The sequence below is a fragment of the Colwellia piezophila ATCC BAA-637 genome, assembly GCF_000378625.1.
GTDB classification, from domain to species: Bacteria; Pseudomonadota; Gammaproteobacteria; order Enterobacterales; family Alteromonadaceae; genus Colwellia; species Colwellia piezophila.
On the sequence record NZ_KB905165.1, the window covers coordinates 57,672 to 173,014 of the forward strand.

The window sequence follows — 115,343 nt, forward strand, 5'->3', positions numbered from 1 at the left end:
GCGCGAATATCGCTGTTGTCAGTCGTTTTATTTAGCTTACTTGCAAGGTTAAATTCATTGGTTGAACTTTGGGATATCGCACCTTCAGCCGCTTTAACTGAAATGGATTTCGATGGTAAAGTCGCTTGTTCAATTCTATTGGTAATGGTATTAAACCAAGTAATGCTCATCTGTGGTAAGACAAAATCTCCAGCTGTGCTTGGCACTAAAGCAAAGTTTTGTACTTTTTGGCTGATCAATCGGCCGTTGCGAATATTGGCATGCAGCTCAGCTTGGTCTGGGTAAATTTTCAAACCTGGACTACTTTGCATATCAAGCTTAGGCAATTGTGCTTTTGAAAGGCCGGCAGCAGTTAACGTTATCGTTCGGGTTATCGGCTCGCCTACAGTGAATTGCTCACTAGGGGCTTGCCACTCTTGGTGTAAAGTCAGTATGTCAGTAGGTAACCATTGCGCGTTGCTAGGGTAGTTGTCAGGTACAGGTAAAACCTTGAGATTGAGTTCATCTCCTAAAATGCTAACCGGTTTAGTCTGGGCAAAGCTTAAAAAGCTCGAACGGCGTTTAGATGCTTGTAGTATTTCACCGGAAAACACTGGCGCTTGTAAGGTAAATTCACCGCTCTGCTGGGGAGTAACCGCATAAATTTGTTCAATTACCCGGTAACGCTTACCATTGATGATGCTATCAGACTGCTTGTCTTGACCAATTTTCTCAATCGTTGCACCGATTAAATTAGGCTCAGTTAAACTACCACTTTTAAGTTCAACAGCAAAATGTAGCTTTATTGTTAGGGTCAATAACTGTTGGACATAAACCTGATCATGGGATAACGCACTGGTAACAAAAATATCAGTTTGTTTATCATCACTGTTCTCGTTTGAGGCCAGTACAGTTAACTCAATAGGTTCAGTTTTTTTATTTTTAATACTCAGGGCAGGGATAATAAATCGACCGGCATTACGGGCAATTAAGACGATTTTCCATTGAGTGGTACGGCTAGTTTTAAAATTAACCATACTGGTTTGTGAGTTGACTGAGGTTTGTCCAACAATAAAATCATCGAGTAGTGGGCTAGTATCGAGTGCATTTCGGTTAACATCGTCATCAGCCGTGACCGTTAATAATATTGACTCGTGAATCATGGCTGGGTTTTTATCAACCGTCGCCGTAACTTTTGATAGCGCATAAACATTATTGCTTAATAAGCATAAGGCCATCATTAGCAAAATTAATACTGTATTCGGTAGCGAAAAAAACGGCTGCTTAGCTGCTAAATGCTGTGAAAAATATCTTACCACTTTTTAGTTACTCCTTGAGGCGCACCGTCATGTCGGCGTTTTTGATATTCGAGGCGCATTTTATTTCGTAAAAGTAAATAAGGGTCGTCTGTTACCTTATTTAATAATTGTTGATGTTTTTGTTGTGTCTCTTGTGCTTTGTTATCAATGGCTTGTTGCGCAGCAGATTTTTCATCGTCGGACTTTGGCTGCTTGTCTTCTTTTGCATCATCAGCCTTAGCTTGTTTATCTTTTTCTTCTTGCTGTGCTTTTTGTTTAGCCTCTTGAGACTGCTTATCTTGCTGCTCGTTTTGACCTTCTTGCTGTTGGTCTGGCTCTGGTGAGTTTTCATCGGAAGGAGATTGGTCTCCTTGTTGGTCACCTTGCTGTTGCTCCCCTTCAGACTTTTCTTGCGGGGATTGCTTTTGTTCGTCCTGTTTGTCGCTGTCAGAATTTTCTTGAGAGTCTTGCTTTTTCTGCTCTTCTTGCTGTTTTTTAAGTGCTTCAAGTTTTGCTAAATTGTCTTTGGCATCGCTTAAGTTAGCATCTTTTTTCAGCGCGTCTTTATAAGCATCAATCGCTTCATCAACTTGTTGTAGCTGTGCTAACGAATTGCCCTGATTATAAAGTGCTTGAGCACTATCGCTTTGTTTAAAGGCTTGTAATGCTTGTTCATAGTCTCCGGCTTTATAGTGGGCACTACCTTGCCATTGGCTATCTTCAAATTGCTCGGCGGCTTGTTTAAAATCTTTTTGTTGATAATGTTTTTGTGCTTGTTGATCCGAGGTTTGCCATAAGTCTTGCCAAAATTGCTTAGCACCACTGGGGGGTGTTGTGCTATCCGTCATTGCTTCAGTCTTAGTTTCAGCAATTGCGGTTGTCGGCGTTGGCTTTGCTTCGAAGGCATAACTGTTCGTACTGACGCTCGTTAAGGCGAATATTAGTGTTAGCGGCATAAGTGATGTTACCGCTAATATACTACTACCGCGGCGAAAATAACTTAATAACAGTGGCAATATAATGATGAGTAACCACGGCCCTTGTTCTTGGTATTGATCACCTTGTATTACTTGTTTACTTGGATTTTCGTTTTGTTGGCCATTAATTTGGTCATCAAGACTAGCGCTTAAGTGAGCTGTTAGCGCGTTAATATCGGCGTCATCATTGGTTATTGTGTGATACACCCCTCGGCTACGCTTGGTGATTCCAGCAAGCCTATCGCTAGGTAACTTGGGAATAACAATAGCGCCTTGGTAATCTTTAAGTAACTTGCCACTGGTTAATTTGATCGGTGCGCCATACCTAGTGCCCACGCCCAAAATATTCAGTTTATGGTCGTTATTGTTTGCCCAGGTATAAATGTCTGACAAATCTTCATTATCAATATCATCGGTAAACCAATAAATATCACCGCTAATATGGCCAGCATTTTTCAGTGTTTGATCCGCTAGTATTAGTGCTGCTAGCGCATTTGAACCATGAACTGGCATAATGTCAGGGGAGAGAGCAGGTAATAATAACTCGATATTTCTCACATCTTGCGTTAAGGGGCTAATAATAAAGGCATCACCTGCATAGGCGACTAAGCCAACATCACCCTCATGCACTTTTTTCAGTAAATCGAAGGCTTTATAGCGAGCACGGGTTAGTCTATTGGGTTTCACGTCCGTAGCATACATGGAGTAAGACATGTCCATGATAAGTACTGCGCCGCGCTCTAACTGATAAACTGGTTGTGGCAATTTCTGCCAAGCAGGGCCGGCGAGGGCAACAATAATACAACAGCCAATAACTAAGGGTTTCAACCAATAGCGGCCTTGTGATGAAGCGACAGTAGTTGCTTGGCTATGTGAGTTCTCTAATAAAGCATTCGCTAAATGAGCCGGTAAAAAATGTTGCCAAGGTGATTGGTAATAGCGAATCTTCTTCAGTAGATATAAAACAATAAATAACGCAAAAAACGCTAATAACCACGCGGGGCGGATAAAGTGAAAGTTATCGACTATCCCGTCGAGACTAAAGCCGTTGAAGGCGAAGTTGCTAGCAGATTGTGAAAGTTCAGTTGTTAAGTTGGTTTGTTGGGCTGACATATTAGTTACCACTCCCACTGTGGGAATTAGCGCGTTTATCATCATTTTTTATGTTTTTAGCGGGTAATAAAAAGTCTAAATGTAAGACAAGTAAATAGAGAAAACAAAGTAATGCAGCCAATGACAATGGCCAATAATATAAAGCACTGAGTGGCCGCATTTGTTGCTGGTCTTGCTTTACCGGCTCCAGTTTATCTAACAAACTATAGATTTCATTCATGCCTTGGCTATCGCGGGCGCGGAAGTATTGACCACCTGTTTGCTCGGCGATGTTGGCTAAGCTTTGTTCGTCTAAATCACTTGAGGGGTTAATACGTTGCGTACCCCAAAGAGAGTGTTGCATCATGACATCGGCGCCAATACCTACGGTATAAATAGTAATACCTTTGGCAATAGCTAGCTCTAACGCTTGCTCTGGCGTGATCTTACCAGCGGTATTTTGACCATCCGTTAGCAATAATAAAACTTTGTTGGACTCTTGCTTGGCGTCAAAACGCTTAACCGCGAGCGCAATGGCATCGCCAATAGCCGTTTTGCGGCCAACGAGATTGAGCTCACTTTCGTCTAACATTTGCTTAACGGTTTTTCTGTCAAAGGTCATGGGTGTTTGCATGTAAGCATCATCAGCAAATAATATTAAACCCAGGCGATCACTTACTCTTCGCTCAATAAAGTCACCTAAGACTACTTTAAGCATTTGTAAGCGGTTTACATTACGGCCATTAAGACTCATGTCTTCTATTTCCATACTGCCGGAGAGGTCAACGGCAATCATCATTTCTCGGCCTTCACTGGGTATATCAATGGCTTCACCTAACCATTGCGGTCTGCTAATGGCGATAACCAATAATAGCCAGCAAATTGATAATACTATGAGCGGCGCTTTTCGTTTTTGTTGTTGGCTTAATGAGGTCGTTGCAACATTAAGCAGTGTCGGCATTATCAAGGCACTTTGTTGACTGGCATTTTTTTTAGCCGGTAACAAATAGATAATCAGAGGTAGCGGTAATAGGGCGAAGAGCCAAGGCCAAGCAAAACTTATCATGCGCTTAACTCCTTTTCTTTGCCAACATTAACGGCTTCATCCGAGGCACTATCCATCTCAACCGGCTTAACATTGTGGCGAGTTGACGCGCTTTTGATAGGCAGCGCATGGGTTAACCATAATTTAGTGGCTTGTTGACAGTGACCATCAATCTCGCCAGAGCTGCTAAGGGTTTGTTGATATTGCCCTTGAACAGCGGGTGTGATTAAGGTGGTAAAATGCGCTTGGTGTTTCAGCGGTAATTGCTGAGTTAAAAAATGTTGGAAATTTTCACCATATATTTTAGCGAGTTGTTGACGACTAAAATATTGCATCGCAGTCCATTTTAATAAGGTTATGCATTCTTTTGCGCTCATGGCTTGGTTGTTAGCCAGTATTGCCAGTGCTTTATTTTTACTGGCGCTTAAGCGTTGTCTTTGTTTTATTTTTTTGTAAGACCAAACAGCCGTGATGATTATAAGCGCTAGCAATAGCCACCAACCTGGTGCAACGGGCAAGTTACTGACCTGCTCAGGCACATGGATATCATGCAATTGCAGTTGTGCTGCTTGACCCGAGGAGGGCATAGGTGATGAGGGATTGGCTGTAAACATTATAACGATATCCCATATTTCAATTGCTGCTCAAGGGTTTTTCCTGCGCTAAGGTGTACGACGCGGGCGCCGGCTGATTGCAACAATAACTGCATTTTTTCACCCTGTGCTAAGGCTTGTTGCTGGTACTGCATGGCTGTATTTTTGTCGCCCAAGGTTAATTGTTGGCGATTAATGCCATCGGTCAGGGTGACCGCTAACTTCAAAGAACTTTCAGGTAGTGTCAACTCAAGGGGATCACTTATTAAGCACACCACTAATTCACAATGTTGGCTAACCTGACTGAGGTGCCTTAAGGCATGTTGGCAGTGTTGCTCATCTCTAAAGGCATGTCCATCGGTAATTAAATACACCAATGAGCCTGGCTTAGCAAGGTGGCGTAAACGAGCGCAATGTTGTTCAAAGTTATGACTTTGCTGGCGTGCTTTTTCTGCTTGTTGATATTTCAGCTCGGTTGTTGCTGCTGTTACTTCATCGTTGGGATTAGTTACTTGTTTGGGTTTGGCTACTTGTTTTTTTTGATTATTCAACGTGGTTAAGGCATGTAAATAATGTAATACCCCTGCTTTACGACTACGGGGTTTTAATTCGATGTGTTGTTCATCACAAAAAACTAAGCCACCTAAACGGTCGCCTCTACTTTTTGTGTGCCAAGCTACCAGCGATGCTAAATGAGCGGCTTGCACCGATTTAAACAAAAGTTTGCTACCAAAATGCATGCTTTGGCTTAAGTCCGTAGCAACCAGTACTGGCCTTTCAATCTCTTCACGAAAAAGTTTAGTATGAGTTTTACCTGTGCGCGCCGTGACACGCCAATCAATAGAACGAACATCATCGCCAGTTTGGTAATGACGCACTTCGTCAAATTCCATGCCGCGCCCTTTACTACGAGACAAATAATTACCGGATTGTTTACCTTGGATATTCTTTTTACCTGCCAAGTCAATTAAGCGGCTCTTACTTTGGTATTGTAAAAGCTCCTGCATAGATAAATCGATACCATTGCTGTACAAACTAGCGAGTAAAGATTGACAAGAATCTTGGCTTACCTTCTCTGCAGAAGTTTGTTTTTGACGATTAAACCACATACTACAACTCTATTTGATAATTCGACTTTGATAAGCCAACTCAATATGCTAACGGTGAGTGCAGTGACGAACAGCGACGCTCATCAACATACTCACCAATCCCCGGTATTGCTGCTAGGCAACCGCGACCAAGGTTAAAATATGATCAAGTACTTGGTTCGAGGTAATACCTTCCGCTTCGGCCTGATAGCTGAGTAATATTCTATGTCTAAGGACATTATGGAAAACCGCTTGAATATCTTCAGGACTAACAAAATCACGATTATGTAACCATGCACGTGCACGAGAACAGCGATCTAGGGCGATGGTTGCACGAGGACTAGCACCGTAGGCAAGCCATGAACTTAATTTATCATCATATTTTTTAGGTTGGCGAGTGGCGATAATTAAATCGACCATGTAGCTCTCGAGCGATGGTGCCATATGAATATTAAGCACCTGCTCACGCGCTGAGAATATCTCGCTTTGGCTTAACACCCGTAGTTTATCTTTCTCTGGGCGATTAATTTTTTTAGCTGAGTCTTCACTGCCATGTTTAGCATTTGAACTTAATGCTTCACCACGGTTGAGTTTAAGAATCTCAAGCTCTGCTGCTGCGTCAGGATAACCAATTTCAATATGCATCAAAAAACGATCTAATTGTGCTTCAGGTAGCGGGTAAGTTCCTTCTTGCTCAATAGGGTTTTGCGTGGCCATCACCAGAAATAAATCGGGTAAGTTATAAGTTTTACGACCAACCGTTATTTGTCCCTCGCCCATCGCCTCTAATAATGCGGATTGTACTTTCGCCGGCGCTCGGTTAATTTCATCGGCTAAAACTAAGTTTTGAAACAAAGGACCCGGTTGAAAAACAAAAGTGCCATCTTCAGGTCGATAAATATCAGTACCGGTTAAATCTGCGGGTAATAAATCAGGGGTAAATTGAATGCGATGAAAATCCGCTTCTAATCCTTGGGCTAGCGCATTAACCGCACGAGTCTTTGCCAGCCCCGGCGGACCCTCAACAATTAAGTGACCATCGGCAAGTAGCGCAATTAGCAAACTTTCAACTAACGCTTCTTGACCAATGATTTGTGAAGATAAATGTTGTTTTAAGGTAGAAAAATGTTCAATTGCCATACAAATAGGTTCTTTTAATAATGCTCATTGCCATAAGGATATTAGTGTTAACTTAGTTTTGACTCGCTCTGAGTACATTTTTTAACTAGTAGTTATACTAATAGAAAATTAATATAGTATTTTATATAAGGTTTTTGTGAAAGAAAACAAGTGATAAGTAACAAAAATCTTATGATTATTTATATTGGCAAAAGATAAAAACTGATATTTATCTTTTTTGAACTCAGGTAAAGATTGAATTTTTTCACGATTTAGTTAGAATCAAGTTAGCTTCATGAGGTCAGACCTCTTGAGTTTCGAATTATAAATAACATTACAACTGAGTGTGTGGAGTAATAAATGACAATAAGAAAACTAACAACATCAACGGGTGAGCGTATAGCCGTCGTTGCCGGCTTGCGTACTCCGTTTGCTAAACAGGCAACTGCTTTTCACGGCGTACCAGCAGTTGATTTAGGGAAATTAGTTGTTAATGAATTACTGCAAAAACACGATGTTGCCCCAGGAATTATTGATCAACTTGTTTTTGGTCAAGTGGTGCAAATGCCAGAAGCGCCAAACATTGCTCGTGAAATTGTTTTAGGTACCGGCATGAATGTCAGTACTGATGCTTACAGTGTATCTCGCGCCTGTGCGACGAGCTTTCAATCGACGGTGAATGTTGTTGAGTCTATTATGGCTGGCCATGTTGACGTGGGTATTGCTGGTGGCGCTGATTCATCATCGGTAGCGCCTATCGGTGTGTCGAAAAAACTTGCCCGTACCTTAGTAGATTTAACTAAAGCAAAAAGCTTTGGGCAGCGCTTGTCTTTACTTTCTCGTCTTGGCTTGAAAGATTTATTTCCCGTTTCTCCTGCCGTGGCAGAGTACTCTACTGGTATTTCGATGGGAGAAACCGCTGAACAAATGGCGAAAACCTATCAAATATCTCGTGAAGATCAAGATGCCTTAGCCCATAGATCGCATACCTTAGCGACCAAAAGTTGGCAAGAGGGTAAATTAGCCGGCGAAGTAATGACGGCCCATACAGAACCCTATAAAACCTTTATTGATAAAGATAACTGTATTCGAGAAAACTCGGTTTTAGAAAGTTATGCGAGATTAAAGCCAATTTTTGATCGCAAACATGGCACCGTTACGGCCGCGACAAGTACCCCGTTAACTGATGGTGGCGCTGCCATTTTATTGATGCGTGAAGGTAGAGCAAAAGAGTTAGGTTATAAGCCATTAGGTTATATTCGCAGTTTTGGTTTTGCCGCCATTGATGTTTGGCAAGACATGTTAATGGGCCCAAGTTACGCGACGCCAATTGCATTACAGCGCGCGGGAATGAATTTAGCAGACTTAGATTTAATTGAAATGCACGAAGCCTTTGCCGCTCAGGCATTAGCTAACATGAAAATGTTTGGTAGTACTAAATTTGCTAAAGAACACCTTGGCCGTGATAAAGCCATTGGTGATATAGATATGGATAAGTTTAACGTTATGGGCGGCTCACTTGCCTATGGCCATCCGTTTGCAGCAACAGGCGCTAGACTTATCACTCAAACCCTTAATGAGTTAAATCGTCGTGGCGGTGGTGTTGGTTTAACAACCGCTTGTGCTGCGGGTGGTTTAGGTGCAGCTATGATTGTGGAGACAGATTAATGAGTGCAGCAATAGATAATAAAGAAACAAACCAAGCAGTGGATATCGAGAGCAATATTGAGACGACTGAGACAGAAAAGAGTACCGATTCAGTAACAAGTGCTTTTACGCTAATACGTCATGATAACGGCATTGCCCACTTGGTTATTGATGTTATTGGTGAAAGTGTTAATACCCTTAAAGCAGAATTTTCAGAGCAAATTAATGAAATACTTGCTGAGATCAAAGCGGATAAAACTATCACAGGTATTGTGCTGTGTAGTGGCAAAAAAGGCACATTTGTCGCTGGCGCAGATATTAACATGCTTGATGCGTGTCAAAGCCGTGAGGAAGTTGTCGCTCTATCTCGTCAAGGACAGCGTATATTCTCACAAATTGAGCAATTAACTATTCCTATTGTCGCCGCTATAGATGGCGCTTGTTTAGGCGGTGGTTTAGAGCTTGCTATGGCATGTCACGCCCGAATTTGTAGTGATAGCCTCAAAACCTCTTTAGGCTTACCTGAAGTACAGTTAGGTTTACTACCGGGTAGTGGCGGTACACAGCGTTTGCCTCAGTTAGTGGGTTTACAAAAAGCGTTAGACATGATGCTTACCGGTAAACAATTACGTGCGAAACAAGCGTTAAAAGCAGGTTTAGTCGATGATGTTGTACCGAGTAGTGTTTTACTTGATGTTGCTGAGCAAAAAGCCATTAGCTTACATAAACACGGTAAAAATAGTGTTAAACGTAAACAAGTGTTGATGGATAAATTATTGGAAAATAATCCAGTTGGTCGCAATATTGTTTATCAACAAGCGCAAAAGTCGGTACTTGCTAAAACCCAGGGTAATTACCCTGCACCAGCTAAGATCATCGATTGTGTACGTAAAGGTTTAGAATCTTCAGCAGACCAAGGTTACCAGTTAGAGGCCGAACATTTTGCCGACTTGGTGATGAGTGATGAATCAGCGCAGCTACGTCAGTTGTTTTTTGCTACCACCGCGATGAAAAAAGAGCAGGGCGTTGCTGATGTGATGCCAGAAAAAATGAGCAAAGCCGGCGTTTTAGGTGGTGGTTTAATGGGCGGCGGCATTGCTTTTGTTACGGCAACAAAAGCCAATGTGCCAGTGCGCGTGAAAGATATTAATCACCAGGGCATTAGCCAAGCATTAAAGTATGGTTATCAATTACTGAACAAAAAAGTAAAACGTCGCTTTATGCTTAAAAGTGAAATGCAAAAACAATTGGCGATGATCACCGGTAGTATTGAATATACTGGCTTTAAATCAATTGATATTGTTGTTGAAGCAGTTTTTGAAGACTTGACGTTGAAACAAAATATGGTGGCAGAAATTGAAGAACACGGCCATGATAAAACTATTTTTGCCAGTAATACCTCAAGTTTACCGATAGGGAAAATTGCTGCTAAGGCGAAGCGTCCTGAAAATGTTATTGGCCTGCATTATTTCTCACCGGTGGATAAAATGCCGTTAGTAGAAATAATACCCCATGAAAAAACCTCGGATCAAACCATTTCCAACACGGTCGCTTTTGCCAAGAAACAAGGTAAAACCCCGATTGTTGTAAAAGACAAAGCCGGTTTTTATGTTAACCGTATTTTAGCGCCTTACATGAACGAAGCCGCTATTTTACTGCTTGCTGGTGAGCCAGTAGATAAAATAGATAAGGCGCTAGTGAAGTTTGGCTTCCCTGTCGGCCCAATGCAATTACTTGATGAAGTTGGTATTGATGTTGGCGCAAAGATAGGGCCAATTTTACAAGCTGACTTAGGTGATCGTTTTGCCGCACCAGCCGCTTTTGATAAATTACTTAACGATGGCCGTTTAGGTAAAAAAGCCAACAAGGGTTTTTATCAATATCAAAAGAATAGCTTTATCAAAAACCTACAAAATCGTCTTAAAGGTATTAAGCCAGGACAAAAGCAGGTCGATAGCACTATTTATAGCTTATTAGGCATTAAACCTGCGGGCAGCCTGTCGGCAACAGAAATTAGCAAACGTTGTACTTATATGATGCTAAATGAAGCCGCTCGTTGTGTTGATGAAGGCATAGTTCGTAATGCCAGAGACGGTGATATTGGCGCCATCTTCGGTATTGGTTTTCCACCATTTTTAGGTGGCCCGCTACGTTATATAGATAAAATTGGTGCTAAGTCAGTGGTTGCGCAATTAAGTCAATGGTCAGAGCAACATGGAGAGCGTTATGCACCATGTGATGCCTTAGTCACTATGGCTGAGAACGACCAAAGTTATTACGGTTAAGCTTAACTTTAACCTTGCTTAAGCGTTGTAAGCTTAACAAGGCTAATCGCTAAATAAAGCTTATTAGCTACATAACAATAAAGGCTGATGAGACTTTTTGAACCTAAGCGTTCAATGAGTCTCATCAGCCTTTTTTATTGGAACGTTGTAAATGGAAATTTGTTAATGGCAATTTTTTTAGCTGCCTTTTAGTACTTAATAGCACACGTCTTAATAAAGCTTTCAATATCGGTAATTGTTTCACCAACCGGCTTTTGCCCTAGCTCGTCACTTTGTGAATAGAGAATAAGCCTATCTGGCTGACAAGCACTGACTAAACTGGTTTCAATAAAGGCTTTTACCCGCGCTAAGGTTAAACTTAGTACCGCTTGGAGTAAGTCTTCTTTTTGTGAGAAATTTTCATCTTTATTACAAATGGCCGCCCAGAATCGCTGACTCTTTATCCTTAAATTATGATCTTTTTCTTGTAACTGGCTCGCTAAGCCCTGGAGTAAGTTTTGCCATTTTTCGTCGTCAATCTCATCGAGTACTTTAATACTATCGGTGATAAATTTATCCATGGCTTGTGCCAAAGTAAAGGCATCACAATGCGGTGACTGGATATAAAAAGCGATGCCAGGATAGCGATTAATGGGTACATATCCGACCCCCACTAAATAACCATATTGTTTTTCAGTACGCATTTTTTGAAAGAATAAGGGCGATAATATATGGCTAGTGATCATGGTAAGTGCTACCACAGCATCGTCTTTGTGTTCAAAGGCTGTATAAACCACACTAGCGTGATCGTGCTCAGGCAAGGAAAGTGGTAACAGTAAAGTTCCTTTAGCCTTAAGGTCCGTTACCGGGCATTGTATGGCATATTTAGCATTAACATTGTCTGCAAATGCTTGCTCAATGGTTTCGCATAATTGCAAAGCATGCTCCATTAACCAATTGCCATGAATAAGCACTTCTAATGTTACTTGCTCAAACAAGTGTTGGCTAAAGTGCTGATATTGGCTAAAGCTAACTTGACTCAAAGCCAGTGCTAAAGATTTACTGCTAGGATTGTTGGGCTGCATTACGGAGCTTAACGTGGCAAATAGCTGTGATATTGACTTACTTTTATCACTGTTTTGCCAATGTTTTACCAACTGTTGTTTAAATAAACTAAAGTGCGCTTCGGTTATTTGATGACTCTTTAGTCGTTTTAACAGTTTAGTTAACAGCAAATGCTGGTTTTCACTGTAGCCTGATAACTGCACCGTAACACCACCTTGATGGGCATATAAGTGATAATGAATACCGGCGAGTTCTGCATCATAATTTTCTTCAATGACGGTATCGGTATATAAATCGGCAAATAAGCGGGTCATGGCAATATTTTCAATACTGGCAACCACAAAAGGTGAGTCGATACCTATATATAAATACCCTTTGGGTACTTTGAAAGTGTGGTCTTGTTTATACCAAGCTACGAGACCACTTTTATTGAGGATTTTATCGGGCAACTTGGCTTTTTCTGTCAAGGGTGTCGCCGGTTGAGTACTTGGATAAATAATCGGTGTGGCAATAATATAGGCATTTTCTGCCGGTAAAAATAAACCTTGGGTGTGCACAAGGTTTCTTACACTACTATTGCGCCAACCGGCTAGTTGCACTGTTGATAAGGGCGAGACATGGTAGGGCACTTGGTACCAAAAACTACTTTTTGAAAACTGATTTTTCTGACTAATATGCAAAAGACGCATATTGTCTGGGTGTAAATAATTGAGTAGCTTAGTAATGTTGTCTTGTAACATCCCTGACATCGCATAATCACCAAAGATATAATCTTCTTCGGGGTAATGCTGCATATTGATGACAAGTTGGCTAACACTATCTAAAGGCCGCATTTTTTCGTGATAGATAAATGCTAAGTTGGTTATTTTTTGTTTTTCTTGATAATAGTGCTCAGCAATTTTATTGTTTTTTAATAACGCAATATAAGCAAAAATAATATCGACTATTTCATTAAGGTGGCCTTCGCCTAGTTCAGTTAAGGCAATACTGATATTAAAATCTTTAAAATTGGAGCCGTTTATACCAGAGCCTGCGGTTAGGGCTAGCGCCCATTGATGTTTTTTAAGCAAGGATAAAATACTGCCTTCACCTTCATGGCCTAATAAATAGGCCAGTATCGACTCGGGTTTGTCTTGATAATACTTATCAATACTTGCCATGGCGAAGCTGATGATGAGTTGATGGTCATTTTTAACCGGGCAGACATCAATTTTAATTTTTTGATGTTCGGGTAAATATAATGGCTGCTCAATGATAGGTAGTGCGGTATCCGTTGATTTTATTTGAGTAAAGAGTTGCTCGGCTAGAATTTTCAGTTCATGCAAACTTTGCGGCCCTTCAAGAGCTAAGGTCATGTACTGGGCACGATAATAGCGCTGAAAAAAGTCTTGTAGCTCTTCGCTAATATGCTGTTCATCTCTATCTGCTAAGGTGTCGAGGTTACCCACTGAAAATTGCGAAAATGGATGTTCCGGATTAACGGTCTCTTTATGGACATCGTATAAACGCCTGATGTCATCTTTTAATTTTAAGGTGAATTCAGCCTCAATATTTTCACGCTCTTTAACAACAAAATCATCAGCGAGTAACGGCGCAATGAAAAATTCACTAAAGCGCTCCAATGCCGAGGAAAATTTCGTGGTGCTAATATCAAAGAAAAAGCAGGTATGCTCAGTACCGGTCCAGGCATTGTGATTTCCGCCATGTTGACTGATAAATTTTTGATATTCACTGCCATCAGGAAAGTTTTTTGTGCCTAAAAAAAGCATGTGTTCTAAAAAATGTGCTAAACCTTGCCGATCTTTAGGATCATTAAAGTGACCCACATTCACTGCTAAGGCTGCGGCAGATTTAGCGGTTTCATCATTGTGGATAAGTAGTACTCGTAAACCATTGGCTAGAGTAATTGCTTGATATTGCTTTAAATCATTGGGACTTTGCTTCAATACTAAGGCTCCTAAGAACACTTTAAACTGCAAAGCGTATGGCGAAAATATGGATGGTTTATGTAATTAACAGGGAGATAACGCAATTCCTTAATTACTTAAAGGAATAAAAAAAGCCTATTTATTCTTAACAGTTGTTACTAAAGCGAGTTAATTTCTATTACTATAGCCGCAAAAATAACTAAGACTCAATACTTTAGCTGAAAAAATTGTAAAAAAGCTAAAAATTGAACAAATCCGAGAACTCACTCTTAAATGATGGTTCAGTGTTCGGCGAGAGAATTAATGAAAATTTTTATAATGCGTCATGGTGAAGCTCAAAACTTTAGTGCCCAAGGCAGTCGTGATGACAGTCAAAGGGCACTCACCAATCAAGGTCACCAAGAAGCAAAATTAATGGCAACCTGGCTTCAAAAAATGAAAACAAACCCGAGTCAGGTTTTTGTTAGCCCTTATCTTAGAGCGCAGCAAACTTGTGAAATTGTCACATCAAGGATGCAAACAGTTATAACTACGTTAGATTTTATTACCCCGTCGGGTGATGCCAAACAGGTTCATGACTTTATTGATGGTTGGTGTATTGAGCAGCAAAGCTCAGGTGAGCAATCACCCGTTCAGCAAGAGCAAAGTTTATTAATTGTTTCGCATATGCCGTTAGTGAGTTACTTAGTTGCTGAACTAACCCAATTTGAACAGGCGCCCATTTTTGCTACCGCAGGGATTGCGCATATCGCTTATGATATTGACACCATGCAAGGCCAGTTAAAGGGCTTAGTATCACCATTGGACTTATGCTAGTAAGGTCATTGCTTAATAGGTGATTACTCGCGATTAAACTTATCTTTTGGCTCAATTAACGTCTATCTGAGCACGCGCCAATTTTCGCTATCGCAGGTATTAGGCATATTGGCTATGATTTTGACGTCATGCAAGGGCAGTTAAAGGCTGAGGGATCCCCACAAATATTAATGTAAGCAATGACCAGTTATTGTTCCGCATTACTGAGTATACAAGCGAGACGCGTAAACCCATCCATGGGGCTTACACAAGCATCCATGCTTGTGATACTCACTTTTATTACTTCAGCAACGCATTACCTACCAACGTTCAGGGATTGCCAATAACCTAAAATTGCTTGCATGGCTGAGTGAGAACCAGAAGACAAAAGCACCAAATCTGCGTGATAAAACCCTGAAATGATTGAAAGTGCGCAGGTGTTTTCATCAGGACGCTGCAAGGATGCAGCTTATAAGACAATGCAGGACGCATATTGTCCTGATGATGAAAAAGCGGCGTGTACACGGACGTACATCAACGCGGCTCCTTGAAGCACTTGATTGAATGCAATATTAGGTTTTATTCGTAGCGCCGGGAGAGTCCAGAGAGGGCTCGGCGATAGCCCTCTTTGGGTGTTGTCGCCACCGCGACGCTGAAGAAACAAAAAACAGAAGCTAAAATTATAAGCACGTACTTTGTAAAAAATTGTGGGGATTCGTCAGAGTTAAAGGGCTTAGTGTCACCACTGGACTTATGCTAGTAGGGAACAGGTAATAGAGCATTGCTAGTTACCCATTTTTAGCTTAGGTATCAGTCACGATTAAATTTATCTTTAAGTTCAATTAACGCCAATATAGCGCCATTACCGCCCCATTCTAGCGGCGCTTGATGAAAAGCCATCACGTCAGGGTGCTGTACCAACCAATGTGGCACTTTATTTTTTAAAATATGTGAGCCAATGCCATGCACCACGCAGATACATTGTGCATGTTCTTTTTGACAAGCAAAGAGTAGGGCAGCCAGTTCTTTTTTCGCTTGGTGTTGATCTAAACCGTGCAAATCAAGAATTAAATCAGGTTGATAATGACCACGGCGCAGGTTTTTAACTTCAAAGCTATCGACCCCCTCACGGACATATTTCATTGGCCCTTGTTTATTTAAGTCGGGTTCAAATTCATCAGAGAAATGAAATTGCGCAATCGCTTGATTAGCCTTGTAATCCCCTTGGTCATTTTTTAGGGAAGTGTTAGACTTAGCGCCACTTTTTGTTAACCGAACCTTGTCGTTGATTAACGGTTTTACTTGCCCGATAGCATCGGAAAAAAGTTTTTTGTTATTTGGCACTTCCTTAACCTGAGCAACCGAATTATTTAACGATTTTCCTGTTGTTTTTTGTTGATTATCGCTTTGCTCATTATTCAGAGCAAGCAGTTTACTCGTAGCGCGCAGCTTTGCTTTGAGAGCAGAAAGTTCAGATTTTAAGGCTTTTTTTTTCATAGGCGAAGTGTAAAACATTTTGACGACAATACATATCAATTAATCTTAAGCTGATATGGTGTTAACTTCGGTGCGGCTAGCAACAGTGCGGTTAACAATACGCACAAACAAAACAGTACGGCAGCAACTGACAGCGCCAAAAACAATACCCAATGATGTAAATAATGCACCATATAGAATGCCGATAAGAAACTTCGGCTTGAATAACAGATGAGGAAATAAATGTGAGCGGTAGCAATTTCAACGATATCACCGAGCAACTACACACTATTGCAGATTACTGCCGTTACGGGGCTAGTGCGTTTAATCAAGCTGAACTTTTTTATGGCCATGGCAATGATAATGCCTTAAGTGAAGCACATACTTTAGTTATGTTTGCGTTGTCTTTACCAGAAGAGATGAGTGAACAGGTGATGAATTGCCGCCTACTCACCCATGAGAAAGAAAATATCCTTGAACTCTTTACCCAACGTATTGAAACTCAGCGACCTGTTGCTTATATCACCAACCTTGCTTATTTTGCCCAATTGCCATTTTATGTAGATGAGCGGGTCTTAGTACCCCGTTCACCCATTGGTGAGTTGATTGAAAATCACTTTGCACCTTATTTTAGTGAAGAAAAACCACCACAAAGAATATTAGATTTGTGTACCGGCAGCGGTTGTATTGCCATTGCTTGTGCTAGTTATTTCCATGAAGCTGAAATTGATGCGGTAGATTTATCCATTGATGCGCTAGACGTTGCCCACATTAATATAGAAAATCATGGTTTAAGTGCACAAGTTATTCCAATTCAATCTGATGTTTTTTCTGGGGTTAGCGGACAAAAATATGATTTAATCGTCACTAACCCACCATATGTTGATCAAGAAGATATTGATAGCTTGCCTGCAGAATTTACCCATGAACCCGAAATGGGCCTTGGCTGTGGCGAAGACGGATTAGATATTGTCCGAGTTATATTGGCTGAGTCTGCAATACACCTTAATGAAGACGGCGTACTTATTTGCGAAGTAGGTAATTCACAATACCATGTTGAAGCCCTATATCCACAAGTAGACTTTACTTGGTTAAGCTTTGAGCGCGGTGGGCATGGCGTATTTATGTTAAGCAAAGCACAGTTAGAGCAGCATAAACAAACGTTTTTAGCGGCAGTGAAAACAGCCTAAACGAAAAGATAAAAGAATCTAAGTCGGCTAACAGTACAACAACTCAGTGTAGTGCTAGCGTTAAAACCAAATTAATAGGCGGTAATGTTAAATGTCAGGTAATACTTTCGGAAAATTATTCACAGTCACCTCCTTTGGTGAAAGTCATGGTCTAGGTATCGGTGCTATTATCGATGGTTGCCCACCAGGCCTTGCGTTATCAGAAGCCGATTTACAAATTGATTTAGATAGACGACGTCCAGGTACCTCTCGTTATACCACTGCGCGTAGAGAAGCCGATAAAGTAAAAATTCTTTCAGGCGTATTTGAAGGTAAAACCACAGGCACGCCAATTGGTTTGATGATTGAAAACACCGACCAACGCTCTAAAGATTACGGCAATATTGCCCAAAGCTTCCGCCCAGGTCATGCCGATTATACGTATTGGCAAAAATACGGACTACGTGATTACCGTGGTGGTGGTCGCTCTTCTGCTCGTGAAACGGCAATGCGCGTTGCCGCTGGTGCGGTAGCAAAGAAATATTTAGCAGAGAAGTTTGGTATGACCATCCAAGCGTGTGTTACCCAAATTGGCGATATTGTTGCTGGTGGTCCTAACGGCGCGCCGTTTGATGTTAATTCAGTTGATTGGCAAAGCGTGGAAGAAAACCCATTCTTCTTCCCTGATAATACTAAACTAGAACAACTTGATGAACACCTTCGAGCAATCATTAAAGCGAAAGACTCGATTGGCGCTAAAGTGACTGTTGTGGCCACCAATGTACCTGTCGGCTTAGGCGAGCCCATTTTTGATCGCTTAGATGCTGATATTGCCCATGGTTTAATGAGCATTAACGCGGTAAAAGGTGTGGAAGTAGGCGATGGCTTTGCGGTGGTCAATCAAAAAGGCTCAGAGCACAGAGATGAACTAACCCCAGAAGGTTTTTCAAGCAATCATTCGGGCGGAATTTTAGGGGGCATATCATCAGGGCAACAAATTATTGCCCATTTAGCCCTTAAACCGACCTCAAGTATTGGCGTAAGTGGTAAAACGGTTGATTTAACCGGTAAGGCGACAGATATCATCACTAAAGGTCGTCACGATCCTTGTGTCGGTATTCGCGCAGTACCGATTGCTGAAGCGATGTTAGCCTTAACCTTGATGGATCATTTCCTGCGTCATCGTGGCCAAAATGCTGACGTACAATGTAGCACTCCAGATATCGAAGCATAAAGCGTCTTTGGTTCTACCTGTAAAGACTTACCTTTACAGGGCCAACCTTTACAGAGTTATACCCGTACAGCGTTAGCCATTTTTTAGGGCTAACGCTGTACGCATTTTTAAGGTCATTAATTTAATGACCTTGGTATATACCCGTCACCATTGAAGATGCTTGTTTCAGAGCTGTTGAGCGATTTCAATTCAAGGCGCAGTGATGAAGGAATGGTTATTCCGGAGAATGTGCTCAGCGTCATTCTAAGTCACTGCAACGAAGAAGTGATATTGCTCAAACGCTTCTATGATGGGTTTAAAATGACTTTATGCTGCGGTAAATAATCAAAACATAGAGTGACTATGTTGGAATTATTCTCCTTGCCTAAAGGCATTTTAATTCCCACTGAAATCGAGCACTTTGGATGGTAACGGGTATAACCCCGTCACTATTTTTATTTATAATCACTCATCATAAGGCTCTTTCCTTTGGCAATTATTAATCGGGTGTTTATACGATTATCATCAAATTATTTTTTCTATTTTGCCCTACTTGGGTTAATCTCACCGTTTTTAGCGTTATATCTCGACGGCAAAGGTTTTAATTCTCGCCAAGTCGGTGAAATTCTTGCCATTATTACCGCAACTAAAATTGTTGCGCCAAGTTTATGGGCAATACTGGCAGATAAAACCGGTAAGCCCTTACTTATTATTCGCTTAGGTGCTTTATTAGCGCTGCTGAGTTTCAGTGTGCTTTTTTGGCTTAATGATTATTGGCCCATTACTTTTTCTTTAGCCTTGTTTACTTTATTTTGGACGGCCATTTTACCGCAGTTAGAAGTACACACGCTGACATCGGTACGCCACAGTAATAAAATATATGCCCGCATACGCTTATGGGGCAGCCTAGGTTTTATTGCTTTAGCGGTTATTGCTGGCGAGGTGATGGAGGCGTTTGGTTATCAAACCTTTACCCATATTGGCGTCATTATTTTACTAGGCTTACTTGCCACTACCATGATGTTAACGCCGAGTGGAAAGGCACGTTTAACTAAGAATAAAACTGAGCAAGAAGCCATATTACCAAGGTTACTTGATGGACGTTTTATCAGCTTTTTCATCGCGGGTTTATTACTGCAAGTAAGTTTTGCCCCTTATTATGGTTTCTTCGCTTTATTCCTCAGGGACCTACATTACTCAGGGTTAGCGATTGGTTTGTTTATTTCTTTGGGCGTAGTCGCTGAAGTTGTTGCCTTTATTTACATGGGAACGTTATTTAAACGCTTTTCTTTAAGCAGCTTATTGGTTTTTAGTTTAGCGATAACGGGTTTACGCTGGTTGTTAATACCCGAGGTAGCCGACTCTGTATTGTGGCTTTGTCTCATTCAATTAAGTCACGCTGCCAGCTTTGCTATTTATCACAGCGCTAGTATGCAATTTATCTCTTCGCACTTTACCAAAACACAACAAAGTCGAGGGCAGGGCATGTACTTGGGCGGTGTTTATGGCATTGGTGGCGCAATTGGTGCTTATGTTACCGGCATATTATGGTTAGATGGCTTAGGCGCTAGTGATACGTTTATGATGGCAGGGTTGAGTGCTTTACTTGGCGCTATCATAATGATTTTTAGCAAAAAATAGTCGGGCTATAGGTCTTAAATTTAATTTTTACGGTATAGTATTGGTCTCAATAAAAAATTCGAAGTAAAAAGGTAATCACATGAAAACTATATTTGTAGTTAAAATTGCCCCTATGGTGCTACTGGCGTTGGCATTAATAGCCTCTGCACAAGTATCGGCTGAAGATATTAGCCAAGCACAATTACAACAAGTTATGCAAAGCAACAAGCAAGTCATATTACTTGATGTTAGGACCGTTGAAGAGTTTACCGATGGCCATATTCCTAATGCAGTAAACATCCCTCATAAGGAACTTGAATCACGCTTAGCTGAATTGTCTGGGGCAAAGAACACTCAGATAGTGTTGTATTGTCGCTCAGGCAGACGGGTTGAAATAGCTACCAAGCTGTTAAAACAACATGGCTTTAATCAGCTCGATCATTTAACCGGCGATTTTAATGCTTGGAGCAGTAATAACTTACCGATAACTCAAAGCAAGCCAAAGTAAGTTACAGTATTGCAGCCTCGCCTAGCTAGTCTATGTCGTTATTAAAATATTTATTGCCATCAATATCAAGATGGTACCACCAAATAGTTCAGCTTTACTTTCTAGCCAGGTACCGCCTTTAGCGCCGACCAAAACCCCTAACCAGCTAAAGCAAAAAGTCGTTACACTGATAATAAAGCAAGCGAGGAAAGGGTTTACGGGTAATAGCGTTAAACTAAAACCAGCAGCCATCGCATCTATGCTAGTAGCAATCGCTAGAATTAAGAGCACGCGATGGGTAATTTTGCTGATATCTTCTTCTATGCCTTCTGAAAAAGATTCGTAAATCATTTTTGCACCGATAAGGAAAAGCAATAAAAAGGCTACCCAAGGTGTATACGAGTCGACCCAGCTTAATAACCCTTTACCGCCAAGGTAACCCATAATCGGCATCACGCCCTGAAATAGACCAAAATATAAGGCAACTATTATGCCTAACGGGGCTATTTTGCTGTGTTGCTTACTTGCGCCTAACCCTATGGATACCGCAAAAGCATCCATACTTAATGCGATTGCTAAAATAAATACTTCAATCATGAAAAAAACCTTAAATAAAAATCACTTAAATACACTGGGATAAATGACAGCTTTACCGTATTGGCAACACCATCGACTACTTAACTTTTGACAATAAACACTCAACAAAAAACTTACCATTTTTAAAAGAGGCTTTTTTAATAACGCCTCATGATTAAAGCCATTCTTTTCTAGCACGTTGCTGCCAATGCTCTCGCCCTAACCAATAACCTAATTCAGCACTACGGCTATATTCAAAGTTACCCAAGGTGGCTGAAATACAGCCAACAAAAGTGCCATTTAGGGGCTGTTGATTTTTCGAGGCAACCGGAAGGGCTATGGCTAATTTTCAACTTAACATCGTTGAAAATCGTTTAAGTAACGCTACATGGATGTAGCTTATAAGACAATGCAGGAGGCACATTGTCCTGAATGACTACATTTCACTCTATTCGTATTGTTACCTTAAAAATTATCCCATAGCTGAGACTAATTTTAAAGATCAAAAGCCCCTAGCTTAATCGATTTAATATGTTCCGATTGACTGCCAATATTGATCCGCCAGTTGGCATCTTCAGTGCTGTAAGGCTGCTTTATGGCGCCAGTAATGTGGATCATTTAGATAGGAGATTAATAAATCTGCCTCAGCTAAGGTAAAGGGCCGTAGCTTAATCATTTTGGTTCTTACTGGTTTTAATGTAAAAGTGGGGTTTATAATTACCTAGCTAGCATTACTTTGGCGCCAAGGATCTAAGGAGCTAGGTATTGATAAAGGTTGTTTTGACAATTATAGAGTTCAACCATACCTGTTTGGCTAAAACCTGCTTTTTGCAGTAAACGCTTAGAGTTAACGTTTTCTGGCATGGTGATAGCGATTACTTTCGCTAAAGAATGTTTCGACATTTAACGCTTAGTAATAAATTAACGGCTTCTAATGCATAGCATTGTCCGCAATATTGAGCTAAAAATGCGAAGCCTAAATCGGGGAGGGTGAACTCATCACGTTTTAGTAAACCGCAAATACCTATAGCAGATTTTGTCGGTTTTAATTCAACTAAATAGAGCCCGAAAGCATGTTTTTCGTAGCTTGCCATTGGCCAATCGAGTAAATATTGCTTGGCTTGGCTTGGGTATTGTTTCTGACATTTTTATCGGCAATGTAACGGATAAAACTTCTTCGTTAAGCAGTTGTACAATAAACGCTGCATCAGCAAAATTAAGCCGGCGGAGAGTTAATCGTTCAGTTTCACAAACTATCATTTCTCAATCCTAAAAGTTTAATCTGACATAGTGAACACTAACCTGGTTTGCTATTACGACATGGGGTTTTCAGCCGTAGCTTTTTATGTTTTCTTAATCAGTTTTCTTAAAATATAAGCAAGCAGGAAGTAACCACAAAATTGCCCTAACAGAAAAAGAATCATCTTAGGGGTGAAGTATGTTTCTTCACTGAAAAAACTTAACAGCAACATGGCCGGGGCTACTAATAACTCATAGCCGGGCAAACTAGTGTCTATCATGTGGTAATTAAATAAAAAGGCCGCAAACCCAATGAGCATACCGATAACACCGCAAACGGTGGAAAACTTATAATCCGAAACCATGACGACCTTCAGGCTTAGTGATACCAAACACTAACCACTATGGTTGATGGCTGAAAAGAACCGCCACTTTGAGATTGGCTGATGTTCTCTATTTTGATATTAGGTTGTGTGGCTAACCAAAGATTAATTTCTCCCTCTAAACCGTGATCGGTTGCGGTATCAGATTTAGGGAGAAAACCAATTTTGGGGCGTAAAATTTTGGTGAATATTTTAACTTCCATGATGTTCCTTAATGTAATGGGCTAATTGTGTTGTAGGGTTATACACTGACAACGTCAAACTGAACAGAGTGTTAGTTGTTTCGATTAATTGTGACGCTTTAAAGCTGATCTTCAAGTTTATTTTTCTTAGCGGGTATAAATGCCACAGTAAAAAATAATAGCGTGGTAATTAACATTGATAAAGCAGTTTGTTCCGCAGGTATTAGGCCAACCTCAAGCAGCGCACTTTCAATTAGAGCAATAACAATACCAAAACATATAAGAAAAATTGGTTTTGAAATACCAACTCCACCAACTTTTTTACCGATAAAGTAACCTATAACGGGCAAGATATCGATAAAGGCTGAAAAAACAACCGCGAATAGGGTTTGAAATAAAGTAAAATCACCGTGGCTTAAGGCGGTGAGCAGGATAAATAAGTGAATGACCTCATAACCTAAAAATAGAAATAGCATAAAATTCCTTTGATACCGTTAAATCCCTAATACATAGGGTCATTAAACCATAGGTACATTAATGCATAAGAACATTAATGCATAAAAACATTAATAAATTCAGTACCGAGCAGACAGAGAAATTAGTGAGATAGACAGTGTTGGCGGTTATTGTTAGTTCACTTTAAGCCTTATTCGACGGTAAATGACCGTAGTTTAGCTAGGTACTTGTTGTAGCCAACCTGATTAAAATTATCGGAATAATAATTCATAAAGCCATGTAAATATTCAACTTGTGATGTAAAAACATTGGGTTTTTTAGCAAGTGTGTTGTTTAATGCCCAAACATCGAAATGTGACTCAGTTTTAGGGAACACTAAATGTATTTCAAAACATGGCTCTATTTTGCTAAAATTTCTAATTTGTGAACCATAAAAGCAGAAGGCTTGTTTAATATTATTATTCTCATTGTTTACAGAGAGCCGCCAAATTGCAGCAGCACCGACACTAAAGCCAATCAAGGTAACTTTACTGTCAAGAGATGCTAATACCTTTCCTATTGCTGTAACGTAACTATCAAGCCCGACAGTACTAGTGAAACATGCATATGCCTCTGCTTCAGTGTCAAAGTCCATGTACTCACCCTGATAGGGGTCAACAATAGTCGTAGCTGCTAGCTCATCTTTCAGTTTCAACAAAGCAGGGGTCAGACCAAAAATATCTGAAATTAGAATGATACTCATAAACCTAGATTACCTGCTAAAGCCGACATTAACGGGCTAAATTAGAACTGTTCACTATGGAGATAGTAGTGGGTTATGGTTAATGCATAACCCGTTTGTTATATTATTTTTTCAACCAGTTAGTCGCATCGGTTAAATTGTCAAAATACTTTATTTCACCCGAAATAAACCAAGAGCCAACCTTAGCCGCTATTTCTTGCCAATTCTTATTGCCATAGATAGCCACTTTATTGAATTCATTGTTATGTTTAAGGCCCAGTTTAAAGTCATCCCATGCGGCCCTTAATTCCCATCCTTCTAATTCAGTCCCATCAATTAATACATCAACTTTAGGCTCTTTTATTGACGCTAATGCTGAATCAATCAAAGGGGTAATTATTTCATAGTCAGCGTGAGTCAATTTGCCAACGGCTTTTAATGACAGAAAAAAGTTATTCTCTATTCGTTCAATGCCAATAGATAGACCATGTTTAACAACACTCATCGCTAATTTTCCCTATAATATAATGCCACGTTAAGTGGCTGATAGTTGGCCATGATAGAGTAAGTATCAGTAAAACCAAGTATTATTTGTTTAACTTTAAAGCTTCGTTAGTACCAGACAAGACCAAAAAAAATGCATTATGCTAAATTTTCATCTTATTAATCGACTAACTCATACACACTTACGTTGATGAAGCCTTACCTTTCACAAGACGTAAAATCAACGGCTTTAGACATAAATGGGAAAATGCCGAAACCGGCGCCATCACTAATATACCGATAAAGGGGATCACCGGACCAAAAATAAAAACAGCACCTAGTACATTCCCAAGAATACACTCGGCTCGATAAATGGGTATAAATAACCCCGTTATTAATAGCCCTAAAGCCAGATACATAGTGATATGTTGGTAGCCAAAGGTGAACGCTAACGATTGTATAATGCTGATGATTAGCATGCCGGTAAAACCGATTAAAATGCCATTTTTAATTTTGGCAGAAATAGCTAAGTCATGGTGTGGCAATATTATTCTTTTTTTAACGCGTGTTGTGGTAAACCAGGCTAACAAAGGAATAATGATTAACCCCCACCAATTAGATATTGAGGGTAAATCAGCACGATTTAATAGGTGGTGACTTAATACGCCACCATTAAAATATTCCCAGGATAAATGGCCAAGCTCTAAAATTATCACTAGAGAAATCAGGGCGTATTTTATGGTGTTAAATTGTTTTTCATTCATATAAATCCTTAAAGCGCTAACGCCCAAATAACAGGCTAAATAATGGTTGGCTAAAGCTGCGCAACAAAATGGAACACAGCCAAATGTATAGTGTTCTGGTTAGCGTTCTTATTAACGATGGCGACTCATTAACATAGTCACACCGAGCCAAGAAAACCATATAATCTGACCTAAGCCAAAGATTTCTTTCAATATTTCTGCAGGGTAGATAGTCAGAATACCGACAAAACCAATAAATAAACCCAGATAATTTAAGCCTTTGGGAAATTCATTGCTTTTTAAGCCGGCAATACTTAATAAAAGCACCCACAAGCCACCTACCACTTCGTTACTGCCCCCTAAGCCATCAACGATAGTATTAATCACTATCAATACCGTCATTGCTTGCTCAGGGTTTGTGGTCGAGAGGGTGATTACCGCGGCTAAACCTACATTGGCAATCATGCCGCTAGCAATGATAAAACCAACCCAGACAAAACCAAAGGCAGAAGCCGTTTGAGAAAGCATTGGCGCTTTGGTCTTAAGGCGTTGGTGAACGGCTAACACTAATATTGCCAAGAAAATGCCAAAGAAGACATACATGGTTAAATTAACGATGGATAGTATGGTTTGATGATCCGTCAGAAAAGTAAGTTTTTGTCTATCATCCGCAGCGAAAGGAAAGTCCCAAAACACACCAAAAAATACAAAAGCAGATAGGTAAATAACCGCCTCAAAAAGTGCTGCTATGCCACCTATTTTTTGAAAATTAATCACCACTCAATCCTTTAATAACAAAAAGTTACGTTAGCATAAAATGATGACCGTTAACGACTTCAATATGTAACAAAACTCTCGCATTGCCAAGCACGAATAAATGAGTCACGTACACACTCAACAGTTACACGTCACCCTAAATTGCGGGTTATGTTGATTAAAGTAAGGCTTTGATGGCATCTGCTACGCTTAAAAAATTAATTTTAGTCAGACAAAGTTCTGCCTTTTTAAACTCGTTAGCACGAATCAAATGAATTAACTCATCGACAACGAATATCCTGTCAGTTCTAATTAGCGTCAGTTGCTCTGATATTAAATAGCTAAAACCAGCGGAGTCGATGACGTAATCATCATCACTAAAAAGTAATTCACTACACTCTGATTGCAGCTCCCTATCCGAGTCTAAATAAATAAGCTCATCATCACCATCAAGTTTTAAGATACATGGCCAAGATATGATATCAATCTCCCTGATAAAAAAACGCCCCTGTTAATGGGGGCGTTTTATTTAGGTGCTAGAAAAAAATACGCCCTAGGACGAATCAAAGTATTTAGCAGCACTGAAACGAAGAGGCTCGCCACTAATTAAATTTGCATTTACTCGCTAATTTTAAGGTGTTGTCCACCTCAGGGCATGTCGTTATATGCACGTATCGCTCATTAGTGCCTTTTGCTTTTTCATTTCACTCGCGTTCTTATCTGTTTCTGCAATAGCCAAATCTATTTTAGCGGTTGTACATTTATCAGATAACTCTTTGTTCATAAGATAAGTTTGATCTTTTTGCTGCTGAGTTAATCCCTCAACGCCATTATATTGATCTCTATCTTCAGGGGTTCGGTCTTGTTGATACGGTGGGGGTTGACTTGCGCCACATGCTGATAATAAAACGATCAGCGAAAGAGAAAGTAGTTTGATGTTCAATGCTTGACACTCCTTGTGCATATAACACCTCATTCAGAGGCAATAAAATAGTTGGCTAAAATTAGCAAGGTCCGAGCAAAAAGCCAACTGTTTTTGTCCGTTTGATGTGCTTGTTTTAAGTTTATTGCGCCATTCTTTGTTCGGTTAAACTCAGACGTTGATGCGAACTAAAAACATACTGCTTTGAATTATTTAAAATGAGGTAAGCATCCATTTCTACAGAGACTAAGCCTGACCTTGGGTATATTTCCAAAATGCCATATTCTCCAAGGTTTGCACAAAGCAGCGCTACTTTTCCATTAGCCCAAAAACTTGTGTCATGATCACGTAAATCACCATCAACATATAGTTTTACCCCGCGTATCCAAGTATTAACAATTTTTATGGTGTGATTTTTAACTCTAAATTGAAACTCTTTTCTCATGTTAAAACTCCATTTTAAAAAACTAATACGCCTCGTTAAGAGGCAAAAAATTGTTGGCTATAAAGTAAACGAACTAAAGCAGTAAAGGGTGTTTTGTTCGTTTAAAGTACTTATAGTTACTCCAAGCCACTAATTTAATAAGGCATTGCCTATTATATAAGTGGAACATGCTTCTGTTGGTTAAAGTAACTGAGGCACGAAAAAAAGAAAACTGTAATTTTCCGACTTGAAAATCCGGTTATATTTTTGGTATTACCGCAACTATTTCAACCTCGAGCAAGTGTCCTTTCTCGTATAATCGACTTACTTGAACAATTGATGAACTAGGGTATTTATCTTTATTAAAGAATGTTTTTCTCAATTCAGTATAAGCTTTCATTTTCTCAATATCGGTTGTATAAATAACCTGTTTTACAATCGCATCACTGTTTACACCATAATCTGCTAATATTTTATTGATAACCTTATAAATTTCTTTCATTTGTTCAGGAAAAGTAGCTTTGTCACTGGCTATCCCTGATATATAAAGTGTATTTCCAGCTCTAACTACTTGGGAATAACCATAATCATTTTCCCACGAATAATAATTTTTTCTCTCTACGGTTTGCGCGGTAGAATTAGCAGACAATAATATCGATATAGCTACAATTAAGATTAATTTAAAATTTAAAATCATTTTTTGAACTCTAAAGTTGAGGGGGATTTAGCTACAATGACTGCCCGCGCGCTGCTGTCTTTTGCCCGTCTGAGCAAGTTGTGGATAATAGATTAACTGTCCTACAAGTAGTCGAACACTACATTTTCTCTATTCGTTCATCTATACATTCATTTGATCCCATTTCAAAATCTCGACAAATCCATGGTCGATTTTCATAGATAGAACACAGCAATGTATTTCGATCTAAAGCAGAACACCAGCCATCATCTAATCGCAACATAGATTCATTCCCATATTGATCAACATAGATATGTTGATCAGGAACCCCTGTCTCGGAAATAATCCTGACTTCTGAACTACAACAGCATGCTTGGCAGTTTGAACATTTGATTTCGGAAACTAGTAAATTTTTTACATTAATAATCATAAACAACAACAATAAACTCAATGAACGATAGGATACTCTATACGGATATTTTTCTCTAATGTATAGAACCTTAATACCACTTAATCGGACACAAATGGTTGGCTTAAATAAACGGGGACAAAAAGCCAACTGCTTTTTATCCTTTTAAACGACTTATAGTTCGACCAAGCCACTTATTTAGGTATTTCTTCGTTAACAAGCATGTTGATGAATTTTGCAAAGCGCCTTAGTCTGGTTTCGGGTTTCTTCGCACTTATCAAACCATACGCGATAACATATCGACTCGATTTATTGAGCGTTTTAAAAAACGCATTAACGTTTGGCTTGCTCTCCAGTACAGCGAGGAAATCAGCGGGCACTGCCATTTCACTTACCACATAGGCATTTTCCCAACGACCGTCCGCTTTTGCAGCATGAATATGCACTAGCCCTGATTTCATCATTCGGCTATCACTTATCAAACGTTCCGCATGCTCTGTATTCCTTTTAGACCAGTTGCTGCGCGTTTTTCTGGGCGTAATGCGCTGAAGATAGGCTTGGTCATCGAGTGACTTCCTAACACCGTCGATCCAACCCCAACATAGAGCCTCGATCACGACATCATTCCAAGTCACGCTCTCAATTCCCGTATTTTTCTTGTATATCTTTACCCATAATTCACTTTCAGAGGCGTGATTCACCTTGAGCCATTGGCCGAGATCGTTCGGTGTTACAAAGGTCATTATTCTCAATGGATCAGGTTCAGGCATCACATTAGATCCTCTTCGGTATAACGCCGCGTGAAGCGGTTAAATATTATTGGTTAAAATGTTAAGCGGAGTGAAAACAAGCAATTGTTCTTGCCCCGCTTAATTTTTTTATTCGCTGTACTTTACACCCAAACGTCATTTTTGGCAGTAAGTTCACTGCCAGAATCACCAGTATTAACAACACCTTTTGGCTCAACAATCATAATTTTACATTCACTGTTAGCAACAGGTTTGTGTTCTAGCCCTTTAGGAATTACAAACATTTCGCCAGAGTTTAGAGTAACTTTACCGTCACGGAATTCAATAGTAAGCATGCCTTCAATAACAATAAATACTTCATCTGTATCAGGGTGTTCGTGCCAAACAAATTCACCCTCAACTTTTACTAACTTAAATTGATAATCATTCATTTCTGCAACAACACGCGGAGACTAATGCTCAGTAAATTTCGTGAACTTATCTTTAAAGTTGATAGCTTCAAACTTCATTTGAACTCCATACATTTATGTACGGCTAACGCCGTACTAAGGGGCTAAAAAACCTTTGTTAACATGTTGAGGAACACAAACCAGTAAACTGTTTCTTAGTTCCGTTTTATTGGCTTGTTATATGCCATAGTTAGCATCTACAAGTTCACCAATATTGAACGTTGAAACGCTATTTTGGCCTTTTAACCAAGTAGAGATGCTTGATATGTCCGATTCAGTAACTGAACCATAACGTTCATGAGAAGAAATAAATCCTGCAAAGGAAGTCAGATCCCCACCACCGCCAATACACAAGCTGAGAGAGTCAACATAAACAAAAAAGTCATCCATTATTGTTGCTAATTCAGACTCATCCTTACAAGTTAAATTACAATCTAATTCAACTCCCATTACAGCAAATTCAGCTAAATAAAGCTTTTTTCTTAATCGACGAGATTTTCGAGCGTGCATAATTTTTCCTTGGCATATAACAACCCAATAAGGGGCTAAGTAATAGTTGGCTAAAATGTGCGAGGAACGAAGCGCAGCCAACTGATATGCGTTCGTTTGGGTGATTTTTTATATAAAAATCACCCCGAAGTTTCAATGCTTTGTTTGACAATAGTGTCATTTTTAAGCATTAAAACAATTAGGTAGACAATATTTAGTGGAGGGGCAATACATAATAAGACCCCAATTAGTGTTACCACTTTAGGTGTTGACGTTTTGCGTTTACCTAAGTAATAGCTTAAGCCGCCAACGATAAACATAGAGTACAAAACTATCTTACCGAACAGTGTTACATTGATATCCATGTACAGAAGTCCTTTTTGCATATAACGCCGCAATAAGCGGCTAAATGAAAGCTTGCTATAATTTATGAGGAATGAGCACAGCAAGCTTTTATGTGTCCGTTCTTAATGGCCTTGTTAGTTGCCGTTTAAAACAATATCGATCCATTTTATGTAATTAGAAACGCGTACTTGATAGGCCGTTGTGGCATATAACATGGGCCAAAGCTCAGATTTTTCGCCTTCCCATTGCCATGCTATAACTTGAATGTATAAGTAATAGAATCAACAATACGAGTATTCTTAATGAAAGAGCCGCGGAATTGAGATGTTTGAAACTAGAAAGTAACATGGTTTTCATTAATAAATTTTTAACCTCTATTTTTATTGATAAAATTATACAGATTAAACGAAGTTTTTTCCAAAATGGTTTAAGTGGACGACAATATAATTACACAGACGAAAATTCATCGGCTGCTACTCCCTGACTAAGCGGCGCGAAATAGTTGGCTAAAATGTGTGAGGTATCAATAACAACCAACTGTTGCGTGTCTTTACTTATTTTCTTGTTATGTACGTACTACGACTGTTCTACCGATATAGTCATGAATAGCTCTTCGTTTATCGTTAAATAGCATAGTAACAAACTCAGATACTCCCCAAATAAAACCAAGAATACCAAAGCCGATAACCGCATAAGACAAGCCCTCGGAGATAGCACCGGACATTTCTAATGATGTTGCCACTACCAGAATGATTAAGACCCAAGCAATGTTTAACGCCAAATTAACAGACTCTCTACGTAATGCTTGTTTAATATCGATTTCAGTTTCTGTATCATGAGTCAGAACTTTAACATCCATAACCATTTTTCCAAGGGTTTGACCAAAGTATCCGTGCATGAAAATAGCGTAGATTGCGAATTGAACACCGTTTAAGGCTTGAAGAAAGGTATCTGTAGTACTGTATTCAACCCCAAAGACCAAGCATTCGACGTACAATATAATTAAAAATACCAGGCCATCAATAGTCGCAGCCCAAAAACGAGGCCAGAATGTTGAATATTTATCTAACTCTTGCTGCTTTTCTACCGCTAACGTTGTTTCAGGATTATCCATTTTGTTTGAAATGGCTAACTCAAGTTCTTGAGTCCTTTGAGGATATTTTTCTTTATCGATGTTATTGCTAACGTCTAACAGTTCTTCTAGTGTGTAGTTATTATAATTAGGACTAGAATCCATGTGTTTAACTCTCCGTGTTATGTCCTTGTTTGAGGTTTGAAAGCCCCTCTACTTATTAAACTGACTTTTGCACGGAATACCATCACCGTCGCCATCCATTTTCGTATTGGGGCAATAACGGATAAAGTATTTCGCTTCTTCATAGGATGTCATTTGAGAGCAATGTTGTCTGCCATCACATTTATAGGTGATCTTAGGATTAGCTATCTCTTTAGCTTGAGCTAATGTTTTCATAGCAGCACTGTTTGAGAATTCTGCAACTGCTTTTGTATGACTTGATTCGACCAGAGTACTGTCTTTAAAGTAGAACTGCCAAGCCGCAGCACAAATAACGATGAGAATAATTAAATTTTTCAATTGAACACCATCCTTGTTAAGTTTACCAGTACCAGCGAACGGTATTTTGTCCGTTTGATGTTATTGTTAGTAGTATTGCGACGAACGTACGTCTTCCATTACTACCAGAAGAAGTGTGGCAATAGGTCCAAGTAATAACGAGATCAGGAACCAATTTAACCCTTTACGACCTTTTCCTTGAGCCAAGCCAGCGTTTATTAATGCCAAGGTTCCCCAGCCAACGAAATACGAACCTGAACTTGAAATAGTTTCCATAATTTGAGATATCCTTAATGACTACTAACGCCGACATAAGCGGCTAAGTAATAGTTGGTTAAAATGTAAAGCGATGCGGAACCGAGCCAACGGTTGCGCGTCCGTTTGATGTTCTTGTGAGTACAATACAATACTATACAAACTCAAAGTCTAACTGTACTGATTTACACTGTGCAGCCACCGGCTTGTATTGCCACTTTTTAAGGGCGTTGATGGCAACATTATGGAATAAGTCATTAGGAAACGATTCTATAACATTTATATTTACTGGCTTACCATTCTCGGCTATATCAAATTCCATTTTTACATATCCTGGTATTTTAGATATTGCCGCTTTATATGGCACTTCTGGCGCCACTCTAACAATGGGTTGTAACTCTACCGCTTTTTCTTCCGCTTGTTTTAAGCCATTACAACGAGACTGGTATTTTACCAGTTTACCTTGCTCATCAATAATATTACTTGCTGTCGATTGGCAGCCAAGTAAAATTGTGCTGGCTACTATAATTGATAAACCTAGTTTGATTCCTTTCATATTATTCTCCTTTATTTATACGGCTATAAAAAAACGCTTTTTCATTTTGGTAAGAATCTTTATCACTGGGATACTTTGTATGTAACTCTTGTTTAATCTTATTTAATTCAGAAATCAGCTCAATATTACCTTGCATCACCTTAACAAAATTTAAGTGTTTTTGTACATTTACATCACCCGATTGAAAAATATGGAAATGAACTTTTCTTTGTTTTTTAGAAAAATACTCTCTCCCAGGAATGCCATATTCGCCTTTATGAACATAACCAATATTAGTAAGGCTTTGCCTTAAGCTTGAAACCTCGGAGATATCTTTTACAACGCCCAAAAGATCAATGCAATCTTTCGCATACAATCCATTTATTGCCGTAGAGCCAATATGATAAATTTCAATTATCCCTTTATAACTAGAGATAATAGAGTGTTTTTCATTTTGAAACTCTGCTGTCCATTGATCATTAGGTGGATACAGATACATAACTAGAGAGTGCTCTAACGCCTCGTTAAGCGGCGAATAATGGTTGGCTAAAATAAGCGATTAAGGAGTAAAAACCACGGTGATTTTTACGTTTGAGCGCCTTGTTATACAAAAATCACAATTGACTGACTAAACCATTTAAAAAATTATCTATATCGTTTCTATACTTTTTAACTAAATTAGTGCCTGTATAAGTTAAGTATTGCGTGGAACCTGATGAGTCAGAAAAGTAGTAACCTAAATAGGTGAATTTTATACTTTGAATTGTTCCTTCCATCTCCATATAAATAACCTTCTGATCATTAACCATACGATATTCTTTTTTTACAATTTTAATATCCGGTGCTGCACCTTTTGCATTACTGAAGGCAAGATCTACTAAGTCTTCTAGTTTAATTTCTAACTGTTCAGAAATAACCATTCCATAGAGATCACTTCCTTTAACATTTAACGTATATTCTGCGGAGTCATGGCCATTCTTATTTTTCTTGAATGTCCATTTTTTGGGATTTATCCAAAAAGCGGCGTTAGTTTTTGCGCTTTTCAGCATAAATTTAGAATCAGAATGCTTAGAGAAAGTTAATGGATTCAACTCTAATTGAATTACACTTTCAGCTTTTCCATTTTCATATACCCAAGTTCCATCGTTATGTAAAACGACAACATCACCTTCATCCGTGATCGCTTTTTTACTTGCAACAGCATTAAATGCAAACAAGCATAACGCTAACATAGCGTAAATTTTCATTGGTATCTCTCTTTTTGTATAACGCCTAAATAACAGGCTGAGTAACGGTTGGCTACAATCACGAAGCGATAGCCACTGCTATTTTTCTGTTTAAGTAACTGGTTAGCTTTTATGCTGGAACACCAGACTTAGGGTTAACACCATATTCATTTTCATCATGGCTATCTTGAGCTAAGAAGACAATCATGACGATGAAACCGATAAGTGGGACGAAATAAATTAACTGCCACCATCCAGAGCGTCCTGTATCATGTAATCTTCTAGCGCCAATGCTAAGAGTTGGAATGAGCAATCCAAGACCTATTAACATTGAAATAACATCCAAACCAAGTACAGCTAAAACAATATTGATAATCATATAAATTAGTATGAACATCCAATACTCTTGTCTACGTGCTCGACCGGTGAAGTCAGCATATTTTTTCAGTGCGCCAATAAAATAATCCATTTGGAATTCTCCTTGTTGTTGATAAAATCTTTTGAAACCTAACGCCTTGCTAACCGATAGCCAATTGTTGCGTGTCTTAGTTTGTTTTTTTGTTAGTTTCTGGAACTTAAAAGCATAACAGAAGCAATAAGTTACCATGTTTAATTGGTAAGCGAAAGACTCAAAAAACCTCTCTGCACTACACACCAAAACATAAACCAAACGCAAAAAACTAAGTTATGCACTTTATTAGAAAAATAAAACAGTCTATTTAGTGCGGGCAACTAACGCCACAATAAGCGGCTGATAGTCGTTTGCAAAATGTGAAGCAAAGCGGAACCGAGCAAACGTTATCTGTTCCTGTTTATTTCATTGTTAGGTTTCGAGGCTTGAAAGCCCCCAAAATGAATTACTTTTACAATTTAAAGACCAACCTTTTTGGATGAGTACTTTGCGTATATGTAAATTCATATACCCATGCCCGAACAATACTACGTTACCTTTTTCGTTAGCCAACTGAACTAATGCTTCTGCCGCGAGTTCCGAACGAATTTTTGCGGAGCGATATGATTCAAAAGAGCCTTTTAAACCCAGCATCCAAAGTGCTCGACAAAGATAAACCCAAGTCATAGCTTTAAGTTTGAATGGCAATTTGTATCTTGGTATATCCATTTCTTTAAATAAAGAAGAGATTTGATCAGGCTTTCTGCCGGTATATATTTCAGTTGAATGTATCGCGCGATTAAGATGACTAGAAATTAGGTAGAACGATTTTAACTCAGTATTTATTACCTCAGGTCTACTATGTTTAGAAACATCTGAAAAGTTATAACGACGAATCCATTTTGTATATTCGGAAGCATTTAAGACAGGATTATTTGCCGAAGCTGGCTTTCCATGCCTAATTAGAATTATTTCCATAAGAAACCTAACGCCGCAATAAGCGGAAAATTATAGTTGGCTAAAATAAGCGACGAAGCAGAAAAAACCAACGGTTACTGGTCCTGCTTGAGTGACTTGTAAGTATTCTGATTAATAATCCATGAATAGATTATCTCATTAACCTCTGGAACTATTGGATAATTACATGATTTGGCATAGCTCAATATTGATGGCTCTTCTGTTTGATGCCTTAGCATATGATCCATGTTTTCAATTATGTGAACATCGGTCTTATTTGGAGAAATATTTGGTATTAAAAGCGTATCATCAGGATGACACTGAAAATCTTTACTGCCTCCAATAGCTAATATTGGATGTTCAGTGTTTTTCAAAAAAGATTTAACGTCATAGTTAAACGTCTCTCGATAAAATTTCGTGCTCACTAGAGAAAAATAGAGCCACATTCTCTTAGCTTTAGTATTTTCAACTTTGCGCCTAAGCTTTGTCATGGTTTTTAACGGTGCTTTAGAATAGAGGAACAAGCGAGCTAATTTTCCTTTTATGCCCGTCATTTTTTTTAAGTCTCGATTAAGTACTTCAGCGTTTTTGACTCCATCCTCTTCAAAACTTCTTAAACTAGCGCATAACATCAATATACCCGCAAGATTCTCTCTCTTCGACGCTATCTCTGGTGCTAATACCGCTCCTTCACTATGTCCAAGAAGGTAGATTTTCTTTGGATCAACCTCACTTGATTGCTGGCTAATGAAATCAATTGCTGCACAAGCATCTTCAACCATTTCAGATAAGCCAGCAATCTTAAAATTCCCTTTGCTTTTACCACAACCTCTTTTGTCGTAACGAAAAGAAGCGATTCCTCGTTGTGTTAAATAGTCAGCAATGTATTTAAAAATTTTGGTGTTAAAACCTGAAATGTTACCGTCTCTATCTTGTGCGCCACTTCCATGAACCATGATTACGCACGGTAATGGTGAGTCACTTTTAGGGACACTAAATGTACCTGAAAGGGGTGTTTTACTTGACATGAAAGTTACTTCTTTGTGCACATTAATCTCCATTTGAAAGCTAACGCTGTTTTAAGCGGCTAAGTAATAGTTGGCTATAATGTTAAACGGAGTGAAAACAACCAACTGTTTTTTGTCCTGCTTGAGTGGCTAAATTAAACTTGTTGTCCACCTCAGGGCGTGTTGTTAGTTACAATTTTTGCCAATCACTTAAGTTATTTTTCTTAGCACTACGTTTGAAATACAGTGCCATAAATAAACCAAACAACAAACCCGCAAACAAACTAGTTAATAAAGCTATTTGAATAGGCATATCGTTAGGCTGCCAAGTGGTAAACCACATAATAAGTCCCCATGCTCCACCAAACCATAATGAGGAAGTAAGAAAATTAAACATGAAAGAACAATAATGAAAGGGACGTATTTTGAAACCAAGCTTTCTTAATAATACTGAAATAGGTGGATTATGATTGGATTTCCATATTTTGGTTTCACTCAGTTCTTTTTGTGCAGCTTCTAATTTATCCGGAAACGACATTTTACACTCCTTGTAACTAACGCCTCAATAAGAGGAAATTTATAGTTGGCTAAAATAAGCGACGCAGGAGCATAAGCCAACTGTTATTTGTCCTGCTTGAGTGACTTATACGTTTATGCACAACTCAAATGTTGATTTATTAAACCTTCCAATTCCCATAAATTACTACTTTGATAAAAAGGGATATCAATATTTCCGTTTATAACTTTATCAATGACACCTTGCCAAGTTGAACAAACCTCTAAAGCTACAACTATACAATTACGATTACTAAACATTTGATAAGACTTTAATAACTCTTCGGCTGCCTCAGGTGTTAAACCAGCAAGATCTTTAGGGTGTTCAAATAACCCCCAAGGTTTAATTGTAGGGGCGATTAATAAAACTTTATCACGAACTTCTCGTATCCCTTCTTCGTTAAAACCACCCGAAGGAAAAATATGCACAACATCATTAAGAAGCTCTATTTTGTAATCACCATGAGATTTCATAACACACCAAAATATAAAATATAACGCCTCACTAAGAGGCAAATAAGAGTTGGTTAAAATAAGCGACGAAGGAGCAAAAACCAACTCTTATTTGTCCTTTCAAGTGACTTGTTAGCCAATTTACCTGCGAATGTTCGACAAATTCTGTTTAAGTAACAGTGCAAAACCTACAATTAACAAGATAAAGAAAAGCATAGTAAAGCTGCTTTTAAGGAGAGTAAATATGCTCGCTACTTTAACAGTCGTTACTTGTAAATCTGGAAATGAGTTAATCATTTTGATGATAAATACATTTTCAGCATAATCAAAAATCCCAGCTAAAAAAGGAACAAATGAAAAATAGTAAACTTTAGAGTTTCCATTAAATGTTTTACCAAAAAGCCAAACTAACATTAGTGAGTAAGTAAGAGAAAACAAACCGGGATAAATAAAGTCTAATGGTAATTGGGTTGTTAAGTATAGATTTCGGCCTTCTGTGCCTAATGTATTAAGTAGTTCATTGGCATAGTTAAATGAATATCCTAAGGGAGATAAATCGAATATCGGTAATTCTGGAGTAAATGCAGTAACAGCTGGAATAGAATACAACAACATTGTTGAATACACAGCCATCGTCAACAAAAACAAAACAAAAACTAACTTTCCTGTTGAATGCTTCTGCATAAAACGAATTAAATTTTCCATGTAGAACTATGACCCTAATTGAATGATTGGCTAACGCCCGATTAAACAGCTTGTTAGCAGCGATACTTGCTACTCATCATTTGTTTTTCTATTGCGCTTGATACGCCATTTATCAAATTCCTCTTGGAAGGATGAACCTGATTTTGCGGCATAAAACCTACCAGCTGAAACCGTTAGTAAAATACAAGCAACAATAATATTGAAAATAGACTTCTCAACGATACCGAGATAAAGAAGAAACGCAGCTACAAGAGCTAAGAAAATTTGAGCGAACATAAAAAACCCTTTTATCAATACTTCCACTATAGGTTAATAAAACTCTAACGCTTTAAGCCTGCTAACGCCTCACTAAGAGGCGAATAATAGTTGGCTATAATGTGAAGCGAAGCGGAAATGAGCTAACTGTTGCGTGTTAGTTTGATTGCCTTGTTAGTTGCTGGTTATTAAAAGCATAACAGAAGCAATAAGTTACCATATTTACGGGATAAGCGGAAGAAACAAAAAATACTCCCGCACTACACACTTAAACCTGAATTTTGAGCCTTGAAAACTATAGCTTATTTGATCTTAAAACCGTGAAAGGCGAAAACTGGGTTGGGCAAGGAAGAAGTGAATATTTGATGGCACTTCCATTGCCAAACCAAAGATTGAACCAAACACAAAACATTAAAGTAAGCACTGAGCTAGCAAATAAATTCAGCTGATTTAGTGCGGGCAACTAACGCCACAATAAGCGGGAAATTGTAGTTGGCTAAAATAGTGAGGAACGAACGGAAGCCAGCTGTAATTTGTCCGTTTAATTGCCTTGTTAAGTTTCGTCGTTTATACTTAGCCTTAATTAGAGACCACTTTAACGTACTGGTGAAAGCATGACAACTAGAATATTAACTGAAGCTGCGGCAAGTATTAGTGAACTTAAAGCAAACCCAATGAAAGTAGCTCTTAGTGCTCACGGTGAAGCAATTGCGGTGTTAAATAGAAACGAGCCTGCATTTTATTGTGTACCAGCAGAGACTTATGAATTTATGATGGATCATATTGAAGACCTTGAGCTACTTGCTATTGTTCAACAACGTAAAAATGAAGCAAGTGTAAAGGTTAGTTTAAATGACCTATGAGTTAGAATTTAAAAAGTCAGCACTTAAAGAATGGAAAAAATTAGGTGCTACGATTCAATCACAGTTTAAAAAAAAACTAACCGAGATTTTAAATAATCCTCATATCGAAAGCGCTAAACTATCTGGCGGTAATGATTTATACAAAATAAAGCTTAGGCAAGTAGGTTACCGACTAGTGTACGAGGTAAATGATGATGTTATCACTGTTACTGTAATCTCTGTTGGGAAGCGTGATAAAGGAAAAGTATACAGAGCTGCAATGGATCGCATCAATTAGAGAAACTTAACGCCGCCATAAATTGCGAAGCTCCGGTGGTCAAATTTGATGGCTTTGTTAGAAATTTTATTGGCACACACAAGAAAATATTTAGTCAACCTGAAAGCCACCTAAATGCGTTGTTACCTTAGCAGCTTCTAGTGTAGCCCTTTGCATCGATAACTTTATATCATCAGTCTTTAGGTACTCGGCAACAAAATGACCCTGATAACAATCACCACATCCCGTTGTATCAATTACGTTTTCGACATTGACGGCTGCACACTCAAAAACATGGCCTTTATGGTAGGCAACACTTCCATTTTCACCGAAAGTTAGTATAAATATAGTATTTGATATTTTTGACCGCTCTAAAAATATGTTCTTCATAGACTCTTCAGCGCTAGAAAAAAATATATCAATGCCGTCAATTAGGTTTTCCCACTCAGTGAAATCTCTCTGGTCATTGAAATCTACGGCAACGAGATAGTCATTTTGTTTTTTAAATTCAAGCAGCTCTTTTAGGTTTGGCTCCCATAGAGTTGCAATAATTGCGTCCATGTTTGAAATAATAGATTTATCATCAACGCTTAAAGAAAAATTAACGCTCACTCCACCATTCCATGCGCCATTTTCAAAATAACGGTCGCCATCGTTATCAATTTTAATTACATGATTGGCCGTTTCACCTTTTACCTGATACAAATACTTGGTATGAATATTAAGAGTATTTATACTTTCTAGTATGTTCTGTGCATACGAGTCATTTCCAATCATACCCATCAGATAAATCTCAACATCCGTCCTTGAAGACAATTGAACTGCTATATTTAGCGCCTCTCCTCCTGGAGTTACAACATTCTTCTGTGGATACACATCCACACAGCAAGTACCAAGAGCTAAGATTTTCACAGTTTCTCCTATTTATGTTTTCTAACGCCTCACTAAGAGGCAAATAATAGTTGGTTAAAATAAGCGACGAAGGAGCAAAAACCAACTGTTATTTGTCCTGATTGAAACGCTTGTTATATGCCCAGTTGCTTCTGTAGAAAGTAACAGGTGTGTCCATCTGGCATATTAGCCAATTCACCAAAAACTGAATAACCTGCTTTTACATAAAAGCCTAACGCCTGAAACGTCGTCGTTTCTAATCGAATATTAGTGGTTGTTTTGGATAAAGCATATTCTTCCATTTGAGATAGGAGTTTAAGTCCCCAACCATCATTACGGACGCTTTCATCAATCCAGAGGCCTTGAATATACATCCAGTTCCAATTTATTTCTCCTAGAATACCACCAACAATTTTACCTGAGTCATCTTTTACAAAGGACGAAATTTTCTCCCTGAATACGGCTCCAGTAAAAGATTCATTAAATTTTGTAAGGCCTGTCCTTAAAGCTTCGATATCATCATCTTGCGGCGGTAAAGGTTTAGTTAACTCCATAGTATGCTACGAACTCCGTTTGGGCATATAACGCCCCAATAAGGGGCTAAGAATTGTTTGCTAAAATGTGTAGCGGAGCGAAACGCAGCCAACAAACTTGAATAACTTCTTTTGCTAAATCAACGCCAACTTTGGTACGATACATATCAGGACTCTTTATAATATATTTGTGTGGTAACTTTTATATTACCTCACTCTTTAGGGAGTGAGGGAGTCCAATTATCTGTTGCGTGTCCCTGTTTATTGCCTTGTTAGCTACCTTTAACTTTAAAGTGTACCCTGACGAAACCAGGGCCCCAACTCTGATTTTTAAAACCAAGCAATTTATCAAAATCAAACTCTGAGATAAGAAATTCGTTGTCTTTTCCCCAGGACATTTGATAACTCATATCTTCAGGGTGACCATTTAACCGAATGAGATAACCTGTAGTTCTCGTACCATCAACTTTCTCAACAAATATTTGAGTCTGCCAATTTGAAGTAGCGCCACAGTCTGCATTTACAACTACGGCTCTCATACTTTTGTCTGGGGAATATAACTCTTCATATTCATCAAAGGAACAGCCACCGGCCATAAGAGCTGCTAATAACCAAAAGGGAGTGGAAATAATTATGAATCCCCAAAACATCACTGCTCCGGCATTCCAAAAAAACTTTAGTAATTTGCTCAACTCTCGTCATTCCTAGGTAGCTAACGCCGTTTAAGCGGCAAATTGCTGTTGGCTAAAATAAGTGAGGCACGAACAAAAAGCCAACTGTAATTTGTCCTTCTTGAGTGGCTTGTTAGCCGTATTTAGCTCTGTAAAAGAAATCTTCGTAGATCTTGCTCTTGGCGCATGACATGTAAAATATATACCTTGTCGCTATCAACCTTATAGAAGATACGACACGGATTAACAGTAACTTCACGGTAATTTAAGTTACTTAATTCTAGAGGTCTTTTACCTGATTCTGGATGACTCTCTAATCTTGATATTTTATCAAATACTTTTCGGGTTAAATTTTTAGCCGCTTTGATATTACTTAGAGCAATATATTCAGCTATCCTATTTAAATCATCAAGTGCTGGAGATGTCCATATTACTTCAGCCATTTGCTCATTTTCTCTTTTGCTTCTTGATTCGAGAATATATTACCATTTTTAATAGCTTGCTCACCGCGTGCAACACCTTCAAGAATTGCCATTCGTTGTTGCATGAACTCATAATCATCAACATCAACTAAATAAGCAGATGGCCGGCCGTGCTCAGTAATTAACACTGGCTCTTTGGAAGTGTGGAGTTCAGCTAAAATTTTGGTGGCTTGACGTTTTAGCGTTGTAACAAGTTCGACTCTCATGATAACTCCTATTTAGAAGATAAATAATGTATCACAATAGTATCACATAAATTCGAGGTTACAACTATACGGCTAACGCCCACGTTAAGGCGCTTTTTAATAGTTTGCTAAAATTGTGAAGCGAAGCGGAACCGAGCAAACTGTAAAAAGTCCTGCTTTAACTACTTGTTATGTACTTTGCAGGTTTAGCCAATTCATTGCGGCTTCTTGGTCACGAAATGACTTAGTATTATTACTAGTTACACTATCGATTATTTGGTGCTGTATATTGTTACAAACAATTATTGCAGATGCGTAACATCCATTATCTTTATACCATTTAGCTACTGCTTTAGCCGATGAAACAACATCAGGTGAACCTAGAGTATCCTCATCCCAAAACTCCATTTTCCGCCATGACTTTAGATTTTTATTTAATATTGACTCCTGAATTCTTGAAAGAATATCCTTCAATCCTATTTCATTAAATGGGCCAAATACTTTAATCTTTAGTAAATCACCTTCCCACATAAGGGAAATATCACCATGTGCGTTCATAGGTTCTCCGTAAATAGGCACATAACGCCTCACTAAGAGGCAAATAATAGTTGGTTAAAATAAGCGACGAAGGAGCAAAAACCAACTATTATTTGTCCTTTTGAGTGACTTATGTTTTGACGCGCATATCTTATTTCAAGTTTCTTCTAGCTTTAAACCTTAATTTCACATAATCAAACAAAAATACAGCTACAGACAATACAACTGCCAAGATTATGAAAAAACCATTAAAGTCGTCACCAACAAGGTGAAATAATTTAAGTATTTGGTAGATAGGTTCCCACCCACCAATAATTATCAAAAAGCCAATAGCTCTAGGACTAATGCTGGCTATATTACTTAAGTAAGTTTTAATTAACATAAATCCACCTACTTTTTACTAGCCCAAAAATGAAAAATATACTCATCATTATATAAAAACATAACGCCCAAATAATGGGCAAATATCAGTTGGTTAAAATAAGCGACGCAGGAGCAAAAACCAACTGTTATTTGTCCTGATTAATTTTCTTATAGGTTTTATTTGCTACAGCTTTATTTTGCGACAGTTGTAATTGCAATTCCCTTGCTTTAATTAAATTTTGTTTGTCATGTTCCGTTGGAGAAACCCAGATAGAGTCTGCACCATCATTGGCTAAACCTATAAACCAATCAAGTGACGATGCTATTGCAGCTTGTGTATGTTCGGGATTTCCTTCCTCAATTTGGCGGTAAAATATGACATTGTCTGTCAGTTTCCCCATGACAGCTTGGTAACCAACAGACATAACCAATTTGAATCCAATTACACCACTTAAAGTAGCACCAAGAATAAAACTGATTATAGAAATACTTGCTGTTTTCATATGCTCCTCCATGAAACCTAACGCCCCAATAAGGGGCTAAAAATTGTTTGCTAAAATGTGTAGCGCAGCGAAACCGAGCAAACTGTTTTTAGTCCTGCTTGATTGGCTTATGCTACTAGAACTCCGTAAACTTAATGCCATTAAAAAACGCATCGCTATCATTTTGTAATGTTGAATATCCAGTATCTTCAAAGTAACGACTAGAGTACTCAATATTTACACCTACGGTGTTCTTTTTAGGGTGTTGGCAATTATATCCAATGCTTTCATATACCATTGAAGCATTGCCTCCTTGAATTTTAGCATTCGTATCTGTTGATATTGAGTGATATTTCACACAAACAGCACCATTAAGTGAAGAAAGGTTTTCAGTGTTTTCTCGGTTCTCAAATCGTCCAGTATCTGGAGTGGATGCTCTTGAACTAACAATATATTCTAAGAGTTTTTTATCTGAATCTAAACTTGGCAATTTAAATATAGAAACGTTTACAACATGCGATTCATTTTTATTAAGTCCTTTACTCCCAAGAGATGATTGATAGCCTGAAGCAGCTATAACCACCCAATCTCCATTTTGTGGAGGGAGTGTATTAACACCATAAATGTTAATAGGGCTATTTGAATTTACAATTGGTGCAACAGTTGCGCACGAAGCAAGAAATATACTTGATACTAATACTATAATTTTAAACACTAAACTTTCCTTAGTAGCATAACGCCTACTTAAGCGGAAAAATATAGTTGGCTAAAATGTTGAACGGAGTGAAAACAGCCAACTGTATTTTTTCCGTTTGAAGTTCTTGTTATGTGTAATATGCTGATATACCACTATAAAAAACTAAGCAGCAATAGTAAACCTATAATTACTGAACCAAATAAAAGGTATTTACCAAACGTGGAATTTCCTTGAAGAGTTTCTTGATGTTGTGCTTTAAACTCAGCCAACTGAGAATCATTTAGTTGAGAACAATGATCACATTCATCTAATGTCACAGGGTAATATAAGTCACATCTATCACATCGTTTTTGTTTCGGCTGCTTAGCTTTCATTGCTAGACTCATCCCTACCGACATGGTGAACTCCTTTTACACATAACGCCACAATAAGCGGCTAAGTAACAGTTGGCTAAAATGTGAAGCGAAGCGGAAACGAGCCAACTGTTGCGTGTCCGTTTGATTGCCTTGTTAGTTGATGTTTCGTTAAAAGCACCAATTTTACAATACGTTACCATGTTTGTGAGTTATTCGGAAGAAGCAATAAACGCCCAGCACCACTACACACAAAAGCTTGAACTTTGAGCCACTCACGAAATAATATTGAAGCGAACGCTACAAACCTAAAGTGACAAATGAGGCTAGAATTTTGCTGGATATCACCTAAAAGTGAATGGCGAAAACGGAGGCGTAACCCACCAAACCAATTTAGAAAACACCGCTTTTACAATAAAAAATGTACTTGAACTAGTGGTGCCAACTAACGCCACGTTAAGCGGCAAAAAATTGTTGGCTAAAATTGTGAACGGAGTGAAACAGCCAACTGTTTTTTGTCCGTTTGAACGCCTTGTTAGAGCGAATCACCCGTAACATACATACCACCTATAACCCAAGTCCACATAAGAACAGGAATCATAATAATATGTAGTAAATGAAGGTACTTGTTACCTCGGTGTTTAAAACAGCTAAACAACATGGAAACTAAAGGTAAAACACAAAAAGCACTATAAACTCCCATATAATCAAAACTACTTAACTTAAAGTGACTTATCAGAAGCGCAGTGCCGAATAGAGTAAGCATCATTACTCCATGCGCGCTAATTAAAACCCTTTCAGTCACTTTTACTGACTGGTTATTAAACCAAAAAGCTAATGAAGCTCCTGAACAAATGGCTATATAAATTAGTATATATAAAATGTCCGTTAAATCACTCAAAAACACTCTAAACTCCCCATTCGCTCTAACGCCCTGTTAAGAGGCAAAATTTAGTTGGCTAAAATGTTGAGGAACGAAAACAGCCAACTGAATTTTGTCCTTTTGAACAGCTTGTTATACGTAATTATCACCGTTCTAGTATATAGAGAATCTCTTCAAAACACTCTGCGGAGCAATAAGTTTCTCTATATTTCTTAACAAGATTCAGTACTTCAGCCTCTTTTTTGGTCATTCGTTTAAGTTTTCGACCTTTATCAGTAAATGACTCTACCTTTATTTGTACGACTTCTTCTATAACATTAAGTGCTTCATCATGTTTTTTGTCTCGTAATATTTCCGCGAGATACAACAGAAGCTGGGCTTCCAATGCAACTCCCATATCTTTATTTTCATATACATCGTCGATGATTACTTGAAACTTAGCCTGAGATGAATCAAGCACAAATTTGAAAACTAAACCACAGAATGAAACACCCAAAAAGAAGCCAATTATTAATATATCTTTACGAGAATAATTATCTAGTTTCATAGTTTATTTACAACGCTTCACCTAGTTAGATAAATGTAATTAATATTTTTCTGGCACGATAATATTGAAATACTCTATTACGTATAACGCCCCAATAAGAGGCTAAAAATGGTTGGCTAAAATAGTGAGGCACGAACGGCAGCCAACTTTTTTTAGTCCTGCTTGATTGGCTTGTTATAAGGCGATTACACCTTGCACTAGTTTAGCAAAATAACTTGGGTTACTTTGCACAATAAAGTGACCACCACTAGCCTTAACAATATTGATATTTATACATAATTCTGTGAATACATCCACTGATTTTTTACTAACTAGATAATCATTACTTGCTTTGACATAAGTGCATGGAATTGAGATTGGCTCTTTGGGACGGACTAAGTTTGCTATTACATTAAGCCTTTGCCTTAACACTGAATTATTTATTAGCTTTAGAGATGAAAGAAATAACTCAACTAGTTTTTTACTACCAAGTTGAGCAAATAAAACAGGACTTAAAATGAAGTGAGGAATAAAGCCAGAACGTACAAAGTTTAATGGTAACAGTTTATTAAAGCGGGTAAGTTTTGATGGGTTTTCTAAGAAACTAGCCGCAAAAATAATATGCTTAATATTTAACTTTGGCAGTAAAGATAAATGATATGCAATATAGCCAGAATAAGATTCAGCAAGAATGATTAATTCATCATTATCTAATAGCGATGCAATTTCTAAAGCCTGCTCCTTAGGTTCCTGTGAACATAAAGAGTTTAGACAAATCACCTGAGTCCCAATATGTTCAGGTAGCTCTTCTAGTAATGGATCAAACAATTTTCCTGTTCCATCCATTCCAGGAATAAGTAAAAGTTTAATCAGACTACCCTCTTGCCTTATAACGCCCCCCTAAGAGGCAAAAAATAGTTGGTTAAAATTAGCGACGCAGGAGCAAAACCAACTGTTTTTTGTCCTGCTTGAGTGGCTTGTTAGCTATTCACTGCTACCAGATATTTACCATCTGTATCTTTTTTCGGAAAACCCGAAATACCCATATATGGAAATAGTTTTATTTTAAGGAACCATAAGCTACTAACTAAAAAGATCGCCAAGCCTAATTCAATAATATTTACAGTTAAATCACTTCCGAACCCATCAATGTGAGTTGGAAGCTTCATTGTTGTAAGAAATGCGTAAATCAAATATGCCTGATGGTAATTTTTTACAATGCCGTAAATTAAACTAGTAAAAAGAATCATGATTGTAGCAACTAAGGCAATAGCCACAGACTCACCCGATATTAATATTTCATAAAATGAAAATGTTATTAATACCGCAAGAAGTAACATAATCCCAACTATCGCATAGTTAAGGAATCTATATTTTCGAATCAAAGTTGCATCTTTGATAGCTGAAACAGCTGAGGCTAGTTTTTTTTCAGGAATTTCGTTTTCCGAATATTTCTCGAAGATAGTAGATCTAGACATACCATTGTCAAAGTCAGATTGACATTGCTTTTTTAATTTCCATATATTCAAGTAACAACTCCAAATACTGATGAATAGCTAACGCCGTTTTAAGCGGCAAATTGCTGTTGGCTAAAATAAGTGAGGCACGAACAAAAAGCCAACTGTAATTTGTCCGACTTGAAAACCCTTGTTATACGGCATTAACACTAATGGCCGTAAAATTCATCGACTTGATCTGCCAACTCTTTAATTGGTTTAGCTCCGTCAAAGTACTCTGAACTTTTATTATGAAACTCAATAAAACCCAGTTTAGTTTCAACGTCGTATTCTCCAAGGGTCTCATCTAGAAATAGATAGCCAATGTTTCCATAAGTTGTGTGCTCTTTCTCGCTGTAATTGTCAAAAAATAAAACAACACCCAATTTATCTTCGTCTTTATATATATTGTAATAAACATCATCAGATTTTATTGAAACACCGCCAAAAGTAAGATCGTTAAGTGGTGTTCTTCTAGGGCGAAATTTTACAATTGTCCATTGTTTTAATTCCGGTGCTGATTTGAATAGTAACTCTACAGAAGGGAAGGATTTCTTTATACCACCCGCACTTATAACAAATTCTCTTTTGCCATTTTCGCGAATAGGACTAAATTCAAACGTAAGTTCAGGATCTACTTTAGAAAGCGCTAAAGATAATTTATCAAAAGTGTTTTCAGTATCTTGTTCAAAGTTGAAAATCATATCTCCATTCTTTTGAAACCATTTCCAAAAATCAGCTTCAACTGATGCATTTGCTTTTGAAGCAAATATTGAAAGTATCCCCATAACTATAAATTTAACTCCGTGCTTCATAGTATCCTTGCCGTATAACGCCCACATTAACAGGCAATAAAATTGTTGGCTAAAATTAGTGACGAAGGAACAAAAGCCAACTGTTTTTTGTCCTTGTTTAATTGCTTGTTAGTTGCTGGTTGTTAAAAACACCAGTTTTACAATAAGTTACCATGTCTAAGGGATGGTAGGAAGAACCAATAAGCGCTTCCGCAATGAACACCTAAACATGAACTTTGAGCCTTAAAAAACTAAAGCCATTTAAAACATTTTATTGTGCCAGGCGAAAACTGGGTTGGGCAAAAAGGAAGAGTAAATTGAACGGCACTTCCATTGCCAAACCAAAGAATTGAACCAAGCACAAAAGCTTGTGTTGAGCACTAAACGCGAAAATAAATCACTCGATCTTGTGCGGACAACTAACGCCGTTTTAAGCGGCGAGTAATAGCTTGCTAAAATGTGAAACGAAGTGGAACCGAGCAAACTGTTACGAGTCCGACTTGAAAACCCTTGTTAGGTGCAAATTTTAATATTGCCCCTTTAGCCACCTTTTTGCTGTGAGTTTTTCAAGCTTTCTTCTGTATTTTTTTGGCGAAAACTCCTCTGCAATCCCTTTCATAACATCAAAAATATCTGCTGATATTATTGCCCCAATAGCGTGAATGGCTTCATGCCGATTTAATCCTTGTCTTGTGAGTTTAGCAATAGTTTCAGGTATTATATCGACGCCCATGGCTAATTGGTTCTCAACAATCACATGGATTGATGAATGTAGTCTCAAAGCATCAACGGCCATTTCAAGATCTAATCCTGAGTGGAAATCATGAACCAATTCAATTCGTAAAGCTTCATCTAATGCTAACCAGTTTTCGGAGTCCACTGGTTTGTTGGGATTATATGTATCCATTATTGCCTCGAATGCATGAGTTTGCTTTGCACCTAACGCCACAATAAGCGGCTAAGTACCTTTTGCTAAAATGCGCGAAGCGCGAGCAAACTGTACGTGTCCGTTTGATTGCCTTGTTAGCAGCTGGTAGTTAAAAACACTAAACCTACCACTAACGTTAAAATTAAATTAGTGGGAGTGAGAAGCAATAAATATTGCGACACTTAACCACTAAACTTGATTGATAAACAATAACATAGAATGTTTACCGATTTATAAAACTAATAGGTTTTTCACAATAAAGGAAGGAAACGAACACCAATCCTTTGATGTAAAATGCCAGGCCAACCACAAATTAACTAGAATAAGTGTTGCCGGCTAACGCCCCATTAAGAGGCTTTTAATTGTTGGCTAAAATGTGAAGCGAAGCGGAACCTAGCCAACTGTTAAAAGTCCTGCTTTAATGGCTTGTTAGCAGTACATTACACGGTAAAAGTTATAATGATACTTGCCAAAACCCCAAGCCAAACGCCTGGGTGTTTAAATAAGAGTTTTTTAGCATCTTCAGTTGTAAAATTACCAGATTCAACTTCTGCTCGTAAAGGCTTTCCAAGTATCTTTGCTGCTATAGATACAAAGATTGAGATTGAACCAATAATTAATAAGCCCGTAACAGTATCTTTATTAAGATCAACAAAACCAAACCCTGCTAGAGCACAACCGCATAGCCAGCCTAATTTATTAACCGCCGTCCTTCCAATTTGACTCATAAATACCTTGTACTGCTAACGCCCATTTAAGGGGCTGAAAATTGTTTGCTAAAATGTGTAGCGCAGCGGAACCGAGCAAACTGTTAGCAGTCCTGCTTTAAATGCTTGTTAGTTGCTGATTGTTAAAAGCACTAACTTTACAATAAGTTATCACGTTTACGAGATAGACGGAAGATACAAAAAACACCACCCGCACTAGACACCTAAACCTGATTTTGAGCCTTAAAAACTAAAGCGTATTTGATCTTAAAACCGTGAAAGGCGAAAACAGGGTTGGGCAAAGAAGAAGTGAGTATTTGAAGGCACTTCCATTGCCAAACCAAAGATTGAACCAAACACAAAACATTAAGATAAGCACTCAACTAGCAAATAAATTCAGCTGATTTAGTGCGCGCAACTAACGCCCAAATAACAGGCTAAAAATTGTTTGCTAAAATGTTGAGGAACGAAAACAGCAAACTGTTTTTAGTCCTTGTTAATTTGCTTGTTATGTATATTTATTGCAGGTAACTCAATAGAAAACACTGTAGTTTTCTTTGCGAAAAGCTTATTTATCAGGTCTTTATGTTCCTCAGAATATGCTGTATAAGACATTTTGGCTTTCTTATTATTGTTTGAATAGTGTTCAAAAAGCTTATCTGTAAGTTGTGATATGCTAATTTCATCTTTAATACCATAAGATAAAATCTGAATCCCCTCTCTTGTACAGCGAGAAAACAACAACTCTTTTTTTCGGCACTCTCTAGAATCTGTACAGTGGCCGTTGTTAATCAAAGTGCTTCTAGAAATTTCATGAAACTCAAGTCGAAGTTCATTGTACTTTCCCACAGCGCAACTATAGGCTGTATGAGAAAACAGTAGTGATGTAAAAATTAAAACTCGTAACATAACAGTGAACCCTATATACATAACGCCCCAATAAGGGGCTAAAAATTGTTTGCTAAAATGTTGAGGGACGAAAACAGCAAACTGTTTTTAGTCCTGCTTAATTGGCTTGTTAGCTATACTTTGCAACTTACTAATTTTTAGGCCTTTTGCCAAATAATATTGCGACTAATTTTTTAGGCATATAACCAAACAAGGTTGTGTATGTAAATGCTATAGCACCAACTAAAATTGAAACACCGACAGGCAAAAGGCTTAAAAAGGTTAACAAATTAAATGGTATAACATTAGAGTTGAGTGATTCAAGCACAGATCGAATGACAATTAGGACTGCATACCAAGCAGCAACAGAAAGCCCCAAGGTTAAAACTCTAAAGATTGGTCTAACTTCATTATCGTTCATGTGCTACGAAACATCCTTGTATAGCTAACGCCACGTTAAGCGGAAAAAAATTGTTGGTTAAAATATTGAACGGAGTGAAAACAACCAACTGTTTTTTGTCCGTTTGAACGCCTTGTTAGTTGTTTTTTGTTAAAAGCACAACAGAAGCAATAAGTTACCATGTTTGTGAGTTATACGGAAGAGTCAAAACACACCCAGTACCGCTACACGAAAAAGGTGGAACTTTGAGCCACTCAACTTACCTTATTGAAGCGAACTCACTAAACCTTAAATTGACAAATAATGTTGAATTTCGCTGGTTAACATTTGAAAGCTAATGGCGAAAACTCACTGATACACATGCCAAGCTAATTTATAAAACACCGCTTTTACAATAAAACTTACTCTATTTAGCGGTGCCAACTAACGCCCTAATAATAGGCAAAAAATTGTTGGCTAAAATGTTGAGGAACGAAAACAGCCAACTGTTTTTTGTCCTTATTAATTAGCTTGTTATGTAGCATTTACATTTATACCACGAAAATAACCGCCAATGAATATTGCTACTAAAATAGATATTGCAGAAATAGGCAAATCAACAAACCATGTTGGGGAAATATATACAGCCCCCATAAGTGCAGAAACGATAGCAATAGCCACCACGGAGCTTATTACTACTATTATTATAAGATGCAATGAAACCTTGGCTGCTTGTGTTTTAGCAAATAGAGTTAGGATAATTGAACCGACAATGAATGAAGGTAATTTGAAATAAATTAACAAGTCACGTCCTGTTTGCTTATCTAAATTATCAGCTCCAATTAACAAAGTTGTTAACGTACTCAATAAAGTGAGCACAACAAAATGGAAAGCTGAAAACTTTATTATACTCGACCAGTTCAATATGCTTCCTTGCTACATAACGCCCAAATAATGGGCAAATGATAGTTGGTTAAAATAGGCGACGCAGGAGCAAAAACCAACTGTTATTTGTCCTGATTAATTTGCTTGTTAGCTATGCTGTTACTAAATAGTGCTATAAATCAGTTCTATAATAAAGCCATGCAAAAAATGATAGAAGCAAATCGATCAACAAAAATATAACAACTGTTATTAAAATTAAATTAAAAGTATCTGCGATGAAAACAGCAAAAATACTACTGATAACAAGCATCAAAGGAAATCGGCTTTTAAAGTACGTTTCTCCTTTAAATCGGCGATGACGATATAATAATAAGTTCAAGAAATAATGCATATACGCCCAGTAATCGAAGGCTAGCTAACGCCCATATTAACGGGCTAAGTAATAGTTGGCCAAAATTGTGAACGGAGTGAGCGCGGCCAACTGTTGCGTGTCACGTTGAATTGCTTGTTAGATGCAACTTTAGTTGAATCAAATGCTTAACGTATTTAAACACACCGTTAGTAAAACGCCAAACTTTGAACTTGAGCCACAACACTAACCCTTTTAGAGCGAATGGTTTTGCTAATCCTAGCCTGAGTAGTTTTCCAATCAGTGAATAAACCTATTCGCGGTAAACATTAAAACTTGAACTGGCGAAACTTATTTGTTCTGCCCTTAGATCTAGTTTTTAAAAGCAACTAACGCCCTATTAACAGGCAAAAAATAGTTTGCTAAAATGTTGAGGAACGAAAACAGCAAACTGTTTTTTGTCCTTGTTTAATAGCTTGTTAGGTAACTTTATCACCTATAAAGTTTACTTGATCTAATTGTGCCTAAATCTTTAGCTATAACAAACTCACCGCCACCACCAAACACATCTTTTCCTGTTTTTTCTCGAAACTCTTTGGAGTTAAAAAATATTTTTACAACCACTGCATTGCCATTTATCGTCAGGTTAAAAATATAATTTTCTTTTAGAAGCCTAAATTTATACTTTGTATCAGATATTTGATTTAAGTAGTCATCAAATGCGACATCGATATACTTTATAAATTCTCCTCTATAAGTAATACCTTCTAGCTGAGGAGTAATAGATGTGTCAGTTGAAGCGCTCGGAAATGAAAATAACAGCAATATTGTTAACAAATAGTACTTCATACTTCAGCCTTCTTAATTGATTTAGCAGCAGAGTTCGACATAACACCTAGTTACCTAACGCCATTTTAAGCGGCAAATTACAGTTGGCTAAAATAAGTGAGGCACGAACAAAAAGCCAACTGTAATTTGTCCGTCTTGAAAATTCTTGTTATAAGCATGATTAGATGCCCATCCAGCCTTCCCACATTTCTGACACAAACAACATAAATAATATGACGTATAAAGTATTTAGAAAAATACCAAAGTTAATTCGCCGTCTTTCTGATTTTTTATACTTTTCCACAACACCAAATACCAAACCAACTAACGGAGGTAATAAAGACAATACAGAATAGAAAAAAGGAACTATTAATAGTGGATGTATTGCACCAGATTTTTGACCTAGAGGCGAGACAAACATCAACATCGAGATAACAATTATTATCCAGTGAATAAGTGCTATTTTATACGATATCGACACACGCGACCCTTAATGCTTATAACGCCTAAATAACAGGCTAAGTAATGGTTGGCTAAAATGTGTAGCGAAGCGAAACGCAGCCAACTGTTGCGTGTCCTTGTTGATTTTCTTGTTATATTTACGCTAACACTGTGCAATGTTTTAACAATAAATGAGACAACAATAGAGGCAGTAAATTAATAATTAATTGAGAATTGCTTCCGCTAGTTTTATTTAATAAAACCCAACCATCAGTGCCCATGACTTCGATTGATTTAATATTAATGTTTTCAACTTCAGGTTTTTTAAAGTACCAATCACCTGATACGCGGAAGATACCAAAATCTGTATTTATGCGACTAATGTTGAAAATCTGCATAAAACCTCTTTGTAAATATAACGCCTAAATAACAGGCTAAGTAATGGTTGGCTAAAATTGTGTAGCGAAGCGAAACGTAGCCAACTGTTACGTGTCCTTGTTGATTTTCTTGTTAGAGGTAAACGTCCCCGGTACAACAGCATTAGCTACTGATTTGAATAACATAAACCACAAAGCCACTAAGCCAAACCAATAAAAATTTACATCATCTGTTCTAAGTTCTCGGATTTTAGGCTTCATATAAATATACGGAAGTAGCACACTATTTTCCGATTTCAATTGGTGGATTAATCCACCTTCGTGCCAAATAGAAACATTTGTTCCAATTTTCAAATCACGAGCTAAGTTCTTGCATTTTCCTTCACCAATACCAATCGCAGAAAAAGTATCTTGGTATGAGCCAATATTAAGATCAAAGTATGTATATACCTTATCCGTTTCATCATCGATTACTTCTTCTTTATGACACTCGATGAAATCTATTTCTGTTGAATATTCATGTATGTTGGCTAAATCAGAAACAATATATTTGGGTAAAACAAGGGCGAGTACAACCACATTGATTAAGATAACCCCTAAAATAAACAACTTACGGTTTGTTCCTTTCCCTTCAGATGAAAATTCAATGATAAATTCATTTTCATCATCGTCATTTTCCTGTTCTTCAATTTCTTGTACTTTTCGTTCAAATTCACCGCTATCTTTTCTGCGTTGAATTTCATCACATAATTGTTTATATCGCTCAGGGTACTTATCCTTATCGATATTTTCATTAACATCAAATAATTCATCCAATGTGCAATTTGAATAGTTGGTTGACACGATACTTCCCTTTACCTCTAACGCCCCACTAAGGGGCAAATTACTGTTGGCTAAAATAAGCGACGCAGGAGCAAAAGCCAACTGTTATTTGTCCTGCTTGAGTGGCTTGTTATATGCTATTTACCACTGAATTTTGATTTTTGTCCCAGTATTTACTAAAGACATAAATTCATCCATCTCGGTATTAGTTAAAGCAATACAGCCATTAGTCCAATTAAAGTTTTGAGTAATACTTGAAAGCCACCCCAAACGATTACGTTGGCCGTGTACCATAATAAAACCACCAGCAGAAACACCTTTCTTTTTAGCGTTATCTAAATCTATTTGGTTAGGGTAACTAATATGCATCGCTCTATAAAAAGATGAATCTTCTTTTTTATAATCTAATGTATACGTACCTTCTGGCGTTTTCTCATCACCTTCTTGTTCTTTATGCCCTTTTGGATTATCACCAAAAGCAACATGATATTCTTTTATGACTTTACCATTATCTAGTAAGTACATTTTATTTTCTGACTTATCAACCTTAACAAGGTCTACTCCTGCCAAGCTAGAGAATGATAATAAAGTTAAAATTAACGCAAATAGTTTCATAGCATATAACGCCCTGTTAACAGGCAATAATATAGTTGGCTAGAATAAGCGACGAAGGAGCAAAAGCCAACTGTATTTTGTCCTTGTTTAACAGCTTGTTATGCAACAACTTAACCACCTTAAACTATTTAAGTATCGCACTTATAACCCTAAGAGGGATCATAAGTAAAAACCAAAGCCCTTGGGCAACGGGTGTTACTATATTATTTACAATCCAACTTCGTCTATCTAATACATGAATTATTTTTATTTCCGAAATAGAAACCGAAACTGATGGGATTACTGTATATCCACCTTTTTTATAAGGCTTTCCAGGACCTGAAATACCTGATGGCGTAATAAAACCAACTGTGAATTCCAACGATACACCGTCATTTTTTATGACTCTAATTAGATCGCCATTTTTTATGTGGGATTTAATATTTTCGTAAGAGATTGATTCCAAGATATCATCATTGCCGGAAGCCACGTTATTCCCAAATAGTAATATAAAGAATAAAGCAAAAACAATATATTTCACGAAACCTTCCTTGTTGCATAACGCCGCGATAAGCGGAAAATTACTGTTGGCTAAAATGTTTGAGGCACGAAAAACAGCCAACTGCAAATTTTCCGTTTAATTGCCTTGTTAGTTGATATGTTGTTAAAAGCACCAACTTTACAATACGTTACCATGTTTGTGGGTTATTCGGAAGAAGCAATAAACGCCCAGCACCACTACACACTAAAGCTTGAACTTTGAGCCACCCAACAAAACATTATTGAAGCGAACGCTACAGACCTAAAGTGCAAAATGAGGGTGAATTTCGCTGATTACCACCTAAAAGTAAATGGCGAAAACGGAGGCGTAACCCACCAAACTAATTTAGAAAACACCGCTTTTACAATAAAAAATGTACTTGAACTAGTGGTGCCGACTAACGCCTCACTAAGAGGCAAATAATAGTTGGCTAAAATAAGCGACGAAGGAGCAAAAGCCAACTGTTTTTTGTCCTTTTGAGTGCCTTGTTAGGGTTGCAACTACTCTACACCTTGGCTTTTGTTCTTAATTGGAAATTTCCCTTTTATTGCAAACCAAATACCAGGAAAGCCAAAGGCGAAAAAGAAAAGTATTGCGTTAAAAATAGAAGGCTCAGATCTTTTATTGGAGAGTAAATCACCATGCCCCAATTGGCCTATGAAATACCAAACAGATAAACCAAAAGCAATGAGGCCAATGACACGTCCTAAATAGTTACGAATTTTACCCGTCGTGATGCACATGACAAAGATGGTTAAACAAAATGCACCAAACATATAAATGCCAATTGGTTTGCTCATTTCAGGAGCAATGAGAATCATAACAACACCAAAAAGCCCTGTGATAGAACCAAGCAAGATTCTTGAGAAAGGACTTAGGCCTTTGTTGAGAACATGTTGACCAGATTTGTACATACGATCCTTGTAACCCTAACAGCTTATTGTCAGGCAAAACACCGTGTTTAAACAGCCTGTTTTGCCTTATTTTATGATTTTATTAATTTTACACTATATGTAATTAGTCTATTAATCAATAAATTAAAAAACATCTATAAAACAGAAAGGTTATATTTTGCCTTCTTTGATGAAATTGTGTACATACATGCCTATACTGTACGTATGTACAGCTTTAATTTAAAGAATTTAAAATAAGATCAGAATTCCTAATATATGTTCATGAACAGATGTGGATCAGACATTATGCTAAACGCACAATAGAGTCTTACCTCTATTGGATAAAAGCTTATATAGTTTTCAACAACAAAAAACATCCCAATAAATGTCATAACAAAGAAGTAGAAAAACTTTTGTCCTACCTCAGTAATAACCGAAACGTTGCCCCAAAAACACAAGCATTAGCATTGAATGCACTCTCATTTTTATATAAAGATATTTTAGAACAACCATTAACGCTTGAGCTAAATTTTAACCGTAGCAATATTCAAACTAAATTACCCACAGTGCTTACCACAACAGAAATTAAAGCGCTGCTGGCACTGGTTAATGCTAACCATTTATTACAGTGCCAATTAATGTACGGGAGTGGCTTACGATTAATGGAAGTTACAAGGTTAAGAATACATGATATTGATTTCAGTTATTTATCAATCAACATATGGAATGGTAAAGGAGGAAAACATTGCAGTGTTACTCTTGCAAAAGAATTAGTTCCTGCCTTGAAAGTACAAATTAACCATGCAATTACACGCTCTCAGCAAGATATAAAACATCCGGATTATGCAGGGGTGTGGCTTCCTTTTGCCCTCGCGAGAAAATACCCAAGTGTTCCAAACACACTCGGGTGGCATTATTTATTTCCTTCAGCTCGATTAAGCTTAGACCCCGAATCAAGCAATCTACGTCGGCATCACATCAATGAGACAGTATTGAGAAAATCAGTTAAGCAAGCCGCAAAAGAAGCCGATATCGAAAAAAAAGTCACATGCCATACTTTACGCCACTCCTTTGCTACCCATTTATTACAGCGAAGAACTGATATTAGAACTGTTCAAGATCAATTAGGTCATAGTGACTTACGAACAACACAAATTTTACCCATGTGCTTGAACATGGCGCAAATGGCGTTCGTAGTCCGTTATCAGATATACTTTAAATTGGCTAATTTGATTTAGCCAAAGAGAGAAGTTATTTTGTTTAGGGCATAAAAATCCGCACGTTAGCGGTGCGGATTTTAGTGAACGTATAATGAGTAACTTAGCCCTAACTCAACGCTAACTAAGCTTTAATTCAGGCTTAATTTAGGTATAGGTAGAACCAACATACTCGCTACAAATTAAGCTTTTTTAGCGTTGATGTAACTTTCAATTAAATCGGCTAAAACGTTAAGGGGGACAGGGCCATTTTTTAATACTACGTCATGAAATTCACGAATATCAAACTTATCACCTAATTGAACTTTAGCGTGTTCACGTAGTTCAATAATTTTGTTCATACCAATTTTATAAGCAGTCGCTTGTGATGGCATAACTACATGGCGTTCAACCATTTTTACTGCATCAGATACAGCATTTGGTGTGTTGCTAGTGTAGTACTCAATACCTTGCTTTAGGGTCCACTTTTGCGTGTGCATCCCCGTATCAACCACTAAACGACAAGCGCGCCACAATTCCATCGCTAGGCGACCAAAATCAGAATAAGGGTCTTGGTATAAACCAATTTCCTTTGGAATTTTCTCTGAATATAATCCCCAACCTTCAGTATGCGCGGTATAGCCACCAAATTTACGGAACATTGGAATGCCCGTTAATTCTTGCTTGATAGCTAATTGCATGTGATGTCCAGGAATACCTTCGTGGTACGCTAACGCCGCCATTTGATAAGTCGGCATAGCTTCCATGTCATATAAATTGGCGTAGTAAATGCCTGGGCGAGAGCCATCTGGAGCAGGGCGTTGATAAAAGGCTTTACCGGCAGACTCTTCTCTAAAGGCTTCAACCGCTTTCACTTTTAGTGCGGCTTTCGGCTTAGTTAAAAATAAAGTATCTAAACGGCCTTCCATGTCATCGATAAGCGCAACGGCTTCATCGATATAACGTTGTTTTCCTTCTGCAGTGGCAGGGTAGTAAAACTGTTTATCGTTACGCATAAACTCGAAGAATTCGTTCAAGTCACCGTCAAAGTTAACTTTTTTCATGATTACGCGCATTTCATCATGAATGCGGGCAACTTCACTTAAACCAATGTCATGAATTTGCTCTGAAGTTAAATCAGTTGTGGTGGTGCGTTTTAAAGCATTATTGTAAAAAGCTTCGCCGTCAGGAAATTTCCATGCGCCATCACGGTTATCAGCTTTTTGCTCAAGTGCTATTAAGTAGGTAACTAATTGTTCGTAGCCTGGTTTTAAGCTGTCAATTAGCGCCGTTTTTACATCCGCAATTAAGACGGTTTTTTCTTCATCGCTAATGCTTAATTTGTTCACTTTACGGGTGAAGTCAGCAAAAATGGTGCTGTTTTCTGCTTCATCAAACGGTGCGCCAACTAGAATGTTTTTTGAGTCTCTAATAACGTGAGGAAAAACGAATTTAGGCGCGATAATGCCTCTTTCTTCACGTAGTTTAAGTTGCTCAACAAGTTGTGTTAAAAGCTTTTTCGCGCCATGTACACGGGCAATGTAATCTTGAGCTTCTTTTACATTACTGATTGAATGTTGATTAATTAAAAATGCCGGTATTTGCGAATGCGTACCAAACATTTGATTTACTGGGTAGTTATGAAAACGCCATTTGTAATCGGCAATATGGTTTTCAAAGTTTTGCATGTACAAGCTATGACTGATTTTTGTTTGTGCATCAAGCGCCGTAACGTCAATGGCTTTGATAAGTGCTAAGTTTTCTTTAGCAATAGCGAGCTCTTTAGCAGAATTTTCTTCTGAAAAATCATTCCATTTGTCGTAATCTTTTTTAATGCCTAAGTAAGTTTGTCTCACGGGATTACGATCAACACCGGCCTTGAAAATAGTATCGAATATTTCATTCGCCTGCTCTGAGGCGGTTTTTGTTATTGTTACTGCATTTTCAGTAGCAGCAGGTTGTGTAGTATCTTGTTGGGCTATTTTGTCTTCTGAACAAGCGCTCAATAATGCTGTTGCTACTGCAACAACTAAGAGTGATTTCTTAAAGGTCATATGATTCTCATCTAACTTATATTATTTTAACTGGTTGTAGTGTGCCTTAAGGTGTATGACTAATCCAACCAAAGCGCGATAGAATGATATAAAATTGCGACCAACAGGTGACGTACGCCCTATAAAGCAAGTAAACTGAGTCATAACATACCTTCATAAGCGTAAATGGCCCCCCACAAATGAAATTTACTCTTGGCTTTCGAAAAGTTAAACACGAAGATCTCGACTTTTTGTTGGAATTACGCAGGAAAACCATGACCCAGCATTTACTTGCAGCAGGTATTCGTATGACTGATGAAGAGCACTTAGTTCGTATTAAAGAACATTTTTATGAAAGTCACATTGTTTTAGCTGATCGTAAACCCATTGGTTTAATTAAAATGGGTATTGTCGCCCTTAATGATACCCATAAAAGCCTACACATTAGGCAGTTACAAATTATGCCTAAATTCCAAGGCAAAGGGGTGGGCAGCAAAGTTATTATGGTAGTAAAAAAACGGGCTTTGCAGTTATGCTTACCGATCACCTTAAATGTTTTATTGAAAAATCCTGCTAGGGGCTTGTACCTGCGTCATGGTTTTCAAGTTGAGAAGAAAACTCGCTTGGAGTTTCAGCTACGTTGTCCGTTAACAGTGATTGCTGCTTAATTCTTTGGCTTGAGCTTTGTTTGAGCTTTGTAAAATTAGCTTTAATTTTTCCTGAATAGGCGTTAACTGCAGTTGAACTAAGGTGGGGTTTGGCAGGGAAAATAGTGTAATTAAGCTAGGTAAATCTTGTTGATTTACCTAGCTTATAAGCATAACGAGTCATTATGCTGAGTAAAAGAACTTAATCAATTTGGTATTAATAGATAAGTCCGTTACGTTTTACTTTATTCGGGTCAATACGTGAAGGGGTAATTGAGCCATCAACAAGGGGGGTTGTCGCGGTTGCTAGCATTTTAATTACTTTCAACATTGACGGTAAGTTTAAGCTATTAATATCATCGCTGACTTGATGATAGTGCTGATCTTTATCTAACTGCGTACTACTGAAACTATGAGCAGGTACTCCTAGTCTCGCTAACGTGGCATTGTCTGAACGATAAAATAAGTTTTGTTTAGGATAAGGGTCAGCATAAACTTTTAAGTTTAATGGTACTAAGGCGTGATTTAACTGCTCGCCTAAGGTGGAGCGGTCCATGCCAGTCATCCATACCGTACCTTCCCCAAAAACAGCAGGTTTACCAATCATTTCAATGTTTATCATGGCAGTAATCTGCTTTGGATCAACATGAGTAGAGAAATGACGTGAGCCAAAACCGCCAATTTCTTCAGCGCTGAACGCGGCAAACATTAACGTTCTCTCGTTGTTACCCATTTTTGCAAAGTGATTGGCTAAATTGATAATAGCTGAAACACCGGAAGCGTCATCATCCGCGCCATTAAATATTTGATTACCTTGCGCAGCTTCGCCGTCATCATTGCCTTTAACGCCTAAATGATCATAGTGGGCAGAGTAGAGTACAATTTCGTTAGCTTTGCTTTTACCCGGTAAGATGCCGACAACATTACTTAAGTGAGTATCAATTACCTTTGCGCTACCTTGTACGTTAAAGCTTGTCACTTCATTAATATCAGTTAATGCGACAACGATAACGCCACCTTGATTACTTACTTTTTCATTACCTGCTTGGTTAACTAGTTTCGTTAAGCCGCGGGCAAAGTAACTCTGATAACGTTTAAAGCTTTTTTCATGGGAGGGGTGCAGTAACACTAAATGTTGACCGCCCAGGTTATTTAACTTGCGCAGTGACTTACGTAAGTTATCATCTGCGCCCACTATCACGGTATTGATAGCTTGGTTGTTGTTTTGGGATTGGCTTTGAGAATGACTAGCCCAGTTGATAGCCGTTTTTGTTGTTGCCATTGCTAGTGCATCGCTAGTTATTGTTTGGCCATTAATCTCAACGCTAAGGGTATCAGGTGTGATTCGTTGCACCGAATATTGTTGCATAAAATCTGGCGCGCTTGGCGCGGGTACTAGTCCTACTTCGTTAAAGCGTCTGGCAATAAAATCGGCGGCCTGGCGTATTTCTACCGTGAAGTTATTTCTGCCTTTAAGCTCATCACTCGCTAAGTAAGTCACATCTTTTGTCACTTGCTCCAAGGTAATAGTGTTATGTATACTTGGCTTAACACTTTGCTTGGTCTCTTCACTGTCAAGCCCTAAGTCCATATTGCTACAGCCCGTTAACGACAAACTAGCGAGTGCCATGAGAGTTAGGGAAGTTGCTAAAACAACTGGCTTCAAGCGTTTACTTTTTCTTTCGTTCGTGCTTATTTTTATTGTTCTTTTTGTCATGAAAATCGACCTCATTACTGTATTTTTATCGTTTCGATTAATAAGGTTTCTTCACCGGAAGTTAACCATAATTGACCATCTTGAATACTACATTGAAATTCCATATTACGGCTAAGCAGTTTTACCAATGCTTCACAGGTACTCGGCTCAAATTGTTCTATGGTTAGGCGTGTTAATTTACTTAAATTTTGCTCAGCTTGTGACCACCAAGTATTTACACTACTGCCGTAGCAATAAAGTTTAACGGCTTTCGCGCGATTACAGGCTTTTTTCAGACGTTTTTCATCTAACTGACCTAGTTCAATCCACAGGCTTATTTCATCACTGTAATTGATTTGCCAAAGGGCGGCTTCGGTTTCATCACTAAGACCTTTACCAAACTGTAAGTCTTGATGAGCATTAAGGATATAGGCAATTAAGCGCACCATTAAACGTTGTGGTGTTTCAGAGGGGTGTTGGGCAATCGTTAATTGCAAGCTGTCGTAGTAATTGCGATCCATATCGGCAAGTTCGATATTGGCTTTGTATATAGTTGCTTTAAGGGCCATGTGTTATCTGAGATAAATAAGAATGGCGCTATCATAACAGTAAGGTGTTAACTTGCCAAAAATCACTGAGTTATATTAGCAAGTCACTGGGTTTTATTACCAAGTTCCGGTATTTTCCATACTTAGCCAAGGCTCTTGTGGTGTTAAAGCACCATTTTTTTGTAATAATTCTATTGAGACACCGTCAGGTGATTTCACAAAGGCCATGTAACCACAACGAGGCGGTCTGTTAATGGTGATACCCGCGTCTTGCAACTTTTGACAGGTTTGGTAAATATCATCAACTTCAAAGGCAAGGTGACCAAAATTACGACCCGCAGAATATTCTTCCACAGAGCCCCAGTTGTAGGTTAGCTCTATTTCAGGGCCACCAAGCTGTGTCGCTAAAAATATTAAGGTGAATTTTCCTTGCGGTACTTCTTTGCGTTTTGTCTCAATTAAACCCAGGTTCTTGATGTAAAAATCAAGTGACTGGTCTAAGTCACTGACTCGTACCATAGTATGTAAAAATTTCATAAAGCTCTCTTCTCAGGGTAACGTTGAACTAGGCTAAATTTAGGCGTTGTTAAGTTAAGTTAAGTTAAACCGGCTTTAGCTGGTTTTGTCTTTAAAATCACATAAATCTTCAATGATGCAAGCACCACACTTAGGTTTACGTGCAACACAAGTATATCGTCCATGGAGAATAAACCAGTGGTGTAAATTGAAAAAGAATTCGGTTTTTCTCGGGGTGTTTTTAATGATATTTTGTTCGGTTTGTTCAACGGTTTTACCTTTGGCATAACCGGTACGGTTTGCTAAACGTTGAATATGGGTATCCACGGCAAGAAAGTATTTACCTTCATTATCTTTCAATTGGCCAAACGCAGTATTTAAAACTACGTTGGCAGTTTTGCGGCCAACGCCTGGTAATGCTTCGAGTGCAGCTCTGCTTTCGGGCACTTCACCGCCATGAAGATCTACTAGCATTTGACAGGTTTTAATGGTGTTAGCGGCTTTAGTATTAAACAGGCCGATGGTCTTTATGTAACTTTTTAAGCCATCAAGGCCAAGGTCAAGGATGGCTTGGGGAGTATTGGCAACAGGGTAGAGTTTATCCGTTGCCTTGTTAACGCCTACATCGGTCGATTGCGCCGAAAGTAATACCGCAATAAGTAATTCAAAGGGTGTAGAAAAGTTTAACTCTGTGGTTGGCTCAGGATTCTCATCGCGTAGCCTAGTTAACATTTCTAAACGTGATGCTTTATTCATGATATAGCTCTTCTCTTTCTTTTGCGTGGAGGCTATCGCACCTACGTCGTTAAGCCTTTAGGTGTTAATGCTAAGCAGGTTAGGCCAAAATGTTTACCCTAACATACCCTAACACCCGTTTTTAAGAGTCGAAATTAACCCGCACTCGTTCAATCACTAAGTCTTTATCGACAACTTTTTTAGCTTTTATATGGCTATCAATGGCATTTTTAAGGGCGATTAAAAAACCCATAGCGATGAAAGCACCAGGGGGCAGAATAGCTAACAAGAATTGGCTATCTAATTGCATCACTTCAATACGAAGTACGCTTGCCCAATCACCCAGTAATAAGTTAGCGCCATCAAAGAGTGTTCCTTGTCCAAGAACCTCCCTTACTACTCCTAATATTATTAAGATCATAGCAAAACCTAGTCCCATCATCAGACCATCAAAAGCGGCTTGTTTAACGGGGTTTTTAGAGGCATAGGCTTCAGCTCGACCAATAATGGCGCAGTTAGTAACAATCAAAGGGAGGAATATGCCTAACGATTGATAAATACCGAAGGTATAAGCGTTCATAAGCAATTGTACGCAGGTGACAAAAGCGGCGATTATCAGGACAAAAATGGGTATACGAATTTCTTTGGGCACCCAATGACGGATTGCTGAAACGGTAACATTAGAACAAATAAGTACCAGTAATGTCGCTAAGCCAAGGCCTAAGGCATTCGTTACCGTGGACGTTACCGCAAGTAATGGGCATAACCCCAACAGCTGTACTAAGCCCGGGTTGTTTTTCCATAAACCTTGAATGGCTAGTTCTTTATACTCAGCTTTAAGCGCTACTTTTTGTTCGGCCTTAAGTTCAGCTTCAACCGCAGCAGCTTCGGCGATCTCTTGTTCTGCCGCGCTAATAGCCATGTCAGCCTCGTTACTATTTTGTGGTGTTATGTTATTACTCATTAGCCGCCTCACTCTTTTGTGGTGCTAAAACAGGTGCCGTTGAAGTAGCAGTAAGTAAAACGTCTCCACAGGCATTAGGTTTTTTTAATAAACGGGTTTTGTTTTTAGTAAAGTAACTTAGCGTGTCTTTAACGCCGTTTACTACCGCTCGCGGAGTAATCGTCGCGCCCGTAAATTGGTCAAACATGCCATTATCTTTAGTGACAGCCCAGCGACTATCGTCTACTGACAGGAGTTTTTTACCGGCAAAGCTAGTCACCCAGTCACTTTTTCTCAGTTCTATTTTATCACCAAGCCCAGGGGTTTCTTGATGTTTCAGCACACGGACACCACTGACACTGCCATCATTATTGATCGCCATAATAAAGTCGATATTACCGTTATAACCCCGAGGGGCTGTACTGGTCAGAGCAACAGCGATAACTTGACCTGATTTTCTAGCGATATAGGCCGTGTGGACTTTATCAGTGCCCAGTTCAGGAGCACTAATCATAATACAGTCATTGGCAATGTCATTGTCATAACGACTTGGCTCAATAATACTATGTAAGGTTTTTAATAAATGTTGTTGCTCTTGTTGCTTGATGCGATCTTTAGTCAGTTCATTGACTAAACCGACTGCGAAAGTACAGGCTATAGCAAAGAGTGCCAGTATTTTTGTATTTTTAGAAATGGCAATCGTTAGCGATGATTTTTCTGCGATATCGTTATCAGACTGAGTTTTGCTTTCGCTGGTGGAATGGTCATTTTTAGACATCACTTATCTCCCTTTACGTGACCATAGGTACGAGGGCGAGTATATTGGTCGATTAACGGCGCAGACATGTTACAAAGTAAAATAGCAAAAGCAACGCCATCAGGATAACCACCGGCAGTGCGAATTAGATAGACTAATAGCCCAGCAAGTAAACCAACGATGATACGACCTTTAGTGCTGGTCGCACCGGTAACCGGGTCTGTTAATATGAAAAATGCGCCTAGCATGGTTGCACCAGAAAACCAGTGGAACATAGTTGAAGCACTACTATCTGGACTTATGCTATAACCGATAAATGAGCAGATAAATAAACTGATTAAAAAGCTGACGGGTGTTTGCCAAGCGATGGCTTTTTTAAAGATTAGAAAAAGTCCACCCACTAAAAATCCGGCATTGATCCATTCCCAACCGAGGGCAAAGTTGTCACCGAAAATAGGATTTTCAATACTCTCTAGTACGGTTAAACCTAAACCGGTATTTGTCTTTAGCATGTCCAATGGTGTTGCCATCGTGATGCCATCGATACTGGTTCTTATTTGTTCAACCGAATAACCTTCAACGGTAAAGCCCGTTAATATAGTGGTTAAGGTATTGGTAAAAGTAAGGTCAACGGCAATAAGTGACAGTGGTGGCTGCCATAGGGTCATTTGCAAAGGAAATGATACTAATAGCATTACATATCCGGCCATGGCAGGGTTAAACGGGTTATGACCTAGACCACCGTATAATTGTTTAACGATAACAATGGCAAACATTGTACCTATTACCGATATCCACCAAGGCGCTAAGGCGGGTAAGCAGATACCAATTAATAACGCGGTCAATAGGGCGCTGCCATCGAATAATTCATGTGAAATAGGTTTTTTACGCAAAGACAAGACAGTGAATTCACAAGCGAGTGCGGTTGCCATGGCAAGGGCAATATGAATTAAATTTCCCCATCCAAAAAAATACCATTGCGCCAAAACACCGGGCAGGGCCGCGTAAATCACTAAACGCATTAAGTTAGGTGTTTTTGTTTGATTATGGTTGTGAGGTGAACTTGCTATCCAAAATGCCATTATTTAAGTCGACTCGTCGGGTTATTGCGTTGAGAATTTTTATTCGAGTATTGTCTTTCGTTGATCATAGGTTACACGCTGTCTTGGTCATTATGGCTAACGTTGCTGTCAATCTTGCTAGATTCTTTGTTTTTCTTTTTTGCTTTTGCCTTCGCAATTACTGCAGCAATTTGCGCTTTTTTATCTGCAGTAGGAGCAGGGGTTCTTTCATTTTTACTATCAACAATATTATCTTGTACCACTTGAGCAGGCACTTTATCACCTACAGCACTTGTTTTTTCAAGCTCTGCAGTTTCAGCGCTGACTTGTGCCGCTTTTTTCGCTAAGGCCTTACTTTTTGCTTTAGCAATGGCAGCGGCTATTTTAGCCTTTTTATCATCAGCGTTAGTCGGTTTTTCAACAGAAGTTTGTACAGACTCTGTTTTTTCTGCAGCGGAGGCTCTGGGTGGGGCTACTGAAGCTGAGGGTTTACTTGCCGCGTTAAGATTTTTGGCTTTTGCCTTGGCAATAGCGGCAGCAATTTTAGCTTTTTTATCATCAGCGTTAATCTGTTTTTCAGCCTTAGCCGGTTTTTTTTCAGGTTCTCCAGCAAGCGTTTCCTTCGCTAATACATCACTTTGAGGTGTCAAAAGGGCGGCTTCTTGCTTAAGCTTTTTCTTCGCTTTGGCTCTGGCGATAGCCGCAGCTACTGGAGACAACTGCTCGTCAACGGGCGCATCTATAGGTTCATCAACCGAACTTATGCTGCCAGTGGCGTTGTTTTTACTGTCGACACCACCTGCTTGGCTAGCTGCCTTTCTCGCTTTGACTCGAGCAAGCGCTGCAGCTACCGCAGATTTAGCGCCAGTAGCTTCGGGCGTTGCTTTATTCATTGCCGCTTTTCGCGCCGCAGCCGCTTTTTTTTGTTTTGCTTGACGGGCAATTTTTTCTTTTTCTAAGCGTAATTTACGGGCTTCAAATCGTATTTTAGCTTTTTCTGCTTTTAAATCTAATTGTTGCAGCTGGCGTATTTCCGCTTTAGCAACACGATAGTAATGCACCAGAGGAATTTGGCTAGGGCAAACATAAGCACAGGCACCGCAATCAATACAATCACTTAAGTTAAGCTTCTCTAACTGTGGATAATCTTTGGCTTTGGCACTCCACTGCAGCTCTTGTGGTAACAACTGACTAGGGCAAACATCACTACATTGGCCGCAACGGATACATTCTACTTCGTTACTTTCTTTTTCGAACGCACTGGGCATTTCTTTTCTGCTAGGCACTAGAATGCAATTACTGGTTTTGACGATGGGTACTAGCTCGCTAGCGACACTAAAGCCCATCATAGGTCCACCCATGATCACCGGTTGTTTCTCATTTTCAACGGCTTGTACGCCACATTGCTCAAGCAGGAAGTTAACAGGAGTGCCCAATAAGGCCCAAACATTTTGTGGTTTGCTTAACGCTTGGCCTGTAACGGTAACCACACGACGGATAAGCGGGGTATCATGTCTTACCGCTTCATTAATGGCAAAACACGTGGCAACGTTTTGCATTATGATGCCAGCATCAATAGGTAATTGACCTGAGGTGACCTCTTGACCGGTTAATATTTGAATTAATTGCTTTTCACCGCCTGCCGGGTATTTAGTTGGTACCACGCAAACTTTCATCTTTTCAATGTCTTGTGTTGCTTGTTGCAACGCTTTAATCGCTTTTGGTTTGTTGTCTTCAATCGCAATGAGAATAAAGGCAGGGCTTAATAATTTATCGAGAATTTTTATGCCATCGACTATTGCGTTGCTTTGCTCCATCATTATCAAATCATCGGCAGTGATATAAGGTTCACATTCTGCGCCGTTAATAATGAGGATATTAATATCAGATTTACTATTTGCTTTGATGTGGGTTGGGAAACCAGCACCACCCATACCCGCGATACCGGCATCCGCAATTTTTTCAATAATATCGTTATTTGATAACGTTTCAAGATCGGTACACACCACGCGATCGCGCCAGGTATCTTCACCATCGACATCTAGAAAAATACATAACTGACTAAGACCCGAAGGGTGGGCAATAACCGACATTTTAATCGCACTAATTATGCCACTAGTAGGCGCATGAATAGGCACTGTCATCGGGTTAGTGCTTAATGTTAAGGCTTGGCCTTTTAACACTTGATCGCCAATCTTTACCAGTAAATCACCTTCACGGCCGATATGCTGTTGCAGCGGTATAATTAACTGTTTTGGTAAGGCAAGTTGTTTGATAGGTTTACTTGCGGTGATTACTTTTTGCTCAGGAGGATGAATACCGCCATGAAAATCCCAAAAATGACCACGAGTGATGCGCTCTATAACTGATTCCACCATACTCTCCTAATCCAGTTGCTTTACTGGAATACTGGTTAAATCCCATTGCCAATTGTGAATAGTATCTGGCAATTCACGCATTTCAATACAATCTACTGGGCACGGAGCAACACATAAATCACAACCTGTGCACTCATCTATGATAATGGTATGCATTTGTTTAGCCGCACCTATAATGGCATCAACAGGACAAGCCTGAATGCATTTAGTACAACCGATACAATCTTCTTCAATAACAAAAGCCACTTTAGGGCGATTACTTTTTGGCGCATCACCTTGAACATGGCTTTCATCAATAGGTAGTACCTCAACCCCCATTAAATCGGCTATTTTCTTGATGGTATCTTCACCGCCGGGCGCACATTTATTAATGGCTTCACCGTCAGCTACTGCTTGAGCATAGGGTTTACAGCCAGGGTAACCACATTGACCACATTGGGTTTGCGGGAGTATGGCATCAAGTTGTTCGACAATAGGATCAGCATCGACCTTAAAACGTACCGAAGCAAAGCCCAGTAAAGCACCAAATACAGCAGCAAGACTACCTAAAACGAGGATGGCAAGTAGGATGTTCATCTTAGATCTTCACCAAACCGGTAAAACCTAAAAAAGCTAAGGACATTAAGCCCGCGGTAATCATCGCAATCGCAGTGCCTTTAAATGGGCCAGGAACATCGGCATTAGCTAATTTTTCGCGCATGGCTGAAAACATCACTAATACTAAAGAAAAGCCTAGTGCAGCACCAAAACCATAAATAATAGATTCGAAAAAACCATGGCTCAATCTTAAATTTAACAAGGCGACACCTAATACGGCACAGTTTGTGGTTATCAGTGGTAAGAAAATACCCAATAATCGGTACAAGCTGGCACTTGTTTTGTGCACAACCATTTCAGTAAATTGCACAACGACGGCAATCACTAAAATAAAACTCATGGTGGTCAGGTATTCAAGGTCAAGAGGAACCAGCAGATAGGTGGTTACTAAATAGCTCAGCAATGACGCTAAAGTCATAACGAAAATAGTGGCGAAGGACATGCCTATAGCTGTTTCAGTCCGCGAAGAGACACCCATAAAAGGGCATAGGCCAAGAAATTGCACTAAAACAAAATTATTTACGAGTACAGTGCCAACGAGTAGTAACAGATAATCAGTCATTTACTTTAAAGGTCATTAAGTTATGAATTGGAATATTGGCGTCATTATCCTTGTTTTTATAAAATATAACAACACACCAGCTGTAAGGGTATTAGTTAATTTTCTTTGTCTTAACATAATAAAGAGCGATTCTACAAAAAAGCCGAATGTGAGTGAATCATTCGGCTTTACATATTATTGCGCTTTTATTGTCTTATAATTTTGCGGGTTTACCAACATAATAGCCCTGACAACCATCGATAAATAGTTTTTCTAAGGTGTGTTTTTCTTCTTGGCTTTCAACACTTTCAGCGAGGACATTAATGCCGAGTCTATGAGCCAAATCAACCATCAAACGCAAGAAATATTGATTGTTTTTATCATCATCAATATCGCGGGTATAAGAGCTATCCATTTTAATATAGTCAGGTGTTAAGTCTCTAAAAAACTTAAACGAGGTTAATCCAACCCCAAATCGTTCCACCGTAACGCGTGAACCAACACGGTGTAACATATCAACTAAGCGTTTCGCTGTTTTTATATTTTTTTGTAAACCCAGCTCTGCTACCTCAAAGACTAAACGAGGAGCTGCCGCCGGCTCGCGCAGTAATTTACGCTCTAACCAAATCATAAAGTGTTCATCATTAACACTGCGTGCGCTAATGTTGATGCCATAACTACTATCGAGCATGTTTTTACTGGTGATTTCTTTAATGACAGTGTCAATGATTAAGCGATCTACTTCGATTATTTTGTCTAGTTTTTCAGCCATAGCGATAAAAGTCGCCGTGGGTAACATGTCACCATTAGCATTTAGAAAACGCGCTAATATCTCACCATAAACACGGCTATTACGACCGCTAGGTTGGATAGGTTGCAATAATAAGCTAATACGACCGCCATCTAACACGCTATCAATTTCTTGTCGCCAATTTTGGCTACCATAATTGGCACTATTATCGGTTAATATATTGACGTCAGTTTGCGAGTACCATGAGTTCGTTTTTTGTGTTTGAGCAACACTGACCCCTGTATCTGCTAACGCGAGGAGTTCCCCGAGTGGCTTAGATTTATCAAAGTAAACTAAACCGGTGAAAGCGACAGAATCTAATTCATTGATTTGCTGGTAGTCATTAAATTTAAGCATCAATTCACTGGCATAATCTTCAGCAACTTTTAATTGTTCGTTAGGTAAAATAGTAGCGAAGTCAGAACTGTTTAAGCGGAACATTTTACCTGTGGGTCTGGTTAATAAGGCCTCTTTGATAATGTCAGCAACTTTTACAATGTAGTTATCACCGGAATTATAGCCATGAATTTGGTTAATTGTTTGTAATTCGGAACAGCGAGTAATGAGCAGGACACCAAATTTTATTGGACTTTCTTGGGCAATTTGATTTTCATAATATTGTACAAAACGATTACGGTTTTCAATTCCCGTTAAGCTATCTATATGAGCTTGCCTTTGTAAATTTGTGGTGTTTTTAAATTGTTCAGTCATCATCAGCTTGATTTCAGCAATACCTTCCTGCAAAGCAGGGATTTCTAATAATCGCTCGCTATCGCTTTCTTTGGTAATAAAGTTTGGATCATTAATTTGCGCTAATTCATTACTGATTTGCTTGCTGATTATTCTAAAGATAACTGATTGTAATTTGTAATTAAGCCTCGCCGAAATAAAAATAAAGATAATAGACAAGGCAAGAATAGCGATAAATAATTGGCTTAGTAAATTAAATATATCGCTGAAATTTAGCTGGTATTGAACTTGTAGGTTAAGTGCTCCCGTTGAAACGGTTTTCCGTTTTGCTAAGCTAAAACCGAGCGATTGAGTTTGTTCTTCTTGATGACTATATAATATCTCTGAATTTTTTTTAATGATTAAAACGCGGTAAACCGTACTCGCATTTAAGGCGGCAGCAAGCTTATTGACAGTATCCTGAAGTGACGCATCGCTGCCTATAATTTGTTGGCTAACGGCTTGAATGGTTTTTGTGTGATGTTGCGTTTGCTGGTTAATATAACCGGTTAGTAATGAATAGCTGATTGCCGCTAAGGCAATAATAAATACTAAAGCAAACAAAATATTTTTGATTAATAACTTAGAAAACTTATACATGATGAAATTAAATGCTCCGTTTAAATCCGATCAAGATGCAAAGGCATGCTAATTAGAATCATGCGAATCTTTTGCATGAAATGTTAGCTACAGTATAGGGTCAATAGTAAGATATTGTAAAATATATATTAATTTTAGCAAATTCACCCCGGTTTTAGTTTGAACTACCAGAACTACTAATATAACCAAGATGCTACTTTTATTGGCTATATTAGTTAATGTCACTTGCGCTTGTTAGCGTGTCATTATATAATTTGGCTAATAGAACTTAGTAAGATGTCACTGGATAATCGCACAGTCACTGTGTTGTTTATATTCTTACTAGTATTATTGATGGTTTATCCATTGATAACCAGATAAGGCAATGTTTATTGTTTTATCTTGGGGGAAACGGTGAAATAAGCCCCTAATTTGGGGTTTTTTTGTTTTTTAGCTGGTGGCATTTTCGTATTAAAAATGGAAACAGCAAACTTTCGTTGGGCTATAAGCCCTTTTTTTATATCTGAATTTTTACTGTACTGCCGTTTGAAAATATCAAGCAGTAACGTAATAGGAGAAAACGCTTGGCTAAATTTGAGCATAAACTAACTGAATTATTAAAACCTGCGGTTGACGAAACCGGCAAAACATTATGGGGCGTTGAATTTATCAGTGCGGGTAATAACTCTATTTTACGTTTATATATTGATCACGAAAATGGCATCAATGTTGATGATTGTGCGGAAGTAAGTCGTCAGGTCGGTGCAATATTAGATGTAGAAGATCCAATAAGTAGTGAATATAGTTTAGAAGTCTCATCGCCAGGTGTTGATCGTCCATTATTTGAATTAGCACATTTTCAAGAAGTTATCGGCGAAACGGTTAATGTAAGATTGTCGATGCCATTGAATGGTCGTCGCAAGTTTAAAGGCCCACTAGTTGCCATAGAAAACGATAGCTTAATAGTCGAAGTTGATAGCATTGATTACGAGTTAGCTATCAGCAATGTAGATAAAGCGAATCTTGTCGCAAAGTTTTAAGCGTTAAATAAATTAACATAAATTAAAGGCTAAGTAGCATGAGTAAGGAAATATTACTGGTTGTTGATGCGGTTTCTAATGAAAAAGCATTACCACGAGAAAGCATTTTTAAAGCGATGGAAACTGCTTTAGAAACAGCTACCAAGAAAAAATATGAAGGCGACATTGAAGTCCGTGTTGCTATTGACCGTATTACGGGTGAATTTGATACTTTTCGTCGTTGGTTAATTGTTGGCGATGAAAGCGAATGCATGGAAAACCCGTTTGCAGAAATTACCTTGTCTGCAGCACAATATGATGAGCCAGAATTAAATCTGGGTGATTATGTTGAAGATCAAATAGACTCAGTGAAATTTGACCGTGTAACCACACAAACAGCCAAGCAAGTTATCGTACAAAAAATTCGCGAAGCAGAACGTGCACTAATTGTCGAAGCTTACCAAGACCAATTGGGTGAAATCGTTACCGGTGTTGTTAAAAAAGCCAGTCGCGATAGTGTGATTATTGACTTAGGCAACAATGCCGAAGCAATTATATATCGTGATGATATGTTACCACGCGAAACATTTCGTCCAGGTGATCGTGTTCGTGGTTTGTTATATGAAATTAAGCCAGAAGCACGCGGTGCACAATTATTTGTCAGCCGTACAAAACCTGAAATGTTAATTGAACTTTTCCGCGTTGAAGTACCTGAAATTGGCGAAGAAATGTTAGAGATTAAAGGGGCCGCTCGCGATCCTGGTTCTCGTGCTAAAATTGCTGTTAAAAGTAATGACAAACGTATTGACCCTGTTGGTGCTTGTGTTGGTATGCGTGGTTCACGTGTCCAAGCCGTATCTGGTGAGTTAGGTGGCGAACGTGTTGATATCGTATTATACGATGACAACGCCGCTCAATACGTAATCAACGCCATGGCTCCTGCTGAAGTAGCATCAATTATTGTTGATGAAGACAAAGGCACTATGGATATTGCTGTAGAAGAAGGCAATTTAGCGATGGCTATTGGTCGTAGTGGTCAAAATATTCGTTTAGCGAGTCAGTTAACTGGCTGGGAATTAAACGTAATGACTGTTGCTGACATGAAAGAAAAACATCAAGCAGAGAATGATAAAGTACTAAACTTATTTATTGATAAGTTAGACCTTGATGAAGACTTTGCTACTTTACTCGTCGAAGAAGGCTTCACTTCATTAGAAGAGATTGCTTACGTACCGGCTGCTGAGATGCTTGAAATTGAGGGTATGAATGAAGACATCGTTGAGCAGCTTCGTGAACGAGCTAAAGAAGCGTTAACTACGCAAGCCCTTGCGAGTGAAGAAACTTTAGAAAATGCAGAGCCTGCACAAGACTTACTTGACCTTGAAGGTTTAGAACGTCATTTAGCATTTGTTTTAGCAAGCCGAGGTGTTCGTACCCTTGAAGACTTAGCTGAACAAGGTATCGATGAAATCAGCGATATTGAAGAATTAACTGAAACCAAAGCGGGTGAGCTAATCATGGCTGCGCGTAATATTTGTTGGTTTAACGAAGAATAATAACACCGGAGAATATAATAGATGGCAGATATAACTGTAGCAGAACTTGCCAAAGAAATCGGAACACCGGTGGATCGTCTAGTAAGTCAGTTAGCTGACTCAGGCGTGAAAAAATCGGCGACCGATGCTATTTCGCAAGATGAAAAAGAAGCCTTGTTAGGTCACCTTAAAAAACAACATGGCGATGATTCGGCTTCAAAACCGAGCAAACTTACTTTAAACCGAAAAACCAAGTCTACTTTGACTATGGGACATGGCAGTAAAGCCAAATCAGTTAATGTTGAAGTTCGTAAAAAACGCACTTACGTAAAACGTAGTGAATTAGAAGATGAGAAATTAGCAGAAGAAACTGCAAAAGTAGAAGCTGAAGCAGCTGTTTTAGCAGAAGCAGACGCTAAGAATAAAGCCGAAGCAGCAGCGAAAGAAGCTGAAAATGTAAAAGCGGTAGCAGCAGTTAAAGCTGAAGCTGAAGTTGAGCGTAAAGCATCAGCGAAAGTAGATGCAGCAGAAAAAGCTAAGCATGCAGCGGTAGAAAAAGCAAAAAATATTGAAAAAGCGCCGGTAAAAATTGCAGAAACTGAAGAAGCTAAAAAACTTCGTTTAGTACAAGAAAAAGAAGTGGCTGCTAAAATTGCAACTGAAGCGAAAGAAGCGAGTGAAGCTGCTAAAAAATTAGCAGAAGAAAATGAAGGTCGCTGGAAAGAACAAGAAGTTGAACGTAAAGCGAAAGAAAAGGAAATCGTTCATGTAACCTCTTCTAAGTACGCACAAGAAGCTGAAGATAAAGTTGATGCTGCCGATGAAACTGCCGGTCGTCGTCGTAAGAAGAAAAAACCAGCTGATCGTAATGCTCGTGGTCGCAATGCCCGTGGCGGACGTAAGCAAAGTTTATCATCGCCAGAAAGTTTAAAACATGGTTTCACTAAGCCAGTTGAAACTAAACTACAAGACATTCGCATTGGTGAAACGATTTCTGTTGCTGAACTTGCTAACAAAATGTCGAAAAAAGGTGCTGAAGTTGTTAAAGCCATGTTTAAAATGGGCGCTATGGCAACCATTAACCAAGTTATTGACCAAGAAACAGCGGCACTTGTCTCTGAAGAAATGGGTTTTAACGTGGTACTTGTTAAAGAAAATGCTTTAGAAGAAGCGGTATTGGCCGATCGTGATAATAACGGTGAAGCGGTAACTCGCGCGCCAGTAGTAACTATCATGGGTCACGTAGATCACGGTAAAACATCACTGCTTGATTACATTCGTGAAGCGAAAGTTGCTGACAGTGAAGCCGGCGGCATTACGCAGCATATTGGTGCTTATCATGTAGAAACTGGTAAGGGTATGATCACTTTCTTAGATACCCCAGGCCATGCAGCTTTTACTGCAATGCGTTCTCGTGGTGCTAAGGCGACTGATATTGTTATTATTGTAGTTGCTGCAGATGATGGTGTTATGCCACAAACCATTGAAGCAATTCAACATGCTAAAGCCTCTGATGCACCTATTATTATCGCTGTTAACAAAATGGATAAAGAGTCAGCCGATCCAGACCGCGTGAAGAGTGAGCTATCACAACACGATGTGCTTTCAGAAGAGTGGGGCGGAGACGTTCAATTCTGTCATGTATCAGCCAAAACGGGTTTAGGTATTGACGACTTACTTGATGCAATTTTATTGCAATCAGAAGTATTAGAGCTTACTGCTGTTGTTGATACTATGGCAAGTGGTGTGGTGATTGAATCTAAATTAGATAAAGGTCGCGGCCCGGTAGCAACGGTCCTTATTCAAGAAGGAACTATAAAGCAAGGCGATATCGTACTTTGTGGTTTAGAATATGGTCGTGTTCGTGCTATGCGCGATGAAAACGGCAAAACAATTCAATCAGCTGGCCCATCTATTCCAGTGGAAATTATCGGCCTTAGTGGTGTTCCAATTTCAGGTGATGAAGCGACTGTTGTTAAAGATGAGAAAAAAGCGCGTGAAGTTGCTTTGTTCCGTCAAGGTAAATTCCGTGATGTGAAACTTGCTCGTCAACAGAAAGCTAAACTTGAAAATATGTTTGCTAGCATGGCATCGGGTGAAATTTCAGAAGTGAATGTGGTATTGAAGTCTGATGTTCAAGGTTCACTTGAAGCGATTACTGATTCATTACTTAAACTTTCTACCGATGAAGTGAAAGTTAAAATTATTGGCTCAGGTGTTGGTGCTATTACTGAAACTGATGCAACCCTTGCTGCGGCATCGAACGCCATAGTGATTGGTTTTAACGTACGTGCCGATGTTTCTGCCCGTAAAGTTATTGAGTTAGAAAATATAGATTTACGTTATTACAGTGTTATCTACGCATTAATTGATGAAGTTAAACAAGCCATGAGTGGTATGTTAGCGCCAGAATTCAAGCAAGTTATTATTGGTCTTGCTCAAGTTCGTGACGTATTCAAATCACCTAAAATTGGCTCTATCGCCGGTTGTATGGTAACTGAAGGTATTATCAAACGTTCAGCGCCGATTCGTGTATTACGTGAAAACGTAGTTATTTACGAAGGTGAACTTGAATCTTTACGCCGCTTTAAAGACGACGTACAAGAAGTTCGTAACGGTACTGAGTGTGGTATCGGTGTTAAGAACTACAATGATGTACGTGTTGGCGACCAAATCGAAGTTTTCGAAACGATTGAAATTGAACGAACGCTGTAACTTTAAATTATTGCTAATTACACCGATAACATCATCGGAAGTACTTATTGACATGCGTCAATTCAGTGCATCCTTTTTGCTCTCCACGTAATTAGCTTCAATCTAAAGCAACAGATAGTTAAATATTAAAAGGGGCTTATGCCCCTTTTGTGTTAATTACTTATAACTAACTAACTAACTAACTAACTAACTAACTAATTAATAAACAAAGCAGACTGTGATTTATTAGTCACAGCTTCATAGGAGTATACGATGGCTAGAGAATATGCCCGTACTGACCGAGTCGGTCAGCAAATCCAAAAAGAAATCGCCGTTATTTTAATGCGCGAAATTAAAGATCCACGTTTAAGTATGACCACAGTTTCTGCGGTCGAATTAACACGCGACTTAGCTTACGCTAAGATTTTTGTGACGTTTTTTAACGATAATCCTGATGAAATCAAAGCATCGCTTGACGTTCTAGCGGAAGCAGAAGGTTATATCCGTTCATTATTAGGCAAACGTTTACGCGCACGTATAATGCCACATTTACGTTTTGTCTATGATAGCTCAATGAGTGAAGGTGTTCGTATGAGCGCCTTGGTTGACAAAGCAGTTGCCAGTGATAAAAAGACGGGTAACTCATCAGTAGATGATGAACAAGATAATGATAGTGAGCAAGGCGAATAAGTCATGGCAAAACGTAGAAAAGGCCGCCCAATTAATGGGGTTTTGTTATTAGACAAACCTCATGGCTTGTCATCAAACCATGCCTTGCAAACGGTTAAGCGTATCTATTTCGCTCAAAAAGCAGGGCATACCGGTGCACTAGACCCTTTGGCTACAGGTATGTTGCCAATTTGTTTAGGTGAGGGCACTAAGTTTTCACAATATTTGCTTGATACCGATAAAACCTATCAAGTCACCGCCAAGCTAGGTATTCGTACTACAACCAGTGATGCCGGTGGTGAAGTTGTTAGTGAAAAAGCGGTTGATGTTTCAAGCGAACAGTTAGCGGTAGCTTTAGACAGTTTTCGCGGTACCACCAAACAAGTGCCGTCTATGTATTCTGCGCTAAAACACAAAGGTCAGCCTTTGTATAAGTATGCCAGAGAAGGTATAGAAATACCTCGGGAAGCACGTGATATTACCGTTTTTAATCTTGAATTATTACGCTTTGAAGATGATGAAGTTGAATTAAGCATCCATGTATCTAAAGGGACCTATATACGCACTATTGTCGACGATTTAGGTGAACTATTAGGTTGTGGTGCTCATGTAGCCGATCTCAGGCGTTCTGCTGTGGGGAATTATCCAATAGAGAAAATGGTAACATTACCCCAGTTAGAAGCATTACTTGAACAAGCTAACGAACAAGAAATATCACCATCAGAATTGCTTGACCCATTATTGTTACCAATGAATAGCGCAGTAGATGGCATGCATTGTGTTTATGTTGATGATATGTCAGCAAACTTCTTACGCCATGGTAACCCCGTACAAGCTTTTAATGCGCCAAGTGAAGGCAGTGTTCAGGTTTATATAGGTGAAGATGAAAACGATGTTAATGCTGAATTTATCGGTGTTGGTTTTATCGATGATGATGGTTTACTCGCACCTAAACGTATCGTTGTTGTTGAACAGTACTAAAAATATCAAGTACATTAATTAATTGACCACTTAGCGAGAATTAAAAAGGCTTAGAGGCAAGGCATTGATTGAAGAGAATGGTTATTCCCTTCTCGAAATGAATAACGACGGATGTAAGCCTTTTAAACTCGCCCTTTGGGAGTCTATTAGCAAACTAATAACTGCTCAAAATTAAAGAAATATAGAGTAACTATGTTTAAGTAATTTTGTTTGTTCTAAGCTCGCTAATATAACTCTAAGTTGGATCATTTATTAGTGTAATTGATATAGGCTAATTTGCTAAAAGAAGCTAAGTGAATTATTACCTGCTACAAGGCACTATTCACTTGCTTTTTAGTTATTGGCTGCTAAAATACGCGCTCTTTCGTCATCAATGCTGAATTAGTGTTTGGCTTGATGCGTATTCCTAACATTCTTAACTCAATAAAATGAGGGCGGGATTTAACACACTAAGGATTTATAATGTCTTTAAATGCTACAGAAAAAGCTGCAATCGTTGCAGAATATGCTCAATCAGAAGGTGATACTGGTTCTCCAGAAGTTCAAGTTGCTTTGTTAACTGCACAAATCAACCACTTACAAGGTCACTTTAAAGCACACATCCATGATCATCATTCACGTCGTGGTTTATTACGCATGGTTGCACAACGTCGTAAATTACTTGATTACCTTAAGCGTAAGAACGTTGAACGTTATACAACAGCAATCGCTAAATTAGGTCTACGTCGTTAATAGCAATTTGCTAACGAACGTAACTTATAAGATTTAAAAAAAGGAGCCAATGGCTCCTTTTTTGTGTTCTGTCGTTAACCATTTTATTAAATATTTAGATCTTAGCTCACAAATAGAGTGCTCAGTTGACCAGTTAACTTAGCTGTTTGCTATTAATGCATGCTTTAAGGGACTAATTACGCTTTGACGCTAGTATTCACCTGCTTACTTAGTATAATGTCGATGAAAATTTACCTGTGTTGTTCTTTGTATAAATTTGAAAGCGGCATAGTTATTTTTTAAACATAAACCAATCCAAACTGTATAATTTTTTGTTCGACTTGGTAGCCATGTTTTGGCATAAAATATCCAGTGAATAAATAATTGTACAGATTGGTAAATATTATTAATACAGACAAAATTAAGGAAATTAATTAGATGTTAAATCCAATTACTAAAAAATTTCAATACGGTAAACATACCGTAACACTTGAAACGGGCGCTATTGCTCGTCAAGCTTCTGGTGCTGTAATGGCAAGCATGGATGATACTTGTGTATTAGTCACTGTTGTTGCTAAAAAAGAAGCTAAAGCAGGGCAAGACTTCTTCCCATTAACAATTAACTATCAAGAACGCGCTTACGCTGCGGGTAAAATACCAGGAAGTTTCTTCAAACGTGAAGGTCGCCCTTCAGAAGAAGAAACATTGATTGCACGTTTAATTGATCGTCCACTTCGTCCGTTATTCCCAGAAGGGTTTATTAACGAAGTACAAGTCATTATCACTGTTATTTCAGTTAACCCTGAAATTGCCCCAGACATTATTTCATTAATTGGTGCTTCTGCAGCACTTGCTATTTCAGGCGCACCATTTAATGGTCCTGTTGGCGCAGCACGTGTTGGTTATGTCGATGGTCAATATATCCTTAACCCGCTTCAATCTGAATTACCAGAAAGTAAATTAGACCTAGTGGTATCAGGTACTGATACCGCGGTATTAATGGTTGAGTCTGAAGCCGATATTTTATCTGAAGAAGTAATGCTTGGCGCAGTAATGTACGGCCATGAGCAAATGCAAACAGCTGTTACGGCAATTAAAGAATTTAAAGCTGAAGTAAACACTCCTGTTTGGGAATGGACTGCACCAGTTAAAAATGCTGAATTATTAGCAAAAATTGCTGAGTTAAGTGAAGCGCAAGTAAACGAAGCTTACCAAATTACTGAAAAAGCTGTTCGTTATGAAAAAATTAAAGACATTCGTAACTCTGTAGTTGAAACGTTATTAGCACAAGATGCTGATTTAGACGTGCAAGAAACTAAAGATTTATTCCATGATTTAGAGAAAACGGTTGTACGTGGCCGAATCACTGATGGTCACCCTCGTATTGATGGTCGCGATCCTGAATCAATTCGTGCTTTAGACGTAATGACTGGTGTTTTACCAAGAACTCACGGCTCTGCAGTATTTACTCGTGGTGAAACTCAAGCATTAGTTACTGCAACGCTTGGAACTCAACGTGATGCGCAACGTCTTGATACCTTAATGGGTGATAAAACTGACCCATTCATGCTTCATTACAACTTCCCTCCATATTGTGTAGGTGAAACTGGATTTGTTGGTAGCCCTAAACGTCGTGAAATTGGCCATGGCCGTTTAGCGAAACGTGGTATGTTAGCGGTAATGCCTTCACTTGAAGAGTTCCCGTACGCTGTACGTGTTGTTTCTGAAATCACAGAATCAAATGGTTCATCTTCAATGGCTTCTGTTTGTGGTGCTTCATTAGCATTGATGGATGCTGGTGTTCCAATTAAAGCGTCTGTTGCTGGTATCGCAATGGGTCTAGTTAAAGAAGGCGAAAAGTTCGTTGTTCTTTCTGACATTTTAGGTGATGAAGATCACTTAGGTGATATGGACTTTAAAGTAGCGGGTACTACGGGTGGTATTACTGCACTTCAAATGGATATTAAAATTGAAGGCATCACTCAAGAAATCATGCAAATTGCTTTAAACCAAGCAAAAGCTGCTCGTACTCACATTTTATCTGTAATGGATGAAGCGCTTGCAGGCCACAGAGATGATATCTCTGAGTTTGCTCCACGCATTCATACTATGAAAGTTAGCCAAGATAAGATTCGTGACATCATTGGTAAAGGTGGCGCGACTATTCGTCAATTGACTGAAGAAACCGGTACTACGATTGAAATTGAAGATGACGGTACTGTTAAAATTGCAGCAACTTCAAATGAGCAAGCACAAGATGCAATTAACCGCATTAAAGCATTAACGGCTGAAATTGAAGTTGGTACTCTTTACACCGGTAAAGTGGTACGTATTGTTGATTTCGGTGCCTTTGTTAATGTATTACCAGGTAAAGATGGTTTAGTACACATTTCTCAAATCTCTGAAGAGCGCGTTAATAACGTTAGCGATGTATTAACAGAAGGTCAAGAAGTGAAAGTTAAAGTACTAGAAGTTGATCGCCAAGGTCGTGTACGTTTAAGTATCAAAGAAGCTATAGAAAAACCTGCAGCAACAGAAACAGCAGCTGCTGAATAGTTTTTTAATACCAAGGCCATTACATTTACTCCTACTGAGCGGTAAATAACTTAATTAACTTGGTAGACAAAAACTTTTACATTTCATTAGTTAAAAAGGAGCCATAGGGCTCCTTTTTTGTTTATAATGAATTAATTCATATCTTAGTTAATCATTTATAAGGCATTTTTGTGCATTCTCTTACCAAAATAACGCTGCTGATTTTACTGTTAAGTAGTACGCTGCTGACGCAAGGTTGTGCCTCAAGTGAAGGAGCGCAAAACAATAGCTCTGCTGCGATAATGAATAACCTAGTTATTGCTGAGCCACTGCCGATTACCTTTAAAAGTGAGCTAGCCATAGCACGTTTATCTGAAGTGATAAATAGGGCAAAATTATCAGATGAAAAAAGAGCACAATTATTTTACGACCGTGGTGTTTTATACGATAGTGTTGGTTTACGATCGCTGGCCCGGTTTGACTTTTCACATGCATTACAGTTAAAACCTGACTTCGTTGATGCTTATAACTTTTTAGGTATTCATTACACCCAGCTTCAAGAATTTTCTCAAGCCTATGAAAAATTTGACTCGGCTTTAGACTTATCGCCAGAGCATGAATACGCTTTTTTAAATCGTGGTATTGCGCTTTATTATGGCTCAAGACCTGAATTGGCAAGTATAGACTTTCAAACTTTTCATCAAAAACAGCAAGATGATCCTTACCGCCTTTTATGGTTGTATTTGACTGAATATGAAATTGATCCTGTAGCGGCTAAAAAGTCACTGAAAGAACGAGCAGCGTTAGTGGATGACCGTACCTGGGCCAAGCAGGTGATATACCTCTATCTTGGTGAGATTTCCCAAGGGCAATTTATTAAAAATCTAGCCCAGAATGTGCAATCTAATAAAGCGCTAACCGAACGTTTATGTGAAGCTTATTTTTATCTTGGTAAATATAACCAAGCGCTTGGATATCATGGTAGTGCTGCCAATTTCTTTAAACTTGCTTTAAGTACTAATGTCTATGAGTTTGTTGAACACCGGTACGCGAAGCTTGAATTAGACTTAATGCGCACGAAAAAAACGCCTGATAATCACCTTTAATTTTTAAGCTAGTTAAATGGGTTTAAATCAAATTTACCGGTTGATATTACTGTCGAGCTTGATGATTTTTTTATCATCAAGCTCGTTTTTTATATCTGAGTACTTAACTAAACAATTGAGCGATCAGAGCTACCGCGAAGGTCAGTTTACTTATGCACTTAAGTATCATCACGTCACTGCACTGACAATAGCCCTCAGCGCTGTGGAAAAAGGCAGTAATGACTGGCTTGTTTTGAGCCGCGAGCTAGGGAGTAGCGATAAAGATGCAGCCTTTACACTAGGTCAATGGTATTGGCAACAGGCTCTACATCAACAAAACTCACCTCAGCAAGTGCGTGAAGCATTAACTAACTCGGCTATTATGTGGTTTGGACAAGCTATTCGCCTAACATCACAACAAGCGGTTATTGCGCTTGCTCAGTTATACTTTAATCAAGGTGAACTACGTCAAGCACAGCTATCATTAGCGCAATTATCTTATCCGATACTTGATAACAGACTGGCTGAGTCCGCGCTAATCTTGCGGGTGAAAATAGCTATATATCAAGGGGAACTGGTTTTAGTCAAACAGCTATTAAATTCGGATACCTTCAAGTTATATGGTCGACTTAAGGTGGAAAAATTAAGAGCCGAAGTAATGAAATATGGGGTAATAGCAAGCGATAAATCTCGGCAAAACAATAAGAGAAATCAAGTTAATATCAACGTAGATTTTAGCAACCATGCTTCGTTTGCAAGTCCATCGAGTTGCATCACTAGCCTACAATTATTTGCTACCAATCTTACTCATCTACAGCATATCGAGCGGCTTATTAGTACGTTCAAAGCGCAGCAACCATCAATCGCTCATTATATCTGCTTGCCAACGCCACTTTATATTAGCGTGAAACAGCTAGATTGTATTACCGATGATGAACTTGCGATCACTTGTGATGAAACGACGTGGCAAAGCATTGCTGAAAAAGTGAAAACTCGACATATAGGTCTAATGCTTGAGAAAGGGGGGGCTAATGTTCACTTAGGCATACTCTACTTTGATATAAATGATAATGCGGATGTTTTTAGCCATGAAATAAGCCATTTATTAGGATTTGTTGACGAATACCCTTTGAGAAAAAGTCATGAGACATGCAAGGCTGCACAGAAAAAACCGTTCTCACATAATATAGCGGTGTTAAATAGATATTATGTGGGCAATAGACCATCGGTAAGAGCAAGCATATTAAACAATGTACCTTGGGCCGCTAGTATCAATACTAGTACGCCAATTTTGCAGGAAGCTGATAAGGGTAACCGTGCAAATAATAAATGGCTTCTAGGTACCCCCATCGACTATATTGAGCAAGTGGGACTACACCTCGCAGAAACATGTCAAAATTCTATACCAACAAAAACTTCGCAATCAAGTGACTTAGCACTAGGCTATTCGGCTTTTAAACCGATAAGTCGGCGGACCCAATTAAAATATTTTACTGAAAAATTTCCTCAAGAGTACCTTACGATATTAGAAAATAAACCTACAGCGTATTTAATGCCCAGTTTTCATTACAATATAGCCTTAGCTTTATATCAACAAGGTGACATTAATCAAGCAAAACACTGGTTAAAGCAAGCAGCTCGTTGGGAAGATGAGCCGCTAAGGAAGTTAAGAGTGTTGCAGGGGGGAATTTAAAATGGTGTGTACTAATACCATTCCGCATAAAGAAGTGATCACATAGAACTGCATGGGCGACATTAGAATAATCAAAATATGCGTAGTTATAGTTATTCTACATCGAGCATATTTTGTGAAGTTATCATGGTGATCCATGAGTTCCCAAAGGGCGAGTTTTAAAGGCTTATATACTGTGTTATTGGTTTTGCTAAGGACGCTGCATGGATGCAGCTTAATAGAGAATGCAGACGTCACATATATGTGACTTATTAGATAATGCAGGAGCATATTATCCTGAGCATATTCTCCTGAATAACCATTATCTGCAATCAATGCCTTGCCTATAAGCCTTTAAATTCTCGCTAAGCGATCACTTTCTTATGCGGATTGGTATAATAACCATCAGCTCTGATCACGGCAGCTTATTTATTACCACGACCTTCTTATTTAGTGCCGCTTTATCCAGAGTGGTAGCGTCATTTTTTGCCTCCGAGATTTTTTGTCTGATCTTTTGATCTAATGAATGCTCTAACGAAGACCGTTTAATGCGGTTAGCATCTAAGTAGATTAATGAGCTTTGCTCGAATTTGACTTTAGCTTTCGCCATCGGCCAATGGCTAAAGCTTTTGAGGTATTGTAATTCCTCTGCCGCTTTGTTGCATTTTATCTTCAATTTATACTTATCTTCAGCGCTTGCTTCTAAGGCGTATTTAGTCTGGTCTGGTTTATTAAGAGTATTATTATTTAATTGTAAAAATCTATATAGCTTGGTTTTAAGATGATATATATAGGCAAAAAGGCTCATATTTATACCTATTTAAGAGGACACCTTACTAGTTATAGTTCAAATCCTATGCTTTTTCCCAGTGTTTAAGCACTTTAATTTGGTAGGGAAACCAAAATTTAATTAGCTAGGGTTAAGTAAGTACTTAAATTGCAGAGGAAAAGTAAGTTATAATAAAGAAGTAATCTTCAGCTACTTTTATATTGTTTTCTCGCCAGCATGAGCCTTTAATGAAACTTTTTGACCCTGAGCAATTTCGCCAAAAATTCCCACTGATAGCAAGTTATGATCAAACCTTGAGTGTACAATCGGACTCAAAAATAGGACTCATTTACTTTGATAATGCAGCAACCACACAAAAACCACAGCAAGTCATTGATAGCCAGCAAGAGTACTACCAAGGTTACAATGCTAATGTACATAGAGCTTCTCATCACTTAAGTAACAAAGCGACTTATGCTTTTGAAAAGTCCCGCTCTTTAGTACAGGTCTTCATCGGTGCCCAAAGTGTTAAAGAAATTATTTGGACTAAAGGCGCAACGGAAAGTATTAATATAGTTGTGCAAAGTTTGGCTAGAAATACCTTAAAAGCTGGGGATGAAATTGTGCTTTGTGCCAGTGAACATCATGCCAATATCGTGCCTTGGCAAATGGTTGCTGAGCAAACGGGCGCAGTGATAAAAATAATGCCTTTAAATCGTCAGGGTTATATTGATATCACTAAAATTGATACCATCATTAGTGATAAAACCAAGTTTGTTTCCTGCGCTCATATTTCTAATGTATTAGGTCGTATAAACCCAATAAAACAAATAATTGCAAAAGCAAAATCTGTGGGGGCTATCAGTTTAATTGATGGCGCTCAAGCCGTTGCCCATTTACCCATTGATGTTCAGGCACTCGATTGCGATTTTTATGTATTTTCAGCACACAAAATGTATGGACCAACGGGAATCGGAGTGCTTTACGGTAAAAAATCTTTACTTGAATCCATGCCTCCTTATCAGGGCGGCGGTGAAATGATCAAAACGGTTAGTTTTACTCAAGGTAGTCGCTATAATTCATTACCCTTTAAGTTTGAAGCTGGGACGCCTAATATTGCTGGAGTTATCGGCCTTGGCGAGAGTATTACTTTTTTAACACCATTGCTCAATGATGTTGCTAAAGATTACCAAGACTATGAACAAAAACTCGTTGCATACTGCTATCAAGCCCTAAGCAGTATTGAAGAAGTACAATTTATTCGCGAAGGCTGCCCAGATATCGCTGTAATCGCTTTTACGTTAACCGACCACCATAATCATGATGTAGCTACCACGCTTGATACTTATGGTGTTGCAATTCGCGCTGGCCATCATTGCGCTATGCCCTTGATGGCACAGCTAAAGTTAGATGGTTGCTTAAGAGTTTCGTTAGCCGCCTACAATACCACGGCTGAAATAGATTACTTTATTGCTACTTTAAGAAAAATTTTACAAAGCGATTTATCACCACATGACGACTTACGAGTAGTTGCCGGCAAAGAGCAAGATAAAACTAAAGCAGGGGATTTAACAAAAGTCTTGGCAACAGAGATGGCTGGTATAATCGCTCTGTTTACAAAAACCAAAGGCTGGGATAGCAGACATAGAGAAATTATGCTGTTAGGTAAAAAGCTAACTCGTATGGATAAAGCACTACGCAATGAAACCACTATCATAACCGGCTGTGAAAGCCTTGCTTGGCTTAAAGTAGAACTAACCAGTCAAGGGTTGTATTTATTTACAGCGGACAGCGATGCTAAGATTATTCGAGGTTTATTAGTGATTGTCCTTGCTGCTTATAATAATAAGACCGCAAAGCAAATAGCAGACTTTGATATTAATAGTTACTTTAAACAGTTAGGTTTAATGCAGCACCTAAGTCCGTCACGTGGTAACGGCTTATTGGCGATAGTTGATAAAATAAGGTTATTTGCAACCCCTGTGTGACCCTTTTTATAAAACTGAGGGGATTAGTTTACGGTACTGCCATTATTTTTGGCGTTTCTTTAATAGCTTATCAATAGCTCTACCCACGGCAAAGAATGCGAACGTTGCCGTAACATGGGTGGTTGCGCCAAAGCCAGTACGACAATCTAATCGCGTGGACCCTTGCTCGCCTTTACTTGTATCAGGTTTTGCTAGGCAGACTTCACCGGTCTCATTAGCCGCAGGGTAGCGCAGTTGCTCTGTTGAATATACCGCATCAATTGAGAACTTTCTTTTGCTGGCTTTAGCAAGATCTGCCCGAGGAAAATTAAACTCACGACGTAATTGATTTTTTACTTTTGCCAATAAAGGGTCTTGATAAGTTTTACTTAAATCATCGATAGCAATTCGGCTTGGATCAACTTGTCCACCAGCACCACCAATAGTGATTATCGGTAATTTATTACGTTTACAATAGGCAATGATACGGGTCTTAATATCAACCGAATCAATAGCATCAACAACATAATCAAATGGCTGACTAAGTAATGTTGCTAAATTATCGGTGGTAACGAAGTCTTCAATAACGTGCACTTCACACTCTGGATTAATTTGCTTAATGCGTGCACTCATCACATCAACTTTACTTTGACCAACCGTATCCGTTAATGCGTGAATTTGACGGTTTATATTGGTGGTACAGATGTCATCTAAGTCGATTAACGTTATTTTTCCTATGCCATTACGTGCTAATGCTTCAGCTACCCAGGAGCCAACACCACCTATGCCAATAACACAAAAATGTGCTTGCTTTAAAATGCTTGCGCCATGGACGCCATATAGACGGCTAATACCACCAAATCGTAAAGAATAATCAGACATAATTAATTTATTGAGACTTCATGTGAAAGAGTAAGTTACAGGAAACTATTATAACGATTTGTTGGTTTGAGTTAAATCAAAATTACGTGACTTTAAACCCCTTTAATTACCTTTAATTAGCATCTGAACAGGGAAAAAACGCCATTTGACATTCTTTATGTGAATAGTAGATATCACCTATATTTATGGTGTTTTGTGTGGGAGTTATCAAAAAACAGGCATGAAAAAGGCAGCGATTGCTGCCTTTTGAACTTAATCTTAGGTAATTAAGTTATTATCTTTTACTTAATGGTACGAATTCACGGTTAATTTCACCGGTGTACTTTTGGCGAGGACGACCGATTTTTTGACCCGGTTGAGATAACATTTCATCCCAGTGAGCAATCCAACCAACGGTTCTAGACATGGCAAATATAACGGTGAACATGCTGGTAGGAATACCAATAGCTTTAAGAATAATACCTGAGTAGAAATCTACGTTAGGGTACAGTTTCTTTTCAATAAAGTATGGGTCTTCAAGGGCTACTTTCTCTAAAGCCATAGCAACATCAAGCAATGGATCGCTGATACCTAGCTCTGTCAATACTTCGTGACATGTTTCACGCATTACGGTTGCACGTGGATCGAAGTTTTTATAAACACGATGACCAAAGCCCATTAAACGGAATGGGTCGCTTTTATCTTTCGCTTTAGCAACAAATTCATCAACGCGATCTAAGCTGCCAATTTCTTCTAGCATAGTTAAACATGCTTCATTAGCACCGCCATGTGCAGGTCCCCATAAAGAGGCAACACCCGCGGCAATACATGCATAAGGATTAGCGCCTGATGAACCGGCTAAACGTACAGTAGACGTTGAAGCGTTTTGTTCATGATCAGCATGTAAGGTGAAAATTCTATCCATAGCATTGGCGATGGTAGGGCTAACAATATATTCTTCAGCAGGAACTGAGAACATCATATGAAGGAAGTTTTCAGCAAAAGAAAGATCATTGCGAGGGTAAACAAATGGTTGCCCAACGCTGTATTTATACGCCATAGCTGCAATCGTTGGCATCTTAGCGATCAATCTATGAGCACTACGTTTACGCTGTGCAGGATCGGTGATGTCTAAGTCACTGTGATAAAAAGAAGACATAGCGCCAACAACACCACAAACCATTGCCATTGGATGCGCATCAGGTAAGAAGCCTTGGAAGAAATGAGCTAATTTTTCATGTACCATGGTATGCGTAGTGATAATGTTTTTAAACTTATCATATTCAGCTTGAGTTGGTGCATCGCCATTTAATAAGATATAACAAACTTCTAAGTAATCAGCTTGTTTAGCAAGGCTATCTATTGGGTAACCGCGATGTTGTAATATACCTTTATCACCATCGATGAAGGTAATAGATGATTCACAAGACGCCGTAGCTAAAAAGCCTGGGTCATAGGTGAAATAGCCATGGCTACCTAGAGTTCTAATATCAATTACGTCAGTACCAGCAGTACCTTTTAAAATTGGAAACTGTCCAATTTCTTTGCCATCAATACTCAGAGTGGCTTTTAATTCAGCCATAATGTTTTTCCCCTATCAATTATAATTTATTTACATTTACTGACATTCGACTAGGTTGCTTAATTCCTATACTAACCTAACTGAATAATTAGTCAGTTTTTGTGGTTTTTCTTGGGTTTTTCAAACTGGCGACATTCTACCCCGAAATGAATTTAAAATGTAAGAGTAATTATACTAAAGTTTAATACCGCGCAATAAATCGCTTAAAAATTACACACCCTTAATTTAGCGGTAGGTAAAATTGTAATTCCATGTTATCGATTATATAATCTGTTCGTCTGGTAGCCTTTTCTATATGATTATAGATTCAACAACCTATAATGTTTTTGAGTTTTATTACAAAATCTAACTAGAATCGCTTTATGAAGTTGGTTAAACTTGTGTACGAATTGGTACACTAAATTAAGAACTTGTAAAAAGTTACCGTTCACTTTCGGGAATTGCTTTTATTTATATTGATTTTTGAGTTTTAATTAAGTTTAAATTCAGTAAATAAAGGTAGTTCATGAGTAACAATAATAAAAGTTGAAGGCTTTCGAGCTCTTTAGGCAACAATTGTGAAAAAACAACGTCCTGTAAACCTAGATCTATCTACAATAAAAATGCACCCAGCAGCACATGCTTCAATTCTTCACCGTATTTCCGGTGTAATTATGGTATTTGCTATTGGCATTCTATTGTGGACCCTTTCCATCTCTCTTTCTTCTGCACAAGGATTTAGTCAAATTCAAGGTTACCTTGATGGCTTATTCTTTAGTTTTATTATCTTTGGCTGTCTTTCAGCATTGACTTATCATTTGTTGGCAGGTGTTCGTCACTTGTTTATGGATATGGGTCATTTTGAAGAGTTAGCTTCAGGTAATGCCACTGCCAAATTCATCATGGTGGTTTGGATAGCTGTATCAGCAGTAATAGGAGTTTGGTTATGGTAAACGTCGTCGCATCAGTAGGCCGTAATGGCGTACATGATTTTATTCTTTTACGAGCAAGTGCCATCATACTTGCTCTTTACACCTTACTTCTTGCTGGTTTCTTTGTAGTAACTCCAACCGTTACTTTTGAACTATGGCAAGGGTTCTTTGCTTGTACCAGCGTTAAAGTGGCAACAGTGTTAGCACTGTTGGCATTATTAACACACGCGAAAATTGGCGTATGGCAAGTATTGTCAGATTATATTAAACCTGCGTTTTTACGCGGTGCTTTGCAATTTTTCTTTTCTGTTACTTTATTAGCCTACCTAGTGTTTGGCTTTTTAATCGTGTGGGGTGTATAAGTGAGCGTTCCAATTCGTGAATTTGACGCCATAGTTATTGGCGCAGGCGGCGCAGGTATGCGCGCTGCATTAGCAATTACTGAGTCAGGCAAATCTTGTGCCTTGATCTCGAAAGTATTTCCAACTCGTTCTCATACTGTATCTGCTCAGGGTGGTATTACTGTTGCTTTAGGTAATGCCCATGAAGATCATTGGGAACAACATATGTACGATACGGTTAAAGGCTCTGATTATATCGGTGACCAAGACGCCATCGAGTACATGTGTAAAGTGGGTCCTGAAGCCGTGATTGAATTAGAGAAAATGGGTTTACCTTTTTCTCGTACCGAAGATGGTAAAATTTATCAACGACCTTTTGGTGGTCAATCTAAAAACTTTGGTGGTGAACAAGCGGCTCGTACCGCAGCCGCGGCTGATCGTACCGGTCATGCCTTGTTACATTGTTTGTACCAACAAAATGTTAAAAACAAAACTAACGTTTACTCTGAATGGTATGCCTTAGATTTAGTTAAAAATAGTGACGGTGCCGTTGTTGGTACCACCGCTATTTGCATTGAAACCGGTGAAATTGTTTACTTTAAAGCCCGTGCAACGGTATTAGCTACTGGTGGCGCAGGTCGTATTTTCGCCTCGACTACCAATGCTCATATCAATACTGGTGACGGTGTTGGTATGTCACTTCGTGCCGGCATTCAAATGCAAGACATGGAAATGTGGCAGTTCCACCCAACCGGTATTGCTGGTGCGGGTGTATTGGTTACTGAAGGTTGTCGTGGTGAAGGTGGTTATCTGCTTAACAAAAATGGCGAACGTTTCATGGAACGTTACGCGCCAAATGCGAAAGATTTAGCCGGTCGTGATGTTGTTGCTCGTTCAATGATGACAGAGATCCGTGAAGGTCGTGGTTATGATCATCCACAATACGGTCCTCATATCAAGTTGAAATTGGATCACTTAGGTCGTGAAACCTTATACAAACGTCTACCCGGTGTTTGTGAGTTATCTAAGACTTTTGCTCATGTTGATCCAGCGGAAGAGCCGATTCCTGTTATTCCTACTTGTCACTACCAAATGGGTGGTGTACCGACTAACGTTAACGGTCAAGCACTTAACATTGGTGTTGATGGTAAAGAAACTATTGTTGAAGGTTTATTTGCCGTTGGTGAAATTGCGTGTGTTTCTGTACATGGTGCTAACCGTTTAGGTGGTAACTCATTACTTGATTTAGTAGTATTTGGCCGCGCTACAGGTAATTTCTTAGGGACTTACTTAAACGAAACACAATCAGGTACTGATGCCTCTGAGTCTGATTTAGATGCGTCACTTGCCCGTACGAATCGTTGGGAGTCATCGACTAAAGGTGAAGACCCAGTACAAATTCGTAAAGACTTACAACAGTGTATGCAAATGAACTTTGGGGTTTTCCGAGAAGGTGAAACCATGGCTAAAGGCATGACCGAATTAACCGAGCTTCGTGAACGTCTTAAAGTAGCAAGGTTAGATGACAAGTCTTCTGAGTTTAATACTCAACGTATTGAGTGTTTAGAGTTAGATAACTTAATGGAAACTGCCTTCTGTTCAGCAAAAGCAGCAAACTTCCGTACAGAATCTCGTGGCGCACATGCTCGTCAAGATTTCACTGAACGCGATGATGTTAACTGGTTATGTCATTCAATCTACACGCCTGAGACCGAAGCAATGTCTAAGCGTGATGTTAATATGAAGCCTGTTCACCGCGAAGCTTTCCCACCGAAAGCACGTGTTTACTAAGGACATAATTGTAGGAATTAAATGATGAAACAAAATTTTTCGATTTACCGCTACAACCCTGATGTAGATGCTAAACCTTACATGAAAGATTATCAGTTAGAAGTACCTGAAGGTACTGATATGATGATTCTTGATGCGCTTATTCTTTTGAAAGAAGAAGACGCAACGTTATCATTCCGTCGTTCATGTCGTGAGGGAGTATGTGGCTCTGACGGTTTAAACATGAATGGTAAAAATGGTTTGGCTTGTATCACACCATTATCAGAGTTAAAAACGAAAACTATCGTCTTACGTCCGTTGCCTGGTTTACCGGTAGTACGTGACTTGATTATTGATATGACACAATTTTATCAGCAATATGAAAAAATTAAACCATACTTGATCAACGATGCTCAACCCGCTGCGCGTGAAAATATTCAGTCAATTGAAGAACGTGAGAAATTAGACGGTCTTTATGAGTGTATTTTATGTGCATGTTGTTCAACTTCATGTCCTTCTTTTTGGTGGAACCCGGATAAATTTATCGGTCCAGCCGGTTTGTTGCATGCTTATCGCTTCTTAATTGATAGTCGTGATACGGCAACCGAAGAGCGTTTAGATGATTTACAAGATGCTTATAGCGTATTCCGTTGTCACGGTATAATGAATTGTGTTGATGTTTGTCCAAAAGGATTAAACCCAACCAAAGCGATAGGCCATATTAAATCAATGTTATTAAACCGCGCGGTTTAATGAAATTTAACCTTAACGAAAGCAAGTTTAACTACTGCTTTCGTCTAAGTTTATTTTATTGATTTATATGCAAGAATAAACAGGGTATTATACTTTTCAGTTAAACTGTTGGTTTAGCTTTTGAATGAAATACCCTGTTAAATTTACTATGTTTTTTAGCGTAATCGTTTAGGTTTATTTTGAACTTACAATGGTTATAAATTTTAATTGCTTTCCCCCCAGCAAAGGAACAAGGCAATGCCAGAAGGTGTAATGAAGGCTTGGCTAGAGTCTTCCCACTTAAACGGTGGCAACATCGTTTATATCGAAGAATTGTACGAATCATACCTAGATAACTCCGCCTCTGTATCAACAGAATGGCAAGAAATCTTCGGTCAACTCCCTAAAGTCGAAGGCAGTGAGGTGGAATACCGCCACAGTGTCATCCGTGATGAATTTAAAACCTTAGCAAAACAAACCCACAAACAAGTTGTTGTTTCCGGTGGTGATGCTAAACAGGTCAAAGTATTACAGCTTATTAATGCTTTTAGATTCCGCGGTCATCAAAATGCTAATTTAGACCCTTTGGGTTTATGGCAGCGTGATAAGGTGCGTGATTTACAATTGTCACATCATGACTTATCAGAAAACGACTTTGATAAAGAATTTAACTTAGGTTCATTTGCTGTTGGCAAAGATACCATGAAGTTAGGTGAGTTATTTAAAACCTTAAAAGCTACTTATTGTGGTTCTATTGGCGCTGAATATATGCACATGACCTCAACTGATGAGAAACGTTGGATACAACAACGTCTTGAATCGGTGCAGTCACAAGCAACACTTAGCGTTGATGAAAAGACCGAAATTTTTAAAGGTTTAATTGCCGCGGATGGTTTAGAGAAGTATCTAGGGGCGAAATTTCCAGGTGCAAAACGCTTTTCATTAGAAGGTGGTGACGCCTTAGTTCCTATGCTTAAAGAATTAATCACTCGTGCTGGTGCCGCTGGCACTAAAGAAGTGGTTATGGGCATGGCTCATCGCGGTCGTTTAAATGTACTGGTCAATGTTATGGGTAAAAATCCATCAAAATTATTTGATGAATTTGCCGGTAAACATGATGAAATTTCAAGCTCGGGTGATGTAAAATACCATCAAGGTTATTCTTCAGATTTTGTTACGCCTGGCGGTAATGTTCATTTAGCGCTTGCGTTTAACCCTTCGCATCTTGAAATCGTTAACCCTGTTGTTATTGGCTCTGTAAGAGCGAGACAAGATAGACGCGGCGGTATTGAAGGTGACCAAGGTAATTTAGTATTACCTATTACCATTCATGGTGATTCGGCTATTGCCGGTCAAGGCGTAGTGCAAGAAACTTTTAATATGTCACAAGCACGTGCATTTAAAGTAGGCGGCACAGTACGTATTGTCATTAATAATCAAGTTGGTTTTACTACCTCTGTCGCAGAAGATACACGCTCTGGAGAGTACTGTACTGAAATTGCGAAAATGGTACAGGCGCCTATTTTACATGTTAATGGTGATGATCCTGAAGCGGTGATTTTAGTAACACAAATTGCCATTGATTACCGTAATGAATTTAAACGTGATGTGGTTATCGACTTAGTTTGTTACCGTCGACATGGCCATAATGAAGCTGATGAGCCTAGTGCCACTCAGCCATTGATGTATAAAATCATTAAAAAGCATCCTACGCCACGTCAATTATACGCAGAGAAATTGGCCGCAGAAGGCAGCTTGACCCAAGCAAAAGTTGATGAGCTAACGGCTTATTACCGTAAATTGCTTGATGAAGGGCAATGTACGGTTGAGCAATGGCGTCCAATGACAGAACATTCTGTTGACTGGACTCCTTATCTTGGTCATGAATGGGATGATGACTACGACAAAGAAATTGCCTTTGATAAGCTAAAAGGCTTAGCAGTTAAAATTGCCACTATTCCGGATAGCAACCCAGTACATTCTCGCGTTAAGAAGATCTATGATGATCGCATGAGAATGGCCAAAGGTGAAAAATTACTGGATTGGGGCATGGCGGAAAACTTAGCTTATGCGACTATTGTTGACATAGGCAAACGTGTTCGTCTTACCGGGCAAGATTCAGCTCGTGGCACCTTCTTCCATCGTCATGCGGTTTTACATAACCAAGATGATGGTAGCACTTATACGCCTTTACAAAATATACGTGAAGGTCAAGGTCCTTTTGATGTTCATGATTCAGTATTGTCTGAAGTTTCTGTTGTCGCATTTGAATATGGCTATACCACGGCTGAGCCATCGGGTTTAACTCTGTGGGAAGCACAATTTGGCGATTTTGCTAACTGTGCCCAAGTAGTATTTGATCAGTTCATTAGCTCAGGCGAACAAAAATGGGGCCGTTTATGTGGCCTAACTATGTTATTGCCACATGGTTATGAAGGGCAAGGACCAGAGCATTCATCTGGTCGCTTAGAACGATTCTTACAACTTTGTGCCGATCACAATATGCAAGTGTGTGTGCCATCAACACCAGCGCAAGTATTCAACATGTTACGTCGCCAAGTGATTCGACCAATGCGTCGGCCATTAATTGTGATGTCACCTAAATCATTATTACGTCACCCGCTAGCGGTTTCTTCTTTAGAAGAAATGGCCACTGGTGTTTTTCATAATGTTATCGGTGAAACTGATGAATTAGATCATAGTGCGGTTGAACGGGTAGTATTTTGTAGTGGTAAAGTTTACTACGAATTAGTTGAGCAACGTCGTAAAAACGAGCTTAATAATGTTGCCATTATTCGTATTGAGCAGTTATACCCTTTCCCAGAGAAAGAACTTCAAGATGCTATTAAACAGTATCAACATGTGAAGCAATTTGTTTGGTGTCAGGAAGAACCGCAAAATCAAGGTGCTTGGTATTGTTCTCAGCATCATTTTAGAGCGGCAATCCCTGAAGGTACGTATTTGACTTATGCTGGCCGTAAAGCCTCAGCAGCTCCTGCTGTTGGTTATATGTCAGTTCATGTGAAAGAACAACAAGCGCTTGTCACTCAAGCGTTAACGTTAGATTAACTATTGAGTGCACTTCATCTCATTACAGTAATGAGATGAAGTGCTACAAGTTTGTAAGGAATAAAAAAAATGACAACCGAAATTAAAGTGCCGGTATTACCAGAATCCGTTGCTGATGCAACAGTAGCAACTTGGCATGTACAAGTTGGTGAAAAATTTACTCGCGACCAAGTCCTAGTAGATATTGAGACAGACAAAGTAGTATTAGAAGTGCCAGCGACCTGCGATGGCGTTATGACCGATATTAGCCAAGTTGACGGCGCGACTGTATTAGGCGACCAAGTAATTGGTACTTACTCAGAAGGTTCAGCTGCTGTTGCAGCTCCTGCAGCAGCCCCCGTAGCGGCGGTAGCAGCAACAAGTGCTGTTAACGTTATTGATATCGTAGTACCGGTATTACCTGAATCAGTTGCTGATGCGACTGTTGCCACATGGCATGTTGCCGAAGGTGATACGGTATCAGTTGATCAAAATTTAGTTGATATTGAAACTGATAAAGTAGTATTAGAAGTTGTTGCTCAAGATAATGGCGTTATTGGTAAAATTATCCATGTTGAAGGCGATACCGTTTTAGGCGCGCAAAAAATTGGTGAGCTTAACGCCGGTGCTACAGCGAATACTACGGCTACAGCAACGTCTGAAGAAGCAGTAAGCAGCGATGAGCTTGCTAGCCCATCTGTTCGTCGTTTAATGACAGAAAAAGGTTTAACCGCAGCTGATGTTGTTGGTACTGGCAAAGGTGGTCGTATTTCGAAAGAAGACGTAGCTGCAGCGGCCAATTCTCCAAAAGGAAAACCAGCGGCAGCTCCGGTAGCAAAAGCCGCAGTTCCAGCTGTTGAAGAGTTAGGCGAGCGTACACAGAAACGTGTCCCTATGACACGTTTACGTAAAACAATCGCGACACGTTTATTGGCAGCGAAAAATGAAACGGCTATGTTAACTACGTTCAACGAAGTTAACATGAAGCCAATTATGGATCTTCGTAAGCAATATAAAGACTTATTCGAAAAAACTCATGATACCCGTTTAGGTTTTATGTCATTTTACGTGAAAGCGGTGACTGAAGCGCTTAAACGCTACCCGGCAATCAATGCTTCAATTGACGGTGATGATATTGTTTATCATAATTTCTTCGATATCTCTATTGCGGTATCTACGCCTCGTGGTCTAGTTACACCAGTATTACGTGATACAGATCAATTAAGCATGGCCGGTATTGAAAATGGTATTCGTGCCTTAGCGCTTAAAGGACGCGATGGTAAGCTTTCAATGGCTGAAATGACTGGCGGTAACTTCACTATCACCAACGGTGGTGTTTTTGGTTCATTGCTTTCAACACCAATCCTTAACTTACCGCAAGCGGCAATTTTAGGTATGCATAAGATACAAGACCGCCCTATGGCCGTTGATGGTAAAGTAGAAATTTTACCTATGATGTATCTAGCATTATCTTACGATCACCGTTTAGTTGATGGTAAAGAGTCTGTTGGTTTCTTAGTCACAATCAAAGATTTGTTAGAAGACCCTACACGTCTTCTTTTAGATATATAGTTTTCAAATATATAGTTTTCAGATATATAGTTTCAGATAGATTGTAGTCGGGAACTTGTTCGCGCTAAGCGGGAATAAATTCCAGCCTACATTTAGCTCTTATGACTACCGTTATTAGAGCCTTTGTACTATAATCTGTCGACTTTTCATTGGCTACCGTTAGATTTTTATTAAAAGAATAAAACGGTAGCTTTCATTTACAGATAAATGGATAAAACACCATGAATTTGCATGAGTATCAAGCGAAACAATTATTCGCTGAATATGGTTTACCAGTTTCTGAAGGTTTCGCTTGCGATACACCTCAAGAAGCTGCCGAAGCTGCCGACAAAATTGGCGGCGATAAGTGGGTTGTTAAAACTCAAGTACACGCAGGCGGACGTGGTAAAGCTGGCGGTGTTAAGCTAGTTACAACCAAAGAAGAAATCAGAGAATTCGCTCAACATTGGTTAGGTAAGAACTTAGTTACTTATCAAACAGATGCAAACGGCCAACCGGTTGCTAAAATCTTAGTTGAAAGCTGTACTGAAATTGCTAACGAGTTATATCTTGGCGCTGTAGTTGACAGAGCTTCACAAAGAGTTGTTTTCATGGCTTCTACTGAAGGCGGTGTTGACATTGAGAAGATTGCTGAAGAGACTCCTGAATTAATTCACAAAGCTGAAATTGATCCTCTTGTTGGCGCTCAACCTTATCAAGCACGTGAATTAGGTTTTAAATTAGGTTTAAACCCTACTCAAATGAAGCAATTTGTTAAGATCTTTTTAGGTCTTGCAAAAATGTTTGAAGATTGTGATTTCGCGTTATTAGAAATCAACCCGTTAGTTATTACTGACGAAGGTAATCTTCACTGTTTAGACGGAAAAATTGGTATTGATGGTAATGCTATCTACCGTCAACCTAAAATGCGTGCTTTCCACGATCCATCTCAAGAAGATGAACGTGAAGCACATGCAGCACAATGGGAGCTTAACTATGTAGCTCTTGATGGTACTGTTGGTTGTATGGTTAACGGTGCAGGCCTAGCAATGGGTACTATGGATATTGTTAACTTACATGGCGGCCAGCCAGCTAACTTCTTGGATGTTGGCGGCGGTGCAAACAAAGAACGTGTTACTGAAGCATTCAAAATCATTTTATCTGACGAAAACGTTAAAGCTGTTTTAGTTAACATCTTTGGTGGCATTGTTCGTTGTGACATGATCGCTGAAGGTATTATTGGTGCGGTTAAAGAAGTAGGTGTTAAAGTACCAGTTGTTGTACGTTTAGAAGGTACTAATGCTGAACTAGGTCGTGAAGTATTGAAAAAATCAGGTCTAGACATCATTGCAGCAACATCATTAACAGATGCTGCTATTCAAGTTGTTAAAGCTGCGGAGGGCAATGCATAATGTCTATCTTAATTAATAAAGATACTAAAGTTATCTGTCAAGGTTTCACTGGTGGTCAAGGTACTTTCCACTCAGAGCAAGCTATTGATTACGGTACACAAATGGTTGGTGGCGTAAGCCCAGGTAAAGGCGGTCAAACGCATTTAGGCCTACCAGTATTTAATACAGTACGTGAAGCAGTAGCAGCAACTGGCGCAACAGCAACAGTTATCTACGTTCCAGCTCCGTTCTGTAAAGATGCAATTTTAGAAGCTATTGATGCTGGCATTGAAATTATCATCACTATTACTGAAGGTATTCCAACTTTAGATATGGTTGATGTTAAAGCTAAGCTTAATCAAACTGGCGTTCGCATGATCGGTCCTAACTGTCCAGGTGTTATCACGCCAGGCGAAACTAAGATTGGTATCATGCCAGGTCACATCCATTTACCAGGTAAAGTTGGTATTGTTTCACGTTCTGGTACGTTAACGTACGAAGCCGTTAAACAAACAACTGATTTCGGTTTCGGCCAATCTACTTGTGTAGGTATTGGTGGTGATCCGATTCCAGGTACTAACTTCATCGACGTTTTAGAAATGTTCGAAAATGATCCTCAAACTGAAGCAATCGTAATGATTGGTGAAATTGGCGGAACTGCTGAAGAAGAAGCTGCTGAATATATCAAAGCTCACGTTACTAAACCTGTTGTATCTTACATTGCTGGTGTTACTGCACCAGAAGGTAAGCGTATGGGTCACGCTGGCGCGATTATCGCTGGTGGTAAAGGTACTGCTGAAGAGAAATTTAAAGCATTAGAAGCGGCGGGTGTTAAAACTGTTCGTTCTTTAGCTGACATCGGCAAAGCACTTAAAGAGAAAACAGGATGGTAAGCTAACGCTTACAGCTTGTAATTCTTAATAAAAACCCGCTATCTAGCGGGTTTTTTGTGTGTTAATAAACATCATCTGAGATTTCTTTTGTAATTTTGTCATAATAAAACAAGAATTTTGCGGCTCCCTCACTAGCTCTTGCTTCATGTGAGTGCCAACCATCCATTGTATTATCCCATAACGGCCAACCAATTAATTTAGCGTGCTGTTTAGCCATAAGAATATATTTTTCTTTTGGGTTTTCGTCTTCAATAAATGAATCAACATACAGGTTGATAAAATCAAAAATACAAACTATTGCTACGGAGTTTATTGTTTTATTTAACATTCTTGGAGCTAATTGATTCGGATCTGATCTATAGGATATTGAGGTTTTCCCTTTTCTATCCCGAATATATGACTTTAATAATCTTGCATTATTTTTATCATCATTAGTTTTGTTTTTAATGTAATCTTTATTATCAGATTTCCAATTTTTGGAGCCAGTAAAAAAATGTAAGGGGAGGTATTCGTTTTCGTTATTTAAATAGCGATATAAATGTAAATGTAACCTTTCTATATGGTCATCACATTTTTGTCTGTTTTTAGAGTGTTGTATTTCTTCTCTGAAGTTAATGATTCTAATAAGCTCTTTTGCTGCTCTAATCCAGCCAATATCATCATTTAAAGCTCGCCAGTTTTCTATGTTATTACTGTATATTTCTTTAGTGGTTAATTCATTTTTAATGAAGTTTATATAATTTACTATTTGTTCAATAACCCTCTCGTCATCTTCGTTCTGTTTGTCATTTTCTTTATAGGCAAGATCCTCTTCTCTTTGTATCGTTGCATGTATTCTAGCTGTAAGTGCACCAATAGGAATGGAAAGAAGCATTACTGAAAACTGCAATTTACTTATTTCATAAAATGTAACTAAGCCAGAAACAGACCACGAAAAATTATATGTACAAATTGCAGGTATAAATAAAACCAGACCAATAATAATCGGTATAGATATAACGATCCAAAAAAGGCCTTGTTTATGAAGGGCATCTTTATTCACACTGATGTACCTGATTTATTAGTTATTGTATTTTGATTCTAACATAGCGAAATTGTAATAAAATCAATTAATAAAGTTCATTGTAATTAGTTTATTTGTCGCGGTGGCGACGACACCCAAAGGGGGCTTAACGCCGAGACCCCTTTGGAATCCCCCGACGCTGCTAATCAAGTGTCATCCTCCATTCAATGCCATATCTTCGACGTAACAGCGTTGATGGCACATCCATGTGCCGACATCGCTTTGTTTATCATCCCTGATGAACATACGTGAATATTGCCTTTCATTTCGGCACTTGATTCAAGCAGACTTGGTGCGCGTTGATAGGTTAGGGCAGTAATTCCACGTTTTGATTATTTTGACCGTTCAACAAACTAAATTATTAAAGTTAGTTGCATTACTGTGCCAGACACGGCAACTCCCATCTCAGTGAATGAATCGCCATTTTGTAAAGTGTCAGTCAAGCTGAGCCATGACGTTACAGGGATGTAACTTATTAGACAATGCAGGAGCAGATTGTCCTGATGGCGAAGACTGCCGCTTTTCATGGACGAATATCGGCAGGCATTGGCTGTAAACTCAAAATGGTTATTCATGTTTTCACTGAGTAGGGACTCCGTGGGGTTCCAAGGGGATGCCGGAGGCAGTGTCCCTTTGGGTGCTGTCGCCACCGCGACGCCAAGCAGGGGAGTAAGCTCCAACTACTAATTAAGTGTTATCCTTCATTTAAGGCAATATCTTCGACGTAACAGTAATGATGGCGAAGACTGCCGCTTTTCATGGACGAATATCGGCAGGCATTGGCTGTAAACTCAAAATGGTTATTCATGTTTTCACTGAGTAGGGACTCCGTGGGGTTCCAAGGGGATGCCGGAGGCAGTGTCCCTTTGGGTGCTGTCGCCACCGCGACGCCAAACAGGAAACCAAACTCAAAGCTGATCAGTTAACCACTGACGAACATACGTGACCACTTTTATTCATTCCAGCGTTTGTACACGCAGACTTGGTGCGTGTTGAGAGGGTGGTGATTGTGTTGTTATTTGTCCTGCACTTAAAGCCGTCATTCCCGAATTATCTTGTCGGGAATCCAGTGAACTAAGTTCTGGATCTTCGAAAAAGCCACCACGAAGATGACAGCTGTTATGTGAGCTACCCGTACCAAACACGCCAATGCCCATCTCAGTGAATGAATCGCCATTTTGTAAATTTTAAAGTGCTAGCTACAAATCACCCTCCGCTGATGCATTCACTAGAATACTGGCAATTTCACGAGTGAAACTCATATAACCACGCCATCCTTTAATATTGGTTAATACTGCAATTGAAATATCATGCTCTGGGATCACAAAGACAATTGATGAACTACCTGCTTGTTGTCCTGTATGCCCAAACCAACTTTGTTCATCATTAGGAAATAACATGACGCCCATTCCATAATTATACTTTGATGGAATAGCGTCACGCCATGAGGGGATATGTGCTGAATTCATTTCATTTTTGCTATAAGGAGATATCATCAAAGACTTTGTTTTTTCTGAGATTAACTGATTATTATTGAATGCTTGAGCGAATAAAATAAGATCGGTTGCCGTCGACAAATGTCCACCTGCAGGTAGGTTTTCACTGACATCCCGCATATTAGCACGGCGCAATTTCTTATTTTTATTTAACCGGTAACCAGATGCTCTATGAGGAATAATTGCCCAAGCATCGTCATCAACCGTATTATTCATAGCAAGAGGAGTAAATATTAAATCTTCCATAATTTCTCGATAAGGTTTTTTTGCTGCTCCTTGTAATACACAAGCTAGAGTACGAAATCCATAAGAAGTGTATTTCCAATTTGTACCGGGCTTAAATAATAACGGGTCTTCTTTAAAATTATTCAGGGGAGTGATCACCTCTGTATATCGAGTATAACGGCCAAGTTGATCAATAAAGCGTTTTCTTTCTATTTTAGTACGTTCGTCATCAGAGCTTGCACGGGAAAGTAGCGCATTATAATCAGCATAATGCCTTATGCCAGAGGTGTGGGTTAATAACTGCTTTGTTGTTATTACATTTAATTTAAGGGGATATTTAGGACAATATTTTTGAATAGGGGCGTTAAGATCAAGAGCGCCTGTTTCAATGAGTGACATGGTAGCGCTAGACGTGAACCATTTTGAAATTGAAGCGATACGATATTTTGTTTGTGGTGTTGCTAAGATATTATTTTCTATATCGGCTAAGCCATAAGCATCAGAGAAAATAATTTTATTTTTATATCCTACCGCTATTTGAAGAGAGGCTGTTCCTGATTGTTTAAGTTCGACTATGGCAGCAGCACTGAGTTGTTTTTGCCAGATTTCCTGCTTTTTATTTTCATTTGCTTGGCTGGTTAAGCTATAGGCTGTTAACAACATTAATGGTACAAAATATACCTTGGTTAATATTGGCATACACTTTCCTTTCTATTTAATAAATATTTATAATTGTTAATACGTAAGAAAAAGTAAAAGGTTGTTGTTAATTTGGAAATAAAAAAGTTATATCAGTTGCTAGGTTTACTATTTTTATTTTCTATCGTTGCCGTTATGCTGACAACGTTCTAGGTGTTTAAACGGCGAGCCCTCTTTGATCTCATCTCTCGCTGCTGCATTAAACGTGTTTCCTTGAATAAATTAATTTAACATTGGCGGCGCGTCGCTCCTTGGGTGTTGTCGCCACCGCGACGCCAAACAGGGAATCAATCTCCAGTCGTTTGAAGTTAACCCAAAGGTATCACAAGATATCAAGGGGTCAGGATAGTTGATTTGTTGGGTAAAGGGGGTTGCGATCATCGGCTGCTGACGCCCTCGTGATGTCTATTACAGGCATCAGAAAAACCACTTAGCTATGAATAATATTTTGCATCATTTCCCTAAAGCGAGTATCGACAACAGGAACCTATTTATTGTTATTAGCTGAACTACTTGCTTTATTTTTAGCTAGGCGCTCAATTTAAGGTCACCACATTTTTAAATTTCATAACTGCGTTGCAATTTGCTAAATGCGATTGTTATAGGTAAAGGTTATTGATAAATTTCGTGTTATATCAAGGAAGCAATGTTCTAATAAAGTTGGCATTGTTACTGCTACATTAAGCTGGGTGGAGCCATTTTAATAAGTTGAGGAGAATAATATGTCTCATGGTAACCAAGGCGTAACTAGACGAATAATTCTTACTGCACAGCAGTTACAGACACAGCAAAACTATAAACAGGAAAACCAGAGAAAAGCTAATCAGCTTGTTTACGATGAGCTTAAGCACGAAGATAATCAGCAACTTTATATGGACGGAAATGAAAGTTACTTGCTGGGCTATAACTAGCCGGTTGTTAGTTATTAATGAACAGTGGCATTAAGGGTAAACTAGTTACCGTTAAGTCTTCGCTTTTTGTGTTGCTGTTTTGTTTAGGTGTTGGCGAAATTAAGGGCAGAGCTACCTTTGCACCTTGTTGCTAGCGTTATTTCAAACGGTAACTGTTTAACGCTTATTGCAGCGATGTAACAAGTGCTAAATAAGTTAAGCTATTTTTTGAACACAATTTACCAGCCACTGCTTCATTTGAATTTCATTAAGCCCACCAGAAATACGATCCACTTCTTTACCCTGATGAAATAACACCAAGGTAGGTAAGCTACGAATATTCGCCTCTGTGGAGATTTGTTGTACTTGTTCAGTATTAACTTTGGCAAATAATAGATCAGGCGACGATAGGGCAACTTTACTAAAAACAGGGGCCATGTTTTGACATGGGCCGCACCAACTAGCCCAAAAATCGACAATAACGGGTAAGTGATTACGTTCAATAAAGGGGTAAAAAGTATTGGCCGTTAATGCAACCGGTTTAGGGGAGTAAACACCTTGCTGACATTTTCCGCACTTACCCTTGGTGTAGTCTTTCTCATCAGGAATGCGATTAGTCGCAAAACAGTTGCCACATACTATATTCATAATTTTTTATTTAATTTGTTAAAAAGTTAAGTTTGCTGATTTTACCAAACTATTCCCTAACAGTTAATCCCTAACAGTTAATAACCATAAAGAGAGTGAGGCCTGTACAAGGGGACGTCAGCGAAATTTACCATTGACAGATTCACACTAAGTTACATTTTCAGTAAATACCCATCGGACTATTGGTATATTGTATACATTAACGGTATATTGTATGCAGTAACATTTATCATCAAAACAACAACAATAATTAAGAGACCTCTATGAATAAATTTTCAAAGTCACTGGCAGCGATTGCTATCGCCTCGGTAGTTTGTGGTTGCAGCTACAACGCTGTTAACGATGGGAGTCAGCAGTCAAATACCGTAAGTACTGTCACTCAAGTTAACCCTATGGTTGCACAAGTCTTAGCGACAGATGTTGACCAACTTTGGAGCCAAGACTTTGATCACTATCAAGCAGGTTTGCTTAAAGCTGTGGCTGATGAAATTTCCGTTGAAGCATTAAAAGGTGACTTAAGCAGTGAGAAGTTAGAAAAACTGACCTTCTATTTACGGATATATAGCAGTTTTGGTAGCGATGAAAATTGGCCCGAGCAGACCGCTGACTCCGTGAATAACGCGCTAGTTAATTTATTTAATATGCCGGGCTTCTTAGCGGTAAACAAAACAACGGCGCGGTTACATGAAAACTATGCGGTGGCTTTATATCGTTTGTATTTCTTAGCACCATTACAGCCCTTTACTGCAGAGCAAGTTGAGCCGCTGAGCCGGTTAATTAAGCTTTATGCTAGCGCTGATTTATCCACTATCACAAAAGATACAACCGTTGATTATGCCCTGTGGGAAGTATTACGTGCCGGCGCAATTTTACCGTACGAAGCGCGCAGAAAAAATAACACAGAATTTACTAAAGCGGTCCACGGCGAAGGTGAACTTCAACAAGCCTTAACGCAATTTATTACAGCAAAGAATAATAAGCTTGCCGGTGATGATTGGCCTAAACAACATGCTCTTTGGGCACTGGCACAATATTACAATTTATATACTAAAGAATACTGGAATGAATATTATCAGCGTTCAGAAGACGATCAAAAACGCTTAGACGATGATAAGTTGTCGCTCGCCGTAGAGCAGTCAATGGATGATCTTGATAATAACATTTGGCAAGCATTAACTGTTGATAAGGACATAGATATTGAGCAGAGTAAAACGCTGTTCAGTATCCCTTATGTGGTTAATACCTTTCGAGGTAAATCAGAATGCGAAGAAGGAACGCTTGCGGGGCGCTGTATCACGCCAACTATTGAGCAAGCCTTGCCGATTAACCATGACTGCTCAGATAAAATATACATTTTGACGCAGGCGATGACACAAGCGCAATTAAATGACTCTTGTCAGCAGTTAATTTCACAAGAAAGTAATTTTCATAACATTTTAGCAACCAATAACCAACCAGTCGCTAATGATTTTAATGACAAGTTACGGGTTGTTATTTTTGATAATCATGCGGAATACAATAAATACGGTCAATTAGTCTTTGATATTAATACTGATAATGGCGGTATGTATATTGAGGGTACAACTCAAGACCCTGATAATATTGCTACTTTTTATTCTTTCGAACATTTTTGGGTTAGACCAGACTTCGCTGTGTGGAATTTAAACCATGAATTTGTTCATTACCTAGATGGCCGCTTTGTCAAATATGACACCTTTAATCACTTTCCTAGTCACATGGTATGGTGGTCTGAAGGCCTAGCAGAATATGTGGCTAAAGAGGATAACAACCCCAAAGCCTTTACCTTGGTGAATGATACGGTAGTTAAAGACTGGCCAAGTTTAAGTGATGTATTCAATACCGAATACAAAGACGGCACTGACAGAGTATACCGTTGGGGTTATTTAGCGGTACGCTTTATGAATGAACGACATCAAGGCGATTATAGAAAAATGGCGCATTTTTTAAAAACTGATTTCTTCGCAGGTTATAAAAATTTACTAGATGATTCAGGTGAAAAATATAATGAAGAATTTAAGCAGTGGCTTGTTGAGCATAACAACAATTTTATTGCCGAATCAGTAAATAACAACCCGCATAAACCGCGTCAGTTCTATCGTTATACTTATAAGGACTACCTGCAACCCTCTCATTTAATTGAAGACAAGCTACATATGCATTGGCAGTATTGGCATGAAAATGCGTTAAAAGCGACACAAGAAAAAATCGCTAATCAAACTAAATAGTTATGGCCTCAGTGTTAGGCTAAGAAGCTAGCCTAACACTGAGGGGGAGCACTGAGGATTATCAGCGGAGAATAACCGTCGAAGAAAAAGTTAAGCTAACTAGACATAAGTAAATAAAATGACTTTTGTTCATCGTCGGCTGAGCTACTCGAAGAATGTATAGAAGTGAACTGCCACCAAGTTTGTTGAGCCATCTCTTTAACAACGAGGGACCAAACACCCGCTTCAGTTTCGCTTATCAACAACTCGCAACGATCAATTTTGCAGGTAACACCTTGTAGTATTAATGAATTAGCATGATAGTGGGTTTGGATAAAATCGGTAAGTTGAGTCGCTATTTTATAACCCCAATCGAGATCTTCCTCTTCTTGATGTAATTGGTATATTTCATCGCGCTGATTTCCACGAAAACCTCGTCTATATTTGGCAAAGTCATCAGTTATCAATGCCATCATTTGCTGATCGGTAATATCACTTTCATCTAAAGATTCAATCTCTAAGGTTAATTGTGTTACGCGGTTGTTGGTGCGGCGGTATTTATCTTCTAATGCCTTATTCTTTAGGGTGAGTTCTTTAATTTGTTCTCGAAAATTGTTGCTGTCTGGTGATGGAATTTGCTTAACCTCTGACCTTGATAAGTTACTTCGAGGTGATTGTTTCACTGTTATATCGGCATTATTAGCCACTTTAGCTAAGGTCAGACTATCTTTATCTGAAATTTTATTCGAACTTTCAAATATCAAAGAGGATGCTAAAGCTGTTGGTGAAACTGCTGTTTCTTGTTCGGCCGATATTGCTGTTGAAGAGTTAAGTGTTGAAATAAAGTAACCTGAGCCGGCGCCTATGCAAAAGCAAAGTAGGTATTTAATCATTGTTAATTTCGTCCCTGTTAAATGATATTTATAGGGCGTTGTATACCCAGACTAAAAATAACACTTTTGTTGGATTGTTTGCAAGATAAGTGCAATATAGCTAAATGGGTTAAGGCTTCATCACTCGAGTAAGGCCATTAAAGCTTCTTCATGAACGATTGGTCATTAAATTTTGTATAAACGTATATAAGCTTAATAAAACAGTCACAGCAATCATTCTTCACTGTAAGGTTATAGAGATTAAATATTATGCCACTTTTTCTTTGGATGTCAGGCGCATTGGCCTCCTTTTGTATTCTTGCTATAGGTGCTCGTGAGTTAAGTGGTCAGCTAAGTGTGGCTCAATCACTGTGTATTCGCAGCGCCATTGGCTTAATATTCTTATCGGGTATTTACTTTTTCAGGTTTCGGTACCTGAATAAAAGCAGGCAAAAACTATTATCCCCTCCCCAACAAGTTAAGGTCATTAAATTACATCTATTTCGTAATGTATTCCATTTTATAGCGCAATACGGCTGGTTCTTTGGCATTGGCTTACTGCCGTTGGCGGAGGTGTTTGCGCTCGAATTTACCGTACCCATTTGGACCTTATTAATTGCCAGTTTTTTCCTTAATGAAAAGGTTACCACTAATAAAGTGATAGCGATATTTCTAGGAACATTAGGGGTGCTAGTGATTGTGCAACCAGGTTATGCCTTGATTGATTCTGCTTCCATTGCTGTACTCGGTTCGGCCATTTGTTTTGCTATCTCGCATACCGCGACAAAAGCCTTATCAACGTCGCAATCACCGTTAACCATTTTATTGTTCATGTGCATTATTCAATTACCCCTTGGCTTAGTGCTGTCATTATCAACTTGGGTGTGGCCAGAAGGGCTGCAGTGGTTTTGGTTAGTGGTTATTGGACTTAGTGCATTGTCAGCTCATTATTGTTTAGCTAAAGCTATGCAGTTCACTGAAGTGACTACCATTATTACTTTGGACTTTTTGAGATTACCTTTAATCGCTCTGGTCGGGGTGAGCTTTTATGGTGAAGCGGTTGAGCTCCCTTTACTTGTTGGTGGCGCCTTAATGATAATTGCTAACCTAATTGGCGTTCGAGACTTAAAGCTAAGCAGGAAAAAAGCATAAAGACAGTCACTATGATTTTTTTGAGGGGAGGAGTAAACGTGAAAGTGTAGTGGCAGAGTTAATTGAGCTAAATGAAGGAATGATGTTTCTTTGTTCAAGTCCACGACTATAATTAACCATAGTTATTGAACAGTTGTTCGATGTTTGTTTACTGGCGCTTTGAATATGTTGATGCTCTGAATAAGTTAAGGAGGCTAACATGGTTTCACCCATTGATGGTAATAGCTCGGTAAGTCAAGTTTTACAACAGCAACATCAGCAAGTTGCTGAACAACAAGCGCTTCAGCGAGACAAAGATAACCAACAAGAAATAAATCGGCAAACACAAGAAAGGGCACAAGCGGCGCAAACTAACAACGATCCCGATAGTCGAATAGGCCGCTCAGTGGATATATCTGTCTAAGCTGATATTTTGGTTGCGAGTATTTAGTGAGTAATAGTTATATTAGTCGCTGTGCTTTTTTCTAAAAGCAAAAGCTTGCTCACACGCCGGTAATTCATAAAACATCGGCGCGCCATTAATTCTATTACCATTGTATGCGTTCGCTTCATCCTTGCAGACCGACTCACTCTTCTTAAATTTATTTAGGCACTCTTGATATATTTCTTTCTTTCGTGGTTTAAGAGCAACTTGTCGTGCCTCTTCACACATTTTATCTAATTTTTCTTGCTGCTTTTGATGAGCAAAAGCGACAGAGGCTATACTGTTAATGACTATGGCTAAAGTAAAAATACCCAGTAACTTTGCTGACATATTTAATTCCTTGAAATAACTATTAATAGTTGAACTTTTATTGTGCGATATAATAACCAAGTCTGCTGATATTAATTTAATAAAGCTAAGGGAAAAGTGGTTTTTTTGCAAAGGCTTATCTACAGTTATTAGTAAAGTAACACACCACTTAATAACAATGTTTTATTTCAGATAATAAACTAAATAACGATTTAGTTAGGGGTTAAAATGGAATCATTAAAAATAAAAGAATATATGAATCACTATCCAGTCACCTTTACTGAAAATATGTCAGTTGAAGAAGCCTCCTTACGCTTTCTCAAAACCAAGCAAATTGGTGGACCTGTGATAGATATTAATTATAAATTATTGGGTTTTATCTCCGAAGGTGATATTTTGGGTAAAATGTTAGAAAGCATTTACTTCAATGAACATGTAGCCGTTATTAAGGATATTATGAACAAAGATGTGCTTTCAGTAAAACCTTATGACAGTATTATTGAACTAGGTCAAAAAATGTTAAAGGATAAGCCTAAAGTATATCCAGTGGTTGATGACGATGATAATTTACTGGGCACTATTTCGCGTAATGAAGTGCTACAAGCTTGTTATCAACATGGTAAAGCTCGGTTATCGATTGAAAAAGAACAAGCCGCCGTTTAATAGCAACTCTGCACCTTATTTAGCACATCAGGTAAATAAAGGAGCTGAAAAGTTCCTTTACTGAATACCTTTGTTATTTTTAATACTTTACTCGCTGTAATTACAAAGTTTTACTGTTAAAATAATCTTTTAATTTTTTATCCGAGTTTGTTTTGTCTGTTTCGATTGAGTCTGCTATCACTTCCTTTTTTCATCTACAAAACCTTTTTGAATTATTGCCCCAAGCAAAAAAGAGCGATGTTGGTCGCTTTAAAGCTAGGTTAATCAGCCTTAAAAAAAACCTGGCCAAAGAGTCGGGTCTAAAGACTCAAGCTGAGTTATCGCAACTGGCCTTATCGGTAAAACAGATAAAGCTTGTTGAGCAACTGCAACAAGGTATTTTAAAATCAATTGCAGATAAAAAACAAAAAATAAGTAATCTACCAAAAATAACCTATCCCGAAGGTTTACCTATTTCGCAAAACGCCGAGCAAATATCTAAGGCGATTCAAGATAACCAAGTGGTTATTATTGCCGGTGAAACGGGCTCAGGTAAAACTACCCAGATCCCTAAAATTTGTCTTGCGCTTGGTCGTGGTGTGGATGGCCTTATCGGCCATACCCAACCTAGACGTATTGCAGCCAGAACGGTTGCTAATCGTATTGCCGAAGAATTAGGGACAAAACTGGGTGATCAGGTTGGTTATAAGGTTAGGTTTAATGATCAAGTCAGTGAGCGCAGTTATATCAAGTTGATGACCGACGGTATTTTGTTGGCGGAAATGCAAAGAGATAGATTATTACGTCAATACGACACTATCATTATCGATGAAGCTCATGAACGTAGTTTAAATATCGATTTTATTTTAGGGTATTTAAAACAAGTCCTAGCTAAACGTCCTGATCTTAAGTTAATCATTACTTCAGCGACAATTGACCCGCAACGTTTTGCTAAACATTTTGCCAGTAAAACCGGAGTTTTAGCGCCTATTATTGAAGTTACCGGTAGAACATTCCCGGTTGAGATGCACTATAGACCCTTAAATGATCGGGTCATTGGCGATGATGACCAGCAATCACCCCAAGATGTTGATGTTATCGATGGTATCTTAGCGGCTGTTGACGAGCTCAGTGACTACGGTCAAGGCGATATCTTGGTGTTTCTCAATGGTGAAAGAGAAATACGCGATACCGCTGCGGCGCTAATTAAAGCCAATTTACGTCAAACCCATATATTGCCACTTTATGCCCGTTTGACCGTAAGCGAACAAAATCAAATATTTAAACCCCATAGCGGTCGAAATATTGTCTTAGCGACCAATGTTGCTGAAACTTCTTTAACGGTACCGGGCATTAAGTATGTTATCGATCCAGGTACGGCGCGAATTTCACGTTACAGTTATCGTACCAAAGTCCAACGTTTACCCATTGAAGCTATTTCACAGGCAAGTGCTAATCAACGTTCTGGTCGTTGTGGCCGTGTTTCTGACGGTATTTGTATCCGTTTATATTCAGAAGATGATTACAACAATCGCCCTGCATTTACTGATCCCGAAATTTTACGTACCAACTTGGCAACCGTTATCTTGCAAATGCATGCCTTGGACTTGGGCGATATTGCTGATTTTCCGTTTGTTGAAGCACCAGATAATCGTAATATTAGTGATGGTGTACGTTTATTAGAAGAAATTGCCGCGATTGAAAGCTCCGATAAGCCTGCCAATAACAAAACCCCTAAAGGTAAAGTGGCGGCTACCTCAACACAGTTAACCAAGTCAGGGCGTTTATTAGCAAAATTTCCGATAGACCCGCGTCTAGCCAAAATGGTTATCTCCGCTATTGAGTTTGGTTGTATTGAGCAAATACTTATTATTGTTAGTGCCTTAAGTATCCAAGATCCAAGAGAAAGGCCACACGAAAAACAACAGCTTAGTGATGAAAAACATAGCCGATTTAAAAACAAATCTTCTGACTTTATAAGTTTACTTAATCTTTGGCAGTATATTAACGAGCAGAAAAAAGATTTAACACAAAATCACTTTAGGAAATTATGTCAGCGCGAGTTTCTCTCTTATGTGCGTTTACGTGAATGGCAAGATCTCTTCAGTCAATTAAAGATGACCTTAAAAGAACAAAACATAACCTTAACCTCGATTGATTACCAATTTTCAATGCCAAGTGGTCAACAGGGCCAAGCAGGTGGGGCATCAGGAGATAAGGAAAAAGACAGTGAGCAGGAGTCGGTATTAACACCCGTGCATCAAGCATTATTATCGGGTTTACTTAGTCATATCGGCCAACAAGATGAAAATCGCGAGTACAAAGGTGCACGCGGCATGAAGTTTTTTATCTTCCCTGGCTCGGCGTTAACAAAAAAATCACCTAAGTGGCTAATGTCAGCTGAGTTAGTGGAAACAAGTCGACTATTCGCTCGTATGAATGCCAAGATTGACCCTTTATGGTTAGAGCCGCTAGCACAGCATTTGGTTAAACGAAATTACAGCGAGCCGCACTGGGAGAAAAAGCAAGGTGCGGTGATGGCCTTTGAGCAAGTGACGCTCTATGGCTTAAGTATTGTCAATAAACGTAAAATTAATTTTAATACTATTGAACCAGCCATTTGCCGTGAGATATTTATTCGCGAAGCACTGGTTAATGGTGACTGTGTTATTAAAGAAAAATTCCTAAAACAAAATCAACAGCTGGTAGAGAGCATTGAAGCACTAGAGCAGAAAGCCCGCCGTAAAGACTTTTTGATTGATGAGCAGCACCTTGTTGATTTTTATAGTGATAAACTACCAGAATCGATAATTTGTCAACGT

General features: G+C 38.7%; 121 protein-coding genes and 1 pseudogene (2 of these 122 cut by a window edge). 35 read left to right on the forward strand and 87 right to left on the reverse strand.

Translation table 11 applies throughout. From position 1 onward, the window contains the following. From F580_RS0110640 to F580_RS0110665, 6 genes are all read right to left on the reverse strand, one after another. Nucleotides 1-1,298: the 5' portion of a BatD family protein gene (locus F580_RS0110640; protein ID WP_019027714.1), read on the reverse strand. 505 nt of this gene lie to the left of the window's left edge; the window shows 1,298 of its 1,803 coding nt (coding positions 1-1,298); it begins with the start codon at nucleotides 1,296-1,298; its stop codon lies beyond the left edge, outside the window. After that, on the reverse strand, nucleotides 1,292-3,367 hold the full coding sequence (locus F580_RS25510; protein WP_019027715.1) for a vWA domain-containing protein: 2,076 nt from the start codon (nucleotides 3,365-3,367) through the stop codon (nucleotides 1,292-1,294). The genes F580_RS0110640 and F580_RS25510 overlap by 7 nt, the downstream gene beginning before the upstream one ends. A gap of 1 nt (nucleotide 3,368) precedes the next feature. Further along, a complete protein-coding gene (locus tag F580_RS0110650; RefSeq protein WP_019027716.1) occupies nucleotides 3,369-4,412 on the reverse strand; it encodes a vWA domain-containing protein in 1,044 nt (347 codons plus the stop codon). Then, nucleotides 4,409-5,005 carry a DUF4381 domain-containing protein gene (locus F580_RS0110655; RefSeq protein WP_019027717.1) on the reverse strand — a complete coding sequence of 199 codons (597 nt, stop codon included), beginning with the start codon at nucleotides 5,003-5,005 and terminating at the stop codon, nucleotides 4,409-4,411. The genes F580_RS0110650 and F580_RS0110655 overlap by 4 nt, the downstream gene beginning before the upstream one ends. Further along, complete coding sequence (locus F580_RS0110660) at nucleotides 5,005-6,093, reverse strand: DUF58 domain-containing protein (RefSeq protein ID WP_019027718.1); 1,089 nt, start codon at nucleotides 6,091-6,093, stop codon at nucleotides 5,005-5,007. Before F580_RS0110660 ends, F580_RS0110655 begins: the two co-directional genes overlap by 1 nt. A gap of 114 nt (nucleotides 6,094-6,207) precedes the next feature. Then, complete coding sequence (locus F580_RS0110665) at nucleotides 6,208-7,212, reverse strand: AAA family ATPase (protein ID WP_019027719.1); 1,005 nt, start codon at nucleotides 7,210-7,212, stop codon at nucleotides 6,208-6,210. Between the two features lie 339 nt (nucleotides 7,213-7,551). Here F580_RS0110665 and fadI point away from each other — a divergent pair, with 339 nt between their 5' ends. Both fadI and fadJ read left to right on the forward strand, forming a co-directional pair. Then, entirely contained in the window at nucleotides 7,552-8,859 is a 1,308-nt protein-coding gene (gene fadI / locus F580_RS0110670; protein ID WP_019027720.1) for an acetyl-CoA C-acyltransferase FadI, read from the forward strand. Then, nucleotides 8,859-11,123, forward strand: a complete 2,265-nt coding sequence (gene fadJ / locus F580_RS0110675; RefSeq protein ID WP_019027721.1) for a fatty acid oxidation complex subunit alpha FadJ — start codon at nucleotides 8,859-8,861, stop codon at nucleotides 11,121-11,123. Before fadI ends, fadJ begins: the two co-directional genes overlap by 1 nt. 188 nt (nucleotides 11,124-11,311) lie before the next feature. Here the strand turns inward: fadJ and F580_RS0110680 are convergent, their stop codons facing one another. After that, the gene (locus F580_RS0110680; protein WP_019027722.1) at nucleotides 11,312-14,113 is read right to left on the reverse strand and encodes an insulinase family protein; all 2,802 of its coding nucleotides are present in this window, start codon (nucleotides 14,111-14,113) and stop codon (nucleotides 11,312-11,314) included. Between the two features lie 285 nt (nucleotides 14,114-14,398). Between F580_RS0110680 and sixA the strand changes: the two genes are divergently transcribed. After that, complete coding sequence (gene sixA / locus F580_RS0110685; protein WP_019027723.1) at nucleotides 14,399-14,911, forward strand: phosphohistidine phosphatase SixA; 513 nt, start codon at nucleotides 14,399-14,401, stop codon at nucleotides 14,909-14,911. Nucleotides 14,912-15,700: 789 nt separating this feature from the next. On the opposite strand, the gene smrB is transcribed toward sixA, so the two are convergent. Next, nucleotides 15,701-16,387 carry an endonuclease SmrB gene (gene smrB, locus F580_RS0110690; protein WP_157443077.1) on the reverse strand — a complete coding sequence of 229 codons (687 nt, stop codon included), beginning with the start codon at nucleotides 16,385-16,387 and terminating at the stop codon, nucleotides 15,701-15,703. Nucleotides 16,388-16,611: 224 nt separating this feature from the next. On the opposite strand from smrB, the gene prmB reads away from it, so the two are divergent. The 4 genes from prmB (at nucleotide 16,612) to F580_RS24360 (ending at nucleotide 20,876) form a co-directional block, all read left to right on the forward strand. Beyond that, nucleotides 16,612-17,556, forward strand: coding sequence for a 50S ribosomal protein L3 N(5)-glutamine methyltransferase (gene prmB, locus F580_RS0110695; protein ID WP_019027725.1), 945 nt, complete (start codon nucleotides 16,612-16,614; stop codon nucleotides 17,554-17,556). Nucleotides 17,557-17,647: 91 nt separating this feature from the next. Beyond that, nucleotides 17,648-18,769, forward strand: coding sequence for a chorismate synthase (gene aroC / locus F580_RS0110700; RefSeq protein WP_019027726.1), 1,122 nt, complete (start codon nucleotides 17,648-17,650; stop codon nucleotides 18,767-18,769). A gap of 468 nt (nucleotides 18,770-19,237) precedes the next feature. After that, the gene (locus F580_RS0110705) at nucleotides 19,238-20,389 is read left to right on the forward strand and encodes an MFS transporter (protein WP_019027727.1); all 1,152 of its coding nucleotides are present in this window, start codon (nucleotides 19,238-19,240) and stop codon (nucleotides 20,387-20,389) included. Nucleotides 20,390-20,468: 79 nt separating this feature from the next. Beyond that, the gene (locus F580_RS24360) at nucleotides 20,469-20,876 is read left to right on the forward strand and encodes a rhodanese-like domain-containing protein (protein ID WP_019027728.1); all 408 of its coding nucleotides are present in this window, start codon (nucleotides 20,469-20,471) and stop codon (nucleotides 20,874-20,876) included. Nucleotides 20,877-20,906: 30 nt separating this feature from the next. Here the strand turns inward: F580_RS24360 and F580_RS0110715 are convergent, their stop codons facing one another. The 33 genes and pseudogenes from F580_RS0110715 to F580_RS0110870 all read right to left on the reverse strand — a co-directional run bounded on the left by F580_RS0110715 (nucleotide 20,907) and on the right by F580_RS0110870 (nucleotide 38,790). Next, nucleotides 20,907-21,452 (reverse strand): manganese efflux pump MntP, encoded by a 546-nt coding sequence (locus F580_RS0110715; protein ID WP_019027729.1) that lies wholly within the window; start codon nucleotides 21,450-21,452, stop codon nucleotides 20,907-20,909. 729 nt (nucleotides 21,453-22,181) lie between these two features. Continuing rightward, nucleotides 22,182-22,334 carry a GNAT family N-acetyltransferase gene (locus tag F580_RS26865; protein ID WP_019027731.1) on the reverse strand — a complete coding sequence of 51 codons (153 nt, stop codon included), beginning with the start codon at nucleotides 22,332-22,334 and terminating at the stop codon, nucleotides 22,182-22,184. After that, the gene (locus tag F580_RS26870) at nucleotides 22,316-22,525 is read right to left on the reverse strand and encodes a GNAT family N-acetyltransferase (protein ID WP_245560617.1); all 210 of its coding nucleotides are present in this window, start codon (nucleotides 22,523-22,525) and stop codon (nucleotides 22,316-22,318) included. The genes F580_RS26865 and F580_RS26870 overlap by 19 nt, the downstream gene beginning before the upstream one ends. Then, nucleotides 22,482-22,691 carry a hypothetical protein gene (locus F580_RS26875; RefSeq protein WP_019027732.1) on the reverse strand — a complete coding sequence of 70 codons (210 nt, stop codon included), beginning with the start codon at nucleotides 22,689-22,691 and terminating at the stop codon, nucleotides 22,482-22,484. The genes F580_RS26870 and F580_RS26875 overlap by 44 nt, the downstream gene beginning before the upstream one ends. Nucleotides 22,692-22,774: 83 nt before the next feature. Beyond that, a complete protein-coding gene (locus F580_RS0110735; protein ID WP_245560618.1) occupies nucleotides 22,775-23,062 on the reverse strand; it encodes a hypothetical protein in 288 nt (95 codons plus the stop codon). Then, complete coding sequence (locus tag F580_RS0110740; RefSeq protein ID WP_019027734.1) at nucleotides 23,050-23,256, reverse strand: hypothetical protein; 207 nt, start codon at nucleotides 23,254-23,256, stop codon at nucleotides 23,050-23,052. Before F580_RS0110740 ends, F580_RS0110735 begins: the two co-directional genes overlap by 13 nt. 98 nt (nucleotides 23,257-23,354) lie before the next feature. After that, nucleotides 23,355-23,711 (reverse strand): hypothetical protein, encoded by a 357-nt coding sequence (locus F580_RS0110745; protein WP_019027735.1) that lies wholly within the window; start codon nucleotides 23,709-23,711, stop codon nucleotides 23,355-23,357. A 170-nt stretch (nucleotides 23,712-23,881) separates the two neighbouring features. Continuing rightward, nucleotides 23,882-24,433: a dienelactone hydrolase family protein gene (locus tag F580_RS0110750; RefSeq protein ID WP_019027736.1), complete on the reverse strand. Its 552-nt coding sequence runs from the start codon at nucleotides 24,431-24,433 to the stop codon at nucleotides 23,882-23,884. Nucleotides 24,434-24,536: 103 nt separating this feature from the next. Continuing rightward, nucleotides 24,537-24,917 carry a SpoIIAA family protein gene (locus F580_RS0110755; protein ID WP_019027737.1) on the reverse strand — a complete coding sequence of 127 codons (381 nt, stop codon included), beginning with the start codon at nucleotides 24,915-24,917 and terminating at the stop codon, nucleotides 24,537-24,539. Between the two features lie 181 nt (nucleotides 24,918-25,098). Beyond that, a complete protein-coding gene (locus F580_RS0110760; protein ID WP_019027738.1) occupies nucleotides 25,099-25,659 on the reverse strand; it encodes a hypothetical protein in 561 nt (186 codons plus the stop codon). Between the two features lie 111 nt (nucleotides 25,660-25,770). Then, nucleotides 25,771-26,415 carry a DUF4386 family protein gene (locus tag F580_RS0110765; protein ID WP_019027739.1) on the reverse strand — a complete coding sequence of 215 codons (645 nt, stop codon included), beginning with the start codon at nucleotides 26,413-26,415 and terminating at the stop codon, nucleotides 25,771-25,773. A gap of 157 nt (nucleotides 26,416-26,572) precedes the next feature. Next, nucleotides 26,573-26,890, reverse strand: coding sequence for a DUF4144 family protein (locus tag F580_RS25960; RefSeq protein WP_342663217.1), 318 nt, complete (start codon nucleotides 26,888-26,890; stop codon nucleotides 26,573-26,575). 165 nt (nucleotides 26,891-27,055) lie between these two features. Beyond that, nucleotides 27,056-27,358 (reverse strand): hypothetical protein, encoded by a 303-nt coding sequence (locus F580_RS0110770; protein WP_019027740.1) that lies wholly within the window; start codon nucleotides 27,356-27,358, stop codon nucleotides 27,056-27,058. A 100-nt stretch (nucleotides 27,359-27,458) separates the two neighbouring features. Further along, nucleotides 27,459-27,761 carry a hypothetical protein gene (locus F580_RS0110775; RefSeq protein WP_019027741.1) on the reverse strand — a complete coding sequence of 101 codons (303 nt, stop codon included), beginning with the start codon at nucleotides 27,759-27,761 and terminating at the stop codon, nucleotides 27,459-27,461. Between the two features lie 238 nt (nucleotides 27,762-27,999). After that, nucleotides 28,000-28,437: a RidA family protein gene (locus F580_RS24370; protein WP_019027742.1), complete on the reverse strand. Its 438-nt coding sequence runs from the start codon at nucleotides 28,435-28,437 to the stop codon at nucleotides 28,000-28,002. Nucleotides 28,438-28,555: 118 nt separating this feature from the next. Continuing rightward, nucleotides 28,556-28,846, reverse strand: coding sequence for a YkgJ family cysteine cluster protein (locus tag F580_RS25965; RefSeq protein ID WP_083926973.1), 291 nt, complete (start codon nucleotides 28,844-28,846; stop codon nucleotides 28,556-28,558). 173 nt (nucleotides 28,847-29,019) lie between these two features. Beyond that, entirely contained in the window at nucleotides 29,020-29,595 is a 576-nt protein-coding gene (locus F580_RS0110785) for a YdeI/OmpD-associated family protein (RefSeq protein WP_019027743.1), read from the reverse strand. Nucleotides 29,596-29,717: 122 nt separating this feature from the next. Beyond that, complete coding sequence (locus F580_RS24375; RefSeq protein WP_019027744.1) at nucleotides 29,718-30,005, reverse strand: cupin domain-containing protein; 288 nt, start codon at nucleotides 30,003-30,005, stop codon at nucleotides 29,718-29,720. Between the two features lie 195 nt (nucleotides 30,006-30,200). Further along, nucleotides 30,201-30,533, reverse strand: coding sequence for a YggL 50S ribosome-binding family protein (locus tag F580_RS0110795; RefSeq protein WP_019027745.1), 333 nt, complete (start codon nucleotides 30,531-30,533; stop codon nucleotides 30,201-30,203). Between the two features lie 119 nt (nucleotides 30,534-30,652). Then, entirely contained in the window at nucleotides 30,653-30,877 is a 225-nt protein-coding gene (locus F580_RS0110800; RefSeq protein ID WP_019027746.1) for a hypothetical protein, read from the reverse strand. Nucleotides 30,878-31,422: 545 nt separating this feature from the next. Then, nucleotides 31,423-32,094, reverse strand: coding sequence for an RDD family protein (locus F580_RS0110810; protein WP_019027748.1), 672 nt, complete (start codon nucleotides 32,092-32,094; stop codon nucleotides 31,423-31,425). Nucleotides 32,095-32,142: 48 nt separating this feature from the next. After that, a pseudogene (locus tag F580_RS27210) lies at nucleotides 32,143-32,283 on the reverse strand (excalibur calcium-binding domain-containing protein); the annotation flags it as partial. Nucleotides 32,284-32,517: 234 nt separating this feature from the next. Beyond that, entirely contained in the window at nucleotides 32,518-32,706 is a 189-nt protein-coding gene (locus F580_RS0110820; RefSeq protein ID WP_019027750.1) for a hypothetical protein, read from the reverse strand. A 133-nt stretch (nucleotides 32,707-32,839) separates the two neighbouring features. Further along, nucleotides 32,840-33,241, reverse strand: a complete 402-nt coding sequence (locus F580_RS25515; protein ID WP_019027751.1) for an energy transducer TonB — start codon at nucleotides 33,239-33,241, stop codon at nucleotides 32,840-32,842. Between the two features lies 1 nt (nucleotide 33,242). Beyond that, entirely contained in the window at nucleotides 33,243-33,719 is a 477-nt protein-coding gene (locus F580_RS0110830) for a GrpB family protein (protein WP_019027752.1), read from the reverse strand. Between the two features lie 115 nt (nucleotides 33,720-33,834). Continuing rightward, the gene (locus tag F580_RS0110835) at nucleotides 33,835-34,467 is read right to left on the reverse strand and encodes a hypothetical protein (protein WP_019027753.1); all 633 of its coding nucleotides are present in this window, start codon (nucleotides 34,465-34,467) and stop codon (nucleotides 33,835-33,837) included. Between the two features lie 109 nt (nucleotides 34,468-34,576). Continuing rightward, a complete protein-coding gene (locus F580_RS0110840) occupies nucleotides 34,577-34,915 on the reverse strand; it encodes a DUF805 domain-containing protein (protein WP_026301383.1) in 339 nt (112 codons plus the stop codon). Nucleotides 34,916-35,269: 354 nt separating this feature from the next. After that, a complete protein-coding gene (locus F580_RS0110845; RefSeq protein ID WP_019027755.1) occupies nucleotides 35,270-35,815 on the reverse strand; it encodes a hypothetical protein in 546 nt (181 codons plus the stop codon). A 74-nt stretch (nucleotides 35,816-35,889) separates the two neighbouring features. Continuing rightward, nucleotides 35,890-36,822: an alpha/beta hydrolase family protein gene (locus F580_RS0110850; protein ID WP_245560619.1), complete on the reverse strand. Its 933-nt coding sequence runs from the start codon at nucleotides 36,820-36,822 to the stop codon at nucleotides 35,890-35,892. Nucleotides 36,823-36,991: 169 nt separating this feature from the next. Next, on the reverse strand, nucleotides 36,992-37,339 hold the full coding sequence (locus F580_RS0110855; RefSeq protein WP_019027757.1) for a DUF6404 family protein: 348 nt from the start codon (nucleotides 37,337-37,339) through the stop codon (nucleotides 36,992-36,994). 113 nt (nucleotides 37,340-37,452) lie between these two features. Beyond that, nucleotides 37,453-37,830, reverse strand: a complete 378-nt coding sequence (locus F580_RS0110860; protein WP_019027758.1) for a hypothetical protein — start codon at nucleotides 37,828-37,830, stop codon at nucleotides 37,453-37,455. Nucleotides 37,831-37,950: 120 nt separating this feature from the next. Continuing rightward, nucleotides 37,951-38,514, reverse strand: a complete 564-nt coding sequence (locus tag F580_RS0110865; protein ID WP_019027759.1) for a hypothetical protein — start codon at nucleotides 38,512-38,514, stop codon at nucleotides 37,951-37,953. Nucleotides 38,515-38,583: 69 nt separating this feature from the next. Beyond that, the gene (locus F580_RS0110870; RefSeq protein ID WP_019027760.1) at nucleotides 38,584-38,790 is read right to left on the reverse strand and encodes a hypothetical protein; all 207 of its coding nucleotides are present in this window, start codon (nucleotides 38,788-38,790) and stop codon (nucleotides 38,584-38,586) included. Between the two features lie 593 nt (nucleotides 38,791-39,383). On the opposite strand from F580_RS0110870, the gene F580_RS0110880 reads away from it, so the two are divergent. Beyond that, nucleotides 39,384-39,632, forward strand: coding sequence for a type II toxin-antitoxin system Phd/YefM family antitoxin (locus tag F580_RS0110880; protein WP_019027762.1), 249 nt, complete (start codon nucleotides 39,384-39,386; stop codon nucleotides 39,630-39,632). Next, nucleotides 39,622-39,909: a type II toxin-antitoxin system RelE family toxin gene (locus F580_RS0110885; RefSeq protein ID WP_019027763.1), complete on the forward strand. Its 288-nt coding sequence runs from the start codon at nucleotides 39,622-39,624 to the stop codon at nucleotides 39,907-39,909. The genes F580_RS0110880 and F580_RS0110885 overlap by 11 nt, the downstream gene beginning before the upstream one ends. A 90-nt stretch (nucleotides 39,910-39,999) precedes the next feature. Here F580_RS0110885 and F580_RS0110890 read toward each other — a convergent pair whose 3' ends face one another. The 26 genes from F580_RS0110890 to F580_RS0111040 form a co-directional block, all read right to left on the reverse strand. Further along, nucleotides 40,000-40,800, reverse strand: a complete 801-nt coding sequence (locus F580_RS0110890) for a PfkB family carbohydrate kinase (protein WP_019027764.1) — start codon at nucleotides 40,798-40,800, stop codon at nucleotides 40,000-40,002. Nucleotides 40,801-40,913: 113 nt separating this feature from the next. Then, nucleotides 40,914-41,333 (reverse strand): GNAT family N-acetyltransferase, encoded by a 420-nt coding sequence (locus tag F580_RS0110895; protein ID WP_019027765.1) that lies wholly within the window; start codon nucleotides 41,331-41,333, stop codon nucleotides 40,914-40,916. Nucleotides 41,334-41,584: 251 nt separating this feature from the next. After that, nucleotides 41,585-42,004, reverse strand: coding sequence for a hypothetical protein (locus tag F580_RS0110905; RefSeq protein ID WP_019027767.1), 420 nt, complete (start codon nucleotides 42,002-42,004; stop codon nucleotides 41,585-41,587). Nucleotides 42,005-42,126: 122 nt separating this feature from the next. Next, a complete protein-coding gene (locus tag F580_RS0110910; protein ID WP_019027768.1) occupies nucleotides 42,127-42,426 on the reverse strand; it encodes a type II toxin-antitoxin system RelE/ParE family toxin in 300 nt (99 codons plus the stop codon). Further along, the gene (locus F580_RS0110915; RefSeq protein WP_019027769.1) at nucleotides 42,414-42,671 is read right to left on the reverse strand and encodes a type II toxin-antitoxin system Phd/YefM family antitoxin; all 258 of its coding nucleotides are present in this window, start codon (nucleotides 42,669-42,671) and stop codon (nucleotides 42,414-42,416) included. Before F580_RS0110915 ends, F580_RS0110910 begins: the two co-directional genes overlap by 13 nt. Before the next feature lie 168 nt (nucleotides 42,672-42,839). Beyond that, nucleotides 42,840-43,208 carry a hypothetical protein gene (locus F580_RS0110920; RefSeq protein WP_019027770.1) on the reverse strand — a complete coding sequence of 123 codons (369 nt, stop codon included), beginning with the start codon at nucleotides 43,206-43,208 and terminating at the stop codon, nucleotides 42,840-42,842. Between the two features lie 130 nt (nucleotides 43,209-43,338). Then, entirely contained in the window at nucleotides 43,339-43,569 is a 231-nt protein-coding gene (locus F580_RS0110925; RefSeq protein ID WP_019027771.1) for a hypothetical protein, read from the reverse strand. Between the two features lie 127 nt (nucleotides 43,570-43,696). Further along, nucleotides 43,697-44,053, reverse strand: a complete 357-nt coding sequence (locus tag F580_RS0110930) for a hypothetical protein (RefSeq protein ID WP_026301385.1) — start codon at nucleotides 44,051-44,053, stop codon at nucleotides 43,697-43,699. A 115-nt stretch (nucleotides 44,054-44,168) separates the two neighbouring features. Further along, on the reverse strand, nucleotides 44,169-44,747 hold the full coding sequence (locus F580_RS0110935) for a hypothetical protein (protein ID WP_019027773.1): 579 nt from the start codon (nucleotides 44,745-44,747) through the stop codon (nucleotides 44,169-44,171). A gap of 134 nt (nucleotides 44,748-44,881) precedes the next feature. Next, the gene (locus tag F580_RS0110940; protein WP_019027774.1) at nucleotides 44,882-45,127 is read right to left on the reverse strand and encodes a hypothetical protein; all 246 of its coding nucleotides are present in this window, start codon (nucleotides 45,125-45,127) and stop codon (nucleotides 44,882-44,884) included. Nucleotides 45,128-46,110: 983 nt separating this feature from the next. Next, on the reverse strand, nucleotides 46,111-46,512 hold the full coding sequence (locus F580_RS0110955; protein WP_019027777.1) for a hypothetical protein: 402 nt from the start codon (nucleotides 46,510-46,512) through the stop codon (nucleotides 46,111-46,113). A gap of 174 nt (nucleotides 46,513-46,686) precedes the next feature. Next, nucleotides 46,687-47,319 (reverse strand): hypothetical protein, encoded by a 633-nt coding sequence (locus F580_RS0110960; protein ID WP_157443079.1) that lies wholly within the window; start codon nucleotides 47,317-47,319, stop codon nucleotides 46,687-46,689. 152 nt (nucleotides 47,320-47,471) lie between these two features. Further along, a complete protein-coding gene (locus F580_RS0110965) occupies nucleotides 47,472-48,020 on the reverse strand; it encodes a hypothetical protein (RefSeq protein WP_019027779.1) in 549 nt (182 codons plus the stop codon). Nucleotides 48,021-48,157: 137 nt separating this feature from the next. Further along, entirely contained in the window at nucleotides 48,158-48,802 is a 645-nt protein-coding gene (locus F580_RS0110970; protein ID WP_019027780.1) for a hypothetical protein, read from the reverse strand. Nucleotides 48,803-49,307: 505 nt separating this feature from the next. Beyond that, complete coding sequence (locus F580_RS0110975) at nucleotides 49,308-49,688, reverse strand: hypothetical protein (protein WP_157443080.1); 381 nt, start codon at nucleotides 49,686-49,688, stop codon at nucleotides 49,308-49,310. A 461-nt stretch (nucleotides 49,689-50,149) separates the two neighbouring features. Then, the gene (locus F580_RS0110980) at nucleotides 50,150-50,437 is read right to left on the reverse strand and encodes a hypothetical protein (protein WP_019027782.1); all 288 of its coding nucleotides are present in this window, start codon (nucleotides 50,435-50,437) and stop codon (nucleotides 50,150-50,152) included. A 465-nt stretch (nucleotides 50,438-50,902) separates the two neighbouring features. Continuing rightward, nucleotides 50,903-51,325 (reverse strand): hypothetical protein, encoded by a 423-nt coding sequence (locus F580_RS26605; protein WP_019027783.1) that lies wholly within the window; start codon nucleotides 51,323-51,325, stop codon nucleotides 50,903-50,905. A gap of 130 nt (nucleotides 51,326-51,455) precedes the next feature. Continuing rightward, nucleotides 51,456-51,725 carry a hypothetical protein gene (locus F580_RS0110990; RefSeq protein WP_019027784.1) on the reverse strand — a complete coding sequence of 90 codons (270 nt, stop codon included), beginning with the start codon at nucleotides 51,723-51,725 and terminating at the stop codon, nucleotides 51,456-51,458. 492 nt (nucleotides 51,726-52,217) lie between these two features. Continuing rightward, entirely contained in the window at nucleotides 52,218-52,607 is a 390-nt protein-coding gene (locus F580_RS24385) for a hypothetical protein (protein WP_019027785.1), read from the reverse strand. A gap of 802 nt (nucleotides 52,608-53,409) precedes the next feature. Then, nucleotides 53,410-53,766: a hypothetical protein gene (locus F580_RS0111005; RefSeq protein ID WP_019027787.1), complete on the reverse strand. Its 357-nt coding sequence runs from the start codon at nucleotides 53,764-53,766 to the stop codon at nucleotides 53,410-53,412. Nucleotides 53,767-53,926: 160 nt separating this feature from the next. Further along, the gene (locus F580_RS0111010; protein ID WP_019027788.1) at nucleotides 53,927-54,226 is read right to left on the reverse strand and encodes a hypothetical protein; all 300 of its coding nucleotides are present in this window, start codon (nucleotides 54,224-54,226) and stop codon (nucleotides 53,927-53,929) included. A 118-nt stretch (nucleotides 54,227-54,344) separates the two neighbouring features. Then, complete coding sequence (locus F580_RS0111015; RefSeq protein WP_019027789.1) at nucleotides 54,345-54,584, reverse strand: hypothetical protein; 240 nt, start codon at nucleotides 54,582-54,584, stop codon at nucleotides 54,345-54,347. Nucleotides 54,585-54,671: 87 nt separating this feature from the next. Then, the gene (locus tag F580_RS0111020) at nucleotides 54,672-55,406 is read right to left on the reverse strand and encodes a hypothetical protein (protein ID WP_026301386.1); all 735 of its coding nucleotides are present in this window, start codon (nucleotides 55,404-55,406) and stop codon (nucleotides 54,672-54,674) included. Between the two features lie 120 nt (nucleotides 55,407-55,526). Continuing rightward, complete coding sequence (locus F580_RS0111025; protein ID WP_019027791.1) at nucleotides 55,527-56,000, reverse strand: L,D-transpeptidase family protein; 474 nt, start codon at nucleotides 55,998-56,000, stop codon at nucleotides 55,527-55,529. A gap of 124 nt (nucleotides 56,001-56,124) precedes the next feature. Next, entirely contained in the window at nucleotides 56,125-56,520 is a 396-nt protein-coding gene (locus F580_RS0111030; protein WP_040357155.1) for a hypothetical protein, read from the reverse strand. Between the two features lie 500 nt (nucleotides 56,521-57,020). Continuing rightward, on the reverse strand, nucleotides 57,021-57,434 hold the full coding sequence (locus tag F580_RS0111040; RefSeq protein WP_019027794.1) for a hypothetical protein: 414 nt from the start codon (nucleotides 57,432-57,434) through the stop codon (nucleotides 57,021-57,023). Between the two features lie 269 nt (nucleotides 57,435-57,703). On the opposite strand from F580_RS0111040, the gene F580_RS24390 reads away from it, so the two are divergent. Continuing rightward, nucleotides 57,704-58,651 (forward strand): integron integrase, encoded by a 948-nt coding sequence (locus F580_RS24390; RefSeq protein ID WP_342663215.1) that lies wholly within the window; start codon nucleotides 57,704-57,706, stop codon nucleotides 58,649-58,651. A 161-nt stretch (nucleotides 58,652-58,812) separates the two neighbouring features. Here F580_RS24390 and F580_RS0111050 read toward each other — a convergent pair whose 3' ends face one another. Beyond that, nucleotides 58,813-60,663, reverse strand: a complete 1,851-nt coding sequence (locus tag F580_RS0111050) for a DUF885 domain-containing protein (RefSeq protein WP_019027795.1) — start codon at nucleotides 60,661-60,663, stop codon at nucleotides 58,813-58,815. Between the two features lie 179 nt (nucleotides 60,664-60,842). On the opposite strand from F580_RS0111050, the gene F580_RS0111055 reads away from it, so the two are divergent. Continuing rightward, a complete protein-coding gene (locus tag F580_RS0111055) occupies nucleotides 60,843-61,310 on the forward strand; it encodes a GNAT family N-acetyltransferase (RefSeq protein WP_026301387.1) in 468 nt (155 codons plus the stop codon). 196 nt (nucleotides 61,311-61,506) lie between these two features. Here the strand turns inward: F580_RS0111055 and F580_RS0111060 are convergent, their stop codons facing one another. From F580_RS0111060 to F580_RS0111110, 11 genes are all read right to left on the reverse strand, one after another. Continuing rightward, complete coding sequence (locus F580_RS0111060; protein WP_026301388.1) at nucleotides 61,507-63,006, reverse strand: M20/M25/M40 family metallo-hydrolase; 1,500 nt, start codon at nucleotides 63,004-63,006, stop codon at nucleotides 61,507-61,509. Nucleotides 63,007-63,020: 14 nt separating this feature from the next. After that, nucleotides 63,021-63,554, reverse strand: coding sequence for a YaeQ family protein (locus F580_RS0111065; protein ID WP_019027798.1), 534 nt, complete (start codon nucleotides 63,552-63,554; stop codon nucleotides 63,021-63,023). Between the two features lie 96 nt (nucleotides 63,555-63,650). After that, nucleotides 63,651-64,070, reverse strand: coding sequence for a VOC family protein (locus tag F580_RS0111070; protein ID WP_019027799.1), 420 nt, complete (start codon nucleotides 64,068-64,070; stop codon nucleotides 63,651-63,653). A gap of 75 nt (nucleotides 64,071-64,145) precedes the next feature. Then, nucleotides 64,146-64,805, reverse strand: coding sequence for an endonuclease III (nth, locus tag F580_RS0111075; protein ID WP_019027800.1), 660 nt, complete (start codon nucleotides 64,803-64,805; stop codon nucleotides 64,146-64,148). Nucleotides 64,806-64,926: 121 nt separating this feature from the next. Further along, a complete protein-coding gene (locus tag F580_RS0111080) occupies nucleotides 64,927-65,748 on the reverse strand; it encodes an electron transport complex subunit E (protein WP_019027801.1) in 822 nt (273 codons plus the stop codon). Next, the gene (gene rsxG, locus F580_RS24395) at nucleotides 65,741-66,421 is read right to left on the reverse strand and encodes an electron transport complex subunit RsxG (protein ID WP_157443090.1); all 681 of its coding nucleotides are present in this window, start codon (nucleotides 66,419-66,421) and stop codon (nucleotides 65,741-65,743) included. The genes F580_RS0111080 and rsxG overlap by 8 nt, the downstream gene beginning before the upstream one ends. An 83-nt stretch (nucleotides 66,422-66,504) precedes the next feature. Beyond that, on the reverse strand, nucleotides 66,505-67,566 hold the full coding sequence (gene rsxD / locus F580_RS0111090; RefSeq protein WP_019027803.1) for an electron transport complex subunit RsxD: 1,062 nt from the start codon (nucleotides 67,564-67,566) through the stop codon (nucleotides 66,505-66,507). Nucleotides 67,567-67,637: 71 nt separating this feature from the next. Beyond that, on the reverse strand, nucleotides 67,638-69,923 hold the full coding sequence (gene rsxC / locus F580_RS0111095; protein WP_019027804.1) for an electron transport complex subunit RsxC: 2,286 nt from the start codon (nucleotides 69,921-69,923) through the stop codon (nucleotides 67,638-67,640). A 6-nt stretch (nucleotides 69,924-69,929) separates the two neighbouring features. After that, nucleotides 69,930-70,499 (reverse strand): electron transport complex subunit RsxB, encoded by a 570-nt coding sequence (gene rsxB / locus F580_RS0111100; protein ID WP_019027805.1) that lies wholly within the window; start codon nucleotides 70,497-70,499, stop codon nucleotides 69,930-69,932. A gap of 1 nt (nucleotide 70,500) precedes the next feature. Next, nucleotides 70,501-71,082: an electron transport complex subunit RsxA gene (gene rsxA / locus F580_RS0111105; RefSeq protein ID WP_019027806.1), complete on the reverse strand. Its 582-nt coding sequence runs from the start codon at nucleotides 71,080-71,082 to the stop codon at nucleotides 70,501-70,503. A gap of 193 nt (nucleotides 71,083-71,275) precedes the next feature. After that, nucleotides 71,276-73,180, reverse strand: a complete 1,905-nt coding sequence (locus tag F580_RS0111110) for an EAL domain-containing protein (RefSeq protein ID WP_019027808.1) — start codon at nucleotides 73,178-73,180, stop codon at nucleotides 71,276-71,278. A gap of 563 nt (nucleotides 73,181-73,743) precedes the next feature. Here F580_RS0111110 and rimP point away from each other — a divergent pair. From rimP to F580_RS0111155, 9 genes are all read left to right on the forward strand, one after another. Beyond that, entirely contained in the window at nucleotides 73,744-74,199 is a 456-nt protein-coding gene (gene rimP, locus F580_RS0111115) for a ribosome maturation factor RimP (RefSeq protein ID WP_019027809.1), read from the forward strand. A gap of 38 nt (nucleotides 74,200-74,237) precedes the next feature. After that, nucleotides 74,238-75,734, forward strand: coding sequence for a transcription termination factor NusA (gene nusA, locus F580_RS0111120; protein WP_019027810.1), 1,497 nt, complete (start codon nucleotides 74,238-74,240; stop codon nucleotides 75,732-75,734). 21 nt (nucleotides 75,735-75,755) lie between these two features. After that, nucleotides 75,756-78,428 carry a translation initiation factor IF-2 gene (infB, locus tag F580_RS0111125; protein ID WP_019027811.1) on the forward strand — a complete coding sequence of 891 codons (2,673 nt, stop codon included), beginning with the start codon at nucleotides 75,756-75,758 and terminating at the stop codon, nucleotides 78,426-78,428. 252 nt (nucleotides 78,429-78,680) lie between these two features. After that, entirely contained in the window at nucleotides 78,681-79,097 is a 417-nt protein-coding gene (gene rbfA / locus F580_RS0111130) for a 30S ribosome-binding factor RbfA (protein WP_019027812.1), read from the forward strand. 3 nt (nucleotides 79,098-79,100) lie between these two features. Next, a complete protein-coding gene (gene truB / locus F580_RS0111135) occupies nucleotides 79,101-80,057 on the forward strand; it encodes a tRNA pseudouridine(55) synthase TruB (protein WP_019027813.1) in 957 nt (318 codons plus the stop codon). A gap of 462 nt (nucleotides 80,058-80,519) precedes the next feature. Continuing rightward, the gene (rpsO, locus tag F580_RS0111140; RefSeq protein ID WP_019027814.1) at nucleotides 80,520-80,789 is read left to right on the forward strand and encodes a 30S ribosomal protein S15; all 270 of its coding nucleotides are present in this window, start codon (nucleotides 80,520-80,522) and stop codon (nucleotides 80,787-80,789) included. 417 nt (nucleotides 80,790-81,206) lie between these two features. After that, complete coding sequence (pnp, locus tag F580_RS0111145; protein WP_019027815.1) at nucleotides 81,207-83,324, forward strand: polyribonucleotide nucleotidyltransferase; 2,118 nt, start codon at nucleotides 81,207-81,209, stop codon at nucleotides 83,322-83,324. Nucleotides 83,325-83,494: 170 nt separating this feature from the next. Next, entirely contained in the window at nucleotides 83,495-84,409 is a 915-nt protein-coding gene (nlpI, locus tag F580_RS0111150; protein ID WP_019027816.1) for a lipoprotein NlpI, read from the forward strand. 16 nt (nucleotides 84,410-84,425) lie between these two features. Then, entirely contained in the window at nucleotides 84,426-86,081 is a 1,656-nt protein-coding gene (locus F580_RS0111155) for a hypothetical protein (RefSeq protein WP_019027817.1), read from the forward strand. Between the two features lie 394 nt (nucleotides 86,082-86,475). Here F580_RS0111155 and F580_RS0111160 read toward each other — a convergent pair whose 3' ends face one another. Continuing rightward, nucleotides 86,476-86,868, reverse strand: coding sequence for a hypothetical protein (locus tag F580_RS0111160; protein WP_019027818.1), 393 nt, complete (start codon nucleotides 86,866-86,868; stop codon nucleotides 86,476-86,478). A gap of 209 nt (nucleotides 86,869-87,077) precedes the next feature. Between F580_RS0111160 and F580_RS0111165 the strand changes: the two genes are divergently transcribed. Continuing rightward, entirely contained in the window at nucleotides 87,078-88,817 is a 1,740-nt protein-coding gene (locus F580_RS0111165; RefSeq protein ID WP_019027819.1) for a SufS family cysteine desulfurase, read from the forward strand. A 42-nt stretch (nucleotides 88,818-88,859) separates the two neighbouring features. Here F580_RS0111165 and tcdA read toward each other — a convergent pair whose 3' ends face one another. Beyond that, nucleotides 88,860-89,678 (reverse strand): tRNA cyclic N6-threonylcarbamoyladenosine(37) synthase TcdA, encoded by an 819-nt coding sequence (tcdA, locus tag F580_RS0111170; protein ID WP_019027820.1) that lies wholly within the window; start codon nucleotides 89,676-89,678, stop codon nucleotides 88,860-88,862. A 274-nt stretch (nucleotides 89,679-89,952) separates the two neighbouring features. Beyond that, complete coding sequence (locus F580_RS0111175) at nucleotides 89,953-91,239, reverse strand: citrate synthase (protein ID WP_019027821.1); 1,287 nt, start codon at nucleotides 91,237-91,239, stop codon at nucleotides 89,953-89,955. Nucleotides 91,240-91,796: 557 nt separating this feature from the next. Here F580_RS0111175 and sdhC point away from each other — a divergent pair. The 8 genes from sdhC (at nucleotide 91,797) to sucD (ending at nucleotide 101,876) form a co-directional block, all read left to right on the forward strand. Then, nucleotides 91,797-92,171: a succinate dehydrogenase, cytochrome b556 subunit gene (sdhC, locus tag F580_RS0111180; RefSeq protein WP_019027822.1), complete on the forward strand. Its 375-nt coding sequence runs from the start codon at nucleotides 91,797-91,799 to the stop codon at nucleotides 92,169-92,171. Next, on the forward strand, nucleotides 92,165-92,512 hold the full coding sequence (gene sdhD, locus F580_RS0111185) for a succinate dehydrogenase, hydrophobic membrane anchor protein (RefSeq protein ID WP_019027823.1): 348 nt from the start codon (nucleotides 92,165-92,167) through the stop codon (nucleotides 92,510-92,512). The genes sdhC and sdhD overlap by 7 nt, the downstream gene beginning before the upstream one ends. Continuing rightward, nucleotides 92,513-94,282, forward strand: coding sequence for a succinate dehydrogenase flavoprotein subunit (gene sdhA, locus F580_RS0111190; RefSeq protein WP_019027824.1), 1,770 nt, complete (start codon nucleotides 92,513-92,515; stop codon nucleotides 94,280-94,282). A gap of 24 nt (nucleotides 94,283-94,306) precedes the next feature. Then, nucleotides 94,307-95,014, forward strand: coding sequence for a succinate dehydrogenase iron-sulfur subunit (locus F580_RS0111195; protein WP_019027825.1), 708 nt, complete (start codon nucleotides 94,307-94,309; stop codon nucleotides 95,012-95,014). Nucleotides 95,015-95,251: 237 nt separating this feature from the next. Beyond that, nucleotides 95,252-98,062, forward strand: coding sequence for a 2-oxoglutarate dehydrogenase E1 component (locus F580_RS0111200; protein ID WP_019027826.1), 2,811 nt, complete (start codon nucleotides 95,252-95,254; stop codon nucleotides 98,060-98,062). 69 nt (nucleotides 98,063-98,131) lie between these two features. Next, the gene (gene odhB / locus F580_RS0111205) at nucleotides 98,132-99,613 is read left to right on the forward strand and encodes a 2-oxoglutarate dehydrogenase complex dihydrolipoyllysine-residue succinyltransferase (RefSeq protein ID WP_019027827.1); all 1,482 of its coding nucleotides are present in this window, start codon (nucleotides 98,132-98,134) and stop codon (nucleotides 99,611-99,613) included. A 221-nt stretch (nucleotides 99,614-99,834) separates the two neighbouring features. Then, complete coding sequence (gene sucC / locus F580_RS0111210) at nucleotides 99,835-101,004, forward strand: ADP-forming succinate--CoA ligase subunit beta (RefSeq protein ID WP_019027828.1); 1,170 nt, start codon at nucleotides 99,835-99,837, stop codon at nucleotides 101,002-101,004. Then, entirely contained in the window at nucleotides 101,004-101,876 is an 873-nt protein-coding gene (gene sucD / locus F580_RS0111215; RefSeq protein ID WP_019027829.1) for a succinate--CoA ligase subunit alpha, read from the forward strand. Before sucC ends, sucD begins: the two co-directional genes overlap by 1 nt. A 61-nt stretch (nucleotides 101,877-101,937) precedes the next feature. Here sucD and F580_RS0111220 read toward each other — a convergent pair whose 3' ends face one another. Then, nucleotides 101,938-102,918, reverse strand: a complete 981-nt coding sequence (locus tag F580_RS0111220) for a hypothetical protein (RefSeq protein WP_019027830.1) — start codon at nucleotides 102,916-102,918, stop codon at nucleotides 101,938-101,940. A 1,220-nt stretch (nucleotides 102,919-104,138) separates the two neighbouring features. Further along, nucleotides 104,139-105,359 carry a serine hydrolase domain-containing protein gene (locus tag F580_RS0111235; protein ID WP_019027833.1) on the reverse strand — a complete coding sequence of 407 codons (1,221 nt, stop codon included), beginning with the start codon at nucleotides 105,357-105,359 and terminating at the stop codon, nucleotides 104,139-104,141. Between the two features lie 722 nt (nucleotides 105,360-106,081). Between F580_RS0111235 and F580_RS0111240 the strand changes: the two genes are divergently transcribed. Further along, complete coding sequence (locus F580_RS0111240; protein ID WP_019027834.1) at nucleotides 106,082-106,270, forward strand: hypothetical protein; 189 nt, start codon at nucleotides 106,082-106,084, stop codon at nucleotides 106,268-106,270. Nucleotides 106,271-106,465: 195 nt separating this feature from the next. Here the strand turns inward: F580_RS0111240 and trxC are convergent, their stop codons facing one another. After that, nucleotides 106,466-106,897 carry a thioredoxin TrxC gene (gene trxC, locus F580_RS0111245; protein WP_019027835.1) on the reverse strand — a complete coding sequence of 144 codons (432 nt, stop codon included), beginning with the start codon at nucleotides 106,895-106,897 and terminating at the stop codon, nucleotides 106,466-106,468. Nucleotides 106,898-107,160: 263 nt separating this feature from the next. Here trxC and F580_RS0111250 point away from each other — a divergent pair, with 263 nt between their 5' ends. Then, nucleotides 107,161-109,143: a collagenase gene (locus F580_RS0111250; RefSeq protein ID WP_019027836.1), complete on the forward strand. Its 1,983-nt coding sequence runs from the start codon at nucleotides 107,161-107,163 to the stop codon at nucleotides 109,141-109,143. A 95-nt stretch (nucleotides 109,144-109,238) separates the two neighbouring features. Here the strand turns inward: F580_RS0111250 and F580_RS0111255 are convergent, their stop codons facing one another. Further along, complete coding sequence (locus F580_RS0111255) at nucleotides 109,239-110,015, reverse strand: hypothetical protein (protein ID WP_019027837.1); 777 nt, start codon at nucleotides 110,013-110,015, stop codon at nucleotides 109,239-109,241. A gap of 249 nt (nucleotides 110,016-110,264) precedes the next feature. Here F580_RS0111255 and F580_RS0111260 point away from each other — a divergent pair, with 249 nt between their 5' ends. Beyond that, nucleotides 110,265-111,146 (forward strand): DMT family transporter, encoded by an 882-nt coding sequence (locus tag F580_RS0111260; protein WP_211215617.1) that lies wholly within the window; start codon nucleotides 110,265-110,267, stop codon nucleotides 111,144-111,146. A 199-nt stretch (nucleotides 111,147-111,345) separates the two neighbouring features. Continuing rightward, nucleotides 111,346-111,549, forward strand: a complete 204-nt coding sequence (locus F580_RS0111270) for a hypothetical protein (protein ID WP_019027840.1) — start codon at nucleotides 111,346-111,348, stop codon at nucleotides 111,547-111,549. Nucleotides 111,550-111,591: 42 nt separating this feature from the next. On the opposite strand, the gene F580_RS0111275 is transcribed toward F580_RS0111270, so the two are convergent. Then, complete coding sequence (locus tag F580_RS0111275; RefSeq protein ID WP_019027841.1) at nucleotides 111,592-111,900, reverse strand: hypothetical protein; 309 nt, start codon at nucleotides 111,898-111,900, stop codon at nucleotides 111,592-111,594. Between the two features lie 207 nt (nucleotides 111,901-112,107). Between F580_RS0111275 and F580_RS24400 the strand changes: the two genes are divergently transcribed. Together F580_RS24400 and hrpA are read left to right on the forward strand one after the other, a co-directional pair. Continuing rightward, nucleotides 112,108-112,542 carry a CBS domain-containing protein gene (locus F580_RS24400; RefSeq protein WP_019027842.1) on the forward strand — a complete coding sequence of 145 codons (435 nt, stop codon included), beginning with the start codon at nucleotides 112,108-112,110 and terminating at the stop codon, nucleotides 112,540-112,542. A 152-nt stretch (nucleotides 112,543-112,694) separates the two neighbouring features. Beyond that, nucleotides 112,695-115,343: the 5' portion of an ATP-dependent RNA helicase HrpA gene (hrpA, locus tag F580_RS24405; RefSeq protein WP_051092074.1), read on the forward strand. The gene runs 1,485 nt beyond the window's last position; only the first 2,649 of its 4,134 coding nucleotides appear in the window; the start codon lies at nucleotides 112,695-112,697; its stop codon lies beyond the right edge, outside the window.

Bases quoted from the DNA above. Each gene is read 5' to 3' on its own strand.
- F580_RS0110840 (WP_026301383.1), bottom strand. From the start codon at position 34,915: ATGGATTATTTTATTGGCGCACTGAAAAAATATGCTGACTTCACCGGT.
- F580_RS0110660 (WP_019027718.1), bottom strand. From the start codon at position 6,093: ATGTGGTTTAATCGTCAAAAACAAACTTCTGCAGAGAAGGTAAGCCAA.
- F580_RS24375 (WP_019027744.1), bottom strand. From the start codon at position 30,005: ATGAATGATTATCAATTTAAGTTAGTAAAAGTTGAGGGTGAATTTGTT.
- nusA (WP_019027810.1), top strand. From the start codon at position 74,238: ATGAGTAAGGAAATATTACTGGTTGTTGATGCGGTTTCTAATGAAAAA.
- F580_RS0111155 (WP_019027817.1), top strand. From the start codon at position 84,426: ATGGGTTTAAATCAAATTTACCGGTTGATATTACTGTCGAGCTTGATG.
- trxC (WP_019027835.1), bottom strand. From the start codon at position 106,897: ATGAATATAGTATGTGGCAACTGTTTTGCGACTAATCGCATTCCTGAT.
- tcdA (WP_019027820.1), bottom strand. From the start codon at position 89,678: ATGTCTGATTATTCTTTACGATTTGGTGGTATTAGCCGTCTATATGGC.
- F580_RS0110980 (WP_019027782.1), bottom strand. From the start codon at position 50,437: ATGAGTCAAATTGGAAGGACGGCGGTTAATAAATTAGGCTGGCTATGC.
- sucC (WP_019027828.1), top strand. From the start codon at position 99,835: ATGAATTTGCATGAGTATCAAGCGAAACAATTATTCGCTGAATATGGT.
- F580_RS0110750 (WP_019027736.1), bottom strand. From the start codon at position 24,433: ATGAGTATCATTCTAATTTCAGATATTTTTGGTCTGACCCCTGCTTTG.
- F580_RS0110755 (WP_019027737.1), bottom strand. From the start codon at position 24,917: ATGAGTGTTGTTAAACATGGTCTATCTATTGGCATTGAACGAATAGAG.
- F580_RS0110820 (WP_019027750.1), bottom strand. From the start codon at position 32,706: ATGGAAACTATTTCAAGTTCAGGTTCGTATTTCGTTGGCTGGGGAACC.
- rpsO (WP_019027814.1), top strand. From the start codon at position 80,520: ATGTCTTTAAATGCTACAGAAAAAGCTGCAATCGTTGCAGAATATGCT.
- pnp (WP_019027815.1), top strand. From the start codon at position 81,207: ATGTTAAATCCAATTACTAAAAAATTTCAATACGGTAAACATACCGTA.
- F580_RS0110715 (WP_019027729.1), bottom strand. From the start codon at position 21,452: ATGATTGAAGTATTTATTTTAGCAATCGCATTAAGTATGGATGCTTTT.
- F580_RS0111065 (WP_019027798.1), bottom strand. From the start codon at position 63,554: ATGGCCCTTAAAGCAACTATATACAAAGCCAATATCGAACTTGCCGAT.
- odhB (WP_019027827.1), top strand. From the start codon at position 98,132: ATGACAACCGAAATTAAAGTGCCGGTATTACCAGAATCCGTTGCTGAT.
- F580_RS0110760 (WP_019027738.1), bottom strand. From the start codon at position 25,659: ATGAATGAAAAACAATTTAACACCATAAAATACGCCCTGATTTCTCTA.
- F580_RS26870 (WP_245560617.1), bottom strand. From the start codon at position 22,525: ATGGCAAGCTACGAAAAACATGCTTTCGGGCTCTATTTAGTTGAATTA.
- F580_RS0111060 (WP_026301388.1), bottom strand. From the start codon at position 63,006: ATGACAAAAAGAACAATAAAAATAAGCACGAACGAAAGAAAAAGTAAA.
- rbfA (WP_019027812.1), top strand. From the start codon at position 78,681: ATGGCTAGAGAATATGCCCGTACTGACCGAGTCGGTCAGCAAATCCAA.
- F580_RS0110955 (WP_019027777.1), bottom strand. From the start codon at position 46,512: ATGAAACTAGATAATTATTCTCGTAAAGATATATTAATAATTGGCTTC.
- F580_RS0111255 (WP_019027837.1), bottom strand. From the start codon at position 110,015: ATGATTAAATACCTACTTTGCTTTTGCATAGGCGCCGGCTCAGGTTAC.
- F580_RS24390 (WP_342663215.1), top strand. From the start codon at position 57,704: ATGTGGATCAGACATTATGCTAAACGCACAATAGAGTCTTACCTCTAT.
- F580_RS0110665 (WP_019027719.1), bottom strand. From the start codon at position 7,212: ATGGCAATTGAACATTTTTCTACCTTAAAACAACATTTATCTTCACAA.
- F580_RS0111270 (WP_019027840.1), top strand. From the start codon at position 111,346: ATGGTTTCACCCATTGATGGTAATAGCTCGGTAAGTCAAGTTTTACAA.
- smrB (WP_157443077.1), bottom strand. From the start codon at position 16,387: ATGAAAAAAAAAGCCTTAAAATCTGAACTTTCTGCTCTCAAAGCAAAG.
- F580_RS0111195 (WP_019027825.1), top strand. From the start codon at position 94,307: ATGAAACAAAATTTTTCGATTTACCGCTACAACCCTGATGTAGATGCT.
- F580_RS0110880 (WP_019027762.1), top strand. From the start codon at position 39,384: ATGACAACTAGAATATTAACTGAAGCTGCGGCAAGTATTAGTGAACTT.
- F580_RS24370 (WP_019027742.1), bottom strand. From the start codon at position 28,437: ATGATTTTAAATTTTAAATTAATCTTAATTGTAGCTATATCGATATTA.
- F580_RS0110975 (WP_157443080.1), bottom strand. From the start codon at position 49,688: ATGGATACATATAATCCCAACAAACCAGTGGACTCCGAAAACTGGTTA.
- infB (WP_019027811.1), top strand. From the start codon at position 75,756: ATGGCAGATATAACTGTAGCAGAACTTGCCAAAGAAATCGGAACACCG.
- F580_RS0111080 (WP_019027801.1), bottom strand. From the start codon at position 65,748: ATGAGTAATAACATAACACCACAAAATAGTAACGAGGCTGACATGGCT.
- F580_RS0110970 (WP_019027780.1), bottom strand. From the start codon at position 48,802: ATGAAGCACGGAGTTAAATTTATAGTTATGGGGATACTTTCAATATTT.
- F580_RS0110920 (WP_019027770.1), bottom strand. From the start codon at position 43,208: ATGAACGCACATGGTGATATTTCCCTTATGTGGGAAGGTGATTTACTA.
- F580_RS0111275 (WP_019027841.1), bottom strand. From the start codon at position 111,900: ATGTCAGCAAAGTTACTGGGTATTTTTACTTTAGCCATAGTCATTAAC.
- F580_RS0110930 (WP_026301385.1), bottom strand. From the start codon at position 44,053: ATGAAAACAGCAAGTATTTCTATAATCAGTTTTATTCTTGGTGCTACT.
- F580_RS0111040 (WP_019027794.1), bottom strand. From the start codon at position 57,434: ATGTACAAATCTGGTCAACATGTTCTCAACAAAGGCCTAAGTCCTTTC.
- F580_RS0110870 (WP_019027760.1), bottom strand. From the start codon at position 38,790: ATGTTCGCTCAAATTTTCTTAGCTCTTGTAGCTGCGTTTCTTCTTTAT.
- F580_RS0110850 (WP_245560619.1), bottom strand. From the start codon at position 36,822: ATGTCAAGTAAAACACCCCTTTCAGGTACATTTAGTGTCCCTAAAAGT.
- sdhD (WP_019027823.1), top strand. From the start codon at position 92,165: ATGGTAAACGTCGTCGCATCAGTAGGCCGTAATGGCGTACATGATTTT.
- F580_RS25515 (WP_019027751.1), bottom strand. From the start codon at position 33,241: ATGAAAGGAATCAAACTAGGTTTATCAATTATAGTAGCCAGCACAATT.
- F580_RS0111250 (WP_019027836.1), top strand. From the start codon at position 107,161: ATGAATAAATTTTCAAAGTCACTGGCAGCGATTGCTATCGCCTCGGTA.
- F580_RS0111235 (WP_019027833.1), bottom strand. From the start codon at position 105,359: ATGCCAATATTAACCAAGGTATATTTTGTACCATTAATGTTGTTAACA.
- F580_RS0110865 (WP_019027759.1), bottom strand. From the start codon at position 38,514: ATGGAAAATTTAATTCGTTTTATGCAGAAGCATTCAACAGGAAAGTTA.
- F580_RS26875 (WP_019027732.1), bottom strand. From the start codon at position 22,691: ATGATAGTTTGTGAAACTGAACGATTAACTCTCCGCCGGCTTAATTTT.
- F580_RS0110740 (WP_019027734.1), bottom strand. From the start codon at position 23,256: ATGGAAGTTAAAATATTCACCAAAATTTTACGCCCCAAAATTGGTTTT.
- nth (WP_019027800.1), bottom strand. From the start codon at position 64,805: ATGAATAAAGCATCACGTTTAGAAATGTTAACTAGGCTACGCGATGAG.
- rsxA (WP_019027806.1), bottom strand. From the start codon at position 71,082: ATGACTGATTATCTGTTACTACTCGTTGGCACTGTACTCGTAAATAAT.
- F580_RS0110925 (WP_019027771.1), bottom strand. From the start codon at position 43,569: ATGTTAATTAAAACTTACTTAAGTAATATAGCCAGCATTAGTCCTAGA.
- F580_RS24400 (WP_019027842.1), top strand. From the start codon at position 112,108: ATGGAATCATTAAAAATAAAAGAATATATGAATCACTATCCAGTCACC.
- F580_RS0110800 (WP_019027746.1), bottom strand. From the start codon at position 30,877: ATGGATATCAATGTAACACTGTTCGGTAAGATAGTTTTGTACTCTATG.
- rsxC (WP_019027804.1), bottom strand. From the start codon at position 69,923: ATGGTGGAATCAGTTATAGAGCGCATCACTCGTGGTCATTTTTGGGAT.
- F580_RS25965 (WP_083926973.1), bottom strand. From the start codon at position 28,846: ATGATTATTAATGTAAAAAATTTACTAGTTTCCGAAATCAAATGTTCA.
- truB (WP_019027813.1), top strand. From the start codon at position 79,101: ATGGCAAAACGTAGAAAAGGCCGCCCAATTAATGGGGTTTTGTTATTA.
- F580_RS0110990 (WP_019027784.1), bottom strand. From the start codon at position 51,725: ATGAACGATAATGAAGTTAGACCAATCTTTAGAGTTTTAACCTTGGGG.
- F580_RS0111240 (WP_019027834.1), top strand. From the start codon at position 106,082: ATGTCTCATGGTAACCAAGGCGTAACTAGACGAATAATTCTTACTGCA.
- F580_RS0110655 (WP_019027717.1), bottom strand. From the start codon at position 5,005: ATGTTTACAGCCAATCCCTCATCACCTATGCCCTCCTCGGGTCAAGCA.
- F580_RS0110785 (WP_019027743.1), bottom strand. From the start codon at position 29,595: ATGCCTGAACCTGATCCATTGAGAATAATGACCTTTGTAACACCGAAC.
- F580_RS0111160 (WP_019027818.1), bottom strand. From the start codon at position 86,868: ATGAGCCTTTTTGCCTATATATATCATCTTAAAACCAAGCTATATAGA.
- F580_RS0110855 (WP_019027757.1), bottom strand. From the start codon at position 37,339: ATGTCGTTTCCGGATAAATTAGAAGCTGCACAAAAAGAACTGAGTGAA.
- F580_RS0110910 (WP_019027768.1), bottom strand. From the start codon at position 42,426: ATGGCTGAAGTAATATGGACATCTCCAGCACTTGATGATTTAAATAGG.
- F580_RS0110830 (WP_019027752.1), bottom strand. From the start codon at position 33,719: ATGTATCTGTATCCACCTAATGATCAATGGACAGCAGAGTTTCAAAAT.
- F580_RS0110845 (WP_019027755.1), bottom strand. From the start codon at position 35,815: ATGGAAATAATTCTAATTAGGCATGGAAAGCCAGCTTCGGCAAATAAT.
- F580_RS0111050 (WP_019027795.1), bottom strand. From the start codon at position 60,663: ATGACCTTTAAGAAATCACTCTTAGTTGTTGCAGTAGCAACAGCATTA.
- F580_RS0111025 (WP_019027791.1), bottom strand. From the start codon at position 56,000: ATGAAACTATTTGCGTTAATTTTAACTTTATTATCATTCTCTAGCTTG.
- F580_RS0110885 (WP_019027763.1), top strand. From the start codon at position 39,622: ATGACCTATGAGTTAGAATTTAAAAAGTCAGCACTTAAAGAATGGAAA.
- fadJ (WP_019027721.1), top strand. From the start codon at position 8,859: ATGAGTGCAGCAATAGATAATAAAGAAACAAACCAAGCAGTGGATATC.
- F580_RS0110940 (WP_019027774.1), bottom strand. From the start codon at position 45,127: ATGTCGGTAGGGATGAGTCTAGCAATGAAAGCTAAGCAGCCGAAACAA.
- F580_RS0111200 (WP_019027826.1), top strand. From the start codon at position 95,252: ATGCCAGAAGGTGTAATGAAGGCTTGGCTAGAGTCTTCCCACTTAAAC.
- F580_RS0110775 (WP_019027741.1), bottom strand. From the start codon at position 27,761: ATGAGAAAAGAGTTTCAATTTAGAGTTAAAAATCACACCATAAAAATT.
- F580_RS0111005 (WP_019027787.1), bottom strand. From the start codon at position 53,766: ATGAAGTACTATTTGTTAACAATATTGCTGTTATTTTCATTTCCGAGC.
- F580_RS0111175 (WP_019027821.1), bottom strand. From the start codon at position 91,239: ATGGCTGAATTAAAAGCCACTCTGAGTATTGATGGCAAAGAAATTGGA.
- F580_RS0110860 (WP_019027758.1), bottom strand. From the start codon at position 37,830: ATGAAATCTCATGGTGATTACAAAATAGAGCTTCTTAATGATGTTGTG.
- F580_RS0110810 (WP_019027748.1), bottom strand. From the start codon at position 32,094: ATGGATTCTAGTCCTAATTATAATAACTACACACTAGAAGAACTGTTA.
- F580_RS0110650 (WP_019027716.1), bottom strand. From the start codon at position 4,412: ATGATAAGTTTTGCTTGGCCTTGGCTCTTCGCCCTATTACCGCTACCT.
- F580_RS0111165 (WP_019027819.1), top strand. From the start codon at position 87,078: ATGAAACTTTTTGACCCTGAGCAATTTCGCCAAAAATTCCCACTGATA.
- F580_RS0111070 (WP_019027799.1), bottom strand. From the start codon at position 64,070: ATGAAATTTTTACATACTATGGTACGAGTCAGTGACTTAGACCAGTCA.
- aroC (WP_019027726.1), top strand. From the start codon at position 17,648: ATGTCAGGTAATACTTTCGGAAAATTATTCACAGTCACCTCCTTTGGT.
- F580_RS0111015 (WP_019027789.1), bottom strand. From the start codon at position 54,584: ATGCAGATTTTCAACATTAGTCGCATAAATACAGATTTTGGTATCTTC.
- rsxB (WP_019027805.1), bottom strand. From the start codon at position 70,499: ATGAACATCCTACTTGCCATCCTCGTTTTAGGTAGTCTTGCTGCTGTA.
- F580_RS24360 (WP_019027728.1), top strand. From the start codon at position 20,469: ATGAAAACTATATTTGTAGTTAAAATTGCCCCTATGGTGCTACTGGCG.
- F580_RS0110915 (WP_019027769.1), bottom strand. From the start codon at position 42,671: ATGAGAGTCGAACTTGTTACAACGCTAAAACGTCAAGCCACCAAAATT.
- fadI (WP_019027720.1), top strand. From the start codon at position 7,552: ATGACAATAAGAAAACTAACAACATCAACGGGTGAGCGTATAGCCGTC.
- F580_RS0110795 (WP_019027745.1), bottom strand. From the start codon at position 30,533: ATGCACGCTCGAAAATCTCGTCGATTAAGAAAAAAGCTTTATTTAGCT.
- F580_RS0111110 (WP_019027808.1), bottom strand. From the start codon at position 73,180: ATGTATAAGTTTTCTAAGTTATTAATCAAAAATATTTTGTTTGCTTTA.
- F580_RS25510 (WP_019027715.1), bottom strand. From the start codon at position 3,367: ATGTCAGCCCAACAAACCAACTTAACAACTGAACTTTCACAATCTGCT.
- sixA (WP_019027723.1), top strand. From the start codon at position 14,399: ATGAAAATTTTTATAATGCGTCATGGTGAAGCTCAAAACTTTAGTGCC.
- F580_RS0110745 (WP_019027735.1), bottom strand. From the start codon at position 23,711: ATGCTATTTCTATTTTTAGGTTATGAGGTCATTCACTTATTTATCCTG.
- F580_RS0110835 (WP_019027753.1), bottom strand. From the start codon at position 34,467: ATGAAAATTTACGCTATGTTAGCGTTATGCTTGTTTGCATTTAATGCT.
- F580_RS0110895 (WP_019027765.1), bottom strand. From the start codon at position 41,333: ATGGAGTTAACTAAACCTTTACCGCCGCAAGATGATGATATCGAAGCT.
- sucD (WP_019027829.1), top strand. From the start codon at position 101,004: ATGTCTATCTTAATTAATAAAGATACTAAAGTTATCTGTCAAGGTTTC.
- F580_RS26865 (WP_019027731.1), bottom strand. From the start codon at position 22,334: ATGTCGAAACATTCTTTAGCGAAAGTAATCGCTATCACCATGCCAGAA.
- F580_RS0110770 (WP_019027740.1), bottom strand. From the start codon at position 27,358: ATGCACAAGGAGTGTCAAGCATTGAACATCAAACTACTTTCTCTTTCG.
- F580_RS26605 (WP_019027783.1), bottom strand. From the start codon at position 51,325: ATGTTACGAGTTTTAATTTTTACATCACTACTGTTTTCTCATACAGCC.
- F580_RS0111055 (WP_026301387.1), top strand. From the start codon at position 60,843: ATGAAATTTACTCTTGGCTTTCGAAAAGTTAAACACGAAGATCTCGAC.
- rsxD (WP_019027803.1), bottom strand. From the start codon at position 67,566: ATGGCATTTTGGATAGCAAGTTCACCTCACAACCATAATCAAACAAAA.
- F580_RS0111260 (WP_211215617.1), top strand. From the start codon at position 110,265: ATGCCACTTTTTCTTTGGATGTCAGGCGCATTGGCCTCCTTTTGTATT.